The following is a 115343-nucleotide window of genomic DNA, read 5'->3' on the forward strand; positions in this document are numbered from 1 at the left end:
AACCCTTACTGATTTTCAGGATCATACCAGCCTGTAAGCCTGCTTTGCTCAGCTTATTATCCCGTCTAATACTCTGAACAGTAGCGCCATCAAATTTCTCGGCTATTTCTGATAAGGTATCGCCGGTTTTTACTTTATAGCTTAAAAACGATGCTGGTGCCTTCAGCACTACACGGTTTTTAGCATAAATTTTAAGTCTTTGTCCGGGTACAATAGTTTTACTTTTTAAGCCGTTCCAAACCCGCAAATCCTGCACTTCAACGCCATACTTATCAGCAACGGCGGTTAAATTCTGTCCGCTGGTAACTTTATGGTAAACTACAGCAGATGCAGTAGCGCTTTTGGCTTTTTTCTTTCTTAAATCACGTACATCATCGGTGCTCGCCTCTATTACGCGCATGTTTACATCAACATCTACATTGTTGAGCACTTCGTAAACACCAGCAAAATCAATATCTTTTAATTTAGGCATCACAATGCGCTTGGGCTCATCGTCAGTACCGTTAACAATCTTCTTCTTATACGACGGGTTTAAGGCAAATATGGCCGATTCTTCTACATTTAAGGCCTTCGCCAGTGTAGAAAGCGATACAAACCTGGTGGTTTGAACGGTATCGGTTTTTAAGAACATGTTGCAGGCCTGACTGGTAATCTGATGTTTGTTCGAATAATTCATTACGTAAACCGCGGCAATAAATGCGGGCACATAATTCCTGGTTTCTTTGGGTAAAAACTGTCTGATTACCCAAAAATCGCGAGATCCGGCTTTATCAATTGCACGGGTTACATTCCCCTTGCCACAGTTGTAGGCTGCAATGGCCAAAAGCCAGTCGCCAAGCTCTTCAAAAGCATCTCTAAAATAAGCCGCAGCAGCATAACTGGCCTGAATGGGATCTTTGCGTTCATCAACAAAGTTATCCATCTTCAAACCGTAAGCTTTTCCGGTACCAAACATAAACTGCCAGATACCCGTTGCCCCAACGCGCGAAATGGCGTGTGGGTTCATTTGGGATTCTACGATAGTGAGGTATTTTATCTCTTGCGGAATGTTGTAATCTTTTAAAGCCTTATCAAAAATAGGGAAGTAATAACTCGATAAGCCGATCATTTTGCCGAACATATCTTTACGCTTGGCATAAATATCGATGTACTGCTGTACGTACTCGTTGTAAGGAAGCGGAACGGTTTTGGTAATCGAATCGAGCCTGAGTTTATAGATGAAATTCTGGCTCATCATTAACGGATTCTCGGTAACCAGCGGAACGGCTACGGTATCAGTATTGATGAAAATGTTGTTTTGCGCTTTACGAAGGCTATCTAAATGGAGAAGTTGTTGTGCCGAAACGGAAGAAATCAATCCGAAGCAAACACAAATTGAAGCAAGAAGTAATTTTTTAATCATGGGCTATTGGTTTAAACTTCCATTGGCCGTGGTTTGTGTCGCCACAAACCTTATACAAATCCCTTCTCTTTTTCGGCTTTACCAATCCAGAACAGCAATTTGATAATTTCTAAACACTGTTTAGAAAACAACTCATGAAATGCCATTGCCATACTTAACGATAATGCTTTTTTTGCATTAAGATTGCCTCGTACCTCGCAATGACGATAATACTATGATAAAAATGCCTGAGAAAAAGCCAGAAGCTTATCTTCCTCAAAATGTTTGGCTGTAAATTGTATACTTAACGGCAAATTTGCTTCGTTATTGCCCAAAGGCAGTGCAATAGCCGGGTTACCACTTAAAGATGGTAGTACCGTAAAAATATCGGCCATGTACATTACCAGCGCATCCTGTACATTATCACCTATTTTAAAGGCTGCTGTGGGTGCTACCGGCGATAAAACAAAATCATATTCTTCGAAAAGCTGATCCATTTTTTCGCGGATTAAACGGCGAACTTGCTGGGCTTTTTGATAATAAGCATCGTAATATCCGGCACTTAAAACAAAAGTTCCTAAAAGGATACGGCGTTTTACCTCTTCGCCAAAGCCCTCTGCACGCGATAATTTGTATAATTCGTTTAACGATTTCGCTTCCATATTACGGTGACCATAATGCACACCATCGTAGCGCGAAAGATTAGATGAAGCTTCGGCTGTGGTTAAAATATAATAAGCCGGAACGAGGTAGTCTAACAGATCAAAAGATACATACTCAACGGTATGGCCTTGTGCCTGTAAATCTGCTATAGATTTTAAAATGGCAGTTTTAATTTCAGGATCAAGCGCTTCGCTCTCAATCGTTTCTTTTAAAACCGCTATTTTTTGTTTTTTAGTTTCGTTTAAATGTGCCGGGTAATCCGGAACGGTTAAAGCCGAAGCAGTAGAGTCATGATCATCAGAACCCGCCAAAACCTGAAGCAATATTGCTGCATCTTCTATCGATGAAGTAATTGGACCAACCTGATCAAAAGAAGAGGCATAGGCAATTACACCATAACGGGAAATACGTCCATAGGTTGGTTTAAGGCCGATCTGACCGCAAAAAGCAGCTGGTTGCCTTACCGAACCACCTGTATCGGTACCTAAAGCAGATAAACACATATCGGCCTGAACCGCTACCGCCGAACCGCCAGACGAACCGCCCGGAACAAGCTCTGCATTTGCCGCGTTTCTTACTGCACCATAGAAAGAAGTTTCATTTGAGCCACCCATGGCAAATTCGTCGCAGTTTAAGCGGCCAATAATAACGGCATCTTCCTGCAATAAACGCTCAACAACAGTGGATGAATAGGGAGAGATAAAACCTTCGAGCATTTTCGATGATGCAGTTACCTCATGGTCTTTGTAGCAGATATTATCTTTAATACCAATAACCATCCCTGCAAGCTTACCTGCTGTACCTGCTTCTATTTTCTGCTGTACCGCTTTTGCCTGAACTTCGGCCGTATAAAAAAACACCTCATTAAATGCATTGAGGTGTTCATTATCTTTAATCTGCTTAAAATAATAAGCTAATAAATCGGGTAAAGTTAACTGCTTTTGCGAAATGAGCGATTGAATCTCTTTAAGAGAACTGTATTTCTTCAAAACAAAAAATTATTGCAATTAAACAGTCTTATCGCGATTAGATGGATCTACCTGATCGCCATCAACGCCATCTTTACCATCTTTAAATTCTTTAACACCTTTACCTAAACCTCTCATTAGTTCAGGAATTTTTTTACCACCAAATAATAACAATACCACTACCGCAATAATGATAATTTCTGGTGTTCCAAGCATTGCTGCTATTGTTGTATTTAACATAATTTTTTCTGATTAAACTTTTTGATTGTCACTTACTTTTTTTTCGTCAACAGGTGTGCTTTCAGGTGTATGCGCTGCTTGTGCTTCTACCTTTTCATCAACCGGTGCTTCTTCAGTTGGGTGATGACGTTGACTATGGTTTACTGTTGCTTCTTCCGCTTCTTCTTTATCCAAATCCATGGCATTAATATTTCTATGGATTTCGCGCTTCACACCATCCGAGGCATCTTTGAATTCTCTGATCCCTTTCCCTAATCCTCTTGCCAGTTCGGGTAATTTTTTACCTCCAAACAACAAAAGAACCACTACTAAAATGAGTACGATCTCCGACCCCCCCATGTTTAAAAACTCTAATAACGTGCCTTGATACATCACTAATATAATTTATACAAATATAGACATTTTAACTTGTCTTAAGTTTATTTACTAATCCAGGCCTCCGGGTTTAATTTTGTCTGGCCTCTCATAATTTCAAAATGGAGTTCTGCAATATCTCCTGTATTTGCCAACACACCAATGGTTTGGCGTGTGCTTACTTTATCGCCTTTGCTAACACTCGCCGATCTCAGGTTTTGATAAATGGTAAAATAGTTACCGTGCATTAATATCACCACATATTTACCATAAATAAGGCTTACTCCTAACACTTCGCCATCAAACACCGCTCTTACTGCAGCACCTTCTGAAGCCGTAATATTTACCCCTTCGTTGTTCATCGACGCCTGATCTACTTTATGTACCCCGAAGTGCTCGGTAATGGTACCCGAAACCGGATAAGGCAATCTTCCTCTATTATTTTCAAATCCTGCAGCCAGTTTTGCCGATCCGGCATCGTTGGTAAGCAGTTCGTTGGTATTTTTCTCTTTTGCTGCCGCCGGAGCTGCTGGTACAGGTTTGTTTTCTGCCCTTGCTTTAGCCGCCGCCGCTTTCGCCTCTGCCGCTGCTTTCGCTGCTGCTATACGTGCTTCTTCTGCTGCTTTTCTTCTTGCCTCTTCAATAGCACGTTGAATCACTACACGAATGGCTTTATCAATCTGCGCCTGTTGTTTTACACGGGTATTAATGTCTTGCTTAAACTGCTTTTCCTGCTTGCTCAGTTTATTTAGCACTACCGATTGTTCGCTCTTATCTTTACCTAAGCGCTCACGCTCTCTTTCCTGCTCTTTTAACAGATCACTTTTTTCCCTAAGCGTTTTATCCAAAACCTTAATTTTACCATTCAGGTCTTGCTGCGTATTTTCAATGTAGCCTGCCTGTTTTTTACGGTACTGGCTAAACTGCTGTAAATATTTTATCCGTTTATAAGCCTGGTTAAAATCTTTGGCAGCAAAAATAAACATCATTTTGTCGTAAGCATTTCTGTTACGCTGGGCAAAACGGATCATTCCAGCATACTCCTTTTTAAGATCGCCTAACTGACCTTGTAATGTATGTACGGTATTGGTGTTCTGAGAGATTTGGTTATCCAGATTTTTTATTTCAGAATTGATGGTACCAATCTTATCCTGGCGCAACCGAATCTGGGCATTAATGGTATTAATCTGCTGTATGGTAAGCTTTTTACCACTGGCAGCCTTATTTAAATTTTTCTGAAGTTGTTCAATTTCGCGCTGAATCGCTTCTTTTTTCCTTCTAAGTTGGCTTTCAGTTTGCGCTACTGCCGAAAGGGTGAACGCGCTTAAAAAAAGGATAAATAGATATTTGTGTAGCTTCATTAAGCCAAAAGTATAAAAATTTTGTAGTAAAAAATATTAAAATTGAGATACACAGGCCATAATCACTTATAACAGAACCGTCTTCACTTAATCTTCATGCTCCAGATAAGTTTGAACGCCACACCTGGTTAATTTGTTTGGTAATTACTTTACTACAGTAAATCTCTTTGGTACACTAAACGGAAAATCGACCGGAACATTGCCATCAATTTTAACAAACTGCATGTCAATGTTTATTCGCTTTGCTTTAGATAAGGTTTTGATTTGCAAAGCACTTGGAAATAAATATTCATTTAATTTCTGATAATCGGTATAAGTTACTTTTAAGGCCTGTCCGTTTTGCGAATCATTTAAATTGGTTTCCGCCACTTTAAAAAGCGTATTGAAAAGCAATTTATAATCGAGCGTTTGTTTGCTGCCCGAAACCACCCAAACACCATTTTCGTTTTTAACATCCGATTGATCGGTCAAAAATTCTCCCATGGCATTCCCGGTTAAAATAGACTGTAAAGTATTAAAATTAACCTGCTTATTGGTAAAATTATAAATATAGCTGAAAGGCTTTTTCAGGTATTCGCTTTTCATGCGGTTCATAATTTTGATACTATCAGGTGTAATTAAAGCCCTGGCCACTTCGGCCATACCACCCAGAGCAGTAATGCTTACCCAAATCGTTTCCTTTTCTTTCATTTTGAAATTCATGGTTACATCATTGGCATCACCGGCAATATCGAGCGTAGCTTTCGCTTTGAGAGAAAGAGTATTAAATTTAAGTTGTTTACCGTTTAATAAGGTTAAGGCCTCGGCTTTAGAATTATCGGTTTTGGTTTCTGTTTTGGCCTGTGGAGCCACTACAATTTCTTTTTTAGGCTTACATGCCGAAACAAAAACTACAGTACCTAATAGGAACAGGCTATTTAAAATATTTCTTCTCATTTATTTTTTTATTTAATACATCTGAACTGTTTCCAGCCTCTTTTGCTTTTTGCCATTGAATTAATGCAGCATCTTTTTCACCCTTCATGTACAGGATATCGCCATATCGCTCCAAATAAACACCATTTTTACTACTATTGTTTTGCAGAGCCTTTTCAATCCAGGTTTTGGCCAGATCGTATTTTTGCTGTTTAAACAGGATAAAGGCATAGGTATCGGTAATCGACGAATTATCAGGCATGGCATTGGCCGCAGTTTCGGCATATTTAGCCGCTTTATTTAAATCGTCATTCCTCAAAGCCAGATAGTAGGCATAATTATTCATGATGAGGTAATTATCGGGCTCAGTTGAAATAGCCTTTTCGAAAGCTGTTTTGGCCAGGGCAAAGTTATTCTGGTTAATATAAATATCGCCTTGCAGCGCATAAACCTGTGCCTGCAAACTTTTATTCTCTACATCCAGTTGCAGCGAGGTTTTGAGGTTGCTTAAAGCCGCATCATGCTTACCGGTTTTAAATAGGGCATAGGCCATATAGTAGTACAGACTGGCCTGGTTTGGATAAATGGTCAGCGCTTCATCTCCAACTTTTACAGCCTCATCATAATGCCCAAGCAAGGTATGAATATTAATAACCTGTTCCCAAACCACATAAACCTGTTCGTTTAGTTTTAAAGCGGCCTGATATTGTGTTAAAGCTTCTTTTAAATTGTTTTGCTGATAAAGTACATCGCCATAAAGTGCCAGCGCTTTGGCATCAGCAGGATTTTTTTCAGCAACCAATTTACTCAGCTCGGTTACATTTTTGGCAACAACAGGCTGACCGAGTTTTGGAAAAAGAGCAGCAATAATTTTTATTTTCTCATTTATTGGCATGTCGGCACTTTCGAAAGCCATTTTTAAGGAAGCAAAGGCTGCTTCATCATTTTTCTGTTTGCGATAAATATCGGCCAAGCCTAAGTTTACCTCAAAATTATGAGGTTCTAGTTGATGTGCTTTTACCAGTACTTTTAATGCTTCGGGATCGTTGCCTTTTTGCAACAGCAAACCCGCGGCGTATAAATAGTTTTTTACATCGGCCTGGTTGCCCTCTAGTAATTTAACAATGTCGCTTTCTGAGGTACTCCCATTCTGATCCATTCTTCTTTTGGCTACAAGCAACTCTTTCGACTCGCCAAATTTGGCTTCAATTTCATTATAGGTTTTCTTCGCGGCATCGAGCTGATTGGCTAAAAACTGTGCATTGGCCTTATCAAAATAGTAGGCATCGTTTTGCGGATCAAGCCGGATTAACTGATTAAACACCTCAACCAGTTCGGGCATTTTATTGTTCCGTTTGTACACCTCGCCCAATAAACGCCAGTACCAGAGGTTATCCTGATTAATTTTTAAAGCCTGCTTTATATTTTGCTCTGCTTCAGTAAGTTTATCTAAGCGTAAATTGGCATTGGCCAGCTCGAAATAGGCCGCATGGTTACCGGGATCTAAACTTACAATCTTGTTGAAATTGGTTGAAGCGATTACATAATTTTCAGACATTTTCTCACGCAAGCCTGCAAAGAACAATTGTTTTACCATATTGCTATCGCGATTGGTAGCTGGCGTAACCGTTCCCTGACTAAAAGCCTGGAAGCTCGTCAAAGTAAGTCCGATAAGAAAATGAATTTTGTACTTCATATCATCCAAAAATTAACTTCAAACTGAAAACTACGAACTTACTTTCCGGTATGACCATAACCGCCTTCGCCCCGATCGGTTTCGCCTAGTGCATCAACCGCCTGCCAACTCACCGTTTCGTGCTTAGCCACTACCATTTGCGCAATCCTGTCGCCATTAACAATTTTAAAATCTGTATCCGATAAATTTACCAATAAAACTTTGATCTCGCCACGGTAATCGGCATCAATTGTACCCGGAGCATTAACAATACTAATGCCATGTTTATAGGCCAGCCCACTTCTTGGCCTGATCTGCGCTTCGTAACCTACGGGTAGTTCGATAAACAAGCCTGTAGGCACCAGTAAGCGCTGCAAAGGTTTAAGTGTAATTTCTTCGGTTATTGCAGCCCTCAAATCCATGCCTGCCGCATGTGCAGTTTCGTATTGAGGAAGTGGGTGTCCGGATTTGTTGATGATTTTTATTTCCATTTTTACTAGATGCGAGATTGGAGATGCTGGATTTTAGCTATAACAAGAACCCGATTACTTTTTCAGAAGCTTTAACAAATTATTTTTTTCAAAATAAAACATGCCTACTAAAAATATAATCAGCAACCCGTTTCCAAAGTAAATATTTTGTTTAAATACCCAAAAAGAAAGGTAAACTAAAATTATGGAAACAACAAGATAGGCAACCATGCGCTTTAAATTATAAGGAATAGGGTAATGCTTTTGTCCCAACACGTAAGAAATAACCATAATAATCAGGTAAGCAAACATAGATACCCAGGCAGAACCAATGTAGCTGTACTTTGGTATTAAAATGATGTTCATAACAATGGTAAACACTGCACCCACCAGCGAAATGTATAAACCAAAACGTGTCTGATCAGACAAACGGTACCAAACAGATAGATTCATGTAAATACCCAGGCACACATACCCAAACAACAGGTATGGAACCGCTGTCAATCCAACCCAATATTTATCTGAAATAAAATGTTTAATAATTTCAATGTTTGCCGTTAAGCCAACAAACAGAATGGATAAAGCCAGAACAAAATAATACAGGATGGTTGCATAGGTTTGTTTTGCATTGGCGTTTTTAGCATGACTGAAAAAGAAAGGTTCTGCTCCAAGCCTGAATGCTGTGTTGAAAATACTGATAAAAATAGCCAGTTTACATACTGCACCATAAATACCAATGTCATGATCGGCTATATTGGTTGGCAGGTATTTACTCAATAAAATTTTATCCAGGTTTTCGTTAATAATAAATGACAGGTTGGCAACCAGCACGGGCCAGCTATAACCGAACATATTGCTAAATAAGGCTTTATTAAACTTAAACTCGATTTCTAAGAACTGAGGCAAAAGCATTATGAATGTAACTATGCTTGCAATTAAATTGGAAATAAATACATACCCAACCCAACGCCCTTTATACCAGGACAACAACCATCCGCTTCCCATATCATTTTTAATTAACCAGGGAATGCCAAAAATAAATATCAGATTGAATCCCACGAATACACCAATATTTAAGAACTTGATGAGGCTGTAACGAAACGGCTTTCCATCGGCCCTCAGTTTGGCAAATGGAATTACGCTAATGGCATCTACAAATAAGATCCAGACAAAGTATTGCACATATAATTTTTGGTTGGCAAGTTCCGAAATGCTTCCATTTAGTGTAAACCGGGCCAGATAATCTGAAAAAACCAATCCCGTTATTAAGAAAAGGATTGAAATAAAAGCGATAACCAAAAAGCTGTTGTTATATACTTCCTGTTTTTTATCCTCATGCTTATTCAGATATCGGAAATAGGTAGTTTCCATTCCAAACGCCAAAATGGGATTAATGATGGAAACGTAACTGAACATTTTGGTAAATATCCCGTATACGCTTGTTGGATAAACCCGGGTATAAATAGGGGTCAGGATAAAATTGAATAAACGCGAAAAGATGGTACTTAAACCGTAAATCAGCGTTTGTCCGGCAAACTTTTTATATACAGACATATTTTAGTAGCAAGAAAAAATGATGATAGCAAAAAACAAGATGCTTAGCAGCAAGAGATTAGTAGGTAACCAAAGGCTCGTAGCGCACCGCTTGATAATTGATTCTCTATACCTGATACTCACTGCCTCTATTACTTCCTTAAAATTTCAAAATTACGATAGTTTTTCACTTCGGCTTCGTTTACTACAACATTTTCTACGCGTGAACGATCGGGTCCTTCATGGCACCAGTTTACAAATTCTTCGAGAAAAATATCCTCACCTTCTGCTTCAATATATACCGAGCCATCCTTTTCGTTCCGTACAAAACCATTCACCATCATCTGGTTGGCAATAATTTTAGTGGTTTCCCTAAAGCCTACGCCCTGCACTTTACCTGTTATTGTTATATTGAGGTGTTTCATTTATTGTTGTAAAATTGAAATGTTTTAAAGTTGCAAAGTTAGTAAACCAAATGTATCCTTATGTTATAAGTCCAATTCGTTTTGCAATTGTTTAATTCGTACTATTTCAATTTTAAACTCCTGCCATATTTCTTCGAGTATAACGCTTGCAGGCCTGATTTCTTTTAGCATGGCCGAAACCTGACCAATTTCAAGTTCACCTTCTTCCATGTCACCTTCAAACATACCCAGTTTTGCTCTCGCCCGGCCTAAAAGTTCCATTAACTCTGTCCGGTTAGCTCCCTCAGCTTCGGCAAAAGCAATGGTATTGGCAAATTCATTTTTTAATAACCGTACCGGAACCAGTTTTTTCAAGGCAAGTTTGGTATCACCCTCAGCTGCTGCAATAATTTTATGCTTAAATGCCGGGTGTGCCGACGATTCTTCGGCCACAGCAAAAGCCGATCCCACCTGAACAGCATCAGCACCTAAAGCAAAGGCTGCCAGCATGGCTTTTCCACTGCCTATACCACCTGCTGCAATTACAGGAATCTGCACCACTGCTTTAATCATCGGAATTAAACATAGGGTGGTGGTTTCTTCACGCCCATTGTGCCCACCAGCTTCAAAACCCTCAGCAACAATGGCATCTACCCCCACTTCTTCTGCTTTTAGCGCAAATTTGGTGTTTGCAATAACATGAACAACGGTAATCCCTTTATCTTTCAAAATTTTAGTCCATGTGGCCGGATTGCCCGCCGATGAAAAAACAATTTTCACACCTTCGTCAATTACAATATCAATAATTTCCTGGATGTTGGGATACAGCAACGGAATATTAACACCAAAAGGCTTATCGGTAGCTTTTTTACATTTTTGAATGTGTTCTCTTAAAACCTCAGGATACATGGAGCCTGCTCCAATAATGCCTAAACCACCAGCATTAGAAACTGCAGAAGCCAGTTTCCAACCGCTACACCAAACCATGCCAGCCTGGATAATGGGATATTTAATATTGAAAAGTTTGCAGATTGGGTTCATAAACTAAATTAATCTTGTTACTTGATCACTTTCAATAATAAAACCTTCTGAAAGCTGTACGAGGTTTAACCCTGGTGTTTTACCAATTTCTATCGTACCTAACCGTTCATCCAATCCAAGAAATTCGGCACCATTAATGGTTGCCCATTGTAAAAGTTTTTCAAAATCAACCTGTTTATATTCCTGAAGGGTTTTCATTTCGGCTAATATATTAAGCTGATGGTTACTGGCCAGACTATCGGTCCCTAAAGTAATTTTCACACCTTCCTCTACAAGTAGATCAACATCGGGCAACGCATTTTCTATATATAAGTTGGCCAGCGGACAAAGGCACCAGTATAAATTTGAATTGTTTTGTTTGGCAAACTCCACGTCGGCCCGGTTCGAAACTGTATTGTGTACCAGCAAGGTTTTTTGTTTCGCTATATAAGGCAGCCAGCTTTGCAACGATGTTTTTTTAGTGGGTTCGAAAAACGAAATGTCCAATCCCAAAAATTGGTACAAAGCTAAAAACCCGCCTGTTTTATCTTCAAAAAAAGCATTTTCATCAACAGTTTCCTGATTATGTACACTGATTAAACTCCCTTCATTTTGTGCTTCGGTATTAATTAACCTGAACAATTCAGGAGAAACAGAATATGGTGCATGGGGAACCACAGCAGCTGAGAGCGGACTAAATGCCTCTCTAATTCCTTTGGTATAATCCATTATTGCCGCTGCACGTTCGGGATTAAAGCCCATTGCCTCTACAAAAGTATAGTAGTGTATTTTACTGTTTTGCTTTATTGCTTTTGAAACGATCTGGTTAGCAATATCGCCAACGGCAACAATCCCGTTTTCAAACATTTGCTGATCAGCCTTTTGCATAGCCAATTCAATCTGTAAGGTATCGCTCTGCCTGCTTTTAATAATAGATTGAACAAATTCTACCAAACCAGTCTTTTCCGGTATCAACCCCAGCATGTGCGAAAGCTCTAAATGGCAATGCGTATTGATAAAGCCGGGAACAATAGCGCCTTTATGATGACCTACATCCAGATTTTTTGCCGTTGCAGCAGTTAACACCTGTTGTATTTCACCGGCGGCATTTACCGCAATTACACCATTTTTAATTGGCGAACTACTTACAGGAAAAATCCAATCGGCAGAAAAGTATTTAAGCATACCTGCAAATTAAGTGGATTAAACCAAGGCATCAAAATATATTGACGGCTAAATAAAATGATTTTATAATAATAAGGTGGTAAGGGAAGAAAGAAAAAGAGCCTCCTATCGGAATCGAACCAATGACCTACTGATTACAAGTCAGTTGCTCTACCAGCTGAGCTAAGGAGGCTTTTAATCGGGCTGCAATGATAGAAAAAAAATCTCTTTTTAAAAAAATTAAATCAAAAATATTTAAAAGCAAGGTGTCTTAACCAGCACAGCCTATTATTTAACCTCAAAAGTTGACCATACCTGTAGTTATTCTCCCCAATGTGTGGAGGAACTCCACACATTGTAAAACCATACAAAACAATAAATAATTAATAATCAGAAGATTAACAATCTGTGCCAGTTTTGGCACCATTATGAAACCTTAGCAAGTATTGTTACATAAATTAAATTTTAAAAATCATACTATGAAAAAGTTCGTATTAGCAGCAACAGTATTAGCATTAGCAGGATTCTCAACCGTAAAAGCAAGTGAAGTTAAAGATTTAAAACCTACTGCAATTGTAGCAGTTCAAGATAGCGCAGTGAAAACTCCGGTTAAATTAGAAGAATTACCTGAGCCGGTAGCTAAAGCATTAAAATCTGATGCATATAAAGGATGGACCGCTACTGAGGCATGGTCGGTTAAAGAAGGAACAAAAGAGTATTACTTAATCAATGTTAAAAAAGAAGCAGAAACAGGTTCTGTGAAAATTGACAAAGACGGTAAACCAGTTCAATAATTTAAATTGTATAAGCGCCGTTCAGGCATAATTAATATAAGCGTAGCCTTTGTGCTACGCATCACCTCAAATTAAAAAAAATGAAAAAATTAATTTTATCAGCTGCGTTCTTAGCTTTTGCAGGATTCTCAGCAGTACAGGCAAGTGAAGTAAATACAATGAAAAATGCTGCAATTGTTGCAGTTCAAGATAGCGCAGTAAAAACTCCGATTAAATTAGAAGAACTACCTGAGCCAGTTAAAACTGCATTAAAATCTGATGCATATAAAGGATGGACCGCTACTGAAGCATGGTCTGTTAAAGAAGGAACCAAGGAGTATTACTTAATCAATGTTAAAAAAGAAGCAGAAACAGGTTCTGTGAAAATTGACAAAGACGGTAAACCCGTACAATAAAACCCAAATATTACATCTACCTAGTATAAGAAAGCCGGATTATGTCCGGCTTTTCTTATTTTTGTTACATGGCGAGAATCCTGATTTTAGAAGATGATACTACTTTTGCTCAATTACTTGAAGGTTTTTTAACAAAAAACGATCACGCGATTACCCTTGTAACCCATGTAAAACAGTCTTTTAAACAGATTGAAAATAACGAATTTGAACTACTATTAATCGATTACCGCCTGCCAGATGGAACTGGCTTTGATGTGCTTAACCACCTTCGTGATCAGGGGATATCCATTCCGGTAATTATTATGACCAGCTTTAATGATGTGCGTACCGCTGTAAGATCTATCCAGCTAGGTGCATTCGATTATATTACCAAACCGGTTAATCCAGATGAGCTTTTAATGGTAATTAAGAACTCTTTAGCTAAAAAGGATTTAAAAAGCACGGAACCTGAACAGATAAACAGCGATTTTATAAAAGGCAAAAGTGCCATTGCCGATAAACTATACGGCCACATTAACCTGGTAGCACCTACCGATATGTCGGTAATTATTCAGGGTGAAAGTGGTACCGGAAAAGAATTTGCAGCCCGAACGTTGCATCAGCAGAGTAAACGTGCCGACAAGCCCTTTGTGGCAATAGATTGTGGCGCATTATCGAAAGATTTGGCAGCCAGCGAATTATTCGGGCATATTAAAGGAGCTTTTACCGGTGCTTTAAACGATAAAAAAGGACAGTTCGAAGCGGCAAACGGCGGAACCCTATTTTTAGATGAAGTTGGAAACCTGAGTTACGAAGTGCAGATTAAACTACTGCGGGCTTTACAGGAAAGAGTAATCCAGCCGCTGGGCAGCACCAAACAAATTCCGGTTAATGTTCGCATCGTTACCGCTACCAACGATGATTTGGCCAACAGCATACAGCAGGGAGAGTTTCGCGAAGATTTATACCACCGTTTGAACGAATTTAAAATCCAGCTTCCGCCTTTACGCGAGCGGGGGGGTGATCTTGAATTATTCATCAATCATTTTATACAACTGGCGAACCGTGACCTTGAACGTAACGTTAAAAGCGTATCGGCCGAGGCAAAATCACTTCTACTCCATTACGATTGGCCGGGTAACCTGCGCGAGTTAAGCAATGTAATTAAACGAATGGTTTTGCTAAGTCCGGGCGAGGTGGCGCAGATAGAAGCCCTACCAGATGAAATGATGATTGCTGTTCATCAGCAAACGCAGCCCGGAAGTTCTTCTGATTTAAAGGCTGTTAATGAACAGAACGAAAAAACACTCATTGCCGAAACGCTGATTAAAGTTAAGCACAACAAATCAAAAGCGGCAAAAATGTTAAATATCGATCGCAAAACCTTATATGCGAAAATGGAGCGTTACGGTATTGAGTAATCGTTAATCTGTATAATTCATTTCTTCCATTACAGCAATCAAATCCGCTAGTTTTTTAATCTGTACAGAAACATCGGCTTTAATTTGCCTGGTTAATCCTTTCCCGGCAATTTCAATTTCTAACAACCTAAATGAGTTAGCCAGCGTTTTAGCGCCTAATTGCCCTGTTCTACCCGCAAGCCGGTGCACAATTAATCTGCTTTTATCCTGATCGTTTTCTTCAAGGTGCGCTTTTATAGCAGCCAGGTCATCGATAGAATCCTGTTTAAACCTATCCATTATTTTTTCCAGCAACTGCTGATCGCCGAAAGTCATTTTTTCTATAGCCGAAAAATCAAATTCGGGTTGCTCGGTTAAAATTGCAGCTTTATCAAAAATAGATAAGATATCTATCGCTCTGAATGGTTTCATAATCAAGCCGTCAAAACCATCACTTAAAACCATTTCACGCTCCTCGGGCAAAACCTGCGCGGTTATGGCATAAAATTTAACCGAATCAGACAGTTTTTTCCTTAGTAAATGGCAAAGCTCAAAGCCTGTCATTTCAGGCATCCGCATATCAATCAGTACATATTTTAAATCATCTTCAGGCTTCGCGTGCAAAATATCGGCCACCTGGGTAAAACTTCTAAAAGGGATTTTATTCTTCTGAAAGATTGTACCACAAAGCTCCAAAATCAGCCTGTCATCGTCAATTACCCATACTGTCCCCGGATTTACAATGGTATAATTTTCTAAATCGCGTTCATTATAAACGCGCTCAGTAGTATGTTCATATTTGAGGTAAATATTAAACGTAGTACCGATGCCAGGTTTGCTTTTAACATAAATCCGTCCACCCTGTGTTTCAATTAACGATTTTACAATGGGTAAGCCCAAACCTGTACCGGCCTGATTGATGATGTATTTTTCGGGCGATTCAATCTGCTCAAATTCATTGAAAATTTTGGCCTGGTCTTTTTCTTCAAAACCAATTCCGGTATCCTGTATGGTAAAATGAAAATGCAGGTCGTTACCTTGCTTTTTATAAGAAACTGCCAGTTTTATTTCGCCCTTTAAAGTAAATTTAACCGCATTGCCCAAAAGGTTAAATAAAATTTGCTTTAACCTGAAAGCATCACCTTTAACCGATTCGAGGTGATCAAGGCCTAAATCTACAATTAACTGCAGCGATTTCTGTTCGGCCAGCGGACGCATTACCGAAATCACTTCGTCTAAAACATTTTTAATATCGAATACCTGATGATTAAAACGGAACTCGCCAGAAATGATCCTGTTGTAATCCAATACTTCATTTACAATCTGCAACAAATGGATAGATGACTGATAAATGGCATCGATATCTTTTTTCTGGGGTACATCCTGCTGGGTAATTAATTCGGCATAACCCAGTATCGATTGCAGCGGCGTTCTGATCTCGTGACTCATGTTGGAAAGAAAACGCTGTTTGGCTTTACCATGGTACTCGGCCTCATCCTTGGCCTGCTCCAATGCCTTCCTGTATTTATTGCTTCGGGTAATATCGGCAAGAATTAAATAGAGCAGAATAACGGTAAGCAGAAAAAATGCGAGGATGATGATCGTAATTTGTGTAATCCCGTCGTTTACCACTTCCTTGGCCTGAATACCGTTTAAATCAACCTGCGCTACAGCTTGTCCTTCAACCTCGCGCAAAATTTGTAGCATTTGTGCCGTTAATGCATTACTGGCATTGGATAGATCAGCTTCCCGTTTTAAAAATTTCTGGCTTTTCTGGCGTTGCTCCTGTTCGATATTTTTTAACGAACCGGTCATACTTTTCATAATGCTATCTTCGGCCTTCGCATTTAAAGTATCGCGTTTAACTTTAAACTCTTCATTAATAATCTTGTAGGCTTCTGATTTTTTCTTTCCAAAGATCTTGGCAAAAATACTACGCGATTTTTTCTCTTCCTCCGGAGCAACGGTAGTGGTAGATGTAGTTGTTTCGGTGGTTAATATGGCGCTGTCTGTTTGCCTTGCACGTGTGGCCACCAGTTCATTCAATTTCTGAACTTCATCAGAGAACGATTTGGTATTTACCAAAGTTTCTCTCACTTTCAGGTAGTTTACAAATTGTTTATCGCGATCAGAGAGCAGGTTCTTGATAGATTTTATACGCACCAGCTGTGCCGAATCGCCCCGATATAAGCTCCTGAGCGTATCTAAACTAGAACGTAATTTGCGTGATTCTTTCAGAAAACTGTAATTGCCCTGCTTATTAAATGCTTCATCGCGCTGCAACTGATCAAGCCTGGCAATTTTATGCGAAAGATCATTCACAATCCTTAAACGATCATTTGGTGCCGAAATTTCCTCAACTGTATCCAGCATACGCGTAAAGGCAAACTTACTGATCCCCCATGCCATCAGCAAGGCAAAACAGGCCAATAAGAAACCTATAATTACTTTACTTTTTACTGCCCGGAAAAAACGCTTTTGAATTACAGCCGCCATATTTCAGATTATATACCCCCACCACCATTATAAACGGCCTAACAGGTAAAATTGATATCTTTTTATTGTTTACAAATAACGTACCACAAGAAATCTGCACAAAAAACTTTAATTTTATACATCGCCTAATAAAAACCAAACATGAACCGTATCGATCGCCTTTTCGGCATATTAACTCTACTCCAATCTAAAAAATACATTACCGCCGAAAAAATTGCAGAACGGTTTGACATGAGTATCCGTACGGTTTACCGCGATATTAAAGCCCTGGGCGAACAGGGTATTCCGGTAAGTTTCGAGCAGCACAAAGGTTACTACTTGGTGCAGGGTTATTTTTTACCTCCTGTTTCTTTTAATATGGAAGAGGCCAATGCCCTCCTTTTGGTAGAAAGCCTGGTAAATGGTTTTGCCGATCATTCTATCCGGGCGCATTATTCCACCGCACTTACCAAAGTAAAATCGGTTCTCAAAAGCAACCAGAAAGAAAAGCTGGAAACCATGAACCAGCACATTAAACTGCAGATACCCGAAAGGCTTAATTTTAATTTTGAGTATTTATCGCTCATTCAGCAGGCCATTGCCGAGAAACATATTATTGAACTCGATTATAAAAACAACAAAGAAGAAGTAAGCAAACGGGAAGTAGAACCAATTGGATTAATTTTTTATGCTTTTAGCTGGCATTTAATTGCCTGGTGCCACTACCGCAATGAGTACCGCGATTTTAACCTCACCCGGATTATCTGCATCAAAAATCTGGGTATTTCCTTCAGAAAATCAACACACATGCCTTTAAACGATTACATGCACCTGCTGCCTGTAAATTATTAAAATATTTTTTTTACACTGCCATAGGGTTGTCAGTCGGCCATGTTTTCTTTGTTTAAACAAACATCAAAATCATGAGCATTGCCGATTTATTACTGATGGACTTACACACAGCAGAAAAAACAAAACAAAAAAATATGGACATTATTAAAGCATTATTGAAAGAGTTAGAGGCAGAATTTAATACGACAAAAAAATTTATGGCCCTGGTACCAGTTGATAAATTTGATTGGGCTCCGCACGAGAAAAGTATGAAAATGAAATCATTGGCCGGCCACATTGCCGAATTACCAGGTTGGATTGCGATGGCACTTACAACCGACGGGCTTGATTTTGCTGCAGTACCATACGAGGAGAAGAAAATCGAAACTGCTGCCGATTTAACCAAACTTTTGGAAGAAAGCTATGCCAGCGGCAAAACAGAACTCGAAAAAACAAATGAAGGAGTGCTATCAGAAAAATGGACTTTGAGAAATGGCGAACAAATTTTGGCTGATTATACCAAATACGAAACTATCCGCCATGCCCTTAGCCAAACCGCACACCACCGTGCGCAACTGGGGGTTTATTTAAGGTTATTAAATATTCCTTTACCAGGTAGCTATGGTCCGAGTGCCGATGACCAGAGTTTTTAAGTAAAATTATACCCGTCATTTCATGGGAAACAGATTTGGTGCATTACTGTTCCTCTGAAATGACGGTTGTATTACCTCCCTGCTTTTGTATTGCATTTTCACTTTGCTAATTTTAGCCATGAAGAAAATATTTGCAATTTGCGGTAGTACCAAAACAGCATCTACCAACCTCCTATTTATTGCGGCCATCGCCCAACTGCTGGGCGCTGAATACGAGGTAACCACCCTCGATTCTATTGCAGATCTTCCACATTTTAACCCCGATTCAGATACCATGCACCCGCCTCAACAGGTCGAACAACTCAGAAAAAGTATGAGTCAGGCAGATGGAATTTTAATTTCCACTCCCGAATATGCAATGGGGCTTCCAGGTAGCTTGAAAAATGTAATGGACTGGACTGTAAGCTCCTCCTCCTTTTCTAGAAAACCCGTTTTAGCTATCGTTGCTTCCTCGCAGGGTGAAAAAGCGTACCAATCTTTAATTGATATTTTAACGGTTATTGAGGCAGAAGTATATCCATTGTTAATTCCTTATGCTAAAACTAAAATTAACCAAGAAGCTACTATTTCGGATGCAGAAACCTTAGCGGCACTTAAAAGTACCCTCGATCAATTTGTTGCCAACCTATCGAATGGATAACACAATTTATTTCCGTAAAATTGCAGTATGAACAACAACTCTGCCACCCGTTTAAATAAATTCATCAGCGAAAGTGGACTATGTTCGCGCCGTGAAGCAGACCGTTACATTGAAAAAGGAACGGTTTTCATTAATGGAAAAAGGGCTAAAGTTGGCGATCAGGTTTTTGCCGGCGATAAAGTGATGGTTAACGGGCATAACATCGAACCTAAAGAAGAAAGCAGTTTCGTTTTGCTTGCCTTTAATAAGCCGGTAGGCATTACCAGTACAACCGAAAGTGGTGTACGCGATAATATTGTAGATTATGTAAACTACAGTGAAAGGATTTTTCCCATTGGCCGTTTAGATAAAGATTCATCGGGTTTAATTTTCCTGACCAACAATGGCGATATCGTTAACAAAATTTTACGGGCAGGGAATAAGCACGAGAAAGAATATATCGTTACGGTTAACAAACCCATTACCGAAGATTTTATTTTCGAAATGAGCAATGGGGTGCCTATTTTAGGTGTAAATACCCGTAAATGTAAGGTAAGGCAAATCAGTACCTTTGTGTTTAATATTATCCTGATCCAGGGCTTAAACAGGCAAATCCGCAGAATGTGCGAACATTTCGGATATGAAGTTACCCGGTTAGAACGCACCCGGATCATGAACATTAGCCTAAAGGGTATTCCAACGGGCGAATTCAGGGAACTTACCGAAGACGAGATGAACAGCATTACCAAAAGCATCGAAAATTCCTCTTCAGAAGCTAAACCAAAATCGAAAAGTACCGCAAAGAAAAAACCAAACGCCTGGGAAGAAATTCCGGAACTCCGCGAAGAGCAACCAAAGAAACAGTTTAAGCCAAAAGCAGCTGGTAAAAAATATCCGGCTCAGGGAGGGCCAAAAAAAAGCACAGCTAAAAGCAATTCGGCTAACCGTAATGCTAAATCATCCAGGCCGAAATCAACAGATAAATCACATTCACGCAAACGCGGGCGCTAATGAACAGCATCATTTACCTCAATACAACAATTTTTCTTTTTCTGGCAGGTGTTCATTTTTACTGGATGGCCGGCGGGAAATGGGGTATGAATGCTGCCTTGCCCACTACGGCGCAACATCAGCTTATTTTCAATCCCGGAAAAATCGGTACGCTGGTTGTAGCTCTGGGCTTACTTGCTTTTGCAGCCATAACCTTTGCACATAACTTTCATTTCGAAATCGATGTACCGCACTACCTCCGCTATGGTATTGCAATTATTTTTCTGATCAGAACCATTGGCGATTTTCGGTATGTGGGTATTTTCAGAAAGATAAAGCACACTGTATTTGCCCGGTACGACCAGAAATATTATGTTCCCTTATGTGGTTATCTAGCAGTATCGGAATTCTTTCTGGCTGCGTATTAATGTAAAATTTATTCATTTGTAATAGGTTAAAACTTCATTTTTTCTGCCTTCCAGCTTTTTTAAGTACCTTTGCAGCAAATGGTAACAGCAAAAAAAACCGATATTCGTGCGTTAGATCTGCCACAATTGCAACAACATCTTACTGCAATGCAACAACCTGCATTCAGGGCTAAACAGATTTATCAATGGCTTTGGGAAAAATCGGCAACGAGTTTCGAACAAATGAGCAATCTTTCTAAAGACTTAAGAAAAGCTTTAGACGAAACTTTTACCATTAATGCTGTCCAGGTTAATAACTCGCAGTTCAGTAACGACCATACCATTAAAAATACCTTTAAACTGGCCGATGGAAACATCGTTGAAGGGGTTCTAATCCCTTTAGAAGACCGCATGACGGCCTGTGTAAGCTCTCAGGTAGGCTGCAGTTTAACCTGTAAGTTTTGTGCAACAGGTTATATGGACCGTAAGCGTAATTTAAATGCCGATGAGATTTATGATCAGGTTGTATTAATAGATAAACAGGCTAAAGAAAACTATAACAATCCGCTTACCAATATTGTGTATATGGGTATGGGAGAGCCGCTGTTAAACTATGCTAACGTATTAAAGTCCATCGAACGCATAACTGCACCAGATGGCTTAAACATGAGTTATAAGCGCATTACTGTCTCTACGGCTGGTATCGCTAAAATGATCAAGAAACTGGGCGATGATGGCGCTAAATTTAATCTGGCCTTATCATTACATGCAGCTAATGACGAGAAGCGTAACGAAATTATGCCGATTAACGAGGCTAACTCACTAAAGTCGCTAGCAGAGGCTTTGAAATACTATTTTGCCAAAACTAAAAACCCGGTAACTTACGAATACATTGTTTTCAATCATTTTAATGATGAAATTTCAGATGCGATGGATTTGGCCAAGTTCTGCAAGCACATTCCATGTAAGGTAAACTTGATTGAGTATAACCCGATTTCATTTGCTGATTTTACTAACGCAGAAGGTGATAAAATAGATGCTTTTTCAAACTATTTGAAGAGCCAGGGTATTAATACCAATATTCGCCGTAGCAGAGGTAAAGATATCGATGCAGCCTGTGGTCAGCTTGCTGTTAAAGAAGAAGCCAAAGCTTAATCAATCATTACTTTTTTATATTCATTCAGTAGCGCAAAAGCAGTGCTAATGGTAAAGGTTCTGTGCTGCTATTCGTTGCAATCCTTTTGGACGAGTAACGCCAGCTTAGGTATGTTCTATTCGAGCCAAAAGAGATTTCCACTACCATCAGGGCTATTTTACTGCCGTTTGTAGCCTATAAAAAGTTCTTTATCATTAAGGAATGAAGGGCATTAAGAAGGCTTTATAGAACATATCCTTACCATCCGAAAAGCTTTGGCCTTTCAGCTTTCTGTTACAATAGGCATAAAACAAGAAAACCCTATAAACGAAGAAAACCCTTTAACAGTTTTGTTAAAGGGTTTCTTATAAGATTTGGCACCGACCTACTCTCCCACGTGTTACCGCAGTACCATCGGCTCTGGTGGGCTTAACTTCTCTGTTCGGAATGGGAAGAGGTGGACACCACCGATATAGGCACCTAAATTTCTTTAGATAAGCTATCTCGAGCTTAAATGACATATTATTGAAAGAAGTTAGTTTGAAGAACAAACAACAGTCTGTTTGCTTTGAAAGCTTCGGATGATTAGTACTACTCGACTGTGCTGTCACCAGCTTTACATCTGTAGCCTATCAACGTAGTAGTCTGCTACGGTCCTATATGGAATTCTCATCTCGTGGCTAGTTTCGCACTTAGATGCTTTCAGCGCTTATCTATTCCCAGCGTAGCTACTCTGCAATGCCCCTGGCGGAACAACAGATTCACTAGAGGCTAGTCCAACCCGGTCCTCTCGTACTAAGGTCAGCCCCACTCAAAATTCCTACGCCCACAACAGATAGGGACCGAACTGTCTCGCGACGTTCTGAACCCAGCTCGCGTGCCACTTTAATCGGCGAACAGCCGAACCCTTGGGACCTTCTCCAGCCCCAGGATGTGACGAGCCGACATCGAGGTGCCAAACCTCCCCGTCGATATGAGCTCTTGGGGGAGATCAGCCTGTTATCCCAGCGTACCTTTTATCCTTTGAGCGATGGCCCTTCCATGCAGAACCACCGGATCACTATATCCGTCTTTCGACCCTGATCGACCTGTATGTCTCACAGTCAAGCAAGCTTATGCTATTGCACTCCTCATACGGTTACCAAGCGTATTGAGCTTACCTTTGAAAGCCTCCGTTACCTTTTTGGAGGCGACCACCCCAGTCAAACTACCCATCAAACAATGTCTCCCGCTGAGCGGGATTAGACACCGAATACAGAAAGGGTGGTATTTCAACGTTGGCTCCACGACGCCTAGCGACGCCGCTTCAAAGCCTCCCACCTATCCTACACATCCTGTACCCAATGTCAATGTTAAATTGTAGTGAAGGTGCATGGGGTCTTTCCGTCCCGTTGCGGGTACCCGGCGTCTTCACCGGGACCACAATTTCACCGAGCTCATGGCTGAGACAGCGCCCAGATCGTTACACCATTCGTGCAGGTCGGAACTTACCCGACAAGGAATTTCGCTACCTTAGGACCGTTATAGTTACGGCCGCCGTTTACTGGGGCTTCGATTCAATGCTTCTCCTTGCGGATGACATCCCCTCTTAACCTTCCAGCACCGGGCAGGTGTCAGGCCTTATACTTCATCTTTCGATTTTGCAAAGCCATGTGTTTTTGTTAAACAGTCGCCTGGGCCTTTTCACTGCGGCTTACATTGCTGCAAGCGCCCCTTCTCCCGAAGTTACAGGGCCATTTTGCCGAGTTCCTTAGCCATGATTCACTCGAGCACCTTAGAATCCTCTTCCCGGATACCTGTGTCGGTTTGCGGTACGGGTTTTTATAACCTGAAGCTTAGCGGTTTTTCTTGGAAGTCTGATTACCTGCGCTATCCACTCAGCCGAAGCCTCGCGGTACTATCAGTTTTCAGCACCGTTGGCGGATTTGCCTACCATCGGTATACCTACAACCTTTAACGATCTATTCCGTCAGATCGCGGCAGTGTCACTACTCCGTCCCCACATCGCAGTTATAAAAAGTACTGGAATATTAACCAGTTGTCCATCGAATTTCCCCTTCGGGTTCTCCTTAGGTCCCGACTAACCCTGATCCGATTAGCGTTGATCAGGAAACCTTATCCTTTCGGTGGGCGGGTTTCTCGCCCGCCTTATCGTTACTTATGCCTACATTTGCTTTTCTAGAAGCTCCAGCACCCATTACCAGATACCTTCACTGCCGCTAGAATGCTCCCCTACCGATATATTTCAATCCCATAGCTTCGGTGTACAATTTAATGCCCGTTTATTATCCATGCCCGATCGCTCGACTAGTGAGCTGTTACGCACTCTTTAAATGAATGGCTGCTTCCAAGCCAACATCCTAGCTGTCTGTGCAATCGGACCTCGTTAGTTCAACTTAACTGTAACTTGGGGACCTTAGCTGATGGTCTGGGTTCTTTCCCTCTCGGCGCGTGACCTTAGCACCCCGCGCCTCACTGCCGACTATATTATATAGCATTCGGAGTTTGTCTGGATTTGGTAGGATTTGACTCCCCCGCACCCAATCAGTAGCTCTACCTCTATATAACTCAACGTCGACGCTGTTCCTAAAAACATTTCGGGGAGTACGAGCTATTTCCCAGTTTGATTAGCCTTTCACCCCTACCCACAGATCATCCGGAAACTTTTCAACGTTTATCGGTTCGGTCCTCCAGTACGTGTTACCGCACCTTCAACCTGTCCATGGGTAGATCACAAGGTTTCGCGTCTACCTCCTCTGACTATACGCCCTATTCAGACTCGCTTTCGCTTCGGATCCGTGCCTGAAGCACTTAACCTTGCCAGAGAAGAGTAACTCGTAGGCTCATTATGCAAAAGGCACGCCGTCACGCAACTTGTACGCTCCGACCGCTTGTAAGTACACGGTTTCAGGTTCTATTTCACTCCCCTGTTCGGGGTTCTTTTCACCTTTCCCTCACGGTACTGGTTCACTATCGGTCTCTCAGGAGTATTTAGCCTTACCGGATGGTGCCGGCAAATTCCCACAAGGCGTCTCCGACCTCGCGGTACTCAGGATACTGCTAGGCTAGCATTCTATACGTGTACTGGGCTATCACCATGTATCGCCGGGCTTCCCATCCCGTTCCACTTCTGTTTGCTAATGCCACGTTGCAGTCCTACAACCCCCACTTTGCCGTAACAAAGTAGGTTTGGGCTCTTTCCCTTTCGCTCGCCACTACTCAGGAAATCATTGTTATTTTCTCTTCCTCTGCTTACTTAGATGTTTCAGTTCGGCAGGTTTGCTCATTATATGTGACATGTCTTCAACATGCCGGGTTGCCCCATTCGGAAATCTTCGGATCAATTCCTATTTGCAAATACCCGAAGCTTATCGCAGCTTATCACGTCCTTCATCGCCTCTGAGAGCCAAGGCATCCCCCGTGTACTCTTTATTACTTTCTTCTACTCATGCGCCTTTTGCGCCGCATGGTATGCTTTTTTGCTCTTGTTATGATGTCTCATACCCCTCATCTGATTGCTCATTTGAGTGGTGAGCACAAACACAACAGTCGCCTATTGTTGTTTGCTCTTCTTTTTTAACTTCTTCCAATATGTCAAAGAACTTTACTGAGGCTGAAAACCGAAGGTATAAAAGTACAGGGTGTCATGTGCCCTTCCTTAAGCTTCGTATCAGCTTCGTTAGTAAAAAACTGCGGTCTCGAACCGTTTTCCGATGTCCTTCTTTTGTTGTACATCAGTGCCCCATGGCGTTTCTTCTTTTCTTAATTATGTCAATGTAGACCATCAATCCTGACAGTGTCTGTATTTGGTGGAGAATAACGGAGTCGAACCGTTGACCTCCTGCGTGCAAGGCAGGCGCTCTAGCCAGCTGAGCTAATCCCCCAAAAGGTTGTTGTAATGTAGTCCCGTCCAGATTTGAACTGGAGACCCCTACATTATCAGTGTAGTGCTCTAACCAGGCTGAGCTACGGGACTATGGTTTAAGGCAAGCGCTTCGCAGTATATAGTACCTTACCGCTACTGCTTCCTTTGGCTTACCCCATCTTTAAGTTCCGTTAAGCTTACCTTTATAGTAGCCCACCGTTTTCTTCTGGGTGTTTCTTGTTTCTCTTGTTGTGAAATATCATGTTGCGAAGCGAGTAGGTGACGCTACTCCAGAAAGGAGGTATTCCAGCCGCACCTTCCGGTACGGCTACCTTGTTACGACTTAGCCCCAGTTACCGGTTTTACCCTAGGACGCTCCTTGCGGTTACATACTTTAGGTACCCCCAGCTTCCATGGCTTGACGGGCGGTGTGTACAAGGCCCGGGAACGTATTCACCGCGTCATTGCTGATACGCGATTACTAGCGAATCCAACTTCATGGGGTCGAGTTGCAGACCCCAATCCGAACTGTGAATGGCTTTGTGAGATTCGCATCATATTGCTATGTAGCTGCCCTCTGTACCATCCATTGTAGCACGTGTGTAGCCCCGGACGTAAGGGCCATGATGACTTGACGTCGTCCCCTCCTTCCTCTCTGTTTGCACAGGCAGTCTGTTTAGAGTCCCCATCATTACATGCTGGCAACTAAACATAGGGGTTGCGCTCGTTGCGGGACTTAACCCAACACCTCACGGCACGAGCTGACGACAGCCATGCAGCACCTAGTTTCGTGTGATTGCTCACTGATCTATCTCTAAATCATTCACTAACTTTCAAGCCCGGGTAAGGTTCCTCGCGTATCATCGAATTAAACCACATGCTCCTCCGCTTGTGCGGGCCCCGTCAATTCCTTTGAGTTTCACCCTTGCGGGCGTACTCCCCAGGTGGAACACTTAACGCTTTCGCTTAGCCGCTGACTGTGTATCGCCAACAGCGAGTGTTCATCGTTTAGGGCGTGGACTACCAGGGTATCTAATCCTGTTTGATCCCCACGCTTTCGTGCCTCAGCGTCAATAAGACCATAGTAAGCTGCCTTCGCAATCGGTGTTCTGAGACATATCTATGCATTTCACCGCTACTTGTCTCATTCCGCCTACCTCTAGTCCATTCAAGCCCATCAGTATCAAGGGCACTGCGATAGTTGAGCTACCGTCTTTCACCCCTGACTTAACAGGCCGCCTACGCACCCTTTAAACCCAATAAATCCGGATAACGCTTGGATCCTCCGTATTACCGCGGCTGCTGGCACGGAGTTAGCCGATCCTTATTCTTCCGGTACATTCAGCTACTTACACGTAAGTAGGTTTATTCCCGGATAAAAGCAGTTTACAACCCATAGGGCAGTCTTCCTGCACGCGGCATGGCTGGTTCAGAGTTGCCTCCATTGACCAATATTCCTTACTGCTGCCTCCCGTAGGAGTCTGGTCCGTGTCTCAGTACCAGTGTGGGGGGCCATCCTCTCAGATCCCCTAGTCATCGTCGCCTTGGTGGGCCGTTACCCCGCCAACTAGCTAATGACACGCATGCCCATCTTTATCCTATAAATATTTGATCATTGAATAATGCTATCCTGTGATTTTATGCGGTGTTAATCCGGATTTCTCCGGGCTATCCCCTGATAAAGGTAGGTTGCATACGCGTTACGCACCCGTGCGCCACTTTCATAAAGAGCAAGCCCTTTAATCGCGTTCGACTTGCATGTATTAGGCCTGCCGCTAGCGTTCATCCTGAGCCAGGATCAAACTCTCCATTGTAAAATGTTGTTTTGATTCTGACCAGTTTTAACTATTGTTAAAAATAGTCTTCTTTTGTTTTGTCTGTTAGACATCACCTTTAAAATAAAGCTCCTTAATCATGTACTTCGACCAGTACTTCATTAAACCCGCTTTCGCTACATTGACATCTCTTTTAAGAACTTATCGGCATCACCTCGCGGTTGCCTTTCTATATATCTTCAGGGCTTGGTTTCTGCCGGTCTTATTCGTCCCGCTTTCAGTTTTCGCCTGTTTCAATCTTTTTTCGTTTGCTTTCCGCGACATCCGCCGCTCAGCTTTTTTACCCTTCCTTATCGTTGGGAGTGCAAAGGTAGGAATCTTTTTTTAACTTCCAAATAAAATAATTTTTATTTTTTCGTTTTATTTTTTCCTGCTTCCCACTATTTCAAGTGCCGGTTTTATCCAGCTTCCCTCTCCTTCAGGAGCGGGCTGCAAAGGTAACAATCTTTTTCCTTCATGCAAGCTTTATTTTAAAATAAATCTCGCCCCATCCTCACCATTGTACGCTTTTCAACTAATCCCCTCTCCTTCCGAGCGGGTTGCAAAGGTAGGAAAAATTACAACCCGCACAAATCCTTTTATCGATTTTTTGGGGATATTAGGCTAACTTAATGGTTTACAGCAGGAAATAATATTATAAGTAGTGGAATAGCTATGCAGATCAGGCGTCAAGAAGTATAATCATTATTTTATAGTTGAGATAAAATTACACCAAGAGGATCTAAAAACATGGGTACTGGTTATGACGGTCACATTTTATTATGTATAAAATGAACTCTCAGAATTTCTAAACAGATTTTGAATAAACTCATTTCATTTGGAAAGGACATAGTAATTAACAGAAAAACATGAGCCACGGCAAACGAGCTTTTAAATTCTGCTATGGAAAAGACTACTACTGTAGCTTTTGGCTAATAAAGGCAACTATTATTTTTGAGCCTTGTTGTAACTCCTCAAACATTTTTATAAGTTTGATTTATGCGTTTTAATATTGGCCTGGCGTTATTGGTTATTTTCATGGTATCGGCCTGCCGCAAAGGAGAACATATAACCACTGATCCAAACGCCAAACTAAACATTTCTAATCTCGAAATTTTATTTGATACCATTTTTACTTCGGTAGGATCGGTAACGAAAAGAATAAAAATTGCCAATAAAAATAATGACGCGGTTAAAATATCTGAAATAAAACTAGCGGGAGGTAATACTTCTGCTTTCAGCATTAATATTAATGGGGAAAACCTCTTAAACAAAAACGACCTGATTTTAAATGGCCAGGATTCGATTAACCTTTTTGTAAAGGTTACCATTAATCCAAATATCCAAAACCTGGCATTTTTAGTGCAGGATTCTATTATTTTAAACACTAATGGAAACAGGCAGGTGGTGCAGCTTTTGGCTTACGGCCAGAATGCCATATTTGTAAACAATACAGTTATAGGCTCCAATACCATTTGGGCAAAGGCCTTGCCTTATATTATTAATGGTACGTTGACCGTTAAAAACGGTAATTCGCTTACCATCCAACCCGGTACCAAAATTTATTTTCATAAAGATGCCAACCTAAACGTAGAAGGCACACTCACTGTTAACGGAACGGTTAACGAGCCAGTAATGTTTTGCAGCGATAGGCTAGAAAAATTATATCATGACGAACCCGGACAATGGAAAGGAATTTTTATCAAAAGAAATGGAAATGGCCTAATCAAACATGCTATTATCAAAAATGCATCGGTAGGTATCACCTCCGATTCCTTATCCCTAAACTCGAACCCAAAATTGATTTTAAGCAGCAGTATTATTAAAAACATGCAGGTTGCAGCATATATAGGTTACCATTCGGAGCTTTTGGCATTTAACAACCTCCTATATAATTGCGGCAATTACCTTATTTATGCCGTAGGTGGCGGAAATTATAACCTCAAACACAATACTTTTGCAGGCTATAACCTCAATTTTCCACGAAAGACAGCAGCTTTAAGCTTTTCCGATTATTTATCCACTAATGCTTATAATAAACTTCAGTTAGATTTAACCAATAATATCATCTGGGGCAGTTTAACTAACGAGCTCGATATCCAAAGAAAAACTTCGGCAGTTGTACAGCTTAATTTATGGAACAATTTAATCAGAACCACCAACATCAGCTACAACAATAACGGCAACATTTTAAACACGGATCCACTTTTTGTTGATAAGGCATTAGAGAATTTTGAAGTGCAAGCCAATAGCCCCACTATAAAAAAGGGTAAAGATTTAAACGCAGATCCCTACTTCAGTAGTTATCTGAATAAAGACCTTAAAGAAAATTCAAGATTTTTCCCCTCAACCTTAGGCTGTTACGAAAAATAATTACTTTTTTTTCACCTCGCAGAAAACAATTTGGCATAAATTCTCGTTTATATATTCGAGAGCGTTAATTTAGATGGTAAGGGTCGATATTTCACATAAGAATATCGGCCCTTTACTTTTTACTGCTTTTTATGTTTGAATAAGATTCAAGTTTACTTGCATTAAAACAAAAAAGCCCTTAACAATTTAGTCCTACACTGCCTATAAAAAGAAAGAGCCTTGCACATTATGCAAGGCTCTTTTTAGAAAAACGCTTTGAAGCGCTATATTATTTATACAATGGAAATGCGCTAACCAGGCTAATTACCTCAGCTTTTACAGCATTAATATTGGCTTCATCGTCAGGGTTTGTTAATACCTGATCAATTAAATCAACAATTTTCTCCATTTCAGCTTCTTTTAAACCTCTTGTAGTGATTGCCGCAGTACCTACGCGGATACCTGAGGTTACAAATGGCGATTTATCATCAAATGGCACCATGTTTTTGTTTACCGTAATTTCAGCTCTTTCTAAAGCATTTTCAGCAACTTTACCGGTAATGTTTTTATTGCGAAGATCGATTAACATTAAGTGGTTATCAGTACCGCCTGAAATAATTCCGTATCCTTTAGCCACAAATGCTTTGGCCATAGCTTGTGCATTGGCAGCAACTTGTTTAATATAAGTTCCATACTCCTCACTCAAAGCCTCACCAAAAGCGATTGCTTTAGCAGCAATAATGTGCTCTAACGGACCACCTTGCGTACCTGGAAAAACAGCCATATCCAATAAGTTGCTCATCATACGGATTTCGCCTTTAGGTGTTTTTAATCCCCATGGGTTTTCGAAATCCTGTCCCATCATAATCATACCACCACGTGGGCCACGTAAAGTTTTGTGGGTAGTAGTAGTTACAATATGGCAATGTGGAAGTGGGTTAGCCAACAAACCTTTGGCAATTAAACCAGCAGGGTGAGAAATATCAGCTAAAACCAAAGCACCGATTTTATCGGCTACCGAACGGATAAAAGCATAATCCCACTCGCGCGAGTAAGCAGATGCACCGCAGATAATTAATTTTGGTTTTTCTGCTAAAGCAACTTCTTCCAATTTTTTATAATCGATTAATCCGGTTTCTTTTTCAACACCATAAAATAATGGCTGATATAATTTACCAGAAAAGTTTACCGGCGAACCGTGAGTTAAGTGCCCCCGTGAGAAAGATCAAAACCTAATATTTTATCGCCTGGCTGAAGAATAGCAAGCATAACCGCCGCATTGGCCTGCGCACCAGAGTGTGGCTGAACGTTAACCCATGCTGCACCAAATAATTGTTTTGCCCTATCGATAGCAATTTGCTCTACTACATCTACTACCTGGCAACCACCATAGTAACGTTTCCCTGGTAAACCTTCAGCATATTTATTGGTTAATACCGAACCAGCAGCTTCCATTACCTGCTTGCTTACAAAGTTTTCTGATGCAATAAGCTCTAAACCATGCTCCTGGCGGTTTAACTCCTTATCAATAAGTTCAAAAATTTGGTTGTCGCGTGTCATCGTTATATTAGGTTTGTATTTTTTTTGCAAAAGTAAGAAATTCAAAGCTAATTTAAGCGGTATTACGATAATGCTTTCACATTAAAGTTGTTAAAGCCGCTTCCAATGGTTATCTCTACGATTTGTTGTTGCAACATTTCTAAAATAGCCAGGAAATTGTACACGAAATGCACCTTATTTTCTGAATTTTTAAGCACCAGGGCAAAATCTATCTGCTTATTGATATCTAACAGATTGGCGATAAAATGTTTTTGCTGTTCAATAGTATAAGGATATTGAACTACGGTATGTTTAACCTCTTCGCTCCGCAGTTCATACTTCTGCATGGTTCGATGATAAACAGTTAAAAGTTTATATAAATCGAGTGAGAGGAGTTCGTCCTGATGAGTTGATGATGCAGCCGCCAGGCCTAAGTCGAAAGCAATGTTGCCCCGTTGGTCTTGTTTCATCCGGCCATCTTCCAAAACTTTCATTTCTTCGGCAGCCGATTTAAACTGTTTGTAAGCTATAAGTCGGGCGATCAGGTCTTGTTCAGCATTAATTTCGTTTCCGGCCTCATCAATCTCAATCCTGGGCAAAAGCATTTTCGATTTAATGCGCATTAAAGTTGCTGCAACAAGAATAAACTCACTGGCTACCTCTACATTTAGCGCCAATAACTGATGGATATAGGCCAGGAAATCGTTAGTAATCTTGGCAATCTCCACATCCTGAATATTGAGTTCATCGCGTTCAATAAAGAACAACAACAAATCGAAGGGGCCTTCGAAAACCGGAAGTTTTATTTCAAAATTCTCTGCCTGCATGCGTAGGGGCAAACATAACGAAAATTTTTAGGTCCTAACAGTCTAACCCCAATTCAAAAAGCTCTACACTTAGTACTAGCTGCTCTTCATCAAAGGCCAAATGCTAAACCCTTACCCACCAGCGCTAATCACCTAGACACTAACCGCTTAATCATCAATAATAAACCGTTATTTTTCTCTTCTATATTAAAACAAATTTACCTTACTTTGTATCTTGTTTTTTACCATAAATTCCGAATGCAAGTAAAAGCTGGCCCCCTGCTTTCAAAAATCAACTATCCCGCTGATTTAAAGCAATATAACGAGTCTGACTTAGAACAAATAAGTCAGGAATTACGACAATACATTATCGATGTAGTGAGTGTGAATGGTGGCCATTTTGGTGCCAGTTTAGGTGTTGTCGAACTCACAGTAGCACTACATTACGCACTAAATACACCATATGATAAATTGGTTTGGGACGTAGGTCACCAGGCTTACGGCCATAAAATACTTACCGGCCGCAGAGATTTATTCCACACCAACCGTGTATATGGTGGTATTAGTGGTTTCCCAAAAATTTCTGAAAGTGAGTACGATACCTTTGGTGTGGGCCACTCATCTACCTCTATATCTGCAGCTTTGGGTATGGCTGTTGCCTCGCAATTAAAAGGCGAAACCGATAGGCAGCATGTTGCTGTAATTGGCGATGGCGCAATGACAGCGGGTTTAGCTTTTGAAGGCTTAAACCATGCGGGGATCGAAAACAGCAATGTATTGGTTATCTTAAATGATAACTGTATGTCTATCGACCCGAATGTTGGTGCACTGAAAGAGTACCTAACCAGCATCACCATTTCAAAATCATACAACCGCTTTCGCGATGATATTTCACATGTGCTTGCCGGGCTTTCTAAACTTGGCCCTAATGCACACAAGTATGTAAAGAAAATAGAGAAAAGCATTAAAGGTACCCTGCTTAAACAGAGTAATTTATTCGAAGCTTTAAATTTCAGGTATTTTGGTCCGGTAGATGGTCATGATGTGAAACGTTTGGCACAGGTTATAAAAGACCTTTCTGCAATTCCGGGCCCGAAATTGTTACACTGTGTTACAGTAAAAGGTAAAGGTTTTGCATTAGCCGAAAAAGACCAAACCAAATGGCACGCACCAGGCCTTTTCGATAAGATTACCGGAGAAATTAAAAAAAGTACTCCAGATAAACCTCAGCCGCCCAAATACCAGGATGTTTTTGGGCATACCATGGTCGAACTGGCCGAGGCAAACGATAAAATTGTGGGAATTACGCCTGCCATGCCTTCAGGATCATCATTAAACATCATGATGAAAGCCATGCCAAAGCGCGCCTTTGATGTGGGCATAGCCGAACAGCATGCCGTAACTTTCTCGGCAGGTTTAGCAGCACAAGGGTTGGTTCCTTTTTGTAACATCTATTCCAGCTTTATGCAAAGGGCGTACGATCAGGTAATTCACGATGTCGCCATCCAAAAACTGAATGTTGTTTTTTGCCTGGATAGGGCAGGTTTAGCGGGTGCTGATGGCGCAACTCACCATGGCGCTTACGATATTGCCTATATGCGTTGTATTCCAAACCTGGTGGTTTCTTCGCCGATGAACGAAGAAGAATTGCGCAATCTGATGTTTACGGCGCAACAAGAAAACATCGGTCCTTTCGTAATTCGCTACCCACGCGGTAATGGCGTAATGCCCGATTGGAAAAGACCGTTTAAAGCATTGGAGATTGGCAAAGGCCGTAAAATATGTGATGGAGAAGACGTTGCACTCCTTACCATTGGTCATGTGGGCAACTTCGCAGTTGAGGCTCGTGCTGAACTGAATACCGAAGGATTTTACCCTGCACACTACGATTTACGTTTTGTTAAACCTTTAGATGAACAGATGCTGCATGAGGTATTTGCTAAATATAAACATGTAATTACGGTAGAAGATGGTTCGCTTCAGGGCGGTGTAGGTTCTGCAGTTTTAGAATTTATGGCCGATCATGGTTACCATGCCAACGTAATCCGCTTAGGTATTCCCGATCAGTTTGTTGAACATGGCGAACAGCCCGAACTTTGGGCCGAATGTGGCTACGATAAAAATGCAATTGTACAAGCAGTAAGAAAAGTGGCTGTAAAAAGAACAACCGATAGTATGGCTGGTTAAGAGCAAAATACTTCAATATTATTATAAATCCCATTGCAAAAAATGCAATGGGATTTTTTTATGCTCATAGTTTCTTCTATATAGAAAATAAAGCTTTAGAGGATAATTGAAGTACTTAACTCGTATGATCAGCTTCACTAATATTGTAAACGCATGTGAAGCGCGTAACAATTACGCTACCATAATTAACGAAAAAATGCTAAACAAACGTTTGATTTGTTATATTAGCAGCCTAATTAAAATCTAAATTTATTATGTGTGGAATAGTAGGCTACATAGGCTTTAGAGAAGCCTGGCCAATTGTATTAAAAGGCCTTAAAAGATTAGAGTATCGCGGTTATGATAGCGCTGGCATTGCATTAATGAATGATAATGGGCAGCATATTTACAAAAAGGCAGGTAAAGTGGCTGTTTTGGAAGAATTTGCAGCAGCACAGGATAAATCTGGCACTATCGGAATAGGCCATACCCGCTGGGCAACACATGGTGTGCCGTCTGACCGGAATTCGCATCCTCATACCTCAAACAACAATAAACTTTCTATCATACACAACGGTATTATCGAAAACTACGCCACCCTAAAAGAAGAATTATTGGAGCGTGGCCATGAGTTTAAAAGCGATACCGATACAGAGGTACTCATCCATCTGATTGAAGAAATCCAGAAGATTGAGCAAATAGACCTGATGGAAGCTGTACGTTTGGCACTCCAGGAAGTGAGTGGTGCCTATGCCATCGTAATTATGGATAGGGAAAATCCCGATCGCTTAATTGCTGCACGTAAAGGAAGCCCGATGGTTATTGGCGTTGGCGCAGGCGAATATTTTATCGCATCAGATGCTACACCCATTATCGAATATACCAAAAATGTAATCTACCTGAAAGATGGCGAAATTGCATTAATTACTAAAAATGATCTTTTAATTAAGCAGCTCGATAATGTAGTGCAAACCCCATTAATTCAGGAACTGGAACTGAAACTGGAGATGCTGGAGAAAGGTGGCTTCGATCACTTCATGCTAAAAGAAATATACGAACAGCCAAGATCGATAAAAGATTGTATGCGCGGGCGTATCTACCCCGAAGAAGGTAAAGTTCAGTTGGGCGGAATCAAAGAATTCGCAGAGAAGTTAAAAAATATAGATCGGATCATCATTGTAGCTTGCGGTACGTCATGGCATGCGGGTTTGGTAGGGGAATACCTGATTGAAGAATATGCCCGTATCCCGGTTGAGGTAGAGTATGCATCAGAGTTCAGGTACCGCAACCCAATTATTACTGAAAAAGATGTGGTAATTGCGATCTCACAATCAGGCGAAACTGCTGATACCATGGCCGCTATCGAAATGGCCAAAGAGCGTGGAGCAACCATTTTTGGTATCTGTAATGTAGCTGGCGCATCTATCCCACGCTTAACACATGCTGGTGTTTATACACATGCCGGCCCCGAGATTGGTGTAGCTTCTACAAAAGCGTTTACCGCACAGGTAACTGTCCTAACTTTAATGGCCTTTTACATGGCACAGCAAAAAGGCTCAATTACTACTTCCAAATTAATTGAGCTATTAACCGAACTAGACCACATTCCTGAAAAAATTCAGATTGCATTGGAATCGAATGAGTTAATCAAAGAAGTCGCCGAAAAAATTAAAGATTCAACAAACTGCTTATTCCTGGGCCGCGGTAGTGGTTTCCCTGTGGCACTGGAAGGCGCACTAAAACTAAAGGAAATTTCTTATATCCACGCAGAGGGCTATCCCGCGGCCGAAATGAAACACGGCCCAATTGCTCTTATTGACGAAGAGATGCCGGTGGTATTTATTGCTACCCAAAATTCATCTTACGAAAAGGTAATCAGCAACATTCAGGAAGTAAAAGCCCGTAAAGGTAAGGTAATTGCCATTGTAACAGAAGGCGATACTGAGGTAAAGAAAATGGCCGACTATTGCATTGAGATCCCCGATGCCAACGAAGCTTTCTTACCACTATTAGCTACTATCCCACTTCAGTTACTTTCTTATCACATTGCGGTAATGAGGGGCTGTAATGTAGATCAGCCAAGAAACTTGGCTAAATCTGTAACAGTTGAATAGTTAAAAAGAAAGCGCTGATTATTTTAATCAGCGCTTTCTTTTTATTTAGCAGGTATCAAACCTTTTTCTATACACCTATAAAAGCAATCTACTTTAAAACCTGATAAATCCACTTCAATTTTAAAACAATTTTATCTTTCATATGTTTAACATCGCAAGCAATATTTTGTTTGCGAATAAAATGAACTAAATTATGACTGCTATTAGAAAAACGATTGTATTTAGTAAACTTATTTTCAATTTTGTTGGTTACATGGTTAACCAATTTAGAGGTAAATAAAAGATTAGCTATGGCCTAATCAAATTAACACTTCATCGAAATATTTATCACGGTTAAAAATCGTGATAAATATTTCTAAACGAACTTCTCAAACCAATGGTTAACAAACCAGTTTTATTTAAACCCAATTCGTTGCTTTCTCTCCTATAAGTACCGGCAACTTCTATCCTTAAATTATATTTCGGATTTAGTAAATAAGCTACCTGCCCTTTTACATAATATAAATCGGTGCCAATCCCCTGGCCGATATGGCTACCGTACTGTACAGACCTTGTATCATAGCTTTTAAAAATATCGCCGCCATAATTCATATCAGCAGGATCTAAACCATAACGCGAATACAAGGCCTGCCCCTGTAGGTCAAATCTTTTGTAACTATAATTTAAGATCCCCAAAAACTCCCTAAAGTTGGCACCGAGAGGATGCGCTAGTGATTGGTTATAATTTGCATAATTAGATATCCGGTCAAAATGTGCATAGGTATATGGTCTGGCGGTATTAAATTCAGCAAGGTAATTTAAACCTTGTACTTTGAATAAATCAGATCCGCGTACACCGAACTGTACGGCAAACTTATTTGCCCAATACCCGTTACCTTTAAAAAATTCCTTGGCTGTAAATTCATCAAACATAAACTGGCCGTACAAAGCTGTTTTATCCAATATCTCATACTTTAAGTTAATACCCAAACGCATTTTATCAGGAGACGTAGTATTGGTACTCTCAACAGGGCGCAGGAACATAAATGGATGAATATAGTTGAAATCAAATCCACGTTTGCCTTCTACTTCAGCATCCGCCCAGGTTACGGCCTGAAAAAAACCTACTGAAAAGCGTTTAGTCGCATTCCAATCTACATAATGCGCAGCCATCCACTTTCCTCTATCCCCCAGTCTTCTGTCACTGGCCAGTTTCGGAGCACCAGGATCCAGCATGTATGCAAATATGGTCTGATACTGTACACTACCTAAAGTAGCACGTACACGGAAGAACGAATAATTAGATGACACATCCGATAACAACATCGAACGGTATCCATCGCCAATAAAGTTCTTGTCGTAGCCTAAAGCAAAATTCAAATGTTTATTTGGCGTATAAGATAAAAGTGCCGTTACGTAAGACCAATCTTGTTTGTCTGCTCCTAATTTACCATAACCTTGTCCCGGCACAACCTGATTCGCTACAATAAAGTTATTTACATAATTGGCAAATTTCCCTTGATTTTCGAAGCCATTTAAATAAAACGAAAATTGTTTACCAACATTACCACCAACCTGAAAGCCCCTGGTGTTTAACCAGGTTGTCCGATCACCGGCAACATCGCGGCCAATTTGAAAATCAGGTAAAAAATCGGCGTAAATATTATAATCTTCGTTCTTAAATTCTAAAAGGTGCTCCTGAAACAATTTACGATGAACCCAGCTTCTTTTATTCAAACTATCGGCACCAGCATTCATTAGCGAATCGTATTGCTTTTGCAAAACACTATCGTCAGCATAAAAGCCTTTAATGGCCGAGTGAAATTTAGATTGACGGTCGTAAACTGATGAATTTAGTTTTTGATAAAACTGATAATCGTATTGGATAATGTTATTGGCAGTCGGGTTTGTGCTTTTGCGCTTAAAGCAAAAATGGCCATACAGGCCATAAAAAGGATTTTTCTCGTCATTTTCTAATCATTAATAATTTGATCTAATTCTTCAAATACCGAATTTTTACTCTTGAATTCCGGGACCAGCTTTTTCATATTGATTACAACCTGCCGATCATTACCTGATTTTGCTGAAGCAACCAGCTCGTAAATTTGTTTTTCTACATCAGCAAACACATATTCACGCACCTTGCCAATCATAATTTTTTCGTGGTGTGTGGGCATGGTATTTTCATTATCATTCAGTAGCTCTTCATACAGCTTTTCTCCCGGTCGTAAACCCGAATATTCAATCTTCACATCAACATTAGGCTCTAAACCAGCTAATCTGATCATTTTTTTTGCCAATTCAACAATTTTGACTGACTTGCCCATATCAAAAACGAAAATCTCACCACCTTTACCCATACATCCTGCTTCCAATACCAAACGGCAAGCTTCAGGTATGGTCATAAAGTAACGGGTGATTTCGGGGTGAGTAACTGTAAGCGGACCACCCTTTTCAATCTGTTGTCTAAAGCGAGGAATTACTGATCCGTTTGACCCCAACACATTTCCAAATCTTGTTGTAATAAATTTGGTGATGGGTTTAACATTCAACTCGTTGATATACTGTAAACCATTACTAAAAATAAAGCCTTCAGTACTTAACGAATTGTTTAATGATTGAACATAAATTTCGGCAATCCTTTTAGAAGCCCCATAATATTGGTAGGGTTTACAGCTTTATCTGTCGAAATCATTACAAATTTCTGAACACCATGTTTAACAGCTTTATCGGCAATAGTTTTCGTGCCTAATACATTAGCCTTAATAGCCTCAGCAGGGTTATCCTCCATTAAAGGCACGTGTTTATACGCTGCAGCATGATAAACATAATGTGGCTTATAGGTATCAAACAATTTATCCATGCGTTGTTCATCGCGAACATCCCCAACAAACGCATGAAAATTCTTGTTCTTATTGTTTTCTTCCAGTTCGAGGTAAAGCTCATGTAATGCCGTTTCCGATTGATCGCAAAGAATTATCAAACCTACATCGAATTTAGATAGCTGCCGCACAATCTCACTACCGATCGATCCAGCTGCGCCAGTAATCAGAATTCGTTTCGTATTAAGCATTTTTCCAATGCCTTCAATATCAATTTTGATCGACTTGCGGTTCAATAAATCTTCAATATTTAATTTCTGGATCTGAGCAGGCTTTAACTGACCGTTGGTCCATACATCAAGTGGAGGAATATTTAAAACTTTAATATCGTTCTCTAAACATAAATCCACAATGGCATCTTTTTTATCATCAGGGATAGTGTAAGAAGCAAAGATAATTTCATCCAGCTCATGTTCCCCAATTAGATAAGCCAAGTTTGCGGCATCTAAAATTTTTACGCCATCTATGGTCTTACCCACTTTTCGCTGATCATCATCAACAAAGGCAACTATATTTTTATTTACACTACCATCATGATCAAAAGTCCGTTTGGTAGCCAAGCCTGCTTCTCCGGCACCATATATAATTACTTTCTTCTTATCCAGATTAAGGTTCTTCACATAAATAAAAAAATATTTAATCAGCACCCGATAAGTCATCAACAGTAAAAAGCTGGCTAAACCATTGGTGATTAATATCGTAAAAGAAATTAAAGGATATTGGAAAAAAGTAATTGAGACTAGATTTAGAACAAAGAAAGTTCCATTACCAATAATAACCGATAACAGAATCCTGAACGAATCCTGAGCACTGGTATAACGGATAATCCCCGTAAAAGTCTTAATATGAAAAAAAACGGCTATATTTATGGTACCAATAATCAAAAGATTCCTGGCCAACTCGGGTAATTCGATCGCTGTTAAATCTAAATTATGCTTAAGCGAATAAGCAAATATTAAAGAACAGGTGCAAATGGTCAAATCCAATAAGAAAATGACCCAACGCGGTACAATATTAATTTGTGTAAACAAGATACAATAGGATAAATTTTAATAAAGGTAAACATTTACAACAAATATGATACCAAAAAGAATATAACAATCCCCTATAGAATTGCATATTTTCTTAACTGTATTTCTTAGATTATAAATAAACGCTTCTGATGTTCAGTACCACTCTTTCCAAATCTTGTTCTGTTAAATTTGATCCTGACGGTAAGCATAAACCATTTCTAAATAAATCTTCGGAAATACCATTACCATAATACGGTGCCTCTTTAAAAACAGGTTGAAGGTGCATTGGTTTCCAAAGAGGCCGGCTCTCAATATTTTCGGATTGCAAAGACAAATAGATACTCTTCTTTGAATACCTGTCGTCTGCCGATCGATCGACATAAATAGTAGACAACCATCGATTTGAATAGAATCCTTCAGGTTCTTCGAGAAAATGAATGCCTTCAATCTGTGCTAACGCTTCTTTATAATAGTTAAAATTACTACGCCTTTTAGAGATCCTATCATTTAATACTTCCATCTGTCCACGACCGATTCCTGCACAAATATTACTCATCCGGTAATTATATCCAATTTTGCTATGCTCATAGTGATTAGCTTTATCCCTAGCTTGGGTAGCCAAAAACCGCGCTTCATTGATATATTCTCCTGAGTCAGAAATTAGTGCTCCTCCCCCAGAAGTTGTAATGATTTTATTTCCATTAAAAGATAAAATGCCAAAAAGGCCATAAGTACCCATCTTTTTGTTACCAATTTTTGAGCCAAGGGCTTCCGCAGCATCTTCAATAATGGGAATTTCGAATTCATTAGCAACCCTTATTATTTCATCCATTTTTGCCGGCATCCCATATAAATGTACAGGAATAATAGCCCTTGGCTTTTTTCCTTTAGCAATTCGATCGATAATACATTCCCTTAATAGATTAGGGCACATATTCCAGGTGTTCATTTCGCTATCAACAAATACAGGAGTAGCTCCAACATATGCAATTGGATTGGCACTTGCAGCAAATGTCATCGACTGGCAAATAACCTCATCACCAGGCTTTACGCCTAACATTATTAAGGCTAAGTGAATTGCTCCAGTTCCAGAGCTTAAAGCTGCTGCGTGTCTCGATCCTGTAAAACCACAAAGATCCTCTTCAAAACCATCTACATTTGGTCCTAATGGAGCGACCCAGTTAGTATTAAACGCCTCATTAACATATTTTTGCTCCATTCCACCCATGTGGGGAGATGATAACCATATTTTTTCTTTTACCACGCTATTTTCTCAGTTCTAAGTATTTATCCTCTAATTTAAATATTTCTCCATGCCCAGCATAAATCATCAAATTCTGATGATTTATTAACAATTGCTTATATAAACGATATGTTTCTTTAAGCATTTCTTTACTTCCACCGGGAAACTTTGTCATTATTTTAATGTCCTTAATCAATGCATCCCCAGTAAATAAGTTTTCATCAACGCATACACTTATGCAAGCTTCAGTATGCCCTTTTGTACTATAAAACTTTAAAACCGTTCCTTTCCAGTTTAATGTATTGTCAATATTTTCAACTAAAATATCCGATGGTGATGTCGTAAATCCTTGATCATCATAAAACAAACTCAAATTAAGTTTATGGTCAATAATTTTATTCGAACAGCTAATTGAACTAATTAACTTACAATTATACCTTTGAATTAAATTATTTACACCCCAGATATGGTCAAAATGGTGATGAGTTAAAATGATATATTCTGGGTATAATTGATGCGCTTCTAAAAAATTGTTTAGCTCAGTTGCGTCTTTTGATCCTGGGTCAATAATAATACAATTGTCGTTCGTTTTATAATATAAAACATAACAATTTGAGCTTACTGGATTATTTATAAATCTTTTAATGACCATTTCGCTCATTAATTTAGGTCATTCAATTCGGAACAAACTCTAAGATTAAACCTCCCCAAGAATAACCTACTCCAAAACCAGCTAATAATACATTACCTTTTGCTCTTTTATCTAAAATAGCATGATATAAAGCAATTGGAATAGTTGAAGAAACTGTATTACCACAATTTTCCAGAAAATAATAAAACTTATTTTCATCAATCTTAATCTTCTTTCTAAGATGATTAAGCATAAATTTATTTGCTTGATGAAAAATATATAAATCGATATCTTCTGTATCCAATTTATTTCTTTTAAGCGTAGTCTCTACAAGTGCAGGAACCATCTCAGAAGTGAAATTAAATATTTCGCTTCCATTCATAAATAGAAAGTCGTCATGGTGAGTATTTCCATACTCGTCTGTTAATGCTTCACGATCATTTTGTTGCCTGTTTCTTAATCCACCATTCTTAACAATTAGATTTTCTGCTCCTTTTCCATCTGTTCCAACATTACTTTTTCCGATCTTTGCTATACCAGGCTCATTTGATATTAATGTGGCTGCGGCTGCATCTCCAAATATTGTTCGATTACTCTTATCGTTTGGGTGAATAAATTTCGAATAGGTTTCTGCTGTAATGAGTAATACATTGGTGGCCTCTTCTGCCAGGATAAGTCCTTTTGCCAACCCTAATCCGTAAACGAAACCTGAACAACCGAGATTATAATCTAATGCACCGGCACTGGTAGGTATACCTAATCTATCTTGTACCAGACAGGCAGTGGTTGGTAGAAAATAATCTGGACTTTGGGTACAGAACAAAATATAATCAATTTCAAGTGGAGAAATATCATGTTCAGAAAAAAGCTTTTCGGCAGCTTTTACGCCAAGATCAGAGCTAAAAGTCTGTTCATTGGTAATTCTCCTTTCAAAAATCCCAGTTTTTGCAGAAATTTTATCTACTGACCATTCTGGAAACAGTGAATTTAGTTTCTTATTATCTAGTTTCTGTTCGGGTAGAAAATAGGATATTGCTTTGATGTGAGCTTCCATATTTACGACATTAAAGCTTTATAACTTTCTTGAAATTTACAAACACGCGTTTCCTCTTCACTGAGTTCGCCATTGTAGGAAGTATATTTTACGCCTTGTTGTACTTTTTCGCAGATGAATTTATCTTCAGCAAAAACAGTTCGGTTAAAATCTTTCAGTGAATTTTCATAAGCCTCTTCCAATGCTCCTTTTTCTTTTCCACTATCCTTTTTTGTAATAAAAACGTAACTTCTAAATAAAGAGGTGTTTTCATCAACTGGGGTAACAACAGATAAGTTGAATGAGATTCCATACGTTGATGAGATTAATACATTTGGAAAAACAATCATGTGCTTATAGCCTCTCATCACAAATGGTCTTTCTTTATAAGGCTTATGAATTGCTTTCACGGCGGAGTCTTCCTCTTCGAACTTCAATCCTGTATTCCAAGCAGAATGTCTGTCGATGAATTCGAAGTTCAATCCAGAAGTACCCAGTTTTCTAAAGCTATCTTTATGGATTAAGTTTACATGGTAACTCTCCAAAGTATTTTCGACTACAACTTTCCAGTTGGCTCCAATCAACATTTCATTCACATCTACCAATTCACCGAAGGCGTTAGACATTTCTTCTAAAAGTGGATAATAACTAGCCAAATATTGGCGAAGTGAAACTTCATCTGGCTTAATCTTGATAAAAATTAGCGTTCCACATGTTTCCAATTGATATTGTTCTAATCGAAGGCATTTCAAATCTTCGTCTGAAAATTCAAAATATGGTTTTTTAGGGATTCCGGTTGGGATACCTTCCTCGTTATAAGCCCATCCATGGTAAGGGCAAACAAAGGGCCGATTACCAGATTTTTCAGTATGTATAATAGAAAAGCGATGAGAACATACATTTTTGAACGCCTTTATTTCACCTTTCAGATTTTGGACAGCAACAGGTATCCCTGCAATCTCAACGGTTAAAAAATCATTTGGATTTGCTAGGTCATTCGTAAAGCCTACAAACATCCAAGTTGTACTAAAAATCTTATTTTGCTCTTCCGTATATAAGCTAGGCTCAAAATAATATTTCGGAGTTATAATTGCTTTCATGTATTTTTATTTACAGCAGGTTGTGCCCACCATCCAACAAGATTGAAGTTCCTGTTATCCATTTACTTGCATCAGATGTCAAAAATAGACAAGCAGATGCCACATCATCAGGGGTTCCAAATCCTAGTGGATATTGTTTTTCTGCTAAATCAAAGGCTTCGGATTCTATCAAACCCTCTGCTTCGGTAATCATAGGTGTTCTCACAATTCCGGGCATCACTGTATTTGCTCTAATTTTACGAGGTGCTAGTTCAGATGCCAGTACTTTAACTGCAGTATTTAATGCGGCCTTTGATGCACCATACAAAGCGGTTGCCGGAACACCAAGAATGGATGAAATTGATGATATGTATACAAGAGAAGAGCCTTTCTCGATTTTCTTAAATTTTAATAGATAATTAGTTAACTGAATGGCAGAATAAAAATTTACATTGAAAATTTTATCATATTTCTCTCTATTTAGATTTTTATATAGAGTATAATCGATAACACCCGCTGAATAGACAAGTCCATCGATTTGATCAACAGAATCTGCCAATTTCTTTAAGGCTTCTTCATCACTCAAATCGCATGTGATGGCCCTATGCTTTTGATCATCCAGTTGCGTTAAAACGGCATTCAACTTTTGTTCATCCCTGCCTGTAATGATCAGCGTTGCCCCATTGGCTGCAAACATAATGGCTGTTGCTTTTCCAATTCCTGAGGAAGCTCCGGTAACAAGTATTTTCTTTCCTTCTAAACTAAACATCTTTTAAATTTCTATGAGTTCAGGACAAACAATTTTATTCAGGTTGAGGGATATAGACCCCAAGATAGGCCGACACCAAAACCACACAGTAACATTTTTACTTTTTCATTCTGAATTTGGTTTTTGATGTTATGCACAATGGTGAGTGGTATTGTTGCACAGCTCGTGTTCCCAAAATCTGCCAAGGAATACAGGTATTTTTCGACTGGAATATCTAATTTTTTTCTGATTTTCTCATTCATGAACCTATTAGCCTGATGAAAAACAAAGTAATCGATATCACCAATGCTCTCCCCTGTCTTTTCCATTAGTTTTCTTGCAGTTGCTGGTGCTTTATCAATGCCGAACGAAAAAACATCCATCCCATCTAAATAGAGATCGATGTTTCTTCTTTTGATTCCTGCCTCAACCTCGTTTTCTACTAAAGAATTTTCTGTGAATAGGTTTCTACTGCCACCATCTCTAATGCAAATAGCTTGATAGCCTGAGCCATCACTAGCTAAATGAATATTTATGGTTTCGAAAAGTTCGTCAGTTAGTTCAAAGGCTGTAGCAGTGCCAGCGTCTCCAAATAGGAGTTCTGTACTTTTATCTTGTTTGTTGGTCCTCTGTGTAATCGTATCACCAACCAATAATAATCCTTTTTTTATTTTGCCAGCATACATGCTGCTCAAAAGCGTTGTCATGCCGTAGACATATCCAGAACAGCCTAATGAGATGTCATATGCCATGCATTCTTGAGATAAGCCTAATCTATCTTGTAAGATTGTAGAAGTTGCAGGCAACACATAGTCAGGCGTTTGTGTAACAAAAACTAAGATTTCTACCTCGTTCCTATCCCACTTGAGGTCATTCAACAGCTTGTCTGCCGCTTCATAACATAAATCAGACGTACAAATACCCGGCTCGGCTGCCCTTCTATTCTCTATTCCAGTGCTTTTAATAAATTTATCAACCTCTTCTGTCGACAAATAAGGATAATCACGATTTGAAATGTTTTTTTTTGGCACACACGCTGAAATTCCTGAAATTTTGATGCCACTAACTTCTAGATAAGCCATTATTTTTTACCTTTAACGACATCAAACAGATCTTGAACAGATTTTGCTTCGCGGATATCGTTGCCTGTTAGTTTAACTCCATATTCTTCATCAACCATTGCGATGATCGATAATGCATTTAAAGAACTCCACTCCTCCAAATCATGAAACTGTAAATCAGCTGTAAATTCAGCGCTATCTGTATCGTCGAATTGCGAAGCGAAGTTGTTTATAAAGTCTTGTAATTCCATTTTTGTTTATTATTTTGAATACTAAAATTTACTGATTAATGCTGGAATTCCAAAAACTGAACTGTCATCTGAAACGTTTCTGATGACCAAACTGCATGCTCCAATTTTATTGTTGTTTCCTACTTTTTTATATTGAATAATTGAAGAGTTTAACCCAAATAGATTATGATTTCCAATTTTTACTCCACCTGAGATTTGAACATTAGGGCTGAAATGATTAAAATCACCTATTATTACATCATGACCAATTGTTGCCCGATTATTAAAACTGTTAAAATTGCCAATAGTCGCATCCTTCGAAATAATAACATCGATATTGAATACATTTCCAATACCAATATTTAGTGTGTTACGATCAATAACACATCTTGGATGAAAAATGTTCGGAAAACTAACGTTCTTATTGGTTATCCCTTCGTGAATACTTTTGATGACAGCACCATTATTGATCGCAAAAACGACTGATAACTGACCAGTAAAAGCACTTAGCTCATCTTTACCTCCCAATACCTCATAACCAACTATCTTTGACCCTTTTTCCACGCCATCATCAAAAAAGCCAATTAGTTCATATTGCTCACTACTTACTTCAAGTAAGAAAGCGATGTCTTTCCCAAATCCACCAGCTCCATAAATCGCGATTTTTTCCATGGTTCAAAAGTACTAATAATTTTCAACTAAGCATCATAACTGACAATCACTTCATGGCTTAAAGGAATAGATTGACAAGTTAAAATATAACCTTCCTCTACTTCCTCATCGGTGAGTGCATAATTATTTTTCATCTTCACTTTTCCGCTCAGCACCTTTGCCCTACAGGAGCAACAAATTGCTTCGCGACAAGAGTATGGTGCATCGATTCCATTGTCTATGGCCAGCTGTAAAATAGGCAGTTTGCTATCTCCATAGTCAATCGTATTTTCAACGCCACCTAAAATAACCTTTACAAGCTTCTTTGCATCTGAATTCTGTTTAGTATCAGGTGTAGTTTCCTCAATGATTTCTTCAGTTGAAGCCGTAGGCTTTACAACCATTGAAAAATACTCGATATGAATGTTTTGTTTTGGTATTCCAACCAGCTTAAGAACATTTTCTACGTTCTGCATCATTATTGTTGGTCCGCAGACAAAATATTGGGCTTGCTTGTTAGCTTTGACCAATAGCAAGGAAATCACCTCTTCATCAAGCCTACCTTCTTGAAAACCGGGATTTTCCTGATCATACTGTTCCAACAAATAAAGGACTTCTAGACTTGGGTAAGCGGATAACAAGCTATCGATTTGATCTCTGAAAATAATTGCTTTTTCATCAAAATTGCCATAAAATAACCGAATTGTAGATTTGGGTTCTATGATCAATAAGGTTTTGATGATTGAAATGATCGGGGTGATCCCGCTTCCACCAGCGAAAAATATATAATCCCGAACATTTGAAGCATCCATTTCTGGATAAAATCTGCCATTTGGTACCATTACTTCGATCGTATCGCCAGCTTGTATGCTCTCATTCAAAAAAGTAGACACTTTTCCTTGTTTAACTTTTTTGACAGCAACTTTGAGGTGCTCTTGATGATAGGCTGACGAACATATAGAATAAGAACGCCTATGTTCTTCTCCATCGATCATGACCTTTAAAGTTAAATATTGCCCAGAAATATAGGTGAATTCCTTTTCCAGAGCAGATGGAATCTTGAACTCAATTGAAACAGCATCAGCTGTCTCATAGGTAATATCATTAACTATTAATTTATAAAAATCTGTTTTCATTTTAATTATGTCCGTTAAAAGCCTCCATCGTTGCTGAGGAACTAGATGAGATTCCTTCAGATTTTACAACTTTTTTTAGCGTCAATGATAGGATTTTCAGGTCTAACAAAAAGCTGACATTCTTTACGTACCAGCAATCATATTCAAACTTTTGTCTCCATGAAATGGCATTTCTGCCATTCACCTGCGCCCAACCTGTAATACCTGGTCTTACATCATGTCGCTTTTGCTGATCTTCATTATATAATGGCAGATATTGCGGCAATAATGGTCGTGGACCTATCAAACTCATATCTCCAATAAGCACATTGATTAATTGTGGTATTTCATCCATAGATGTTTTTCTCACAAATGCGCCAACGGCAGTTAACCGCTGGGCATCAGGCAATAAATTACCATCTGTGCCTTTTTCATCATTCATCGTTTTAAATTTGATGATGTTAAAAATTTTCCCATGTAGCCCTGGTCTTTTTTGAATGAAGAAAGGATTATCGCGGTTTGCAATGGCCAAAAGTAGACCTGCCAATACGATGATCGGTGAAAAAACAATCAATGCAATCAATGCTATTGAAAAATCTAATAATCTCTTAAATATGCTTCTATACATTTACTTTGTCAGTAATTAAGTGATATGATCGATCAACGGTATATTCATCCAAGAGGAGTTGACGTGCATGTTCACTTTGTACCTTCAGATCACCATCAACCATCGTATTGATGGCGCCCAGCATTTCTTTTATATTTCCTGCCTTTACCCAATAACCGCAATCGGCTTTCTCTATAACATGACCAATATCCGTATTTACATCAGTGGCTGCCAGAACCGGTATACCCATTTCCAGATAAGAAAGTAGTCTTGAAGGAAAATTAGGGATTGTAAAATCTTGATGCAAAAAGATCAATCCGATATCGCATCCGGCCAATACCTTGTCGTAATCTGCTTTAGGTAGACCAGACAAGAGTGTAGCATTGCTGGGATTATGCTTCAGAAACCAGTCCTGCATCCTTGAAAATTCTGTTCCTGAACCTACGATTAAAAAATGTGCTGCAGGATTTTTGGCAGATTGGATGGTTTCCAATAAAAAATCGACCCCTTGAGGTTTTCCCAGGTTACCACCATAAACCAAGATTTTCTTCGATAAAGGTAATTGATATTTCTGTCTAATGGTAGACAGTTCAGCTGGATCAGTAACGATACTGATGGGTTCGATGGTATTCGGATTAACTTCAACCTTTGTTGGCGCTAAGTAAGGATTATGCTTGATCACATATTCTTTATTGGCTTCAGACATACATCCAATCATATCAGAGATCTCATATAATTTTCGCTCTTTCTTTAAAAATAACCGATGGATGACCCCTCCTTCTTTGATCATTTTCATATCCACCGCGTTCTGAGGAAAAATATCCTTCAACAGCAGGTAAGCAAAAGCACGATCTGTTTTTTTGATGTAGGAAATGACCTTGGAAAAGGTGATAGGTGGAGTAGAGTACAGAATGAGGTCAAATTTTTGGTTTGACAGGTATTTTTTGATCGCATGGAGAAACTGATATTCTATGGCCAGCGTCCCGATGCCTTTTTCTACGACATTGGTTTTTTGGATATTAAATGTCTTGACCTGCAGGATGGATACGCCATCATGCTGTGTGAAGGAAGTAGGCTTGCTCTTTCTTCGTTCTACGGGAGTAACAATCGTAACATCGTGTCCTTCATTGCGAAATTTTCGCAAAAGGTCATGATAGATGCCGCGATCATCTATCGAATTGATTTCTACTATGGTTAAAAAAATAACTTTCATTCAGGCTAGCTTTATTCAGACCAAACTACTCTTTTAATATAATCTACGTAACTGATAATTATCCTTACCATTTTATCAGATACGTTTGGCATCGAATAATCTGCTACAGGCCTGAAATTGCGCTCCTTTCCACGCTTTTGGTGGCCAAGTTGATTCAATGCTTGCATTATTCTGTCTTGGCTCATTCCAACCATCATAACCGAGGCTTCTTCCATTGCTTCAGGTCTTTCATGTGCATCTCTCAGATTTAAGGCCGGGAAGTTTAAGGTAGAAGATTCCTCACCTATGGTTCCACTGTCGGACAACACTGCATAAGAATTCATTTGTAAAGCATTATAATCGCTGAAACCCATAGGTTTTAAGAATTGTACTTCAGGACGCATTTCAATCTCTTTGCTTTCGATCATGTTTCTTGTACGCGGATGTGTACTGACGATGATTGGAAATCCATAGGTCTCGGCAATCAAGTTAAGGCTGCTCATCAGGGCTCTGAAATTTTTATCGCTACTTATATTTTCTTCACGATGTGATGAAACCACGAAATATTGCTGTGCCTTAAGATCAAGTTTGGTTAGGATGTCTGAGGCTTCGATTTGTGGTAAATAATGGTTCAATACCTCGAACATGGGTGAGCCTGTTTTAATGATCCGATCTGCAGGCAATCCTTCACGTAATAAATATTCTCTTGCGATACTGCTGTAGGTTAGATTGATATCGGCGATGTGATCTACAATCTTTCTGTTCGTTTCTTCTGGAACCCTTTGGTCGAAGCAACGGTTTCCGGCTTCCATGTGAAAAATTGGGATTCGGCGCTTTTTAGCCGGAATGGCGCATAAACATGAATTTGTATCGCCTAATACCAAGAAGGCATCAGGTTGTTGCGATTCAAGAAGCGGATCTATCTTGATGAGAATTTGGCCAATAGTCTCCACTGCAGTTTTTCCTGCGGCATCCAAAAAAAAGTCAGGTTTTCTTAAATTTAAATCATCAAAAAAAATCTGGTTCAGCTCATAATCATAATTCTGGCCAGTATGGACAATGACATGTTCAATAGCTTCAGCGTTGTCTAAAGCTGCTAATACCCTCGACAACCTAATAATCTCTGGTCGGGTACCTACGACCGTCATTACTTTGAGTTTCTTCATTATTTATTCGATTTAAAATTATACTTCTTCCATAAAGGTATCAGGATCTGCAGGGTCGTAGAACTCATTGATCCAAAAATTGGTATAGAGCTCTTCTTCGCCAATATTTTTGATATTATGCGTATACCAGATTGGCATATCTACATACGATGGCTCGTTACCATCCAAATAAAATTCAAAAATTTCGTTGGTTCCAATCCTTCTCAATTGAATAAGTGCTTTCCCTTTGATGACTGCGAAACGTTCAATTTTACGTGTATGGTAATGGTTACCTCTGGTAATGCCCGGTACTGTGGTAGAAAAGGAAACTTGGCCACCTACATTTAGTTTGATGATCTCTACAAATGCCCCACGAGCGTCCATATGTTTTGTAAACTTGAATGGATAATGTTCATTCAAGTTGATATAAGTCCTAAATGAATTGAAAAGATTAAGTTCAAACCTATTGTTGAGTTCAGGGATGATGCCCTGCAAAAAATATTGGGCTTTATATTTTTCAAGCAACTGAAGGATTACGGATACTTTATATTCATCTGTATGTGGTATTACGAAAGTAGGATTTCCCTGTTGACTCCTAATTTCTTTCAAAATCACATTAACCAAATCGCCCACATAAATTAGCTTCACTTCGCCATCTACATCAATTTTTGGTTGTTCGCTATGCGTGAGCTGATGACAAAAAGTGGCGATAAAAGAATTATAAAATGGCATTCCAAATGGGCCGAAGACATTGGGAATCACCAGTCCGGTAAAGGTGCCTCCTGATTTCGCTGCCCAATCAATAAGCATTTCCCTGCCTAAGCGCTTACTTTTGCCATATAAATTATCTCTTTCTTCCTGTGATGAAGAAGAGAAGAGGACGTGAGCCTTGCTCTTGGTTTCATTGAGGCTATCGATCAATTGTTGGACGAGCGAAACATTCGTATTATATAGCACTTGCAGATTTTCGTGCCTATTCATGGCTGCCAAATGAACAATGACATCACATTTTTGAACAAAATTGTCTAATTTTTCTTTTTCCTTGAAAAAATCAATGTGGTAATCAACACGTTCGAACTCATCTGGGAATAGTCCTAATGTGTGGTATAGATGTTGGCCAACAAATCCTTCCTGACCCGTAATCCCTATTTTAATTTTCATTTTTTATGAGTTAAAATATGTTGTATCATACAAATAATTGTCCAAGCTTGCCTCTTCAATTTTACGATCTGCAAAAATAAGCAACTTAGAATTGATCTCATTGGCTTTTAATAGTGTAGCATATCCTTTAGGAACATGTAAAATATCAGGTTGTTGATCGCTTAACAGAAATTCAACTTGTGGAAGTTTGGGATCTGGAGTTGTCCAATCATTGATTTTGACAATTTTAACAGTAAAAGATCCTTCACTGGCAAAAAACCAGCGTTGCTCTATTTGATGTCCTCTCCAGCCACGTTCCACTGCTGTGAAGGGATGTTCAATTGTGTAAAATCTACAAACTTCAGACATATCAAAATCGTTGATAAAGCTAAGTATTCCCCTGCTATCCGAATGGCTTCCTCCCTGATTAATATAGGTTCTTTATCATCTTGCATATTGTACTGCATTAAGATCGCCAAAAACCTCACGTTTAATTAAAGGTAGGGTAGATAAAAGTCTTTTCATTCCCTCCACATCCTGTTGTTCTGTATTATGCGAATGATAATCTTCGATGATAGATATATCTGTTTCTCCTTCAGAAAAATATTGCGCATAATTTAGATTACGGTTATCTGCTGGAATACGATAAAATTCTCCCATGTCTTCTGCCTTAACCATTTCTTCTCTTGTACACAAGGTTTCATAGAGCTTTTCACCATGTCTGGTACCGATTACATGAATCTCATTATTGGCTTTGCAAAGTTCTTTTAATGCCTGGGCAAGATCGCCAATCGTTCCTGCCGGTGCTTTGTTTACGAATAAATCGCCGGGATTACCGTGTTCAAATGCAAAGAGTACTAAATCAACTGCGTCTTCTAACGACATTAAAAACCTTGTCATTTTTGGATCGGTGATGGTTAATGGCAGGTTGCTCTGTATCTGTTTTAAAAATAATGGAATAACAGAACCTCTGGAAGCCATTACGTTGCCATAACGCGTTAAACACACCACGGTTTCGGTAGAATCTCTGGAGGCTGCAATTGCAACTTTTTCCATTAAAGCTTTAGAAATCCCCATTGCATTGATAGGATAAGCTGCCTTATCTGTGCTTAAACAAATTACTTTTTTCACCTTATTGGCGATGGCTGCAGAAATCACATTTTGAGTTCCAAAAACGTTGGTCTTGGTTGCTTCTATAGGAAAAAATTCGCATGAAGGAACTTGTTTCAATGCTGCTGCATGGAAAACGTAATCTACACCATGCATGGCACGATCTATACTGGCCTGATCCCTCACATCTCCAATATAAAACTTAAGCTTATCATTTTTAAGCTGGTTACGCATATCATCTTGCTTCTTTTCGTCGCGAGAAAAAATACGGATTTCATTAAAATGGTCTGTATGTAAAAAACGTTGGAGCACTGCGCTCCCAAATGAGCCTGTACCGCCCGTAATTAACAAAGTTTTATCCTTTAACATGGGAAATTAATGCTTAAATAAATTAAAATTATCCTTGATCAACTGATCTTTCTCTTCAGGATTTGGGTAGTTGATCAATACCGCCTTATAAACGCCTTTGAATACAAATAAGCTTCCCGCTGACGCGCCAATTATTCCAAATTTATGGATTAAAGCCCCGATATCATCTAATGAGCCTGCACCGCCCAAGATCGTAAGCGGCAAAGTAATACTCTCTCTCATTTTCTCGGCAAGATTGAGGTCATAGCCTTTCATTACCCCATCATTGTCGATAAAGTTGAGTACGATTTCCCCTGCACCGTTAGCCTGAACTTGCTTTGCCAATTCGAAAGGTTTTTTGCCTGTTGCTTTTTTCCCATTATTGATATAGACTTCATATCCTCCCAAGAGCTTCTTTTTCACATCGATCACTACCACTACACTCTGGTTTCCTACACGTTCTGCGATTTTGGTTACCAGTGTTGGGTCTTCGACTGCTGCAGAGCTGATCGCAATTTTTTCTACGCCCAAGCTAAAAATGCGCTGGGCTTGTTCGGCTGTTTTAACGCCTCCACCATAACATAGCGGCATTCTGCATTCTGCAGCCAAATTTTCAATCATACGATAATCAGGCTCTTTTTTTAATACAGAAGCATCTATATCGAACACACTCAGTTCATCTACATGCTTTTCATTAAATATCCGTACTGCATTGATTGGATCACCTACATATTTGGGATCTTTAAACTTGACGGTTTTAACCAAGCCCCGATCATGGACCAGTAAACATGGAATAATTCTAGGACGTAACATTTATAGCTCAGAAAAATTTTTTAACAATTGGATCCCAAATTCGTGGCTCTTTTCTGGATGGAACTGTACACCATATACATTTTCCTTGTTTACGGCACAGCTAAATTCTATACCATAATCAGCCTCTGCTATAGAATCTTCAAGGTGGTTACAATGGAAATAGTAAGAATGTAAAAAATAGAATTTCGCCTTTTCTTCTAATCCGATCAGCAATTTATTCGTTTTTAGAGGCCTGATATCATTCCATCCCATGTGGGGAAGATGCGTTTTAAATTTAATCAGACTTTCGTCAAATTTTTTAACCTCACCATCAATCCAACCAAGTCCTGGTGCAATTCCTTCATCACTAGATTTAGCCAACATCTGCATGCCAACACATATTCCAACAACGGGCTTTTTTTTGTTGAGCACGAGGTCATCTAGTGTTTCACGCATTCCTGAAGCATTTAATTCGTCCATGGCATGGTCAAACGCACCTACGCCAGGCAGAATAAGCTTTTCTGTATCTTCAAGATCCTTTGCTGTCTTGGCAATCTTAAAATCAACACCTAATTTCTTATAGATATTGGCAAATGCCCTGATATTTCCTACGCCGTAATCAATTATTGCGATCATCTGAACAACCTTTTTTCCAACCCAAACACTTTCATTAATTTTGCCCCAACTCCAATGAGGTCACGTTTATTTTTATAATCGTGGTAAGTTTTATTCTCTCCATCAAACAATTCCTGGAGTTCTGCTACAGATAATTCCAGTTTATTGGCCACATATTCAAATTCTTGTTTAAGCACCTGCTCACTTAATTCAGGTTTTGAGATTCTAACAAGTGCTTCGTCCCTGGTCATTTGTCCAGTTAAAATTAGGCTTGAGAAATGGGCTCTACGTTTTTCGTATCCGAATTTTTTTGGCAGCCAATAATCTTCATAAAATCTGGTAAATCTTGATTCGTGATGTTTATGCTGAAATTTTTGCCATCCGAATTTCTCTTCCAATAATTTTTCAGCATCTAATTTTACATAAGGCACCAAGTTCAGAGGCTTAACTACGGTCATTCCTAAGAAATATTTGTAGATGACTTTGTACATCAGGATATCTACGATTGGGAAACTTTTAAGTTCACGTTTACCAAACTTGTTATGGATATCGTTGATTAAAAGCTTATCAATACCGGGATATGCACCCCATTCTTCAGGTTCTCTGCAGCATTCTGTAGAAAAATTTGCCCCCGTAATAATGTGCTTGATCTTATTTTTTCTTGCAAATTTATATAAGGCCGAAAAGAAAGCGATATCCTGAGGGCCATCTTGATCTGCAATCTGAGATTTCAGATAGGACACCTGCAAGTCTTTCATTTCTTCCCAATTAATTACTTCAGTGTATAAATCTAGTTTTAAACCATCTAGTAATTTCTCAATATTCGAAACTGCCTGCTGCGTATTCCAACCTGCATCAACATGGAAAATTAAAGGTCTTAATCCCATAATCTCTTTAGCAACATAGGCAGCGTAAGAGCTATCTAATCCACCACTTAAACCAATGATACAATCAAAATCTTTCCCCTTTCCCTCTTTCTTGATGCTTTCAGCCTGTTTCATCAACTCTTCGTAACCCATTTCTCCTGTGTGCCAATTAGGCAAAACATTTTCTATGTAATTAACATAATAATCACTTTCTCCCTTATCGTTGAAAACAATGTTTGGATCACTTGTATCCATTATTGTTTTTGTACAGATTTGATATGGTCTTGATTTCATTATTTTTATGGTAAAGTCTTGTATTAAATTTCTAATTAGTTTTACTGTCAGACAAAGTTGACAATGTTATTTAAGCTAACCTAGTTCTGAAAAATCTTGATTATCTTATCTGTGTAGGTTTTAGTTCTATAATTGGTTAAGGCTTCATTTCTGTTATGAATTGCCATTTCTTCCAAAGTAGATTTTTCAGTAATTGCTTTACGGAGGGCTTGCACTAAAGAGTCTACCGATTTTTTTTCAACCATAAAACCATTTAATTTATCTTTAAATATGTAAGGTATCCCGCTATGATTACTTGTGATGACAGCACAACCAGTTGCATATCCTTCTAAAATACTTATTGGCTGTCCTTCAAATGGATAATAGGTCGGCAGACAAAATATTTGATGTTTAAGATAAGTTTCTCTTTTTGCATTTCCTCCTATATATTTTCCCAAATAAGTTATTCCCTGATTATTGCTAATTTTATTTAAAAAATCTTTTTCATCTTCAGTCGAAGCGAAGCCTCCAACGAAGGTAAGACTTAGTTGTTCTTGTTCAACTGGCGTTAGCCTTAAATAGGCATCAACCAGCTCCTGATATCCTTTACCTGGCAATAAATTACTTAGATATAAAACATTAACCTTATCCAAGCTCTGAAATTTTGCAGCTAATTCTTCATCCGATACAAAAAGTTCGTCTTCTGCAAAATTTGGTACTATATGTATTTTTTTTTGCGGCATTACTTGACTGAACATATCCGCATTCACTTGCCCCTCTACAATTACCCCAGCCAATTTTTTCATAAAGTTAGCATTAAGCTTTTTTTGAAGATTGTTTTTCGATAAAATATCCTTCATACCCGCACCTCCAAGCATATGAATAAATACTTTATCCAAGTTATTTTGAAAGATTTTGTAGAATACCAGATCACGCATGTTACCGGCAAATGATTCAGCTAGAGAGAGGTAGATCAAGTCATGTCCTTTTCTATTTTTGAATGCTTTTTGCAGTAGTTTTAAGATCAGGATGACTCTGTTAGCCGAAACTTTGCCACTATCAAGTGATGCTTTATTAAGATTAATCACATTCACTTGATGATTTTCCAGTACAAGTTGATCATAAAGAACTTTTGCAGCTTTACTTTGTCCGCTGACTTTATCTGAAGGAGACAACGGAAGTGGTGCAATAAATAATATTTTCATCCTTAATTTTCGTTTTCTATCCAATTCCACACTTTTTGCAATCCTTCTTCCATAGGCGTTTTTTTGTGCCAACCTGTATGGTCTAACAATTTTGTGGTATCCAATACATTGTATGCACAATCAAAATTACGTGAAGATTTATGGTTTAACTGTAACTGACTACCCGTTATTTCTTCAATTTTAGCAATAATTTCTCGAATTGAGTGTCCATCACCACTTCCTACATTATAAATTGTTGTTTTTCCTGAATTCTTTTCCATTAGAATCGAACTTTCTACAGCTTCAACAAGATCACCTACAAAGATAAAATCCCTGATTACTCTACCCTCATCATATAAGTCTAAAATCGTGTTATTTTTAATTGAATTAAAAGCAAAGCCAACGATCCCTTGAGGTTTTACTAAATTTTGGTAAGGGCCATATACATTTGATGGTCTTAAAATAACAGATTCAAATGATTTGTCCTGCGTAATATATCTTACATAATCTTCTGCCACAACTTTAGAAAGACCATAATTGGAAATCGGATTTAATTCTTGGATTTCCTTGATGGGCTGATGCGTTGATACATTTCCATAAACCGTACCGCCTGACGAAAGGTAAACAAACTTAGCAAGCGAAGAAATTTGTTCTGCCTTTTCCAAAAACTTTACAATTGGCGAAACGTTCAGCATGAAATCATCAACTAAACTTTCATCTTTTGTAGAAGGTACAGATGCATGCACCAACCAGATCACAGCATCAGCACTCTCACAAATTCCAATTAATTCTGGAGTGTGATGTATATCAACAGAAAAGTAACGTATATATTTGTTTTCAGCTGCTGCTCCACTTATACTACGATCGATCACCGAAACTTGATATCCTTTATTCGCAAAATAGCTGGCAAAATTTTTACCGATAAACCCGTTTCCTCCAATAATTGCAACTGTTTTCATTATCTAGTATTTATTTATTAAGGAAATTTATCCTTTTTTTATTTTCCCAACAGTAATATACTTCTTTATAGCATATTACTGTTCCATAGAACTGTAATCCTTAATTTCGCCTTCTATTCTTAAATTTATGATATTCATCAAGCATGATGTCAGTAAACTTTTGCGCAACATTTACAAAATTAAAGTTATCTACAATATTTTTAACGGAATTATTTTTGTAGATACTGAATTCTTCTTTCGGCATGCTACCGAATGTAAAGATTGCCTGTCTGAATTCTTCTACAGAACCTTCTGAAAAAATAATTCCCTTTTTATTACTTGCTCTTTCTATATTAATTTCATTCTCTTCTAAAACTACAGGGAGGCCACAAGCTTGAGCTTCAAAATAGCTCATGCTGCATTGTCTTGGATATACAGCAACATCTGCTAATTGGTAAAATCTAACCAGTTCATAATAATTTTGAGTAGGGAATCTCAAAATATTGTTTTCAGAGGCCTGTAATATACTATCTACTTTCTTGCCATACTCATTGTCTAAAGAATTCCCAACAATCACAAACTTAATTGCTCTATTTTCCAATTCAATTTTATTTTTTATAGCTTCTGCAAATTGTAGAGCACCTTTAGAAACATCTAACTTTCCAGCATATAGCACAACATAATCGTCTTTTTCAATTTTTAGTTCTGCTCTGAACTTTTGTTTTAATTCACTATCAGGCTTAAAATAATTAACATCGGTTCCAAAAGAAAGTAACTTGGTTTTTTCTAGAGGAATATGGTAATGCTTTTGCACAAAATCGCTATCTACAACTCTGATGAGCGGAATATTGTTTTTAAGAATAATCGGTGTAACAAATTTTCTATAAAATTTACGAAAATATTCGCTGAATTTATTCTCTGAAGCCATTTCTAGCATATGGCAGTCTAATACATAAGGGACATTCATTCTTTTGTACGCCCATAAGAGTTTAATTCCTGTAAGGGTATCTTCATTGTGCATGAACAGTACATCAGGTTTAAGACTTCGGATCTTTTTATGCAATCCTGGCTTAAAGATAGATCTACCACTATAAAACCTATAGATTGGATGCCTTACTACTTTTACACCCGTCCTTTCTGTAAACTGTTTATCTTTTTCTTCGATATTGTCTTTACCGAAAAAAGACGTCAAGAAATCCGGCATTTTCTGCATTTCTGAAGCTACAATAGTAACATCATGTCCTTGCTCAACTTGAAGCTTAGTTAAAAGATTCAGCTGATATCCGGCATTGGGATGAAAAAAATCTTCTACATGTACAAATTTCATTTAGCTATAATTTTTAAGGTTGTCAAGGATAAATTGTCCTGTGTGTCCATCCCCATATAAAAACTCGTCAAAACCTTTATTAGTTTCTGTTATTTTACCTGCCTTTTCTATAATTTCTTCCTGATTGATACTAGAGAGAAAATTATAACCATATTCTACTAACTCAACCCACTCTGTTTCATCACGAAGTGTTAGGCACATTTTTTTAAAAAAGTATGCTTCCTTTTGCAATCCACCACTATCGGTAATAACAAAGCTACAATTCTGTAAGCACCATATCATTTCGAAGTAACTGATTGGATCTGCAAAAATAATGTTTGGATATGTTGTCACATACTCACTGTCCATTTCTTCTATTTTCCCTCTGGTTCTCGGGTGTACAGGAAAGAAGACTTTCTTTTCTTTACCAATTTCGTTTAACCCTGATAAAATGATTGACAAATGCTGTTGATCATCGGTATTTACTGGTCTATGAATAGTGCATAGCACAAAGCCTTCCGTAACTCCATCAACTCCTTTTTTCACTTTATCAGCATAAAACATAGAAGCATCAAGCATGACATCTCCTGTTTTAACAATTTTTTTATCTCGCAAATTTTGATAACCCTCCATTTGCAAATTTTTTACCGCACTGTCGGTCGGACAAAAAAGAATATCGCTAAGTCTATCTGTTACAATCCTATTGATTTCTTCAGGCATCAAATTATTAAAAGATCTTAGTCCGGCCTCTACATGAGCAAGTTTGATATGCAATTTGGATGCAACAAGTGCACCTGCAAGTGTAGAATTAGTATCTCCATAAACCATAATCCAATCTGGCTTTTCTTCCATTGCTATTTTTTCAATCTCAATCATCATCAGAGCTGTCATTTCACCATGATATTTGCTTTTTATTTTTAGCTGATAATTTGGCTTGGGAATTTGCATTTCCTCAAAAAAAACATCAGACATATTTGAGTCGTAGTGTTGGCCAGTATGGACTAAAAGTTCGGTCACACTGTCATCCTTCGCAATGATTCTGCTCAAGACAGCTGCTTTAACGAATTGTGGCCTAGCTCCTATTATGGTTAAAATTTTCATTGATGTAAGGGTTATTAATGGTGCTTTTAAATAATAAGATGATCAAAATCCAAAAGCCACCACCTGTTACCAATGATGAAAATAAGGATTGATTAAGAAGTATAGTAATATATGGGATCAGGATACAGATAATAAACAATTTGTTATATCCCGCGCAAATTCTGTTAAATAGCAAAAAAATACAAAAAAGCAGGAGTGAAGCAATAATAATTCCTGCTTCGCCCAAACTTGCAATACCGTCAATAGCCCAAAAATTTGCATTAGCATTCATATCATCGCTCCAATATTCCTTCCCAACAACTTGTCCAACCGCTAAATCACCATAGGGATAAGCGCCTGTAATGGCATTGATAATACGCACGTGTGAATAGTAGGTTAACGGATGATCCATAAAGAACTTCTGATAAAAATTAGTAAGAATTCCGCCAGTTCCTAGTGTCCGCATCCAAAATATTGCAATAAAAAAAATATTTGTTGGTACAACTAACGTAAACGTCATAATTGAGGATAGTGCAATTCCAATAGAAGAAAATGAATTTTTCAGATTACTATTCTTTAAAAAATAATACAATGCAAGAATAAAAACAGGGAATAAAAATATTGATTTATCTGCTTTTGACATATAGCAAATTAAAGCACCAGATATAGAAGCTATGAAATACCATTTCTTTTTTGCGAATAAGCCATATGCAGCACATATCGGTATCATTACATTTGCTAACCAGGTACTTAAATAACCTGTAAATACATCCGTACCAATACCCTCTGTCGATGATCTTTGCAGATACACATCTTCGTACGATGCAAAATTTAAATTGTTCCTGAAGATAAACGCTATGTAAAATGAACATATCCACGTAAGTCCTAATATTATCTTCATTAAATTCAAATTGGAAGGTATAAAAAGCTTGGTTTTGAACCGAACTCTATCCGCTAAAAATAATATTGACATTCCGATCATAAATAAAAGCTGCAACTGCATAATATATAATACTGGCTGCTCCATTACGAAAAAAAATGTAATGATGATGGATACGTACAATACGAAATAGATGAAAATAGATATAAAGCTAGAAATTTGTTTTACCCCCCTGTAAAATATCAAAGGAAAGAGGGTGACGAAAAAAATATATAAGATAAAGATCTTATTGTCTAATCTTCCATCTACGATTTGAAATGAGGCATAGCCATATTTGAAATTGAGAATTTTGATATACCCAAGATAGAATAGCACAGCATACACTAATCCAACAAAATACTTAAAGCTTGAATGTCTAAATATTCTCTTTAGCATTTTTAACAATTTTATAGGTTAGTGATAAAAAAACCAAATTGAATATGATGGAGTTCAATGAAAAAAACACTAACGAATAGGCCGCACTCTTAAACCAGTAATACCCCATATAAATCAATGAAATACTACAAACAGCATTTAATATCTGTAGTTTCATAAATATTTTCTGTTTCTCGTAAATATTGAAAAGCGTATTAAGGGGCAAGACAACGAACTCTATCGCTAGCATTAAACACAAAATTCTGGCATAATAACCTGCAGTTACCCATTGAGCTCCGAAAAAAAATAAAAAAATGTATGGAGCTACAATAAAAATGGCAAGATATATAGGGCCAGATATAATTGCAAGTTTTTTTAATGTAGACAGGTAAAGTGCCTTACAATTACCAGATTTTCTAATTTCATCTATAGCCTCATTTCTAAAAACATTTCCTATAGAAGAAGTGATTAGAATATTTGGCAGCCTGATTATTCTATTTGCCATGGCAAAAAATCCCACTGTTGTTGCATTATATAATGCTGAAAATATGATTGGAATAAATTGCTGGCTTGCAGACAATGATAAATCGGAAACAATCATATATTTTGGGAAATAGATATATTTCTTCATCACTTGAAGAACTGAGCTCTTGTCCTCATTTAACCTACTCAGTTCTCGATCCTTAAAAAATAAAAATAAGGTGGAAATTGCTATTCCGAATAATAAAGAATAAATCATCCCATGTGAAAAGTGAAGTAAACCGAAAACAATACTGATCAACGCTGTAGCGATCACTTGCAATGAACTCGAAAATGCAATTAGTTTATAATCTTTCTTTCTTTGAAACCAATAACCTAATGCAGAATAAATAGCTACGAAAAAAATATAAATAGGAGCTAAATAAGCAGTTGGAGAATGCAAAAATCCTGTACTATCATTTATATTAATCAAATCTTTAAGGAAGACAATTCCGACAAAATATATTCCGGCGATCGTAGACCCCGTATAGATAATAAGTTGTATGATTTTCTTTGATTCGCTGTCTGATTCAGGAAGTCCGATTGCCAATTCAAAACGACCAGTTGAAAGCACAGCAAAAAAAGTACTTATACTGGTAAATAATGATAAATATCCGAAATCTGAAACTGAAAATAGACGAGATAATGCAGTAGATGAAGCAAGTACTACAAGCTGGCTAATGATAGATCCAGAGGCCAAGATTGAAACGCTCTTGACGAACTTATTTTCAAAAATGCTGCGAAATCGATTTTTTAATTTTTTCAATTTAACTATGATATATTCTTTCAATAATATCTACAACCTTTAAGCCTTCTAAAGCATTAGTTGTGATATTCCCCTTTCCATTTATCACATCAACAATATTTTCGTATATGTAATGATGATTTGCGGCAGAACCTTTATAGGGTCCATAATCGTTTGGAGGATTACTTTCTTTTAAAACCGGCATATCATAATTCTTGATGTGGCAATATTCAACCTCATTCATGTATTGACCACCAACTTTTATTGAGCCATTTTCAGCAATTACGGTAATACTGCTCTCTAGGTTTTTATCCCAAATAGCCGTCGAATAATTTAAGCTTCCTACCCCTCCTTCAACAAAGTCGAAACTTACAAAACCTGAGTCTTCAAAATCCGTAATATTTTGGTGTGAAAAGTCTTTTAAACGAGCATTAATATTCTTTATATCGCCAAAATACCAATACATTAAATCTATAAAGTGAGAAAATTGAGTGAATAGCGTCCCTCCATCCAATTCCTTTGTTCCATGCCAAGTTGTTGGTCGGCCAGTCTTGGTATCGGGTTTATAGTAACGGTCATCACGATTCCAATAGCAGTTAATTTGAACCATATAGATCTTACCTAAAATCCCTTCTTCAATAATATTTTTTAACCATTCTGAAGGTGGTGAGTATCTATTTTGCATAACACAGAACACCTGTTTATGTTTATGTAAGGCCTTAAATATTATTTTTTCACAACCTGCTTTAGTTAAGGCCATTGGCTTTTCTATCACCACATGACAATTTCGATCCAATGCCTTTAATGCCTGTTCTTCATGAAAACCATTTGGTGTTGCAATAGAAACCACATCAAATGCGAGGTCTGACTTTAGCAATTCGTCTATTGAAGAAAATAACTTTGCTTCGGGGTAGGCATCGATTCCAAGCTCGGCTCTTGGTTTAACATCACATAAGGCTACTAATTCACAACCATCATTTCCTTGGATCATACTGGCATGTCTTTTGCCAATATGGCCACAGCCAATTACTGCAAACTTAATTTTTTCGTTGCTCACCATTATTTAATTCTTTTAACAGTATTATTTTCTAATTTATATTCTTGTTTGCTTTCCTCGCAAACAGCAATTCCTTCAGTGTTGAAACTCAAACGATGCCCATACTCGCCTACCCATCCTAGTTGTCTTGCCGGATTACCGACAACTAGCGCAAATTCTGGTATGTTTTTGGTCACTACTGCTCCAGCACCAATAAATGCATACGCACCAATGTCATGCCCACATACAATAGTTGCGTTTGCACCAATTGACGCCCCTTTGCCTACATGAGTTTTTGCATATTCACCTCTTCTATTAATTGCACTCCTTGGATTAATCACATTAGTGAAAACCATGGATGGCCCCAGGAATACATCATCATCACAAGTAACCCCATCATATATTGAGACATTATTTTGAATTTTCACATTCTTACCTAGGGTAACGCCAGGTGAAACAACTACATTCTGTCCAATATTACAGCGTTCACCAATCACACAATTTGACATGATGTGAGAAAAGTGCCAAATTTTTACACCTTCGGCAATTGAAGCACCTTCATCTACAATCGCAGTTTCATGTACGAAATAATTATTTTCCATTATTAAAAAAACTTATGACTTGTTGAATGATAAATTCTTGCACATCATCCTTCATTTCGGTATGAATAGGTAATGATATCACATCTTTACATAATTGTTCTGCAACTGGAAAATCGCCTTCTTTATAACCATAGGTAAGGTAGGCTTGCTGTAGATGAACCGGTATTGGATAATAAACCATGGTAGGTATTCCTCGTTCTTGCAAATAGGCTTTAAGTTTATCCCTACGACCATCAGCCACGCGACATGTGTATTGATTATATACATGAGTAGAATAAACAGCTTTTACGGGAGTTATTAATTCCTCGATACCCGCTAGCGACTCATCATATCTGCCCGCAACTAATTGTCTTGCCATACTATAATCATCCAAATATTTTAATTTGACATCTAAAATGGCTGCTTGTACAGTATCCAGTCTTGAATTAACACCGATAGTTTCATGATGATATTTCTTGCGTTGGCCATGATTAGCGATGATATTAATCTTTTCGCTTAATTCTAAATTCTGAGTTAACAGGGCTCCACCATCACCAAAGCAGCCAAGATTTTTTGAAGGAAAAAAAGAAGTGGTGCCTACATCTCCAATGGTTCCTGCAAAGGCCTCTGTATGATCTTCGAAAATATATTTTGCCCCCATTGCTTGAGCAGTATCTTCAATTACCGCGATATGATGCTTGTTTGCAATTTTAAGAATAGCCTCCATATTTGAGCATTGCCCAAATAAATGAACCGGAACAATGCCAACTGTTCGTTCTGAGATCAACCCTTCCAACAATGTATGATCCAATTCGAATGTATCTGCCTTAACGTCGATAAACTTTGGTATAAGTCCCAATAATGCAATTACCTCTACAGTGGCAATATAAGTAAAGGCTGGTACAATTACTTCATCTCCAGGTTTAAAATCCAGAGCCATCATGGCTATTTGCAAAGCATCTGTGCCATTTGCACAAGTTACAGCAGCGCTCACCTGGTTATATTTTTTTAAGTTCTCTGTAAAAGATTTTACCTGAGGGCCGTTAATATAAGCCGTATCCTCTACTGCTTTTAGTAAGGCCTCATCAACTTCAGACTTTATTTTTAGATATTGACTTTTCAGGTCTACCATTTGAATGGTATTGTTCATAGTGTTTAATTTAATATTTGTTCACTAATTAGTTTTCCAATTGACAATGAAGACGTAGCAGCTGGAGAAGGAGCGTTCCTAACATGAATGATATTCTTGTTTTGGAGGATGTTAAAATCATCAATCAAATTTCCTTTTCGATCGCAAGCTTGAGCCCTTACACCTGCTCCACCCTCCACTAAATCGTTGCTTTGAATTTCAGGAATCAGTTTTTGTAAGGCATTGGTAAAAGCTGTTTTAGATAGAGATCGATAAATCTCACCAATTCCAGTTTGCCCATATTTAGCGACAATTTTCCAGAATCCAGGCCAACTTAGGCTCTCTCCAAGGTCTTTCAAATTAAAATCACTAAATTTATAGCCTTCACGCTTGAATGCCAAAACAGCATTTGGTCCAGCTTCGATACCACCATGGATCATTCGAGTAAAATGCACTCCTAAAAAAGGAAACTCCGGGTTAGGAACCGGATAAATCAAATGTTTAACAAGGTATTCTTTCTCTGGCCTCAACTTATAGTATTCTCCACGAAATGGAATTATTTTTAAGTCATTATCTTTTTCAGTAAGACTAGCTACCCGGTCAGAAAATAATCCAGCGCAGCTAATGACTTTTGATGTCAAATAACTATCTTTTTCTGTTTCTACAATAATGTCACTACCGGATTCTTTAATATTTAAAACCTGCTCATCAAATTTTGCTTCTCCTCCATGTCGGTCCTTAAAGATTTCTAAAAGCTTAACTGCAACTTTTGGATAATCAATAATCCCTGTTTGTGGCACCTGTATTGCAGCTAAAGCAACGCAATGTGGTTCAATTTCCCTACTTTCATCTCCAGTAATTTTTTTTATCCCTATCAAGCCATTTTGTTGGCCACGCTCAAAAATATTCTGTAAAGCTTGCAGTTCTTTTGTTTCAGTGGCAACGATGATTTTACCGCAAATGTCGTAAGAAATATCATTTTCTTCTGCAAAGTCAATAAGCGAAGCATATCCTGAAATGCAGTTTTGTGCTTTTAAACTTCCTGGTTTGTAGTAAATACCGCTATGAATTACCCCACTGTTATTTCCAGATTGATGCTGGGCAACTGTGCTTTCTTTTTCAAGAATCAAAATTTTTGACCGGGGATTACTTACCTTTAAATGATAAGCTGTTGACAGGCCAACAAGCCCGGCACCAATTACAATCACATCAAATTTTTGGGATAACATATTTTATTTTTATAATCTAGCGTCGATAAAATCGCGGTTTAAGCAAGATTTAGTGTCAAATATTACCGCATGTCCTCCATTTTTGAGTTGAACAAAATCGAGATCAAAAAATTCTTGATGACATACGGCTAAAACTATAGCATCATACTGAACAGCATTTAAATTATCAATTAAATCTATATTATACTCCTCTATTACCTCATTTTTATCTGCATGCGGGTCATATACATCAACATTTAATCCAAATTGACGCAATTCTGTATAAATATCTATCACTCTTGAATTGCGGATATCAGGGCAATCCTCTTTGAACGTTACCCCTAATATTAAGGCTTTCGCTCCTTGAATTTTATGCCCCTTATTGATCATCAATTTGATGACTTTATTTGCAACGAACATCCCCATGTTATCGTTTACACGACGGCCAGAAAGGATTACCTGAGGATGGTAGCCTAAAGATTCGGCTTTATGTGCTAAATAGTATGGATCGACACCAATGCAATGTCCTCCAACCAAACCCGGTTTATATTTCAAGAAATTCCATTTCGTGCCAGCTGCTTCAATTACATCAGTGGTATCAATACCAATTCTGTCAAATATCAATGCAAGTTCATTTACAAATGAGATGTTAACATCTCTTTGCGCATTTTCAATGGCTTTAGAGGCTTCTGCAACTTTCAAACTAGGTGCTTTATGTGTTCCGGCAGTAATAATGCTGGCATACAATTGATCTACAACCTCAGCAATTTCAGGAGTTGAACCCGAAGTTACTTTTTTGATTTTGGTAAGGGTATTTACCTTGTCTCCTGGGTTAATACGTTCTGGAGAATAACCGCAATAAAAATCTTGGTTAAACTTAAGTCCGCTATATTTTTCAAGCACCGGTACACAGTCTTCTTCCGTACAGCCTGGATAAACTGTAGATTCATAAATAACGATATCTCCGGCTTTAAGAAGGTTCCCCAGCATTTCCGAAGCTTTTAACAAAGGTTTAAGATCTGGTGCCTTAAATTGATCAATTGGCGTAGGAACGGTTACAATATATACATTACTTGATTTGATATCATCAACATTTGATGAAAACGATAATCCAATGCCATTGTTGAGTTTAACTTTTTTCAAAGTCTCCAAATCCGCCTCTTGTGTTCTATCTTCTCCGCGTTTTAATTCTTCTACGCGGCCATTGCTGATATCGAAACCAACTACCTCATATTTCTTAGCGAACTCAATTGCTAGGGGTAGGCCAACATAGCCCAATCCAACAACGCAAATCTTTTTGTTTAACTCTGTTATATTCATTATTTTTTCCTACTGCCAAAGCTTGGCTTTTATTAATCTATATATTACGAATGTAGTAACCTTAATTTCCCTTGGCATTGCATCGTGTATTCTTTATTCTTCCAGATGCTGATGATTGAAATCATTAAATACTTTTGAATTCCGTCCTCGATTTATCAAAAAATCTCTTGGCTCATCTTATCCATAATTTCCATATCTATCATACTTATCAGAAATATCATTGATGACCAATTCTAAGTTTTTTATTTCATCTCAGCTGCATAGATCATTTAAAATGTTAAGTCCTTCTTAGTGCAGTTCTTTATGCACTCGGTCTATATTGATATCAAAGCCTATCACTTTACATTTTTTTTGCAAATTCTAAATCAAATGGAAGCCTAACATACCTAAATCTATAATTGCTATTTTATACTTTTTTGACAAGTGTTTTCTTAAAATTTAATCAGATAAATTAATTCTATTGCGAAATTGAATAATCTACAGTTTTTGCATAAACAAAGTTGATTTAAAATTAGCTATTTAAGTTTCAGAATAACTTATCATACCATTTTTGCTTCTTCGCTTCACCATATGTACCATATCCATAGCCGTAACCATAATCTTTACTTATAATATCATTAACTACAATGCCTAGATTTTTCATTTTACCAGATCGGTATAAATCTTCAACTATAGCCAACTGATTTTTTTGTGTTACTTTTTGTCTCACTAAGTAAATGGTAATATCAGCATAGCTTGCTAACAACTGGGCATCTGTAATAACCCCTACAGGTGGGGCGTCCATAATGATATAATCAAACTGCTCTTTCAAATCTTTTATTAAACCAGGGGTATGCTCACTCATAATTGTCTCCGCAGGATTAGGGGAAGGGGACCTGAAGAAATGATAAACATGTTCTTATTGATAGAAAGTGGTTTAACGATGTTAATGACTTTAATATCAGAATTAATCGTAAAGTTACTAAAACCGACATCATTGTTCACGCCCAATTTGGCCGACAGCCCAGGTTTGCGCAAATCCAATTCCATCAATAACACTTTTTTTCCAGCGAGGGCTAAAATATTCCCTAAGTTAATGGCTGTAAAAGATTTGCCCTCACCACTCATACTGGAGGTTAAGAGAATTATTTTTTCATTTTTAGTTTTCAAATAAAAAGACAAATTTGTCCTTAAAGCCCTAAATTGTTCTGAAATGGCCGACCTTTCATGATTTGCAACAATTAAATTATCGGCGCTATCATTATGACTGATTTCACCGATAACCGGAACATCTGTAAGTTTATTTATTTCCTCTTTGGTATTTATACTAGTATTAAGTAAATCTCGTCCTAAGAGAATTACAATCGGAATAAATAATCCGGCAATAAGACCAGCTAAATAAATTCCACTTTTCTTTGGGCTTATTGGAATTACTTGTGCCTTAGGCGGATCGATTGTTTTGGCAATAGAAATATTTGCCGTCTTAGAAATAGCGGTTTCTTCTGCTTTTTGCATTAGAAAAATATACAATTCCTGTTTAATTCCTTTTTTTCTTGCCAGCTTCAGGTAATTTTTCTCTATTTTAGGTACATTAGAAATCCGCCCCTCTGATTGACTCAGTTGACTTCTTAATTTATTTCGCGTTAAAACAAAAGTATTTTTTGTGCTTTGTATGTTCGCTAAAATCCCATTTCTTAATCCAGATATCTGACTATCGATATTTTTAATAAACGGACTCTCTTCAGTCACACTCAATAACTGCTTTTCTCTTTCTATTAGTAACGAGTTATACTGACTCATCATTCCCGAAAAGATTATATCTTGCGGCAACAACGATGTTGGAAATACTTTTTTGTTTTTACTTTCATCCCGGAGATAATTTTCCAGATCATTTAAGATAACAACCTGCGTTTCTGCTTTAGCTAACTCTACACTGAATTCGGAAGTATTTTGAACAAGTAATTTTCCCTGCTCGCTCATATCTGCAAGCTTATTATTCTGCTTAAAGGTTTCTTCTTCATCTTCAACATCACCTAATTCAGATGCAATAACATTTAGTCGTTCGCGAATAAACTTATAGGTACTATCTGCGATGGCATTTTTATCACTCAAACTGCCCTCAGTATATTTGTTAATCAATGTTTGCAATATATCTTCTCCCTTTTGTGGTATTGGATAAGATAACCCTAATGAAACAACGCTAACCTGTTTATTGGCAGCAGCAACAGATAACTGTCCAGTTAATTCAGCTACACGCTGATCGACAGAACTTACCGTAACAAAATACTCATTATTGTCCATTTGGGTAAGTGGATTTTGTTCTATTTTAATTACCCCAACCCCAGTAACACTTATTGGTTCGTTCCAGGAAATTTCTTTCTCTAAACTTTTAGTTTTTACTTTAATTTTATTTGAAGAAATTTTCTGAATCTGGAATCTTGTATTTACAATTGTATCAACACCCTGTATAATATTTAACTTAAACGGAGCGGAGTAAAGCTCGCGATTCACCAATGAGCTCCGTTTTGAATAAACAATATTTAACTGCATCTGTCTTACCACTTGTTCCATAAGAAATCGGGTTTTCAGAATTTCAACCTCATTATCTACAGAACTTTTGCCTCCAATTATCCCCCGAGATCCATTAATGAACTGGCTTGCTTTCCTATTCCACCACCCTTATCATCGTCTCCAACAAGTATTTTGGCGTTAATTTGATAATTAGGAGGAGTATAATTGGCGTACAAAAAAGCTACCATTGAGCAAATGATGATGCTTAAAATGAACCAAGGCCATTTATCAAAAAGTTTATTTAAAATATCTTTAATATTAATAGTATCGTTTTCTTCAATATGTTGTTCCATATTTCCCTTAGGCGTATTATTCATTTTCTTGATGATACTATTTAAAATTAGAAATGGCCAAAACAATTACTGAAATTACCGAGGCAATTACCCCTATGGTTTGAATCTGACCCGAATTTGAAGCAGAAACCTTCCGCTTGTTTGGTTCAACATAGATGACGTCGTTCTGTTTCAAATAGTAAAACGGACTGCTAAAAATATTACTTGAATTTAAATCTAGCCGAGCAAATTCTTTTTTCCCATTGTTATCCCGTACGATTAAAACATTTTCACGTTTTCCATAAATGGTTAAATCTCCTGCTAAGCTTAGAGCATCTAGAATTGTTACTTTTTCATTTGGTAACGTATAAGCAGATGGTGCGTTTACTTCACCCAACACACTCACTTTAAAATTGGCAAACCGCAATTGCACATTGGGTTGTTTATAAACATCTGTTGCCTTTTCGCGGATCAATTCTCTGGCCTGATAGGTAGTTAATCCAGCAACCTTTAATTTGCCAATTAGTGAAAGTTCGATTTCTCCATTCTTGTCTACTAAAAAACCAGTACTTTGACTTGCTATGCTCGTATTTGTATTGCCCCCGAGAGTTGGTGTAGAAGCAGCCTGATTAATAATCGCACCACTTTGTGGATTAAGGGTAAAGATATTGATACTTAAAATATCGTCTGGCTGTATTACCGGCTCTGTAAAAGCAATCGCACTATCTAATTTCGCCTGCCTAACAGATTGAATATCTTGAAAATAAGCAATTTTTTTGTTGCTTACACAAGAAAAACTAAGGGTAATCGCAAAGAACAGAACTGCCAGCTTCAATCCCTTATTCACATTATTATTTTTATTCATAGATATAAATCTGTCCTGATAATATTTTAGATTATGAACAGCTCGCAAACTTAACCATTTAATTGTAATATCTGAAAGATTGAATGAATCATCTATAGATATTGAACTAAGTTTTCGAGCGCATTTACAATAAAAATAATGCCAAATATTAACAACTAATAAAATAAGTCATAGATATATTAATTTGTTCCAAAAATCTCGTAATTCTTAAAAGCATAGGCCCCTACCAAATCATAGAGCTTTCCAGAATGAACGGCTTCTGTCAATGTATGGAGATGTTTATCATGATGAAGATCTGTCCCTGCTAAATCATACATTTTTTCTTTTAAAAGAGATTCTGCAAGTTGTTTTACATCCTTTCCATAATAACCTAAAATAGATAATAGATTTAGTTGTAATAAACATCCCTTTTCTTTAAACCTTTTTAAGCGACTTTTATCTTTAAAATAAAAAATATAACGCTCTGGATGAGCCAATACAGGATGATAGCCTTTAATTTCGACATCGAATATGGTCTGGCTAACCCCTGGACTTTCCGACAAGTAAGACATTTCTATAAGGAGGTGTTTTTGATCTAAAGGACATAATACTTGATCCAATGTAAAGTCTTGATCAATCATGTATTCTGCTCCGGCCTCCAATTTTGTTGATATATTAGCTATGTCAAGCGCATTTTGCAAATCCACTTTTGCTTTGGCTATGCTTTCTGGTGTATTTGGATATAATTCTTTTAAAATATGTGGCGTAGCAATCAGTTTCTCAAAACCTAGCTCACTAAGAGATTTAACAAATCGTACTGAGGTTGACACATCAGGAGAGCCATCATCAATGCCAGGTAAAATATGAGAGTGCATATCTACTCCAAGCCAGGAAATATCGGTAACCTTGTTTTTTTTGCTAAAAAAGCTAAACATATATTAAAATCTGAAATCTGCGCAAAAATATTTTGATATATAAAAGTTAAATCACAAAATCTTAAATTTTAAAAGCACTTTGAAAGATCTTAACCAGTACATTCCAAGATAACGCCATAAATCTAAAACATTTTATGCGATTTCCTTGTAAACAATATATTAAATCAAATAAATAGTAGAGGAAATCTCCTAAAAATTTATTTAACAAGCATTCATACTATTATACCATCAGTTTATTCAAAGTAATTCAAGGTTCTAAATCCACCATCTTTCAGGTATTCATCTTTCTTCATTAAATGAAGATCAGAAATCATCATATCCTTTATTAAGGCAGCCAGGTCATATTTTGGGTTCCAACCTAGTTGTGTTTTAGACTTGGTAGGATCGCCCAATAATAAATCCACTTCCGTCGGCCTATAATATTTAGAATCTACCTGTACAACTGTACTTCCTAAAAATAATTTATCACCAACAATTCCATTTTTGGCTAAAAGTGACTCATCTAAACCTATGATTACACCTTTTTCATGCTCATCTTTGCCCGAAAATTCAACTTCGATACCCAACTCAGCAAAGCTCATCCTTACAAAATCACGAACGGTTGTAGTAATTCCAGTTGCGATAACAAAATCTTCTGGCTTTTCCTGTTGCAAAATTAACCACATCGCTTCTATATAATCTTTGGCATGCCCCCAATCCCTTTGGGCAGATAAATTACCCAAATAAAGGCATTTTTGTAGCCCCAAGGCTATTTTAGCCGCCGCACGCGTAATTTTGCGGGTAACAAATGTCTCACCCTTAGCGGACTTTCGTGGTTAAACAAAATACCATTACATGCAAATATATTATAAGCTTCACGGTAGTTAACGGTAATCCAGTAGGCATACATTTTCGCTACGGCATAGGGCGAACGTGGATAAAAAGGAGTGGTTTCGCTTTGCGGCACTGCCTGTACTAAACCATACAATTCTGAAGTGCTCGCTTGGTAAACCCGTGTTTTTTGGGTTAGGCCTAAAATACGTACCGCTTCTAAAAGGCGCAAGGTTCCTATACCGTCAGCATTTGCAGTATATTCTGGCATTTCAAAACTCACATGCACATGGCTCATCGCTGCCAGATTATAAATTTCATCAGGTTGCGTTTCCTGGATAACGCGAATTAAGTTAGTTGAGTCAGTTAAATCGCCGTAATGCAGTTTAAAGTTTACGTTTTGCTCATGCTGGTCCTGATAAAGGTGATCGATCCGATCGGTATTAAATGATGATGAACGCCGCTTTAATCCATGAACAAAATAACCCTTTTTAAGTAAAAATTCTGCCAAATAAGCTCCGTCTTGTCCCGTAACACCTGTAATTAAAGCAACCTTCATGTTTATTAATCTTTTTATAAGCTACAAACATACAGAATAATTTATTCGATTGATAAAGTACATTTAATTAAGCAAGAAAGAGAAATAACAGGCGATTTTTAAATTATTTTTCTTTCGGTAATTGCGCAAAGAAAATCGATTAAGCATCACACTCTCCCAGTAATCCTCTCATCGTCCTTTAGATTTGTAGAAGTTTTTTATTTATGAATTAATTGAATTTACAATTGGTTTAACTTTGAATAAAAGCTTACCTAGACATGAACACTGGAAAGAGGTTAAAACACCGGTCTGCCTGGCCGGGATAAAGTTCATCGTGACAATCAAGAATGGAGATCAGAACAAACATACTCAAAAATAAAAATCACCAAACACATAAGCTGCATTGGTGATTTAATATAACTTTATTAGCCTTATGGTCTATTTAATCTGCTTCAGCAAATAACTGCCATAACCACTTTTAACCAAGGGCATAGCGATAGCCTTTAGCTGCTCCGCATCGATGAAGCCCATGCGATAAGCAATCTCTTCAATACAACCAATTTTTAAGCCCTGTCTCTCCTCAATAATCTGCACAAACTGACCGGCCTGCATTAAAGAAGTAAATGTTCCGGTATCTAACCAGGCAGTTCCGCGGCTCAATACACCTACTTTTAATTTACCCCGCTCTAAATAAATACGGTTCACGTCAGTAATTTCATATTCACCTCTTGGAGAAGGCTTAATATTTTTAGCAATCTCAACCACTTCATTATCGTAAAAATACAATCCAGGTACAGCATAATCCGATTTCGGTTTTACTGGTTTTTCTTCAATTGAAATGGCTTTTTTATTTTCGTCAAACTCAACCACGCCATAGCGTTCCGGATCTGCAACCTGATAAGCAAATACTACACCTCCATCTGGATCAGCGCTGGCTTGTAACAATTTGGTCAATCCATCACTATGAAAAATATTATCGCCCAATACCAGGGCAACTTTATCCTTACCAATAAATTCTTCGCCTATTACAAAAGCCTGTGCTAAACCATTGGGTTCTGTCTGCACCGCATAACTAAATTTACAGCCCAATGCAACACCATCCCCCAACAATTTCTCAAAATTAGGCAGATCGTGCGGGGTAGATATAATCAGGATTTCTTTTATACCCGCCAGCATCAAAGTAGAAAGCGGATAATAAATCATCGGTTTATCGTAAACCGGCATCATTTGTTTACTACAAGCCAATGTTAAAGGATGCAAACGTGTGCCGCTACCACCAGCTAAAATTATACCTTTCATAGTATTGTGATTAGTTTATTTGTTCAGTAGTCATTGGTCACGACTACAGCTCATATCTTGTTAATTAACTATATTTTCTATTGCAAACTGTTAGCGAAGCTTCGCTATACAATCCACCAGGCTATCTCTCCAATAAGGGATTTTTATATTAAAAGTAGTTTTAATTTTCGTTTTATCCATTACCGAAAAAGCTGGTCGCGTAGCTTTAGTAGGATAAGCCGATCCTGGAATTGGTTTTACCTTAACCGCAGTTTTACTAATATCAAATATGGCGGTTGCAAAATCGAACCACGAAGTTACCCCTTCATTACTGTAGTGGTAAACGCCATAAGCCTTTTGGCCCGACTCGATAATATCATAAATCGCATTGGCCAAATCTATGGCATAAGTTGGTGTACCTACCTGATCGGCAATGATATTCAGTTCATCCCGCTCAGCCCCCAGTTTCAACATGGTTTTAACAAAGTTATTCGCATATTCAGAATATAACCAGCTGGTACGGATAATAAAATGGGCTGGTAAATTGGCTGCCACAGCCTTTTCTCCATCAAGTTTAGTTACACCATAAACATTGATAGGTTTTGCTTCATCATCTTCTTTTAGCAGTTTTACCTCATTACCTTCGAAAACAAAATCTGTAGAAATATGTACTAATGTTGAGCCATGTGCTGCACAAGCAGAGGCCAGATAATCTGCTCCGGTCTCATTTATGGCCTTTGCCAGTTCAATCTCATCTTCAGCTTTATCTACAGCAGTATATGCCGCGCAATTGATTACAAAAGCTGGTTGTTCTATAGCTAACAATGCATTTAAAACACCTTCATCTAAGATATTGGCATCCTGTTCTGAAGGAAAAACTATATCAGCAATCCCCCTAAGCTCGGCTACGTTTTTTAAACATTGGCCTAGTTGACCACCAGCACCAATTACTAATATCTTGCTCATATATGCTGTAATGCAGAAAAAGGTTTTAGAAGCAGATCTTTTTCAGATACTTCTCTGTCGTTTTCTGGAATTAACCAGTCGATATTCAGGTCCGCATCGTTATAAATTACACCCGTTTCTGAAGCTTTATTGAAAAAATTATCGCATTTATACAAAAACTCAGCAGTTTTACTCAATACCGAAAAGCCATGTATAAAACCACGTGGAATATACATTTGGAGCTTATTCTCGGCGCTTAAACGTACTGCGAAATGCTTACCATAAGTTGGCGAGCTTGGACGTATATCAACCGCAACATCCAAAACCTCACCCTTGGTTACACGTACCAGTTTAGCTTGAGCAAATTCGCCCGTTTGGGCATGTAATCCACGGATTACACCATAAGAAGAATGAGATTCATTGTCTTGTACAAACCTCCCCGATAAACCCGTTTTCTCTTCAAAGGTACTTTGGTTAAAACTTTCAAAAAAATACCCCCTGGCATCTTCAAATACCCGCGGTTTAATAATCAGGCAGTCTTTTAATCCAGTTTGTTCAATTTCCATTATTTATGGCTGTACTGTTGTGCGTAATAAGATTGATAATTACCCGAGGTTACATTGTTTAGCCAGTCTTCATTTTGCAGATACCAGTCAACAGTTTTGGCTAAACCTTCTTCAAACTGTAAGCTTGGCACCCAGTCTAACTGTTCCTGTAATTTAGTCGAATCGATAGCATAACGCAAATCGTGCCCTGCACGGTCGGTTACATAGGTAATCAGTTTAGCCGATTCACCTTTTTTGCGACCTAATTTTTCATCCATAATGCTACACAATAGGTTAATCAGATCGATATTTTTCCATTCGTTATGGCCACCAATGTTGTAGGTATCGCCGGTTTTAGCATTATGGAAAATCACATCAATGGCACGGGCATGGTCTTCAACCCATAACCAGTCGCGCACATTTTCACCTTTACCATAAACGGGTACAGGTTTGTTGTTTTTAATATTGTTAATGGCTAACGGAATCAGTTTCTCAGGAAAATGATGTGAGCCATAATTGTTTGAACAGTTAGAAATTACACAGTCCATACCATAAGTATCGTGATAAGCACGAACAAAATGATCGGAACTGGCCTTAGAGGCCGAATATGGGCTGTGTGGATCGTAAGCAGTAGTTTCGGTAAACATCCCTGCTTCACCTAAGGCACCATAAACCTCATCCGTACTTACATGATAAAAACGTTTTTGGTCATAACTACCTTTCCAGTAAGCTCTGGCCGCATTTAATAAATTTACGGTACCAATCACATTCGTCATTACAAAAGCGGTTGGGTCGGAAATAGAACGGTCAACATGGCTTTCTGCAGCTAAGTGAATTACAGCTTCAAAATTTTCGCTTTTAAAAAGCTCATCAATCGCTTGTGCATCGGTAATATCTGCTTTTACAAATCTATAATTCGGTTTGTTTTCTATATCGGTTAAATTAGCCAGATTACCTGCATAGGTTAACTTGTCTAAATTTATAATCTCATATTGAGGATAGTTATTAACGAAACGGCGAACTACGTGAGAGCCAATAAAGCCCGCTCCACCAGTAATTAAAATTTTTTTCACAGTTATTAAATGAATTTCAGTTGGCTAAATTAAGTTAGATTTCTTCAAAAACCAACTTAATTGTGACATTAGCAGAAAACTGAACGAAATAGTTTAGAAGCAATTAGCTTAATATAGCCTCAATATTGAATTCCAAATTAGTTTAATGGTATTTAGAGTCAATATATCTTATAATATTGTAGACGATAGCACTACATCGCCGCAACCGAACTCTCCAGTTCTTTATACCAGGCCTCTCCATATTTACGGATAAGCGGTCCTTTTAAGAAACTATACACCGGTACTTTAAGCTCACGTCCAAATGTACAGGCATCGTGACAGATGTGCCAACGATCGTAATTCAGGACATCGAATTCTGGATATTTAGTGATACGGATAGGGTATAAGTGGCACGAAATAGGTTTTTGCCAGTCTACCAAACCTTGTTCATAAGCTTTTTCAATGGCACATTTGGTTATCCCACCTTCAAAAAGCACATAGGCACACTCTTTATTTTTATCGACACAAGGCGTGGTCAAATCGCCATCTTCATCAACCACGTACACGCCTTGCTCTTCAATGGCTTTAATCCCCTTTTCGTTTAACAAGTGCTTTATTTTTGGATAAATATCTTCTAAAATTGCTTTTTCGTCATTATCCAAGGGTGCACCCGAATCGCCCTCTACACAACAGATCCCTTTACATTTGCTTAAGTTACAAACAAAGTTTTCTTTCAATACATCTTCGTGCACCAGCACTTGTTCTACTTCAATCATCATTACTCTTTTGCTAAAGCATATTTCAGCCCATCGGCCGATTTTAATTCCATTGTTACTGCGCCCACCAATATTTCTACCTGTGCTTTTACCGGCACACGGTTGCCATCATCGGTTACCCAAAGGTACAATCTGCTGTCTTTTTTAAATATCCGGCCCGGCTTAATAGATGGACTAAATTTTAAACAGCGGATATTGCCGAGTTTGCTCTTTATGGTTTCTTTACCTATATATTCTACTTCGAGGGCTGAAATTTCATCACCCAAAAAATAGTTCAATTTAAATTTATCGCCAACCTTAATCTTACTGATATCAAGGCTACGGGCAAAATAATAGGCTGATACCAGATCGAAAGTCTGGCTGGTTGGGGTAGTAAAAGTTCCCCTGTTCGAGACTACTTTCTTACCATCCTGATTAAACCTTGCCTTATCCTGACGGCGGTAACTGGCCTCACGGATATTTTCCTGATAGAAGTAAGGTAACAGGTCTGTTTTATCGATGTAAGAGTCGTAATGATCCCTAACCTTATAAAAGATATCGAAAGTTCCTGAGGTCTCCGCATCAACCGTAAGCTTATAGGTTGGCTTATTATCAAACTTTAAATCAGAATTGGCAACTTTTATCGTGGCCTCGGCAGCTGTTATAAAACCGTAACGCAATTTATATTTTAAAACTTCTCCTTCCTGAAATACAGGCTCCTTCTTGAGAGGGAGCTCCTGTGCCAATACATGGAAACTGCATAGTGCAGCCGTGACTATTAAAAACAGTTTTTTCATCGCTTTTGTATTCATTTGTGTGTATAGAAAAGAAACATCGTCTTTAAAAAAGGGAACATATTCTTTTCTTGATGAAGATATACAAAAAGCAAACCAATTTTTAATCTTTTCGTTTATAAACCGGAACGGTAGAACAAGGCTCGCCAAACATGATGCTTTTAACAACTGGTGTTAGCAGATTGGTCACCTCTACATAGGCGGCTACAGGCACCTCAATGTCGCCACAGCCTTTTACCACGACACGTTCATTCGCATAATCCTGCGGATTAATTTTAGCCAGTGCTTTCGAAAATAGTACAGCTTCCAAAGTATCCAGTCCGCCAAACACTACCTCGTTGGCGTAAGGCTTCATTCTATTCGCCAACAGCATATAAGCCCATGTGGGTACAATGGCATCGGCAGAGCAGATGATCGCTACGTTCTTATCCTGATATTGTACCCAGTCGTGATTTTTGATAAATTCCCTAAAATCTTTCTCCTTCAGCATCAGTCCATGAAAAAGATTATCTACAATATCATAAAGCACTCTTTCGCCTTTATGATAAAAGTCTTCGAGGTTTAAGCTTACCAAACCACTGTTTGCTACTTTATTGATGATGTTTTCTTGAATTTCCATGGCCTTAAATAAAAAAACCGCTCCGATAATTGATCGGAACGGTTACAAAATTACGTATTTTCTAATTAATAGAATTTCACACGATTGTCTTTTATCTGTGCATTATCTTGTAAAGCCTGGAAAGCCGCTCCTAATGAACGCTGACCTAAGCTTAATAACATACCTTCTTTTTGTTTAAACATGTTGGCAATTGGTGCAGGGTTTGTAAATCCATCAACTGAGAATACATAAACACCACGTTCGCCCTGAACAGGAGCAGATAATTTTCCTGGCTGAGAACCAAATACGCTACCAACCAAAGCGTTTTCTTGTGCTACACCTGGAATTACCGGGTTAGCAAATACAATGTTCTGTACTGGACTAACCGGACGAGCTAGCTTCGCACCAACCTGATCGATATTTCCTTTACCGGCATTAACCAGTTTTTCTTTTAACAATTTAGCTTTAACCGCATTGCGTACCATTGGCTCGATTTCTTTTTTAACATCGGCTAACGATAGGGTACCCTTAGGACTAACATTGGTTAAACGTGCTACAACATACGCATTGCTCATGGTATAAATTTCAGGTAACACATCACCTTTATCAGCAGCATAAGCATCCTGGATTAACTTACGCGGGTTATCTAAACCTGCTGCGAAACCTTGTGTAGCTGCAACTCTATCAGCAACGGCAACTTTTAATCCTTTTTGTGTAGCAAGTTTTGCAAAATCGTTTCCTTTCACATCAGCAAGGAAATTACTTGCAGCTTTATAAGCCGCGGCCTGTGTTTTGCTGCTTGCAGCTAATGTTTTCTCAACATAAGCTAGTTTAGCTACTTTAGATGAACCGATTTGTTTTTCGATTTTAAGAATATGGTAACCGAACTGAGATTTAACTACTTTAATATCTCCTGCTTTGCCATCGAATGCTGCGTTTTCAAACTCAGGCACCATAGCACCACGTGCAAAAGTACCTAGCTCGCCACCTTTATCTTTCGAACCATCTACACTGTAGTTTTTAGCAAGCTCAGCAAAATTGCCCCCTTCAAAATTAAACCTTTTAATGAATCGGCTAACTTGCTTGCTTTATCTTCACCACCAACTTTAGCCGGATCGATTAAGATGTGGCTGGCTTTTACCGAATCAGGAGAGAAACGGCTGGCTACAACTTTTACAATTTTATAAGAGTTACCAGATAATTTAGGACCATAAAAACTACCTGCAGGCAATGCAAATACTGCAGAATCAACAGCCGGATCTAATTTACCTTTCGTTAGGTAAGCAAAAGGAACTTTAACATCCGAATTGATAGCTGCAAAAAGTGAGTCGTTTTTAGCTACCTGAAAATCGGCAGCAATTTTATCCACCTGCGCTTTAATCGCTAATGAATCGGCTTTATTTGGGCTAATGCTGAAAGTTACATATTCGAAAGCACGGGTCTCAGTTGGATTGTTAAAACGTGCTTTATTCTGATCATAGTATTCAGAATAATCTCCATCCGTTAATTTAACTGATGCATCCGGAATAGAAGTATAATCTAAACTTACATATTTGAAGTTAGCCAGTTTGTTACGGTTGTTATATTCATCAGTAGCCTCTAACGAAGTTACATAAACCGAATTACGGATTAAGTTAGAATATTTGGTTTGTAACGCTTGATTTTTAATCTCCTGTTGCAACATATCAGATTGTTGTAAAGCCTGAGGTTCTTTTGATTTTAAAAAGTTCATCAGGGTTACACGGTCTAATTGGCCGGTTTGAGGATTAGAAAAATACTGTTTAATTAATGGGCTAGGGTTCTGACCTTGCAATAAATCCATCAACTCATCTTCCGATACTGTTAAACCTAAGCGATCGTACTCCTTTGTTAATAAAACTTTAGCCAGTTCTGCATTCCAGGCCTGATCTACAGCCATAGCAGTCATTTGTGCATTTGCACTACCGCCATATTGTTGTTTCATTTGGTTTACACCCTGATCAACCTTTGGTCCGAAATCATCGATACTGATTTCGTTACCGTCAATAGATCCGACAACTTTTTGATTTGCAGACCAAAAAGGTTTACCTACGTTAATTGCATCGCCTACTAAAAATGCAACAATTGCAAAACCGATTGCAAAGACCAGGATATAGCCCGCACGGTTACGCAAAAATGTCATTAATCCCATATTGTAATTATAAATTTATTTAGTTCTTTTTTAAGAGGGCGCAAGATACAAATTTGCATTAAAAAAGAAAACACAAAATTTTATTTATCAAACGCTTAATTATAAGGGGGATGTAGGAGGTAAGATGGCTGATGGAAGATGGCGGGATTTGCCTATAAAATTAGCTTCAAAACCGCTGTATTTTGATGGATTCTTAATACATTATCCATTTTACCTCCTCCATACTACATAAGTTAAGGTGCCACCACTATTCCAGATCCAGCTATAAAGTTCCCTTCGAGTTAATTTCACCTGTTCCAGGTCCCATTTCATAAGTACTGAAATCCTGAGGAGCCTTAAAATCCTTTGCCCTTGTAAAGTCACCGTTTACGCTCAAAATATCAACGGTTTGATTTGAATAGAAAATCTTCTTCGATTCATCCCAGATTAACTCCTGAGAGGAAAAAGTATCGCCCTTGCTATTCTTTACCACCACATTTTTACGGAATTCGGTTTTAAGCTCAGTATCTTTCCTGATGGCATAATCGCACACCAGGTTTCCATCAACTGTGCCTTGTGGATTGTAAAAATCGATGTTTACGCCTTTAATCATTTCCTGGTAAGAACCACCGTTAGAAGGTGTAATCTTATCCAGTATTGGCGCATAGCCTTTTGCCTTTACCCTAGCCGAGTCGCTGTAAATAATCTCAACACCAATGGTACGGTCGCGTGTTAAGGTTACCTTACCTGCTGAAACTGAATTCGCATTTTTTAGATCGTCGTCTCCACAAGAAGCCAAAAACAATGGCAACGCCAGAAACAGACCATATAAAAATGTTTTTAAATTCATTAGTCTACGCGGTACTTACGGAACCAGGTATCGTTTAAGGTAAAGCCAAGGTGGAAATTAATATACTGTTCTTTAACCAGGTTATTGTTTAAAGTTCCTCTTTGCCCAACCTCAGTTGTAAAGTTAATTTTATAAAATGCCGTACCTCCATTTGCTGATGGTAGCGGGAAACCAAAACCCAACGAAGCGCCCATTTGTTTAATGTTCTGATTGTTTACCTGAATATACGTTTTATCGTAATTAAAGCCTAAGCGGTAATCAACACGTTTCATATAACTGTTGTAAGAATAAGCATCAGGAGTCCACTGGCCACCTAACGATGCTCCCCAGCTGTCTTGCAAACCCTGGCTAACATTATTGATTGTGGTTTCCGACCATTTGCTCATTCTAAAATCAGCACCGATCATCCATTTATCATTCTGCTGAATAGCTATACCAAAGTTATGGGTTAATGGCAAAGTAAGGTTAGATTTTCCTTTATCAATTCTACTCAAAGTATCCAATGCCGGTTGCTCATTGCCATTCGCATCTCTAAGATAGCGGGTTGCGAAAAAGGTCTGGCTCGAATTTATTTTACCCGAAGTGCTACCCGAATAACCCAGGGTTACCAATGTTTTCTTACCTACATTAAAATCGTACTGGATACCATAAGAATAAGCTAAACCACCTACACTGTTTTTATTTTGAAGTTTGGCATTATAGGCCCCAACAATTGCGCTGCTGTATTCGGTTGAACGCGTAGTTTGCAGGTTACCAAAAATGTATTCCAAGTTGGCCCCAATTCTTAAATGATCGCCAAAACGATAGCCGTAACCAAAGTATGCTTTCGATAAACCGCCTTCACCTTCGTAAACCTGATCAACCGAAGTAGTATCAATTTTAACCTTGTTCCTGTAAGTATAACCTAAATCAGAATAAGGCAAAATACCAAAGCTCAAAGCCGATTTTCTACCTACTGGTGCTGCAAAGGCCAAATGGCTAAAAGTAGAGTTAAAGGTACTCTCGTTTAAATTGCCTCTGCTTAAGTTATTGATACTTGCGCTCATACCAATATCGATAGTGGTTAACGAAATACCGGCATATGATGCAGGGTTCTGCATATTGATGTAGTTAAAACCGCTTACTTTGTTTACAGCAGTAGAAATTCCACCCATTGCCCGCAATTGAGGCAACAAAGAGCCTTTTATATTACCAAGCCCATATCTTGAATATGGCGATGATGTAGTAACCTGTGCCTGAGCACTTAAACCACCAACTAGAACGAGTATGGCTGCAATATAATTTATTCTTTTGTACATTTTAATCTGCAATAGCTTCATTTAATCCTTTTAATACCAAGTAGGGATCTTTTATAATTTGAGGCGCAAAGATGCTGTTTTGTAATTGCTTATACAAAAAATTAGCATCGCCACCGGTTATAATTACCTTCAAAGCACTCTCTTTTTTATTATTTAGGGCAATAAAGCCTTCAATTTCATTTATTACACCTTGTAAAACGCCATTTTTAATTGCCGATTGTGTGTCTGTCCCTTCTGTTATTTCTTCCTGCTCATTCCACTCTACCAAAGGCAGGCGTCCAGTAAATTCGTGTACTGCCCTGAAACGCATATTAATCCCCGGACTGATGCTTCCACCAAAATATGCTTTTGATAGGCTTAAAACATCGTAGGTGATGCATGTCCCCGCATCTACAATTAAGCTGGCACTTGCCGGGAATAATCCGTTTGCACCCAAAACAGCAGCCCATCTATCTAATCCTAGAGTGGCAGGCGTTTTATATCTGTTTTGCACACCATTGGTTAACAAGGCCGAAAAACGCGTATATTCAGTATGTTTTTTTAAAAACCCCTCAAGCTGGCTAATTTCCTGATTAACACTGCTTATAATTGATTTATTTGGTGAAAATTTCTCTATCAGCTGAGCCAGATCAATAATCCCAAGTTTATTAAAACGCTGATGGTGAACGATTTCTTTATTTAAAAAAACAGCCACCTTAGCAGCAGAATTTCCAATATCAATGCTTAACGTGCGCATTTAAAATTTCTCTTTATCAATTTTATACTTTAGAAATTCCGAAGATCTCAATTCTATCCATCAAATTAAAACTTAAAAAAGCTTTAACGCTAAAATCATGCACAAAGCTATTAATCTTTGTCAAGTTTCGTTCCAGTTATTTGTTAAAAAAGGTTAAACAAACAGAAAGTACTGCACCGAAAGCACGAACAAGAGGAACAAAGTTTCGTAAAACCAGCGCTTTTTGGCATTGCTAAAATAGTAAGCTAACAGTACTGCCCCCGGTGGCACGCAAAGCAGAAAATGCCAGGTACGAAAATTAGGTTTGAGGTAAAAACTAACAATAGCCACAATAAACATGAAAAAAAGCAATTGAAAACTTTTCCGCGTACTGATAAAACTCCTGAAGAAATTTTCGCGCAATTGTAACGATGCCAGGATAATGATAATGGCTACCGGAATAAGCACCAAATAATCGTTATAGTTGATTTTAAACACCGATGGAAACTTATTACCCAAAGGTTTCCAGATTTGATAAAAAGAGCTCAAATTATCTTTCCAATAGTAAAATACGGCAAGGAAAAAGAATACGGTAATAAAACCGATTAGCCCGGCTACCCATTCGCGCCAGTTAAACGACCTAAAAAGCAGTAATGCTAAAAAAATCATGAGCAGCATGCCCATAAAAGGGAAATAAACCAGGGTACCAATGGCAATGATCATCCCGATATCGAAAACCGTGGTTATAGAATTGGCACTTTTTCCCAGTTTTAAAAACTTATCGATAATCCAGATGAGCAGGAAATTACAAATCAGCGCCGGATTTAAAGTCATAAATGGCATAAACAAACTTGTGCCCGTTACAAACATTAATCCGGGCAAAAAACTTGGTTTACCCAATAAGTTATGATTGTTTACAACCCTGTTAAAAATTAAGGCCTGCACATAAACCAAAACCGCCGCAATAAAAATATTCGTTTGTGCTGTAAAAGCATTATCGAGATCTACGTTGATCAATAAGCGGGCAAAAGGCTCCAGAAAATCGAAATTTAACTGCGAAGGTGTTTCATAAAAGATAGCCATACGCATAAAAAATGTGTAGGCCAGCAAAAATATGAGGTTAACTGGATTTAGCTTTCTAAACTGATTAATCATGCCTTTTTAACGATTAGGCAAAGTAAAGAAAATAATTTAACTCCAAAGAGCAGAAAACTTAAAGACTGAAGTCAAAAGCTGAAAGCTAGATCCTGGCATATTTTTTCACCATATCATCAATAATCTGGGCAGTTTCATCTGGAAAATTAAATTCGTGTTTTTGGGGATTTTCTACCCAGTCTTTAACAATTGGCAACCAGTTGCGGCTGCTTCCCCAAATAACCGGCAAACCAAACTGCTTTAAGGCATAAGCGTTGCACTGCTGTTCAAACTGAAAACGCATAGGGGCAACCAACAATTTTTTCTTTAAATAAAGTGCCTCGGCTGGCCCTTCAAAACCACCACCCGTAAATAAACCTTCGCAGCTAGCTAAGCTTTTATTGAATTTTTCGTTGTTTACAGGCTCTACAAAAACATTGCCTTCCTGATAAGCTACTTTACTGTGTTTAGAAAAAACTTCCCATTTCACATTCGGGATCTGGGTAAAAAGCTTTACCAAACGTTTATCATCAATAGCCGGAAGATACACCGTGTAATGCCCCAAATTTATACTTTCCAGGTTTCTGATTTCGGCCCTGATTACCGGCGTATGGATAAAAGTATCGTAACGATCGAAATGGAAGCCAATATGATATTTGGTGGGGCATAACGGCTTAAAATCAGTTTTCCCCAGTCCAAAGTTTTCGGCCGTGGTACTTTTTTCGATTTAAAAGCGGCCTGATGGCTTAATGAAACGCATTCAATGCCCTGCAGCTTACATGCCCAGGCGCTTACCGGCTCAAAGTCATTAACAATCAGGTTATAATCTTTCAGGGGAAGCTGTTTCATGTCTTTTCTAAAGCGGAAAAGATTCATGTTCAGCCAGGTTTTATAATGGTCTACACCACCTTTTTTGCCAAAAATAAAGCTAAAACCATGCAACTGGTATTTTACCGGCTGACTGAGTTTAACATCGGCCTGTGTGCCGCTCACTAAAATATCAAGCTCACCATATTTTTGGAGCAAAGGAATAATTTCCCTGGCCCTGCTAATATGTCCATTTCCCGTTCCCTGTATCGCGTAAAGTATCTTCATTTTATGCCCGAATATCTAAAATTATTGGGCAATTTCATATTTTATATTCTGCAAAAGAATATTTATATCCAGTTTACTCTTCAAATCTTCGGCGTCAGACAGGAGTCCTTCGTCCAATTCATCTTTGATAAAATGCTGATGCTCATATTTAAAAACCGTCCAATTTTGGTTTTCATATTCTAAAGCGGTTAAACTTTCTACCCAATCACCACTGTTTAAATAGGTAACACTTCCTTCATCGGTAGCAATTTCCCTTTTTTCGGCCTGGTGGATATGTCCGCAAACTACGTATTGATAACCTTTTTCAATCGCCAGTTCAGCTGCAGTTTGTTCAAAACTGTTAATGAATTTAACAGCATCTTTAAATTTAGCTTTTATTTTTTTCGAGAAACTCATTTTTTCTCTTCTTAGTGCCGTTAATACCCAGTTTACAAAACTATTGATCAGAATTAAGGTATCGTAACCTACCGCACCCAGTTTGGCCAGCCATTTAGAATGTTGCATGGTCACATCAAACACATCACCATGAAAAAACCAGGCTTTTTTACCGTCGAGTTCTAAAATTAGTTTATTCTGAAGATGGAATGTACCCATTTCCATACCATCAAATTTGCGGAGCATCTCATCGTGGTTGCCAGTTAAATAATGCACCTGCACGCCTTCCGAAACAAACTTCATCAGCTTACGGATGACTTTCATGTGCGATTCGGGCCAGTAACTTTTGCTAAACTGCCAGATATCAATGATATCGCCATTTAAAATCAATGTTTTGGGTTTAATACTTTTAAGATACTTTAAAAGCTCTTTAGCATGGCAGCCATAGGTGCCCAAATGCACGTCGGAGATCACGACTACATCAACATTTCTCTTGTCCATAAACGGGAAATTTTAGGGGGAAGAATCTTATTACCGCCCTGTTTAGGCAGTTCCAGTATAAATTAGATGTGTTACCACTCCTCTTCCTCATCGAGTTTTACCTCAAAAGGGCTAAAGAAATAAAGTACAACAATCAATAAACACACGGCAAAGAAAGATTCTAACATATCATCTGATTTTACAACACAAAGGTAAGATGCTGTTTATCAAACAAATGTTACCACATTGTTAAATTATTATTCAATCGGATAATGTCTGTTAAAAGAGGTTAATTGTATAAGCTGGTAATTGCTGAGTTAGTTTGATAAACAGAATTTTTCATCAACAAAAAAGCCCCATAAGATCGAAATCCTATGGGGCTTGTATACTAAAACGCAACTTAGGCCTTGGCCTTAACTGCTTTCTTTTTCTTCTTCTCTTCGTTATAAAACCCGAAACCTAATCCCGCTAACAAGAGGATAGAACCTGCCAACGAAATTTTCTCACCCGCATAGTAAGCTGTTGGATGGAAAATAAATTCGAGTTTGTGGTTACCTGCTTCCAGTTGGGCAGCACGTAAAACATAATCAGCTCTGAAGTATGGTTTTTCTACACCGTCGATATACATTTTCCAGCCTTCCTTGTAGTAAATCTCAGAGAAAACGGCAATTACATCTTTAGCAGAAGAATACTCGTAAGTTAAATGATCAGGATTGTAAGTAGTTAAGCGAATAAAACCTTCCTGGCCAGTACCTAAACGTTTGGTATCGATTAAATCTTTGTAACTCTCATCAACAATAGCTTCTTTTTTAGCATCGAAACTGCTGATGGCTTTCATTTCCTCATCAGAATTCTTTGCAAACTGCACACTTTGTACAAACCACGCATTACCGGCGGCCGTTGCATTGCGCTGCATTTTATAAGATCCGTTTTGAGGATCTTGTGTAATGATGTATTTGGTATTTAACATGTCCAGCACATCCTGGTTGATGCTTTTGGTCATTTGCTTATCTACCAGTTCCTGGAAACGTTTTAACCTTGCAGAGTGGAAACCACCAACTGTTTTATGGAAATAAGAAGTTTCTGCACTTTTAAACGGATCGCCCAATGATAAGTCGAAAACCCTAAAGTTGGGATCCTTATCAGCCGAAATAAAATTATCTACATCACGCGGCTGATAATGGCTGGCCAGATCCGATTTGTTTACAAAATTCTGGTTGTTTAAATAACGGCGGTCTACCTGCCATAAATCGATTAAAACAAACAAAGCCAGCAAACCAAAAGCCAGTTGCATGTTCATTTTTTTGGTGATAAATGCCCAAGTAATACCAAAACCAATGGTAACGAACAACAAGGTACGCAAAGCATCAGCACGCGCCAAAGCAACGCGATCTGCAACAATGGCATTTAAAATTTCCATTGCAGCACCTCTGTTATTCTGTAAAGTTTGGGTTAATGCATCTAAAACCTGTGCCTGATTGGCTTGCGTAAAGCTGAAAAACGCAGTTGGAATTACAGCAATAATTAAAGCAAAGCCACCGGTAATACCAGCCGACCAGATTAAGCGCTGCACCAGATATTTCTGATCGTATTTTCCTTCTTGCGCTTCCTTAACAGCCAAAATAGCCAACAAAGGAACCAGGAAGCCTACAATTGCCAATATTGATTCTACTGCTCTGAATTTATTATAACCAGGCAGATAATCAAAGAAAATATCGGAGATAAATGGCAAGTTACTTCCAAAAGAAAGGAACATTAATAAAATACTTGTCCCTAAAATCCACCATTTCCAACGGTGTTTAACAATAAATAAGCCAAACACAAAAAGGAAACAAATAATAGCGCCAAAATAGTAAGGACCTGCAGTACCCGGCTTATTTCCCCAGTACTGGTTGGTTCCAAGGTTTTGGGCCATGTAACCAATAGCCTGACGTGGGTCTACACCTGAAAGATTCTTTTCAACTGCTTTATAGGTATTGCTTTCAGGTTTAATGATTTCATCGATACTGCTTGCACCACCATAAATGTTAGGAATTAAGAAAGAGAAACTTTCGCCAACACCTTGACTCCACTGGTAAGCATATTCTTTATCTAATCCATTTGATGGCTCAGCTTTATCGGTAGTAAGGTTAGATTTACCACGAATGGTTTCTTTACCATACTGATAGGTGGTCCACAAGGTACCTGCATTTACCAGCACCGATAAAAAAATACCCGCTACAATATAGGCAATAGCTTTACCAAATGTAGCCAGTTGCTTAGCTTTAAAGGCATGATAAAGTTCTATACCAGCCAAAATAGCCAACGCCATAAACAAATAATAGGTCATTTGGATGTGGTTAGAGCGGATTTCTAACGCCATAAACAAGGCCAGTAAACTAGCCCCAACCAAATAACGGCCTCGCAGCGTAAGAATTATCGCTGCCAATATAGGGGCAAAGAAGCCTATAGCCAACGCCTTGTTACTATGCCCGGCAGCAATAATAATGAAGTTGTACGAAGTAAACGCAAAAGCAATGGCGCCTGCCGCAGCAAGCCATGGGTTTATTTTTAGTACGCAGAATAATAAATAAGCACCTAAAAGATAAAGTAAAACCGTTCCCACTGGATCAGGAAATACACCTTTTATTACATCGATACCATAAGTAGTAATGTTTAGAGGATATTGAACCCAGATTTGATAAGCGGGCATACCGCCAAACATCTGGTTGGTCCAAAGAGGTCCTTTACCATCTTTTTCCTTAATATCCATAATTTCTTTCTGCATGGCTTTTGCCTGCAAAACATCGCCTTGTTGTGGCGCTTTACCCTGTAAAACAGGACTGAAGTAGGCAAATGTAATGACTACAAAAAATGCAATAATGGCCAGGTGTATGCCATTTTTATTAAACCAGTTATTCATTAAGGTTTGTTTAAGTTTAAACGAACGTCAAAAATAAAAAAATGGGCGGTATAAAAAAGTAATAAATTAAATGCATCGCGAATAAAAACTAGATTTGTATTAGAGAATAAAAATTCAATCTATTTAAAGATGAGAAAGTTTGCTGCGACAATCGTATTACTAAGTCTGGCATTAACTGCTTTTTCGCAAGTGGTTAGCCTAAATAACAATGAAATTAAAAAACTTAAAACCCAACTTAAAAACAACTCCGAATCTCAAAAATTATATGCAGGCTTCGCAAAAAATGCATTAAACTACCTCGAAGAGCAACCTAATCCTGTTGATACCATCCGTACTGAAGGTTTACTGAAAGGTAATCCTAAAAAAGAACGCACACGGCTGGCACTGGCCGATATGAACAAAATGTTTGCACTGGCTTTGCAATATCGTTTAAGTGATGACCAAAAATATCTCCACAAATGTGTAGAATTTCTTGAAGCCTGGGCAAAAACAAACCGACCCAACGGCGATCCGATCGACGATACCAACCTGAATGAAGCTGTAGAAGCATACGACCTGATTAAAACAGACATCAAACCTCAAGCTAAAAACACAATTGAAAAGTGGCTTGCTGAAACTGCGCTAACTGAAATTAACAGCAAGCGAATGAAAGCGGGAAGAGCCACAGCCATTAACAACTGGAATGCTCACCGCTTAAAAGTAGTTGGCGAAATTGGCTACGCATTAAACAATTCTGATTTCATTATCTGGACTATCGATAACCTCAAAAGCCACATCAACATTAACTTATATGCCGACGGTACCAGCCTGGATTTTAAAGAACGTGATGCCATGCACTACCACATTTACGATTTAGAACCCATGCTAAGGCTAGCCATTATGATTGACCGCGCGAGAGGAATCAATTTTTACAGCTACGAATCGCCAAAAGGTTCATCGATTCAAAAATCTGTTAACTGGCTAATACCTTACATAAAAGGCGAAAAACAGCACGAAGAATATGTAAATACGACTGTAAAGTTCGACCGGGACCGGGCTAAAAATAACGAAGCAGGATTTGCACCGGGTACCATGTTTAAACCAGAACTGGCATTGCCGGTATTGAAATTAGCGATTTATTTTGACCCGACTTTAATCGGGGTGCTCCAATCGGTTAATGGTAAAGAAAAAAGCTGGATGGGTATTTTGGATCAGTTGCAAAGGGATAGCAATAAATTTCAAAATAAATAAACTTTCAATAATTCTTGAAAGTTTAATAAAACAATTTATATTTGTGTATGGAATTAGCAGCAGCAAAGTTAAAATTTATAGAAGCCTGGGGCAAACTGGGTTCAGAATGGGGCATTAACCGTACCATGGCACAGGTACATGCTTTGTTGCTAATTTCTGCAGATGCACTTACCACTGAAGAGATAATGGAAACGCTGAGTATCTCGAGGGGAAATGCCAACATGACCCTCCGCGATTTGATTAGCTGGGGACTAATTGAAAAACAACACAAAGCTGGTGAACGTAAAGAGTACTTCTTTGCCGACAAAGACGTGTGGAACATTGCCCGCCAGGTAGCCAAAGAACGTAAAAAAAGAGAACTTGAACCAGTTTTAAAGGTATTAAATGAACTCTCGAACGTTGAAGGAGATGATAAAGATCCGGAGTTTAAGACTTTCAAAAAATCGATTACGGATATAAACAAATTGGCTGGTAATGTTGACAAAACTTTGGAAACCATGCTTAAAGCAGAAGAAAACTGGTTCTGGGGATCAATATTGAAGGTGTTTAAGTAAATGGGAGAAGAGCCAGGTATCGAGTATCAAATGCAGGATGTAAGAATTAAGTAGTAAGTATCAAGAAAGAGCTAAGCTAGTGTATTAAACCTAGCTTTATTTTTCAAGCGTATGTTTCAATATTTACTGAAAATACTAAAATTTAAATAAAATGAAAACACTCCAAAATCACGTTATCCTGTTCGATAATGAATGTCCAATGTGCTATGCCTATACCCAAACATTTATTAAAACCGGCATGCTGGATAAAAAGGGGCGTGAAGCTTATCAAAACATGCCCGCCAATATCTGCCCGCTGGTTGATCGTCAGCGAGCAGCCAATGAAATTGCACTGGTAAATACCCTAACCGGCGAGGTAACTTATGGTATACAAAGCCTGTTTAAAATTATTAGTCATGCCTTACCCATCTTCAAAACACTCTTTTCATTTGGCCCTTTTGTTTATTTGATGCAAAAATTTTATGCTTTTATATCTTACAACAGAAAAATTATTATCCCTGCAAAAGTTAAAGTAAATACAACGCAGCCCAGTTTTAAAATTCAATATCGCATTGCTTATTTATTGTTCACCTGGCTGGTTACAGCCTATATTTTAACCGCTTACGCTCATCTGTTAACCCGATTTGTACCTTTGGGTGCCAGTTACCGCGAATATCTGATCTGCGGCGGGCAAATGTTTTTTCAAGGCATCATTATCCTTTTTTACCAGAAAGATAACCTTTGGGATTATCTGGGTAACATGATGACCATTTCTTTCACGGGAGCACTTTTGTTTTTACCTATGCTGGTAGCTTCTCATTATTTTCAAATCAATCCCATATTATTTATCCTCTATTTTTTAATGATTGCAGGACTCATGTTTCTGGAGCATTTGCGCCGAAGCAAAATTTTAAACCTGAGTTGGGTCATGAGCATTACCTGGGCACTTTACCGTTTAATTGTTTTAGTACTAATCTTATTATTTTAAAATCATGAAGTACAGAAAAATTGTCCTGGCTGGGGGAAATGGTTATTTGGGTGGCGTGCTAGCTAAACATCTCAGTTTAATAACGGATGAAATCGTTATCCTTTCGAGGAAAGCCCAGCCAAAAAACGGGAATGTTGAAACTATAGTTTGGGATGGAAAAACAACAGACGAGTGGACTAAGGCGCTCAAAAACGCCGACCTACTTGTAAATCTTTGCGGCAAAAATGTAAACTGCAGGTACACCGCCAAAAATAGGGAAGAAATTATCCAATCAAGGTTGCAACCAACAACTTTGTTGGAAAAGGTAATACAGAAAATGGATAACCCACCTAATCTATGGATCAATATTAGTTCTGCAACTATATATCGCCATGCTGAAGACCGCTATCAGGATGAAATTAATGGAGAAATAGGGACAGGTTTTTCAGTAGAGGTATGTAAGGCCTGGGAAAGCAGCTTTTTTGAAAATAGTACTCCTCATACGAGGAAAATAGCTTTAAGGACGGGCATAGTGCTCGGTAAAGAAGATGGCGCCTTTCCGAGGTTGTTAAATCTTACAAGGACAGGCATGGGTGGCAGGCAGGGCAACGGTGAGCAGTATGTAAGCTGGGTGCATGAGCAAGATGTAGCCTTGTGTATTGAATGGTTACTCGAACAGGAAAAAATTAGCGGTATTATTAACTGTACGGCTCCAGAGCCTGTTAAAAACCATGTTCTAATGTCACAAATTAGGAAAACTTGTGGAATAAACTTTGGATTACCAACACCTGCCTGGTTATTGGCAATAGGTGCAAAGATTATAGGCACCGAAACCGAACTGATTTTAAAAAGCAGGTGGGTTAAGCCTACAATTTTATTAAATAATGACTTTGAATTTAAACACCCAACCATTGAGCGTGCAGTTAAAGATATTTTAAAATAAGTTTTGTATGCCTAACCGGATCAATTAGAAAACTCAAAACGAAAGTGATGCCAACCATATTGCTAAAAACAAGAATTTATGCACCAATAGAAAAGTGCTTCGATTTATCCAGAGATTTAGACCTGCACATGGAATCAATGAAAGATAGTAAAGAAAAAATTATTGCCGGAAGATCGAATGGTTTAATCGGACTTGGCGAAGAGGTTACCTGGCAAGCCAGGCATTTTGGGCTAAGTTTTAACATGACAAACAAAATTACGGCAATGAAACCTCCGTTTTATTTTGTTGATGAAATGCTAAGTGGGCCTTTTAAAACACTCCACCATCAACACCATTTCACTTTAGCAGATGCCTATACGGAAATGACAGATATTTTTGCATTCCAATCTCCCATGGGCACACTTGGTCGCTTGGTGGATCTATTATTTTTGAAGCGGTATATGCATAAATTATTAATTGCCCGAAATCAAGTCATAAAATCAGTGGCAGAGCGACCATAAACAAAAAACCCTGAAACAAGTTCAGGGTTCAATTTTATTTTACTTCTTCGTAATCCACAAAGTCACCAAGTTTATCCGTTTTACTTTGATCGGGTTTTGGAGGCATATAATCTATTGAAATAGAACCTTCTGGTTTAGACCTTCTTTGTTGTTGCTGTTGACCTGTGGCCTGACTTTGCATTTTACTTGCCAAGTTATTAAACAGCATAGGTAGTATCAATCTGACCAACATTCTGATCAGCCAAAGCACTAATATTGTTATGAAAATGAATTTTATTAATGTCATGTTAATAATTTACGCTTATTACAAATATAGACGTAGCAAAATTTATTTTGTTACTTTTTAGGTCTTTAATTGCATTTTGATTACAAATATAATACGTAAAAAGGCTTATAAAGGTTTTAACCATACTTTTATGAATTTTTCTCTGTTGGATAATTTATCTTCTGACTGAATCACTTTTACATCTTTTATAATATCATTAGTAATATAAAAGTCGTCATAAGTAACCAATCTTTTTAATTCAATAAAAATTGGCAGATTCCAATAGTTCTTTTTAATTCGATACTCTTTTAATAGCTGTTTAATATTTAAGAGCTTAATATCTTTTTTTAGGGTAATCTCTATTAAACCGTTTTTTGCAGCTGGTCCATATTTATCAGTTCCCTGGCTATCCTTTACCACATTTATCACTTCGACACTTGTGTGCCTAATAAATTCAAACGCTCTTGCTCCGTTTAGTACAGTATTGTTTATGACAAACAATGGTCGATTAGCAACTACACCGACCCTTGATGGTGCACAGATCCTGATCTTTCCTGTATCTGATGAGGGGGCATTTTCAACAGGGCTCCTATTCAATGAATCGGATACCTGAGCCGAGGCGGAACCCGTAAGGACAAAAATTAAAAAGCCAAAATAAAGGTGTTTCATCAATCTTCAACAATTTCAGCAACGCGGCCTACCTGGCCATCTTCGAGCCGAACTTTTATTCCCCGAGAGTGGAATGCGGATGAAGTAAGCATATCTTTAACGATACCGTAGGTAATGTTTCCCGATCTTTGATCTTTCTTCAAAATAATTCCGACTTCTAATCCCGGATAAATATCTTTTCTGTTCTGCCCGTCCATTGTGCTGTATTGTGATGATGAATAAAACACCAAAATTCCACAATAATTTTGAATATCTATGGTAATTTACTGAAATCTATTTCTGGCCGCTTACCAACAGTGGTTCTGTTCAATACTTTTCTTGGCGAGGTGTAATCGTTAAAAAAGCCACCATTTTTCAGGTAAAAAGCTCCTTTGTCAATCCCACCCTGATAATCCATCCGGTAACCTTTCATGCCGGTGTTATCGGTAGTAAACCTGGCCGATTTTAATTCTGTCCAAACGCCTTTATCATCGCAGATCCATTGGTTATTAAACAAAACTTTTCTGGATAAATCTCCTTGTACAGGCGAAAAATTTTCTAAAAAGGAATGGAAACGTTTTAAATAAGTTTTGGTTTGTGGCCTGGTAAAGCTGGCTATTAACTGCCATTTATTGGTTTCGGGTGCAAAAAAGTAAGCGGTATAAGTAGTTAGGCTATCTTTTCCCGGAACGCCATGGAGTAAAAATTTATAGGTATTTCCTGCTTTCCACATATAGTTTAAATAGCTCTGACCGCCTGCTCCTTCATTACCAAATTCGCCGGTATGCACATTCTCACCTTTCTTAAGCATTTTAATTTTGTGCGATTCAGGGATGCTTTTAGGATCGTCGGTATTAAAAGGACTCCAAACCGAAAACAGGATATGTCTTTCGGTAGGACTGTTAACCTGCATCCCAAAATAACCTTCGCCAAAGCCATTGGCCATAAAATAAGAACCCAGAATATCTTCTCCTTTTGGCACGGTAACTTCGTTATAATACCATTCGGCATTTACATTTTCAGGTTGTAGATAGTTTAAATGAACAGATGGTCCGCGACGGCCCCAATGAAAGAAATTGCCTTCGTTATTTTTAACATAGGCTGTTTTGCCTTCAATAGCCGATCCGTTGATTACCAAATTTGCAATGGAAGGAAACTTGTTTCCGCTTTTACTTAAACCCTTAATGGTTAAGGCAACGTATCCGGTATCTTTAACCGTCCACTCGCCAATTTTGCCATCAAAAGCTTTACTTTCATCAAAATTTACTTTTTTAGGTTGATTATTGATTGAAAATTCAATAGTTGACTGACCATCAACAAGTGGCTTTTCATTAAGCGAAACAATCACCGTACCTGGCTTAGAAACCCTGAAATAAGCGGTGAAATACTCTTTTTGGTTTGACCAGTTTACTATTCCCCTGTTGGATAAGGTTCTCTCAGAATCCTCGTGAAGCGAACTGTATGCATTACCTGCTAATGGGAGCGTAATATTTGCTTGATTTTGGGCATAACCATCCAGCCCGATAGCGCCGAGTACGATCAGCGTTACTAGTTTTAAAGATTTCATTTAATGATTTTTAGATAACTCGTTGAAGTGCAATTCTAATTCAAATTATTGAAAAATCAGGCATTAAAACTAAAACGTTACTTACTAAATTTTTCGTTAAACATTTTCTCAAGCGCAAACATTTCATCACGCAACTTTGCAGCTTGTAAAAAGTCCATCTCTTTGGCAGCCTTCTGCATATCCTTACGGGTATTGTCAATTGCACGCTGCATTTCTCCCTTGCCCATATATTGAACAATTGGATCGGCAGCAATGCTGATTTCGGCATTTTCGATATAAGCCCTGGCTTTATTATCGCTTGCTTTTTGAGAGAAATCGAGGACAGAAGTCTGTTCTAAAATTGCTTCGCGCGATTTGCCTACCGTTTTAGGTGTAATACCATGCTCAAGGTTGTAAGCAATCTGTTTTTCCCGACGCCGGTTAGTTTCGTCGATGGTTTTCTCCATACTGTCTGTCATACCATCAGCATACATGATAACCCTTCCTTTATCGTTACGTGCAGCACGGCCAATGGTTTGAATTAACGATTTCTCTGAACGCAAAAAGCCTTCCTTATCGGCATCCAAAATGGCAACCAATGTTACTTCGGGTAAATCCAAACCTTCACGTAAAAGGTTAATACCAACCAACACATCAAACTCACCCAATCGCAGACCACGAAGAATCTCTACACGTTCCAGAGTCTTAATTTCAGAGTGGATATACCGTGTTTTTATATTCAAACGGTCCAGATATTTGGTTAACTCTTCGGCCATACGCTTGGTTAAAGTTGTTACCAAAATACGCCCGCCATCTTTAATAGTCAGGTCTATTTCATCCAGTAAATCATCAACCTGGTTAATGGCTGGTCTGATCTCGATAATTGGATCTAACAAGCCGGTTGGTCTGATTACCTGCTCTATTACTACACCTTCTGATTTTTCCAGTTCATACTCGGCTGGTGTTGCGCTTACGTAAATGGTTTGTGGGGCAAGTGCTTCAAATTCATTAAAATTTAACGGTCTGTTATCCAGCGCAGCCGGCAAACGGAAACCATATTCAACCAACGAAAGTTTACGTGACCTGTCTCCTCCGTACATGGCCCTGATTTGCGGCACCGTAACATGACTTTCATCAATCACCATTAAATAATCATCAGGAAAGTAGTCTAACAAACAAAATGGGCGCATACCCGGCTGCCTGCCGTCGAAAAAACGCGAGTAATTTTCAATACCTGAGCAATAGCCCAGTTCTTTCATCATTTCGATATCAAAATTAGTCCGCTCTTCTAAACGCTTGGCTTCGAGTAAATGCCTGTCGGCAATTAACTGGTTCTTTCTGATCTCCAGTTCTTCCTGAATACCCCAGATAGAAGAATTGAAGCGATCTTTAGGCGTAACGAAAAGATTGGCCGGATAAATGGCCATATCTTCTAATTTTTCTAAAGTTTTACCCGAAACCGGATCAATGGAGGACAGCTCTTCAATGTCATCTCCAAAAAATGAAATGCGGTAGGCATGATCGAGGTACGCAGGATAAATATCCACAGTATCGCCCTTAACCCTAAATGTTCCGCGTTTAAAATCAGTTGTGGTACGCGAATATAAAATCTCCACCAAACTGTGTAAAAAAGCATTTCTCGAAATTCTTAGTCCAACCCCAAAACGGAAAACCATTTTAGAAAAATCTTCGGGGTTACCCATACCGTAAATACAGGAAATAGAGGATACGACAATAATGTCGCGCCTGCCACTCATTAAAGATGATGTGGTGCGCAAGCGCAGCTTTTCTATCTCTTCGTTAATGCTCAGGTCTTTTTCGATGTAGGTATTACTTGAAGCAATAAACGCCTCTGGCTGATAATAATCGTAGTAAGAAACAAAGTAATTGACAGAATTTTCGGGGAAGAAATTCTTAAACTCGCCGTAAAGCTGGGCAGCCAGTGTTTTATTGTGGCTTAAAATTAATGTTGGCTTTTGGGTTTGTTCAATTACGTTAGCTACCGTAAAGGTTTTGCCTGATCCGGTTACACCAAGTAAAGTTTGATAATGTTCGTTAGCGTTTACACCATCAACCAGTTGTTTGATGGCATTGGGTTGATCTCCGGTAGGTTGGTATTCTGAGGTGATTTTAAATTTCATTGGTAACCAAATTTACTGAAATTTTATGATGCTAAACAATTTAGCATGCTTTATTCAACCATCGAAAAGTAATTTTGTGTGGGTGAATTGAAAAAATACTTAAACTGCTTACAAATAAAAAATCCCCGCTGAGGCTCAACGGGGATTTTCTTGTTATTTACTTGCAGCCTGCTGCATTGGGTTCTTCCCAACCGACTGGCCTCTAACGGCACCACCGGTTTTGGCTTTGTAAACTCTAAATTTACTTTCTTTTGCTTTACCACCCCAGCCATTGTTACTGGTATCGATATCAGCTGTTTCACGTAATGGATCTACTAAAATGGAAGCCACTTCCTTATCTTTTACGTAAAATTTAGAAGTTTTCAATTCATTGTGTCTCCAAATCTGCGCAGGGATACGATCAATTTCTTTGGTGCCATCTTTATAGGTAAACTCAACAATGATTGGCATAACCAAACCGCCTTTATTGCTAAAACTTAGCTCGTAAAGGAATTTGTTTTCATATTTATCCTGATCAGCAGATGCGACTACTTCAACAGGAACAGCTCCTTCCATTTTGGTTACCACAGTGGTATCGATGCTCACCATTCCTCTATCGTATTTATAATAGAAATCCTGAGCGGCAGTATTTTTATCTACATAGAAATTGATTTTCTTGTCTTCGCGGTTTCTGATTTTCGAAATATCTTCAAAGGCATTTACAGCAGGCTTATCAATCTTAACCATTCTAGATCTTGCTGCAGGCACTTCTTTCGGGAAATCGGCTTTTGCAAATTTCACACTGTCCAAAGCAATATCACATGGATCGGTTCCGTAAAACCAACCTCTCCAAAACCAATCTAAATCCTCACCACTGGCATCTTCCATGGTACGGAAAAGATCGGCAGGTTCTGGGTGTTTAAAAGCCCATCTTCTGGCATACTCTTTAAATGCGTAGTCAAATAGTTCTCTGCCCATAATCGTTTCGCGAAGAATATTTAAACCAGTTGCAGGTTTTGAATAGGCATTCGGGCCAAAACGAGCAATATTTTCTGAATTGGTCATAATTGGTTCCAACTCATCTTTTGGCAGTTTCATGTAATCTACAATGGTATAAGCCGGTCCTTTTTTACTTGGGAATTTATTGTCCCAAAGCTCTTCTGTTAAATACTCAACAAAGGAATTTAAACCTTCATCCATCCAAGTCCATTGACGCTCATCACTATTTACAATCATCGGGAAAAAGTTGTGTCCAACTTCATGAATAATTACACCCAGCATCCCATTTTTGGTGCTCTCACTGTAAGTCCCATCTGCATCTGTACGACCATAGTTGAAACAGATCATCGGATATTCCATTCCATTAGCTGCCTCAATACTTTGCGCAACCGGATATGGATAAGGGATCGTAAAATCAGAATAGGTTTTAATGGTATGGGCTACGGCACGGGTAGAAAATTTGCTATACAAATTGTAGGCTTCTTTTCCATAAAAGCTCATGCACATTACGGTATTGTTATTAGCCTGTATTTTTTGAGGCATGGCATCCCAGATAAACTTACGTGAAGAGGTCCAGGCGAAATCGCGCACATTGTTTGCGTTGAAAACCCAGGTCTTTTTAGCGGCCGATTTCTTAGCTTCGGCAGCTTTAGCCTCAGCTAAAGTCTGAATTTCAACTGGCGCTGCAGCAGTTTTGGCTGCATTATATCTGCTTAACTGAGTTGGGTTTAAAACCGCACTGTAGTTAATACATTCGCCGGTTGAGCCTACAAGGTGATCAGCCGGAACGGTCATTTGCACTTTAAAATCGCCAAAGGTTAAGGCAAATTCGCCTCTTCCTGTAAACTGATGGTTTTGCCATCCCTGAAAATCGCTGTATACACATAAACGTGGGTACCATTGAGTCATGGTAAACAAATAATTCCCGTCAGCCGGGAAAAACTCGTAACCTCCACGGCCGCCAACAGCCATACGGTCTGTAATTTTATAGTTCCAATCTATGTTGAAAATCAATTTCTGTCCGGTCCTTAACGCAACAGGTAAATCAACACGCATCATGGTTTTGTTAACGGTATATTTTAAATTTTTACCCGTAGCATCAGTTAATTTAGTAATATTTATACCGTTACCATTATTGCCTTTTGCACTTAACTGATCTAAACTTTGTGTGGTGCCAAAAGCAGGCATTTTAGTTGCATCCTGGTAATTGGCATTTTTATCGGTGCTGTGTTCGTTTTCATCGAGTTGCAGCCAAATGTAAGTTAACGGATCGGGCGAGTTGTTAGTGTAGGTTACCGTTTCTGACCCGGTGAGTAACAGGTTTTTCTCATCCAATTCACATTTGATGTTATAATCGGCACGTTGTTGCCAATATTTAACCCCTGGTGCGCCACTGGCAGTACGTTGTTCGTTTGGTGTAGGTAAAATGGTACCCAATTGTTCAAATTTATTCCCGTGGTTACTACCAGGATTATTCTGAGTATTTTGGGCAAAAGCTAAACTACCTGAAAAAAGTAGCAAGCCTGTTAAAGTAAACAGTTTATTCATTATGATGTTAGTTAAAATGGAATTCGTTCTAAAGCCATTTTTAAAGCCAGGCTAAATACGGCTGCCGATATAAATAAAACCCAGCTCAGGCGCTTGATCCGGGTATAATTAAAAATTAAAAAGGTAATGAACAATACAATCATTACTAGAAAAATCTGCCCTGCTTCCAGGCCAACATTAAAGCCAAAGAGCCCCCAACCTATATTTTGGTCTTTGGCCAGCATCATTCTGATGGAATTGGCAAAGCCCATTCCATGTATTAAACCAAAACCCAGGGCCAGGGAATAGTTAATTTTAACCGATTTCAATGAAAAGTTCTTTCTGAACATATTACTGATTGCGGTAATTACAATGGTACAGGGGATTAAAAACTCTACCCATTTACTATCGAACCTGATGTAATCTAAAACACTTAAAAGCAAAGTTAGCGAATGACCAATGGTAAAGGCGGTAACCAATATGAGTACTTGTTTCAGATTTTTGTAGCTGTAAATGGCAACAAGTGCCAAAACAAAAAGCTGATGATCCAAAGCATCAATACTGATAATGTGTTCCCAACCTAGTTTAAAATAAAAGACAAAATCTTGTAACGGCATGAATAGTAAGCGAACTATCTCGGTTAAAAATAGTTTATAAAGACTAAAATTATACTTTTAATTACAAAAACACCAAATATCCTTTACAGAAAACGATAAATCCCAAATTTGTTACTGTTTTTAAAACAGCTAGTTCTAAGAAACACCTGTATTTACAGTTGTAAACTAAATTGTTGTTTCATTATACAGGGCCAACAAGGTATATTGGTACGGGTAATTTATTTCATTTTATATGGTGTTATGCTAAGGCTTAAATATTATTTTCAAAAGCCCCAAAAGGGTTTTGATCCTGTTCCAAAAGCCTTTGCAGAAAAATATGCGGCCAACGAATACAGAAAGGTAGATGGTGCGGTTATAGATGCAATAAATACCCGTGTAACCGATTTCAGGGATAAAAGTATTTTGGACCTGGGAGCAGGCCCGGGCCAGTACAGTATTGAATTTGCCAAAAGGGGCGCGAAAGTTACCTGGCATGACATTAGCCGCAATTATTTGGAGATCGCTAAAAACAAAGCTGAAAGCGAAAGCATAGCGCTAAACTTTTCGCTGGGTTACCTGGAAGAGGCACGGGGTAAATACGACATGATTTTTAACCGGATATGCTGGTACTACTGCATTAACGATGATCAGTTTGCCACACGTATTTATAACCTGGTTAAAAAAAATGGCTTCGGTTTTATTGTTGTTAATAACGAAAAATTTCTTCAGGAAGAACTCACAAAAGAACGCGGATTAAAAAAAATAATTATCAGACTCAGTTACTGGATCAACGAAAATTTTAATATTAAACTTACACATGTACATCCCTCACACCAGAAACTGAGCAGAATATTTGCCCGTTTAGATTTTAAAAGCCTGCAGGTAGAACGCCTCGGACATAACACCTTGATTACATTTAACAAGTAGCCAATTTATCTGTTAACTTTGCGTTATAGTCCAAAATATACCTATGCGTAAATTAAAATTTGTTGTTCTGCTGTTGTGTTGTACATTTTTTGCTGTTGAGGCAGGCATTAAGCACCCTTTACATGTGAGTACTACAGAAGTAAATTTTAATGCAAAAGACAAAACGCTTGAAATTAGCTGCAAAATTTTTTCAGATGATTTTGAATCGATTCTAGCCAGATTATACAAACAAAAAACAGACTTAAGCAACCCCAACATGAAAAACGCGATGGATGAGCTGGTTAAAAAATACTTGTTATCGCATTTGCAGGTTAAGGCCAATGGAAAAGTAACAACCATGAATTATATTGGCTTTGAAATAGACCACGAAGCCACCAATATTTACATGGAAGTTGAAAAAATATCAGCTGTAAAATCGATTGAAATTAACAATACCATTCTCTACGACCTATTTGATGACCAGATGAGTATTGTACATATTGTGAAAGGTCCTGTCCGTAAAAGCAGCAAAATACTCTACCCTGAAAAGAAGTTTGTGGCAAACTTTTAATTGTATTTTTTGTATTAGATAATGGTTAGGCGTTAGATTACCATTAATTTTAGTAGCTATATTATTTAAGTTAGTATGAGCTGAGGAATATTTCTTGTTATCTTTTTTTAAATCCGTATTGTTAAAATAAGTTATGCACCTAATCATCTTCTCCAACATATTAACGCCTCGGATTAAATATATTTTCAGTTTTATTTTTAAGGATATACTGAAAACAGAAGTGGAATTTACAGGCAATAGTCAGTATTTTCTGCAAAGCGACTGTGTAAAAATCAACTATGGCGATGAAGCCCTGGGTGATGAACTTTTCTTTAAAAGTACACCGTTGCTCTTCTCCAAAAAACTCGAAGAAATCAAACTTAAAAGCATTTCGTTTGGCGATTACCAGGTTCCGTTTGCGGTAGAGGGCTCTGCATTGACTTTTGATGTTTTTGCAGCTTCATTTTTCATCATCAGCAGGTATGAAGAATATCTCCATCAAAAAACTTCTGCAACGGATTTTAACCCCGCTAAAAGCCGGCAACACAAATGGCGGGTTTTAAACCGGCCGGTTATCGATGAATGGGCATTGATCATCAAGAGCATGATCCTGAAAAAGCATCCGAATTTTAAATTCCATGAGAAAAAATTCTATCATCAACCCACCATCAATTTCAACATTACACCCAAAATGCCGAAAGGTGTTTTAAATAAGGCCAGATTTATTTTCAGTTCGGTTTTCAAAAAGGAAAACGGCTATTTCCGTTCAAAATTTGATCAGCTAACAGGTGTTAGTGTAAAAAGTGAAGAGGTACTGTATCAGGTAAACCAGCTATTCCTTACTAAAAAACACCAGCCTTTATACTTTGTAGATTTCCCATCAGTACCATTAGCTCACAGTAACATAAATGGGATCTCAAAAGCCCTTACCGCGAAAGCAGTTGGATTATTAAGGCCATGTGCAAGCGACAAACATAAAATAAACGAAATTAAAGATGGCCTGGCAAAGCTGAAGAAAATTCGTCCGAATATAGTTCCTTTAAGCAGCCAACAATTGGAAATTTTAAAATTTCCGGTCTGTTATTTGAACATCCTCAATTCTGGCATCACTACCGATTATTCTATGGGTTACAGCACAGTACCCGGTTTCAGGGCAGGAACCTGCACACCTTTTAACTGGTACGATTTACAACTCGAAAAGGTTACGCCTTTAACTGTAAACCCTTACTGCCTAACCGACCACATGCTTCAGCATTTAACTACCGACGACGCTATAAAAACGGTGAACCAATATGTAGATGCGGTAAAAGTGGTAAACGGCACTTTTTACAGCAGCTGGCAGCTAAAAAGTTTATCTGAGAACCCTAAGTATAAAAAACTAAAAAGAGTGTTTAATGAGATGCTTAATTACGCCGGCAATTGATTTTAATTTAAATTCTTAAGCTTAAAATTGCTAAATTTAGGGCAGAAAACCTGTTATCGTCTATCTTTAAACAGGCACAGCAAAACCAATATTATGATTTTCGATCTAAGCAAAACCCAGTCTATCGCCAATACCTTTATTGCCGAACTTCGGGATGAAAATATCCAGAAAGACTCGATGCGTTTTCGAAAAAATATGGAAAGGGTTGGAGAATTTTTTGCTTACGAGATCAGTAAATCACTTAAATATACATCCGCAGAAATCACTACCCCACTTGGATTGTCAACATGCGAAGTATTAACCGAACAACCTGTGCTGGCTACCATACTCCGTGCAGGTTTGCCATTACAGCAGGGTTTACTTAACATTTTCGATAAAGCAGCGTGCTGTTTCATTTCGGCCTACCGGAAAGTTAAAAAGAGTGGCGATTTTATTATCCAGATGGATTATGTTTCTACGCCCGATCTGGAAGGCAGGGTTTTGATTATGGCCGACCCGATGCTAGCCACGGGCCAAAGTATGGTGATGTGTTGTAAAGAGTTGATTAACCGCTATAAAATTGCCGAACTTCATATTGTTGCCGCCATAGCCAGTACTGAAGGCGTTACCCATGTTAGGGCCAATTTGCCTAAAGCAAAACTTTGGCTTGGGGCCATTGATGAAGAAATGACCAGCAAATCGTACATTGTTCCAGGTTTAGGCGATGCCGGCGACCTGGCTTACGGAGAAAAGGTTTAATTAGCAGCCTTCTTAAAATCCATAACCTGTGAATATTCTATTTGTATGCAGTAGAAATAAATGGCGCAGTGCCACTGCTGAAACACTATATAAAAACCATCCCGATCATGATGTGCGGTCGGCTGGCACCGCATCATCTGCCAGGATCAAAATCAACGCAAAACTCATTTTGTGGGCCGATGTAATTTTTGTAATGGAGAAAAAGCATAAACAAATCCTTACCGAACGTTTCGAAGACGAAACGTTGGAGAAAGAAATCATCATCCTGAACATCCCAGATGATTATGAGTATATGGACGAAGAACTCGTGGAAGATATTCAATCAAAAATGACAGCTTATTTATAATTCCAGCCGCAATAGCACCTACCTTTGCAAAAACTACAATTACATTAATGAAAAAACATATCTTCTTCGACCTCGATCACACCATTTGGGATTTTGATCGCAATGCCGAAGAAACACTGAAAGAGCTTTACCAGACCTATAAATTAGATACACTGGGTATTACATCCTGTAGCGATTTTATTAGCATTTACACCGAAAACAATCATTTGCTATGGGCCGATTATCATTTGGGAAAAATTACCAAAGATTTTTTAAGGGCAGAGCGATTCAGTAAAACCTTCATTCAATTGGGTATCCATCCAGATGCTGTACCACACCAGTTTGAAGCTGATTACGTAAACATTTCACCAACAAAAACCAATTTGTTTGCAGGTGCCGAGCAGGTATTGACCTATCTACAACAAAAATATACCCTGCATATTATTTCGAATGGATTTAAGGAAACAACCTTAACCAAAATGAATTTATCGAAGCTAAATCCTTATTTCGAAAATGTAATTATATCGGAAGATGTTGGCGTTAACAAACCCAACCCTATTATTTTCGAATATGCACTCGATAAAGCAAAAGCACTAAAAGCTGAAAGCATTATGATTGGCGACAGTCTTGAAGCAGATATTTATGGCGCATTAAACTTTGGCATGGAAGCCATCTTTTTCAACCCTATGGAAAAAGAAAAACCTGAAGATGTGACGCATCAAATTGTTCACCTTGAAGAGTTGTTGAAACTTTTTTAAGTTTACTCCTCTTTTGTTTGGTTTTGGCATTGCTTTGGCAAAGGTTTCAATACACACACAAATGAAACCTTAATTAACATGAAAAAAACCATCTTATTAGGCCTGGCAATGCTCTTTGCTACCCTAAGTTTTGCTCAAAACAACCGCAGTGCAGCTGAAGTATTCCTGCAAATTACCAAACCCGGCAAGTATATGGTATACTTAGACGATGAACTTGTGGGATCGGCTACGGGCAGATTCCGTTTTTACGATGTATACAATTCTAAACCCGAGCTGTCTATAATGCAGGGCGATAGATTAATCTTAAAAGAGCCGATTAACGTAAATGCACAGGAGCGTCTCGTTTTAGGCTTCGATAACGGCAAGCTAAATGTAATTAAACAGCTTAGCCTGTTCCGCAACAATCAATACGCTTTAGATGATTTTTATGGCTATAGCGGAGACCCCAAAGGTGATATTTCTCTAAGACCAGACAGAGGACAAGTGAGGAATTACAATTTAATGTCTCCTGAAGCCTTTCAGCAGTACTTTAGTTTGTACAAAAAAGAAAGATTCGATGACGGCAGATCGAGGTTAATCAAAGCAACAAGTAAAAATGCTACTTTTATCACTGAGCAAGTAAAATACCTGCTCAAAGAATTTTCTTTCGACGATCAGCGTTTAGAGACTGCCAAACATCTGTATTCAAAAACTTTAGATAAACAAAACTATACCTTATTGGCCGAGACATTCAGGTTCTCATCCAGTAAAGATGATTTTTTGAATTTCATTGCTAAAGAATAATTCGCTTATCTTTATTATATGAGGGCTGCAAAAATAAAGGCATCGATACATAAAACGGTCGATGCTTATAAATCAAAACTATCTGCTTATGCTGACGATATTTTTCAGCAGCAACCACCTATAGCTGGCTGGAGTTACAGCGAAGTATATTCGCATATTTTCGATTCAAGCCTGCTATCGTTAATGGCTTTAGAACATGCAGCAAAAGGCAAAGGCGAAAATAAACCTACTCATTTTGCTGTTAAACTCATTTTGCTTTTAGGTGCGCTCCCTCCGGCGCAGCAATATAAAGTACCTCAAAGGCTGGCCGACAGGGTAAAAAAAATCAGCAAAACAGAAGCACTCGATTTTATTTTAGAGTTTGAAGAGGCTTTAGCTGACAACTATCCTTTGGTTGGCTTAGCTACCGCCACCTGCAAAACCAAGCATCCACGACTAGGTTATTTAAATGCCAAACAATGGCTAAGGTTTATCGAAATTCATTTAAAACATCACCTCAGGCAGTTAGAAAGAATAGAAAAGAGTTTTCAGGCGTAAATTAATTTCACCATATTTGAGTAATCCTTAACACTCAACCTCATGAAGAACGCTTTTTATCTGTTAGCCCTTGTTTTTTGTTGCGCCTGTAAAAGCGAAAAAAAAGAAACCGCACAGGCCATGATTCCCACACCTGCGGGGATACAGGGACTGCAGAAAGGCAATACAACAGCAGCTCCATCAGTCAGCACAAAAAGTAATCTTATTTTTAATCCACCACATGGAGAGGCCGGCCATACCTGTGCATTGGCAGTTGGAGCGCCGTTAAATAGAACCGCTGCCGTTCAACCCAAACAAGCAGTTGTAACCCAACCTGCTCCGGCACCCGCAGTGCCTGTAGCCAATACCGCAGGTAAAAAATTAAATCCCAAACATGGCGAAGCTGGTCATCGGTGCGATATTGCAGTGGGTGCTCCCTTAGATTCGAAACCTTTAGCTGTAGCAAAAACAACTACGGTTCAGCCAACAGTTACACAAGTTTCGAACATTAAAGTGGGCAAGGGCTTAAACCCACCTCATGGACAACCCAACCACCGTTGCGACATTGCCGTTGGTGCTCCATTAAACAGCAAACCTGGCCCAATCGTAGTTCCCCTCCGGCTGTCGAAACCAAAACACCGGAAACCAAAACCATAGAAACGAAAAGTGAAGGAAAATAGTCATTGCATAATTTGAATTTTCAACATCGCGCTTAACGCACATTTTTTTCACATCTTTGCGTTGATGAAATTACCCGCCATAAAAGGTTTTGACGAAGAAGCATTTAACAAGTATTTTAAAAATACGGGTTGGTTAATGTTAGCCAGAGTTGGAAGTTTAGTAATCAAGATTTTAGCAGGATTTGCGATTACCAACTACTTAGGTAAGAATCAAAATGGTATTTTAAATTATCCGACAGCCTTTACAACATTCTTTGTCGCAGCTGCAGCTCTTGGCTTAGATGGATTTACAACCCGAGAACTGCTTCGTACACCAGAAAACAGAGATCGTTTATTAGGAACGGCCTTTTGGCTTAAGCTTTTAGGGGGAATTGCTATCGTTCCGCTAATATATTTTGCTTATACTTTTTGGAATGCAAACAGACCCATAGAAACGCCCTTGGTTTACGTACTCATTGTAGGACTTACGGGAATAACCCAAGCTTTTTACATAACCGACAGCTACTTTCAGTCTAAAGTTCAAGCCAAATATGTAATGCGCGTTCAGGTATTTGGAAATATTATCTCTGCAATAATAAAATTGATCTTTATATTCTTGAAATTAAGTGTTGGATGGTTTGTTTTTGCTCTATTACTTGATACCATAATTCTGGCCACTGGATATATCTATTTTTATCGTATAAAAGTTGGAAGCATTTTCAAATGGGTATTTGATTCTACACTCGCAAAATATCTTATCAAACACTCTTGGCCACTTGCACTGTCTGCGGTTCTCGTTTCAATATACATGAAAATAGATCAACTCATGGTAGAAAATTATCTGGGAACGGGTGCTTTAGGAATTTATTCAACTGTTGTACAGCTAAGTGAAAGCTGGTATTTCATCCCTGTTGCCATTGTAACTTCAGTATTTCCGGCAATAATGAATGCAAAGAGGGATAATCCAGAAAGATATATTAAGCGTTTGCAAAATATGTATGATCTAATGGTTTGGATAAGTTTGAGTGTAGCTATTTTCATGACTTTTGCTTCACCAATCATATACAGAATTGTTTACACGCCTGAATTTTGGGATGGTGCTCACGTATTAACGGTTCATGTCTGGGCGGGAATATTTGTTTTCTTAGGTAGTGCCAGCGGCCAATATCTGATTGCCGAAGGCTATACCAAATTATCTATGTTGCGCACTGGGATGGGGGCTTTAGCAAACATTATCTTAAACATCCTATGGATACCTAAATATGGCATAATGGGGGCTGCCCTGGCGACGCTGATTGCTTATTTTATAGCAACTTTTTTTATTTTATTAATCCCTAAAACCCGCCAACAGGGTATAATGATGTTAAAATCATTACTTTTGGTTACAGCATTTCAAAAAATATTTAAACGTTGAGTACTCTTAAAGCATTAACAACACTAATTGCCAAGCCAAACAGGCTTAAGGCATTATTATCATACGGACATAAAGGATACTTGAACAGCATTGGCTGGTTTATGGCCTTTGATAAAAAACAGGCCGTAGATGGAAACGGGAAGGCATTACCCTGGGTAACCTATTCTTTTATCGATTTCATTAAAGAAAGAATCAACAAAACGCAGCATATTTTCGAATATGGATCGGGCAGCTCTACGCTATTTTATGCAGAGCGCGCAGGTTCGGTTACATCGGTAGAGCACGATAAGGGTTGGTACGATAATGTAAAAAATACAAGCCCTGCCAATGCCGAAATGATATTCTGCCAGTTAGAAAAAGATGGCGAATACGCTAAAAAAGCAACCCTGCTTAACCGCAAATTCGATATCATTATTGTAGATGGCCGCGACCGCGTAAATTGCTGTAAATACAGTGTGGACGCTTTATCAGCAAACGGTGTTCTGGTTTTAGATGATAGCGAGCGTGAAGTTTACCAGCAAGCACGCGTACTTTTAAAAGCACAAGGTTTTAAAGAAATCAGTTTCAGCGGAATTTCGCCCGGCTTATTTTACGAAAAGGCTACTTCTGTTTTTTACAAGGAAAACAACTGTTTAGGTATTTAATCCTACTATGTTATGCTAAGCGAAGAAGTAAAAACGGCCTACGATAATTTTTATACCAATAGTGATGTAGCCTGGCGTATGCTCGGCGCCAAATATAAAGCGCAAAACATTGTTGAAGTTTGCAAAGGCATTAAACCTCAAAAAGTTTTAGAAGTTGGTGCTGGCGATGGCAGTATCTTACACTTTTTAAACGAATGGAGCTTCGCACCCGAGCTTTATGCTTTGGAAATTGCACAAAGTGGTGTCGATATCATTAAAGAACGCAACCTATCTAAACTGAAAGAAGTGCAAACCTTTGATGGCTATAAAATCCCTTATGAGGACGATGCTTTCGACCTAGTGATTTTGGCGCATGTTTTGGAACACGTAGAGCACGAACGCATCCTTATCCGCGAATTAAAACGGGTAGCGAAATATATCGTAGTAGAAGTACCCAAAGATTACCGGTTTGGCGTAGATCAACGCATGAAACACTTTTTGGATTATGGCCACATTAACATGTACACACCAACTTCGTTAAGATTTTTACTGCAAAGTGAAGGCCTGGAAATTTTAGCCGATAAAGTTTCTATGACGGCAACCGAAACTGTAAAATTTAATGAATTTATTAACCGCAAAGCCCCGAAAACCTTTACTAAAAACTTAAAAATAGAACTGGAATACCGCATTAAAAAAGCTTTAGGCAATTTACTGGGAAGAAAAAACAAGAACAGTTTGCCAATGCGTACACCGTACTCACTCAAAAATCAGATTCTAACCTTCATATATTTTAGACAGTATTGCACGATAGCGAAATCGTCATTTCGAGCGTAGTAAAACGAATCCGAGAAATCTGTCTCGAGGTAGATCTCTCACAGCTCGAAGCAGGCGGGCGATTCACTGCGTTCCGGTCGAGATGACAAGGCGCAAAACGATTGTCCAATTTATTGATAGGTAATTGAAATAAAACAAACATGCAAAAACTTGCCCCCATAGCCCTTTTCGTTTATAACCGCCCGCAGCATACCGAGCGCACACTAAACTTTTTGCAACAGAATGAACTGGCAGCCGAAAGTCAGTTATTTATTTTTTCGGATGGGGCAAAAACTCCACAGGATGACGAAAAAGTTAAAGAGGTAAGGGCCATCATCAATAAAACCAAAGGTTTCAAATCCGTTAAAGTGATTGCGCGACAGGAAAATGCCGGTTTAGCCAATTCTGTAATTGCTGGTGTAAGTCAATTGGTTGACGAATATGATCAGGTAATTGTTCTTGAAGACGATCTGGTTACTTCGCCGCATATGTTAAGCTATTTTAACGATGCTTTAAACCGTTACCGCGACGAGGAAAAAGTAATGCATATCGGTGCATACATGTATCCCCTGGCAGCTGAAAAGCTCCCCCAATCGTTTTTTTATCGTGCTGCCACCAGCTGGGGATGGGCTACCTGGGGAAGGGCCTGGAAAAACTTCGAACCCGATATCAACCTTTTAATAAAACAGTTCGATAAGAAAAAGAGAAAAGCCTTTTCTATCGATCATACCATGAATTTCTGGAAACAAATGTTGGAATTTAAAAAAGGAAAAAACAATAGCTGGGCCATCAGGTGGTATGCTTCTATTTTTTTAAAAGGCGGCTTAACACTTAACCCTTCGCAATCCTTAGTCAACAATATCGGGCACGATGGAACCGGGGTACACTCGGGCATAAACGATATTTATAACGTAATTATCAACCCTAAACCCATAACAGAGTTTCCAACCTTAATTGCTGAAGACGCTAACGCATACAAATCAATAAAAGGATTTTTGGCCAAAAGGAAAGGAAATATGGTAACCCGCATCAGGCGTTTTGTTAAAGAAAAACTGACGCAGTACTTTTCTAAAAAATAGCTTTCTGTTACAAACATTGCCAAGCGTATAGCCTCTTGTTGTAAGCTATTTAAAAAATGACAAACCTTTTTTTAAACGGTCATGTTCTTTTTATACATCGAAACTATAAAAAATAAAAACATGAAAACAACAACAGCAACCGCAGAAGTATTAAACGATCTTGTCCAAATTAACAACGACCGCATTGAAGGTTACGAAAAAGGCCGCCAGGAGTTAAAAGATGGTGATGCCGATCTAAAATCACTTTTTCTCAATATGATTGGCGAAAGCCAGAAATATAAAATGGCTTTGGCAACTGAAGTATCGGCCTTAGGCGAAGACATTGAAACTGGAACGACCAATTCAGGCAAAATTTACCGGGTTTGGATGGATGTTAAAGCCATGTTTACCGGAAATGACCGCCAAACGGTTTTAAACAATTGCGAATTTGGCGAAGATGCTGCACAAAATGCTTATAAAATGGCTTTAGAGAGCGAAGATCTCCCTGCTAACATCAGAGAGCTGATTTCCGATCAAAAAGCATCGTTAAGAACCTCGCACGACGAAATTAAAAGACTGCGCGACGCACATGCCTAATTGAGTACTTATATAAAAACGAAAAACTCCCCTGGTTTATAACTGGGGGAGTTTTTTCTGCATATTGCTAGAGAAGAGATTTCTCGACTCCGTTGCACTTCGCTCGAAATGACGATATTCGATGCGAAAAACTAAGCTTCCAATTCTTTATCCAAATGTTCGGTAACCCGCTGAATGGTATTATCGATCGTGTTGCTTAAAATGGTTAGATAAGAACCTTTTTTAGCGGTCTCAATTGCTATTTGCAAACACTCAGTACTTTTGTTATTGATAATAATTTCCTTGTTCGGATCAACTTCCTTAATCCCTTTCACCAGTAAATCTACCAATTCGTGCTGTGCACGTCCCCGAAGGTATTTCTCCTGACATACGTAAATTTTATCAAACATCTGAGCCGAAATGCGGGCTGTTTCTATAATATCAGCATCTCTTCTATCGCCGGTTGCCGAAATAATACCCACATGCTCGGTTGCTTCTACGCCTTGCAGGAAACCTTTAACGCCGTTAAAGCCATCAGGGTTATGTGCAAAATCTACCAGTACTTTAAAATCTTTGAATCTGAAAACGTTCATCCTTCCCGGCGTGTGTGCAGCAGAAGGAATAAAAGTCTCTAATGCCAGGCGGATATCTTCAGGTTTGTAGCCCCACAAATAAGTTGCCAATGTTGCAGCAAGCACATTCTGGATCATAAAATTTACCGAACCGCCAAAAGTTAGCGGAATATGGGTGGCTTTATCTACCCTTAATTTCCAGTCGCCGGTTTTTATGGTAATGTAACCATTCTCGTAAATAGCGGCAATGCCACCCTTTTTACAAT

General features: G+C 38.4%; 105 protein-coding genes, 3 tRNA genes, 3 rRNA genes and 3 pseudogenes (2 of these 114 only partly in view). 31 read left to right on the forward strand and 83 right to left on the reverse strand.

Annotation, left to right across the window (positions count from 1 at the left end; all coding sequences use genetic code 11):
* The 13 genes from G7074_RS07660 to G7074_RS07720 all read right to left on the reverse strand — a co-directional run.
* Positions 1–1402 carry the 5' portion of a lytic transglycosylase domain-containing protein gene (locus G7074_RS07660; protein WP_124561102.1) on the reverse strand. The gene continues 2 nt to the left of window position 1, outside the view, so the window shows 1402 of its 1404 coding nt (coding positions 1–1402); its start codon is at positions 1400–1402; only part of the stop codon is in view: it crosses the left edge, with 1 base visible at position 1.
* 212 nt (positions 1403–1614) lie between these two features.
* Entirely contained in the window at positions 1615–3033 is a 1419-nt protein-coding gene (gene gatA, locus G7074_RS07665) for an Asp-tRNA(Asn)/Glu-tRNA(Gln) amidotransferase subunit GatA (protein WP_124561103.1), read from the reverse strand.
* Positions 3034–3051: 18 nt separating this feature from the next.
* Positions 3052–3252 (reverse strand): twin-arginine translocase TatA/TatE family subunit, encoded by a 201-nt coding sequence (locus G7074_RS07670; RefSeq protein ID WP_029986031.1) that lies wholly within the window; start codon positions 3250–3252, stop codon positions 3052–3054.
* 12 nt (positions 3253–3264) lie between these two features.
* On the reverse strand, positions 3265–3591 hold the full coding sequence (locus tag G7074_RS07675) for a twin-arginine translocase TatA/TatE family subunit (RefSeq protein ID WP_240916499.1): 327 nt from the start codon (positions 3589–3591) through the stop codon (positions 3265–3267).
* An 80-nt stretch (positions 3592–3671) separates the two neighbouring features.
* Positions 3672–4967 (reverse strand): murein hydrolase activator EnvC, encoded by a 1296-nt coding sequence (locus G7074_RS07680; protein ID WP_124561105.1) that lies wholly within the window; start codon positions 4965–4967, stop codon positions 3672–3674.
* Positions 4968–5111: 144 nt separating this feature from the next.
* Positions 5112–5903, reverse strand: a complete 792-nt coding sequence (locus G7074_RS07685) for a DUF4292 domain-containing protein (RefSeq protein ID WP_166207737.1) — start codon at positions 5901–5903, stop codon at positions 5112–5114.
* A complete protein-coding gene (locus G7074_RS07690; protein WP_166207740.1) occupies positions 5881–7578 on the reverse strand; it encodes a tetratricopeptide repeat protein in 1698 nt (565 codons plus the stop codon). Before G7074_RS07690 ends, G7074_RS07685 begins: the two co-directional genes overlap by 23 nt.
* 38 nt (positions 7579–7616) lie before the next feature.
* Positions 7617–8048 carry a dUTP diphosphatase gene (gene dut / locus G7074_RS07695; RefSeq protein WP_124561108.1) on the reverse strand — a complete coding sequence of 144 codons (432 nt, stop codon included), beginning with the start codon at positions 8046–8048 and terminating at the stop codon, positions 7617–7619.
* Between the two features lie 54 nt (positions 8049–8102).
* Positions 8103–9581 carry a lipopolysaccharide biosynthesis protein gene (locus G7074_RS07700; protein ID WP_166207743.1) on the reverse strand — a complete coding sequence of 493 codons (1479 nt, stop codon included), beginning with the start codon at positions 9579–9581 and terminating at the stop codon, positions 8103–8105.
* A 131-nt stretch (positions 9582–9712) separates the two neighbouring features.
* Positions 9713–9985, reverse strand: coding sequence for an acylphosphatase (locus G7074_RS07705; RefSeq protein WP_166207746.1), 273 nt, complete (start codon positions 9983–9985; stop codon positions 9713–9715).
* A 63-nt stretch (positions 9986–10048) separates the two neighbouring features.
* Entirely contained in the window at positions 10049–11005 is a 957-nt protein-coding gene (locus G7074_RS07710) for a nitronate monooxygenase family protein (protein ID WP_166207749.1), read from the reverse strand.
* A 3-nt stretch (positions 11006–11008) separates the two neighbouring features.
* Complete coding sequence (locus tag G7074_RS07715) at positions 11009–12169, reverse strand: amidohydrolase family protein (protein ID WP_166207751.1); 1161 nt, start codon at positions 12167–12169, stop codon at positions 11009–11011.
* 99 nt (positions 12170–12268) lie between these two features.
* Positions 12269–12341: transfer RNA gene (locus G7074_RS07720), tRNA-Thr, on the reverse strand.
* A gap of 286 nt (positions 12342–12627) precedes the next feature.
* Here G7074_RS07720 and G7074_RS07725 point away from each other — a divergent pair.
* From G7074_RS07725 to G7074_RS07735, 3 genes are all read left to right on the forward strand, one after another.
* A complete protein-coding gene (locus G7074_RS07725; protein WP_124561113.1) occupies positions 12628–12942 on the forward strand; it encodes a hypothetical protein in 315 nt (104 codons plus the stop codon).
* An 80-nt stretch (positions 12943–13022) separates the two neighbouring features.
* On the forward strand, positions 13023–13337 hold the full coding sequence (locus G7074_RS07730; protein ID WP_166207754.1) for a hypothetical protein: 315 nt from the start codon (positions 13023–13025) through the stop codon (positions 13335–13337).
* A 68-nt stretch (positions 13338–13405) separates the two neighbouring features.
* Positions 13406–14737 (forward strand): sigma-54 dependent transcriptional regulator, encoded by a 1332-nt coding sequence (locus G7074_RS07735; RefSeq protein ID WP_166207756.1) that lies wholly within the window; start codon positions 13406–13408, stop codon positions 14735–14737.
* Between the two features lie 3 nt (positions 14738–14740).
* On the opposite strand, the gene G7074_RS07740 is transcribed toward G7074_RS07735, so the two are convergent.
* On the reverse strand, positions 14741–17212 hold the full coding sequence (locus G7074_RS07740; RefSeq protein WP_166207759.1) for an ATP-binding protein: 2472 nt from the start codon (positions 17210–17212) through the stop codon (positions 14741–14743).
* 141 nt (positions 17213–17353) lie between these two features.
* Between G7074_RS07740 and G7074_RS07745 the strand changes: the two genes are divergently transcribed.
* The 6 genes from G7074_RS07745 to rlmN all read left to right on the forward strand — a co-directional run bounded on the left by G7074_RS07745 (position 17354) and on the right by rlmN (position 21846).
* A complete protein-coding gene (locus tag G7074_RS07745; RefSeq protein WP_166207762.1) occupies positions 17354–18043 on the forward strand; it encodes a YafY family protein in 690 nt (229 codons plus the stop codon).
* A 71-nt stretch (positions 18044–18114) separates the two neighbouring features.
* Positions 18115–18675 carry a DinB family protein gene (locus G7074_RS07750; protein ID WP_233603925.1) on the forward strand — a complete coding sequence of 187 codons (561 nt, stop codon included), beginning with the start codon at positions 18115–18117 and terminating at the stop codon, positions 18673–18675.
* 118 nt (positions 18676–18793) lie between these two features.
* Entirely contained in the window at positions 18794–19315 is a 522-nt protein-coding gene (locus tag G7074_RS07755; RefSeq protein ID WP_166207765.1) for an NADPH-dependent FMN reductase, read from the forward strand.
* A gap of 27 nt (positions 19316–19342) precedes the next feature.
* A complete protein-coding gene (gene rluF, locus G7074_RS07760) occupies positions 19343–20305 on the forward strand; it encodes a 23S rRNA pseudouridine(2604) synthase RluF (protein WP_166207768.1) in 963 nt (320 codons plus the stop codon).
* The gene (locus G7074_RS07765) at positions 20305–20712 is read left to right on the forward strand and encodes a DUF3995 domain-containing protein (protein ID WP_166207770.1); all 408 of its coding nucleotides are present in this window, start codon (positions 20305–20307) and stop codon (positions 20710–20712) included. The genes rluF and G7074_RS07765 overlap by 1 nt, the downstream gene beginning before the upstream one ends.
* A 78-nt stretch (positions 20713–20790) precedes the next feature.
* Positions 20791–21846, forward strand: a complete 1056-nt coding sequence (gene rlmN, locus G7074_RS07770) for a 23S rRNA (adenine(2503)-C(2))-methyltransferase RlmN (protein ID WP_166207773.1) — start codon at positions 20791–20793, stop codon at positions 21844–21846.
* 352 nt (positions 21847–22198) lie between these two features.
* Here the strand turns inward: rlmN and rrf are convergent.
* From rrf to G7074_RS07795, 5 genes are all read right to left on the reverse strand, one after another.
* A 5S ribosomal RNA gene (gene rrf / locus G7074_RS07775) occupies positions 22199–22310 on the reverse strand.
* 82 nt (positions 22311–22392) lie between these two features.
* Positions 22393–25268: ribosomal RNA gene (locus tag G7074_RS07780) — 23S ribosomal RNA — on the reverse strand.
* A 365-nt stretch (positions 25269–25633) separates the two neighbouring features.
* Positions 25634–25710: transfer RNA gene (locus tag G7074_RS07785), tRNA-Ala, on the reverse strand.
* 17 nt (positions 25711–25727) lie between these two features.
* A tRNA-Ile gene (locus tag G7074_RS07790) sits at positions 25728–25802 on the reverse strand.
* A 183-nt stretch (positions 25803–25985) separates the two neighbouring features.
* Positions 25986–27505: ribosomal RNA gene (locus G7074_RS07795) — 16S ribosomal RNA — on the reverse strand.
* Together the 16S, 23S and 5S rRNA genes with 2 tRNA genes alongside form the textbook arrangement of a ribosomal RNA operon.
* 999 nt (positions 27506–28504) lie before the next feature.
* Here G7074_RS07795 and G7074_RS07800 point away from each other — a divergent pair.
* Positions 28505–29878: a hypothetical protein gene (locus G7074_RS07800; protein ID WP_166207775.1), complete on the forward strand. Its 1374-nt coding sequence runs from the start codon at positions 28505–28507 to the stop codon at positions 29876–29878.
* Between the two features lie 268 nt (positions 29879–30146).
* Here G7074_RS07800 and glyA read toward each other — a convergent pair.
* Positions 30147–31417 (reverse strand): annotated as a pseudogene (glyA, locus tag G7074_RS07805) (serine hydroxymethyltransferase).
* A 62-nt stretch (positions 31418–31479) separates the two neighbouring features.
* Positions 31480–32223 carry a ScpA family protein gene (locus G7074_RS07810; protein ID WP_039475817.1) on the reverse strand — a complete coding sequence of 248 codons (744 nt, stop codon included), beginning with the start codon at positions 32221–32223 and terminating at the stop codon, positions 31480–31482.
* A gap of 237 nt (positions 32224–32460) precedes the next feature.
* Between G7074_RS07810 and dxs the strand changes: the two genes are divergently transcribed.
* Both dxs and glmS read left to right on the forward strand, forming a co-directional pair.
* Positions 32461–34389, forward strand: coding sequence for a 1-deoxy-D-xylulose-5-phosphate synthase (gene dxs / locus G7074_RS07815; RefSeq protein ID WP_124562088.1), 1929 nt, complete (start codon positions 32461–32463; stop codon positions 34387–34389).
* 254 nt (positions 34390–34643) lie between these two features.
* Complete coding sequence (gene glmS, locus G7074_RS07820) at positions 34644–36482, forward strand: glutamine--fructose-6-phosphate transaminase (isomerizing) (RefSeq protein ID WP_124562087.1); 1839 nt, start codon at positions 34644–34646, stop codon at positions 36480–36482.
* A 333-nt stretch (positions 36483–36815) separates the two neighbouring features.
* Here glmS and G7074_RS07825 read toward each other — a convergent pair whose 3' ends face one another.
* The 54 genes and pseudogenes from G7074_RS07825 to G7074_RS08080 form a co-directional block, all read right to left on the reverse strand.
* Positions 36816–38243 (reverse strand): gliding motility protein RemB, encoded by a 1428-nt coding sequence (locus G7074_RS07825; RefSeq protein WP_240916500.1) that lies wholly within the window; start codon positions 38241–38243, stop codon positions 36816–36818.
* 191 nt (positions 38244–38434) lie between these two features.
* A pseudogene (locus G7074_RS07830) lies at positions 38435–40374 on the reverse strand (polysaccharide biosynthesis protein).
* A gap of 112 nt (positions 40375–40486) precedes the next feature.
* Positions 40487–41620, reverse strand: a complete 1134-nt coding sequence (locus G7074_RS07835; RefSeq protein WP_304622168.1) for a DegT/DnrJ/EryC1/StrS aminotransferase family protein — start codon at positions 41618–41620, stop codon at positions 40487–40489.
* Between the two features lies 1 nt (position 41621).
* Positions 41622–42260, reverse strand: coding sequence for an MBL fold metallo-hydrolase (locus G7074_RS07840; RefSeq protein ID WP_166207778.1), 639 nt, complete (start codon positions 42258–42260; stop codon positions 41622–41624).
* A 13-nt stretch (positions 42261–42273) separates the two neighbouring features.
* A complete protein-coding gene (locus G7074_RS07845; protein WP_166207781.1) occupies positions 42274–43284 on the reverse strand; it encodes a 3-oxoacyl-ACP synthase III family protein in 1011 nt (336 codons plus the stop codon).
* Positions 43285–43286: 2 nt separating this feature from the next.
* Entirely contained in the window at positions 43287–44363 is a 1077-nt protein-coding gene (locus G7074_RS07850; RefSeq protein ID WP_166207784.1) for an aromatic ring-hydroxylating dioxygenase subunit alpha, read from the reverse strand.
* Between the two features lie 10 nt (positions 44364–44373).
* Positions 44374–45111 carry an SDR family NAD(P)-dependent oxidoreductase gene (locus G7074_RS07855; RefSeq protein WP_166207787.1) on the reverse strand — a complete coding sequence of 246 codons (738 nt, stop codon included), beginning with the start codon at positions 45109–45111 and terminating at the stop codon, positions 44374–44376.
* A 38-nt stretch (positions 45112–45149) separates the two neighbouring features.
* Positions 45150–46172 (reverse strand): ketoacyl-ACP synthase III, encoded by a 1023-nt coding sequence (locus G7074_RS07860; RefSeq protein WP_205944171.1) that lies wholly within the window; start codon positions 46170–46172, stop codon positions 45150–45152.
* Complete coding sequence (locus G7074_RS07865; RefSeq protein ID WP_166207790.1) at positions 46172–46402, reverse strand: acyl carrier protein; 231 nt, start codon at positions 46400–46402, stop codon at positions 46172–46174. Before G7074_RS07865 ends, G7074_RS07860 begins: the two co-directional genes overlap by 1 nt.
* 21 nt (positions 46403–46423) lie before the next feature.
* Positions 46424–47053, reverse strand: a complete 630-nt coding sequence (locus tag G7074_RS07870) for a NeuD/PglB/VioB family sugar acetyltransferase (protein WP_166207793.1) — start codon at positions 47051–47053, stop codon at positions 46424–46426.
* A gap of 26 nt (positions 47054–47079) precedes the next feature.
* Positions 47080–48168, reverse strand: coding sequence for an FAD-binding oxidoreductase (locus G7074_RS07875; RefSeq protein ID WP_166207796.1), 1089 nt, complete (start codon positions 48166–48168; stop codon positions 47080–47082).
* A gap of 1 nt (position 48169) precedes the next feature.
* Positions 48170–48775, reverse strand: coding sequence for a sugar transferase (locus G7074_RS07880; RefSeq protein ID WP_166207799.1), 606 nt, complete (start codon positions 48773–48775; stop codon positions 48170–48172).
* Positions 48768–49967 (reverse strand): glycosyltransferase family 4 protein, encoded by a 1200-nt coding sequence (locus tag G7074_RS07885; protein WP_166207802.1) that lies wholly within the window; start codon positions 49965–49967, stop codon positions 48768–48770. Before G7074_RS07885 ends, G7074_RS07880 begins: the two co-directional genes overlap by 8 nt.
* 11 nt (positions 49968–49978) lie before the next feature.
* On the reverse strand, positions 49979–51112 hold the full coding sequence (wecB, locus tag G7074_RS07890; RefSeq protein ID WP_166207804.1) for a non-hydrolyzing UDP-N-acetylglucosamine 2-epimerase: 1134 nt from the start codon (positions 51110–51112) through the stop codon (positions 49979–49981).
* Between the two features lie 18 nt (positions 51113–51130).
* Positions 51131–52252, reverse strand: coding sequence for an NAD-dependent epimerase/dehydratase family protein (locus G7074_RS07895; RefSeq protein WP_166207807.1), 1122 nt, complete (start codon positions 52250–52252; stop codon positions 51131–51133).
* Between the two features lie 3 nt (positions 52253–52255).
* Positions 52256–52600, reverse strand: coding sequence for a WxcM-like domain-containing protein (locus G7074_RS07900; RefSeq protein ID WP_166212379.1), 345 nt, complete (start codon positions 52598–52600; stop codon positions 52256–52258).
* Between the two features lie 75 nt (positions 52601–52675).
* Positions 52676–53710: a polysaccharide biosynthesis protein gene (locus G7074_RS07905; RefSeq protein WP_166207810.1), complete on the reverse strand. Its 1035-nt coding sequence runs from the start codon at positions 53708–53710 to the stop codon at positions 52676–52678.
* Between the two features lie 6 nt (positions 53711–53716).
* Complete coding sequence (locus tag G7074_RS07910) at positions 53717–54502, reverse strand: AglZ/HisF2 family acetamidino modification protein (RefSeq protein ID WP_166207813.1); 786 nt, start codon at positions 54500–54502, stop codon at positions 53717–53719.
* Positions 54503–55117 carry an imidazole glycerol phosphate synthase subunit HisH gene (gene hisH / locus G7074_RS07915; protein WP_166207816.1) on the reverse strand — a complete coding sequence of 205 codons (615 nt, stop codon included), beginning with the start codon at positions 55115–55117 and terminating at the stop codon, positions 54503–54505. It abuts the gene before it with no gap.
* On the reverse strand, positions 55114–56256 hold the full coding sequence (locus G7074_RS07920; protein ID WP_166207819.1) for an N-acetyl sugar amidotransferase: 1143 nt from the start codon (positions 56254–56256) through the stop codon (positions 55114–55116). Before G7074_RS07920 ends, hisH begins: the two co-directional genes overlap by 4 nt.
* A gap of 80 nt (positions 56257–56336) precedes the next feature.
* Positions 56337–57440, reverse strand: coding sequence for a glycosyltransferase family 4 protein (locus G7074_RS07925; RefSeq protein ID WP_166207822.1), 1104 nt, complete (start codon positions 57438–57440; stop codon positions 56337–56339).
* 2 nt (positions 57441–57442) lie between these two features.
* Positions 57443–58378 carry an NAD-dependent epimerase/dehydratase family protein gene (locus tag G7074_RS07930; protein ID WP_166207825.1) on the reverse strand — a complete coding sequence of 312 codons (936 nt, stop codon included), beginning with the start codon at positions 58376–58378 and terminating at the stop codon, positions 57443–57445.
* A 100-nt stretch (positions 58379–58478) separates the two neighbouring features.
* Complete coding sequence (locus G7074_RS07935) at positions 58479–59684, reverse strand: glycosyltransferase family 4 protein (RefSeq protein ID WP_166207828.1); 1206 nt, start codon at positions 59682–59684, stop codon at positions 58479–58481.
* Entirely contained in the window at positions 59685–60764 is a 1080-nt protein-coding gene (wecB, locus tag G7074_RS07940) for a non-hydrolyzing UDP-N-acetylglucosamine 2-epimerase (RefSeq protein WP_166207831.1), read from the reverse strand. It lies immediately after the preceding gene.
* Positions 60736–61644: a hypothetical protein gene (locus G7074_RS07945; RefSeq protein ID WP_166207834.1), complete on the reverse strand. Its 909-nt coding sequence runs from the start codon at positions 61642–61644 to the stop codon at positions 60736–60738. The genes wecB (G7074_RS07940) and G7074_RS07945 overlap by 29 nt, the downstream gene beginning before the upstream one ends.
* A 394-nt stretch (positions 61645–62038) precedes the next feature.
* Positions 62039–63322, reverse strand: a complete 1284-nt coding sequence (locus tag G7074_RS07950; RefSeq protein WP_166207837.1) for an oligosaccharide flippase family protein — start codon at positions 63320–63322, stop codon at positions 62039–62041.
* A gap of 1 nt (position 63323) precedes the next feature.
* Positions 63324–64361 carry a Gfo/Idh/MocA family protein gene (locus G7074_RS07955; protein ID WP_240916501.1) on the reverse strand — a complete coding sequence of 346 codons (1038 nt, stop codon included), beginning with the start codon at positions 64359–64361 and terminating at the stop codon, positions 63324–63326.
* Positions 64361–64939 (reverse strand): acyltransferase, encoded by a 579-nt coding sequence (locus tag G7074_RS07960; protein ID WP_166207840.1) that lies wholly within the window; start codon positions 64937–64939, stop codon positions 64361–64363. The genes G7074_RS07955 and G7074_RS07960 overlap by 1 nt, the downstream gene beginning before the upstream one ends.
* Positions 64929–66068 (reverse strand): DegT/DnrJ/EryC1/StrS aminotransferase family protein, encoded by a 1140-nt coding sequence (locus tag G7074_RS07965; protein ID WP_166207843.1) that lies wholly within the window; start codon positions 66066–66068, stop codon positions 64929–64931. Before G7074_RS07965 ends, G7074_RS07960 begins: the two co-directional genes overlap by 11 nt.
* Positions 66069–66073: 5 nt before the next feature.
* Positions 66074–67276, reverse strand: a complete 1203-nt coding sequence (lhgO, locus tag G7074_RS07970; protein WP_166207846.1) for an L-2-hydroxyglutarate oxidase — start codon at positions 67274–67276, stop codon at positions 66074–66076.
* A 9-nt stretch (positions 67277–67285) separates the two neighbouring features.
* A complete protein-coding gene (locus tag G7074_RS07975) occupies positions 67286–68575 on the reverse strand; it encodes a nucleotide sugar dehydrogenase (protein ID WP_166207849.1) in 1290 nt (429 codons plus the stop codon).
* A 526-nt stretch (positions 68576–69101) separates the two neighbouring features.
* Positions 69102–69419 carry a CpsD/CapB family tyrosine-protein kinase gene (locus G7074_RS07980; RefSeq protein WP_166207852.1) on the reverse strand — a complete coding sequence of 106 codons (318 nt, stop codon included), beginning with the start codon at positions 69417–69419 and terminating at the stop codon, positions 69102–69104.
* Positions 69416–71125: a GNVR domain-containing protein gene (locus G7074_RS07985; protein WP_166207855.1), complete on the reverse strand. Its 1710-nt coding sequence runs from the start codon at positions 71123–71125 to the stop codon at positions 69416–69418. The genes G7074_RS07980 and G7074_RS07985 overlap by 4 nt, the downstream gene beginning before the upstream one ends.
* Before the next feature lie 56 nt (positions 71126–71181).
* Complete coding sequence (locus G7074_RS07990; protein WP_166207858.1) at positions 71182–71442, reverse strand: Wzz/FepE/Etk N-terminal domain-containing protein; 261 nt, start codon at positions 71440–71442, stop codon at positions 71182–71184.
* Between the two features lie 13 nt (positions 71443–71455).
* Complete coding sequence (locus G7074_RS07995) at positions 71456–72262, reverse strand: polysaccharide biosynthesis/export family protein (protein ID WP_166207861.1); 807 nt, start codon at positions 72260–72262, stop codon at positions 71456–71458.
* A 179-nt stretch (positions 72263–72441) separates the two neighbouring features.
* A complete protein-coding gene (locus G7074_RS08000) occupies positions 72442–73176 on the reverse strand; it encodes a tyrosine-protein phosphatase (RefSeq protein WP_166207863.1) in 735 nt (244 codons plus the stop codon).
* 233 nt (positions 73177–73409) lie between these two features.
* Positions 73410–74545: pseudogene (gmd, locus tag G7074_RS08005) on the reverse strand (GDP-mannose 4,6-dehydratase).
* A 417-nt stretch (positions 74546–74962) separates the two neighbouring features.
* On the reverse strand, positions 74963–75823 hold the full coding sequence (gene rfbA / locus G7074_RS08010; protein WP_166207866.1) for a glucose-1-phosphate thymidylyltransferase RfbA: 861 nt from the start codon (positions 75821–75823) through the stop codon (positions 74963–74965).
* Between the two features lie 90 nt (positions 75824–75913).
* Positions 75914–76768, reverse strand: a complete 855-nt coding sequence (gene rfbD / locus G7074_RS08015; RefSeq protein ID WP_166207869.1) for a dTDP-4-dehydrorhamnose reductase — start codon at positions 76766–76768, stop codon at positions 75914–75916.
* On the reverse strand, positions 76765–77313 hold the full coding sequence (gene rfbC, locus G7074_RS08020; RefSeq protein ID WP_166207872.1) for a dTDP-4-dehydrorhamnose 3,5-epimerase: 549 nt from the start codon (positions 77311–77313) through the stop codon (positions 76765–76767). Before rfbC ends, rfbD begins: the two co-directional genes overlap by 4 nt.
* Entirely contained in the window at positions 77313–78365 is a 1053-nt protein-coding gene (rfbB, locus tag G7074_RS08025) for a dTDP-glucose 4,6-dehydratase (protein ID WP_166207875.1), read from the reverse strand. The genes rfbC and rfbB overlap by 1 nt, the downstream gene beginning before the upstream one ends.
* Before the next feature lie 191 nt (positions 78366–78556).
* Positions 78557–79120 carry a DUF3109 family protein gene (locus G7074_RS08030; RefSeq protein WP_124562095.1) on the reverse strand — a complete coding sequence of 188 codons (564 nt, stop codon included), beginning with the start codon at positions 79118–79120 and terminating at the stop codon, positions 78557–78559.
* A 2-nt stretch (positions 79121–79122) separates the two neighbouring features.
* Positions 79123–79896 carry a DUF3108 domain-containing protein gene (locus G7074_RS08035; RefSeq protein ID WP_124562053.1) on the reverse strand — a complete coding sequence of 258 codons (774 nt, stop codon included), beginning with the start codon at positions 79894–79896 and terminating at the stop codon, positions 79123–79125.
* A 100-nt stretch (positions 79897–79996) separates the two neighbouring features.
* A complete protein-coding gene (locus G7074_RS08040; RefSeq protein ID WP_124562052.1) occupies positions 79997–80512 on the reverse strand; it encodes a DUF2480 family protein in 516 nt (171 codons plus the stop codon).
* Positions 80513–80577: 65 nt separating this feature from the next.
* Entirely contained in the window at positions 80578–81558 is a 981-nt protein-coding gene (locus tag G7074_RS27870; RefSeq protein WP_370526643.1) for a peptidylprolyl isomerase, read from the reverse strand.
* The gene (locus G7074_RS27875; protein WP_370526608.1) at positions 81498–82661 is read right to left on the reverse strand and encodes a peptidylprolyl isomerase; all 1164 of its coding nucleotides are present in this window, start codon (positions 82659–82661) and stop codon (positions 81498–81500) included. The genes G7074_RS27870 and G7074_RS27875 overlap by 61 nt, the downstream gene beginning before the upstream one ends.
* 262 nt (positions 82662–82923) lie before the next feature.
* Complete coding sequence (locus G7074_RS08050; RefSeq protein ID WP_124562050.1) at positions 82924–83490, reverse strand: hypothetical protein; 567 nt, start codon at positions 83488–83490, stop codon at positions 82924–82926.
* Positions 83490–84788, reverse strand: coding sequence for an outer membrane protein transport protein (locus G7074_RS08055; protein WP_233603963.1), 1299 nt, complete (start codon positions 84786–84788; stop codon positions 83490–83492). Before G7074_RS08055 ends, G7074_RS08050 begins: the two co-directional genes overlap by 1 nt.
* A 1-nt stretch (position 84789) precedes the next feature.
* The gene (locus G7074_RS08060) at positions 84790–85524 is read right to left on the reverse strand and encodes a type III pantothenate kinase (RefSeq protein WP_124562048.1); all 735 of its coding nucleotides are present in this window, start codon (positions 85522–85524) and stop codon (positions 84790–84792) included.
* 153 nt (positions 85525–85677) lie between these two features.
* On the reverse strand, positions 85678–86658 hold the full coding sequence (locus tag G7074_RS08065; RefSeq protein ID WP_124562047.1) for a DUF6427 family protein: 981 nt from the start codon (positions 86656–86658) through the stop codon (positions 85678–85680).
* A gap of 85 nt (positions 86659–86743) precedes the next feature.
* Positions 86744–87331 carry a glycosyltransferase family protein gene (locus G7074_RS27880; RefSeq protein WP_370526644.1) on the reverse strand — a complete coding sequence of 196 codons (588 nt, stop codon included), beginning with the start codon at positions 87329–87331 and terminating at the stop codon, positions 86744–86746.
* Positions 87238–87732, reverse strand: coding sequence for a glycosyltransferase family protein (locus G7074_RS27885; protein ID WP_370526609.1), 495 nt, complete (start codon positions 87730–87732; stop codon positions 87238–87240). Before G7074_RS27885 ends, G7074_RS27880 begins: the two co-directional genes overlap by 94 nt.
* Positions 87733–87753: 21 nt before the next feature.
* Positions 87754–88608: a UDP-2,3-diacylglucosamine diphosphatase gene (locus G7074_RS08075; RefSeq protein ID WP_124562045.1), complete on the reverse strand. Its 855-nt coding sequence runs from the start codon at positions 88606–88608 to the stop codon at positions 87754–87756.
* Between the two features lie 379 nt (positions 88609–88987).
* Positions 88988–91489 carry a YfhO family protein gene (locus tag G7074_RS08080; protein ID WP_124562044.1) on the reverse strand — a complete coding sequence of 834 codons (2502 nt, stop codon included), beginning with the start codon at positions 91487–91489 and terminating at the stop codon, positions 88988–88990.
* 129 nt (positions 91490–91618) lie between these two features.
* On the opposite strand from G7074_RS08080, the gene G7074_RS08085 reads away from it, so the two are divergent.
* The 5 genes from G7074_RS08085 (at position 91619) to G7074_RS08105 (ending at position 95662) form a co-directional block, all read left to right on the forward strand.
* Entirely contained in the window at positions 91619–92719 is a 1101-nt protein-coding gene (locus tag G7074_RS08085; RefSeq protein ID WP_166207878.1) for an alginate lyase family protein, read from the forward strand.
* 47 nt (positions 92720–92766) lie between these two features.
* Entirely contained in the window at positions 92767–93273 is a 507-nt protein-coding gene (locus G7074_RS08090) for a GbsR/MarR family transcriptional regulator (protein WP_124562042.1), read from the forward strand.
* A gap of 151 nt (positions 93274–93424) precedes the next feature.
* On the forward strand, positions 93425–94240 hold the full coding sequence (locus tag G7074_RS08095; RefSeq protein WP_124562041.1) for a DUF393 domain-containing protein: 816 nt from the start codon (positions 93425–93427) through the stop codon (positions 94238–94240).
* 4 nt (positions 94241–94244) lie between these two features.
* Positions 94245–95162, forward strand: a complete 918-nt coding sequence (locus G7074_RS08100; RefSeq protein ID WP_124562040.1) for a TIGR01777 family oxidoreductase — start codon at positions 94245–94247, stop codon at positions 95160–95162.
* 47 nt (positions 95163–95209) lie between these two features.
* Positions 95210–95662, forward strand: coding sequence for an SRPBCC family protein (locus G7074_RS08105; protein ID WP_124562039.1), 453 nt, complete (start codon positions 95210–95212; stop codon positions 95660–95662).
* Positions 95663–95696: 34 nt separating this feature from the next.
* Here the strand turns inward: G7074_RS08105 and G7074_RS08110 are convergent, their stop codons facing one another.
* The 7 genes from G7074_RS08110 to G7074_RS08140 form a co-directional block, all read right to left on the reverse strand.
* Complete coding sequence (locus G7074_RS08110) at positions 95697–95948, reverse strand: DUF4834 family protein (protein WP_166207881.1); 252 nt, start codon at positions 95946–95948, stop codon at positions 95697–95699.
* A 105-nt stretch (positions 95949–96053) separates the two neighbouring features.
* Entirely contained in the window at positions 96054–96596 is a 543-nt protein-coding gene (locus G7074_RS08115; RefSeq protein WP_124562037.1) for a hypothetical protein, read from the reverse strand.
* The gene (locus G7074_RS08120; protein ID WP_166207884.1) at positions 96596–96793 is read right to left on the reverse strand and encodes a YwbE family protein; all 198 of its coding nucleotides are present in this window, start codon (positions 96791–96793) and stop codon (positions 96596–96598) included. Before G7074_RS08120 ends, G7074_RS08115 begins: the two co-directional genes overlap by 1 nt.
* Positions 96794–96849: 56 nt before the next feature.
* The gene (locus G7074_RS08125) at positions 96850–98142 is read right to left on the reverse strand and encodes a DUF3472 domain-containing protein (protein ID WP_166207887.1); all 1293 of its coding nucleotides are present in this window, start codon (positions 98140–98142) and stop codon (positions 96850–96852) included.
* A gap of 77 nt (positions 98143–98219) precedes the next feature.
* Complete coding sequence (gene uvrB / locus G7074_RS08130) at positions 98220–100262, reverse strand: excinuclease ABC subunit UvrB (RefSeq protein WP_124562035.1); 2043 nt, start codon at positions 100260–100262, stop codon at positions 98220–98222.
* A gap of 153 nt (positions 100263–100415) precedes the next feature.
* A complete protein-coding gene (locus tag G7074_RS08135; RefSeq protein ID WP_124562034.1) occupies positions 100416–102788 on the reverse strand; it encodes a M1 family metallopeptidase in 2373 nt (790 codons plus the stop codon).
* 11 nt (positions 102789–102799) lie between these two features.
* Positions 102800–103384 (reverse strand): HupE/UreJ family protein, encoded by a 585-nt coding sequence (locus G7074_RS08140; protein WP_124562033.1) that lies wholly within the window; start codon positions 103382–103384, stop codon positions 102800–102802.
* A 240-nt stretch (positions 103385–103624) separates the two neighbouring features.
* Here G7074_RS08140 and G7074_RS08145 point away from each other — a divergent pair, with 240 nt between their 5' ends.
* The 14 genes from G7074_RS08145 to G7074_RS08210 all read left to right on the forward strand — a co-directional run bounded on the left by G7074_RS08145 (position 103625) and on the right by G7074_RS08210 (position 114526).
* A complete protein-coding gene (locus tag G7074_RS08145) occupies positions 103625–104290 on the forward strand; it encodes a class I SAM-dependent methyltransferase (protein WP_124562032.1) in 666 nt (221 codons plus the stop codon).
* Positions 104291–104333: 43 nt separating this feature from the next.
* A complete protein-coding gene (locus tag G7074_RS08150; protein ID WP_124562031.1) occupies positions 104334–104840 on the forward strand; it encodes a DUF6702 family protein in 507 nt (168 codons plus the stop codon).
* A 133-nt stretch (positions 104841–104973) separates the two neighbouring features.
* The gene (locus tag G7074_RS08155; protein ID WP_124562030.1) at positions 104974–106242 is read left to right on the forward strand and encodes a hypothetical protein; all 1269 of its coding nucleotides are present in this window, start codon (positions 104974–104976) and stop codon (positions 106240–106242) included.
* Between the two features lie 93 nt (positions 106243–106335).
* A complete protein-coding gene (gene upp, locus G7074_RS08160; protein WP_166207890.1) occupies positions 106336–106980 on the forward strand; it encodes a uracil phosphoribosyltransferase in 645 nt (214 codons plus the stop codon).
* A 28-nt stretch (positions 106981–107008) separates the two neighbouring features.
* Positions 107009–107326: a low molecular weight protein tyrosine phosphatase family protein gene (locus G7074_RS08165; protein WP_124562028.1), complete on the forward strand. Its 318-nt coding sequence runs from the start codon at positions 107009–107011 to the stop codon at positions 107324–107326.
* Positions 107327–107373: 47 nt separating this feature from the next.
* Complete coding sequence (locus G7074_RS08170; protein WP_124562027.1) at positions 107374–108063, forward strand: YjjG family noncanonical pyrimidine nucleotidase; 690 nt, start codon at positions 107374–107376, stop codon at positions 108061–108063.
* A gap of 78 nt (positions 108064–108141) precedes the next feature.
* Positions 108142–108846, forward strand: a complete 705-nt coding sequence (locus G7074_RS08175; RefSeq protein WP_166207893.1) for a DUF4476 domain-containing protein — start codon at positions 108142–108144, stop codon at positions 108844–108846.
* 18 nt (positions 108847–108864) lie between these two features.
* Complete coding sequence (locus tag G7074_RS08180) at positions 108865–109383, forward strand: DinB family protein (RefSeq protein ID WP_124562025.1); 519 nt, start codon at positions 108865–108867, stop codon at positions 109381–109383.
* A gap of 42 nt (positions 109384–109425) precedes the next feature.
* On the forward strand, positions 109426–110019 hold the full coding sequence (locus tag G7074_RS08185) for a hypothetical protein (protein WP_166207896.1): 594 nt from the start codon (positions 109426–109428) through the stop codon (positions 110017–110019).
* Positions 110020–110106: 87 nt separating this feature from the next.
* Entirely contained in the window at positions 110107–111435 is a 1329-nt protein-coding gene (locus tag G7074_RS08190; protein ID WP_124562023.1) for a flippase, read from the forward strand.
* Complete coding sequence (locus G7074_RS08195) at positions 111432–112079, forward strand: FkbM family methyltransferase (RefSeq protein WP_124562022.1); 648 nt, start codon at positions 111432–111434, stop codon at positions 112077–112079. The genes G7074_RS08190 and G7074_RS08195 overlap by 4 nt, the downstream gene beginning before the upstream one ends.
* A 12-nt stretch (positions 112080–112091) precedes the next feature.
* Positions 112092–112892: a class I SAM-dependent methyltransferase gene (locus tag G7074_RS08200; RefSeq protein ID WP_240916502.1), complete on the forward strand. Its 801-nt coding sequence runs from the start codon at positions 112092–112094 to the stop codon at positions 112890–112892.
* Positions 112893–113032: 140 nt separating this feature from the next.
* Complete coding sequence (locus G7074_RS08205) at positions 113033–113950, forward strand: glycosyltransferase (protein WP_166207899.1); 918 nt, start codon at positions 113033–113035, stop codon at positions 113948–113950.
* A gap of 120 nt (positions 113951–114070) precedes the next feature.
* Positions 114071–114526 (forward strand): PA2169 family four-helix-bundle protein, encoded by a 456-nt coding sequence (locus G7074_RS08210; RefSeq protein WP_124562019.1) that lies wholly within the window; start codon positions 114071–114073, stop codon positions 114524–114526.
* Between the two features lie 131 nt (positions 114527–114657).
* Here the strand turns inward: G7074_RS08210 and cphA are convergent, their stop codons facing one another.
* A protein-coding gene (cphA, locus tag G7074_RS08215) for a cyanophycin synthetase (protein ID WP_124562018.1) crosses the window boundary here: on the reverse strand, positions 114658–115343 show its end. The gene runs 1930 nt beyond the window's last position; the window shows 686 of its 2616 coding nt (coding positions 1931–2616); its start codon lies beyond the right edge, outside the window; the stop codon is at positions 114658–114660.

The organism is Pedobacter sp. HDW13, assembly GCF_011303555.1.
Lineage (GTDB): Bacteria > Bacteroidota > Bacteroidia > Sphingobacteriales > Sphingobacteriaceae > Pedobacter.

Bases quoted from the DNA above. Each gene is read 5' to 3' on its own strand.
- rfbA (WP_166207866.1), bottom strand. From the start codon at position 75,823: ATGAAAGGTATAATTTTAGCTGGTGGTAGCGGCACACGTTTGCATCCT.
- G7074_RS07910 (WP_166207813.1), bottom strand. From the start codon at position 54,502: ATGTTACGTCCTAGAATTATTCCATGTTTACTGGTCCATGATCGGGGC.
- G7074_RS07925 (WP_166207822.1), bottom strand. From the start codon at position 57,440: ATGAAAATATTATTTATTGCACCACTTCCGTTGTCTCCTTCAGATAAA.
- G7074_RS07740 (WP_166207759.1), bottom strand. From the start codon at position 17,212: ATGGCGGCTGTAATTCAAAAGCGTTTTTTCCGGGCAGTAAAAAGTAAA.
- G7074_RS07845 (WP_166207781.1), bottom strand. From the start codon at position 43,284: ATGGAAGCTCACATCAAAGCAATATCCTATTTTCTACCCGAACAGAAA.
- G7074_RS08050 (WP_124562050.1), bottom strand. From the start codon at position 83,490: ATGAATTTAAAAACATTTTTATATGGTCTGTTTCTGGCGTTGCCATTG.
- G7074_RS08110 (WP_166207881.1), bottom strand. From the start codon at position 95,948: ATGACATTAATAAAATTCATTTTCATAACAATATTAGTGCTTTGGCTG.
- dut (WP_124561108.1), bottom strand. From the start codon at position 8,048: ATGGAAATAAAAATCATCAACAAATCCGGACACCCACTTCCTCAATAC.
- lhgO (WP_166207846.1), bottom strand. From the start codon at position 67,276: ATGTTATCCCAAAAATTTGATGTGATTGTAATTGGTGCCGGGCTTGTT.
- G7074_RS07700 (WP_166207743.1), bottom strand. From the start codon at position 9,581: ATGTCTGTATATAAAAAGTTTGCCGGACAAACGCTGATTTACGGTTTA.
- G7074_RS07730 (WP_166207754.1), top strand. From the start codon at position 13,023: ATGAAAAAATTAATTTTATCAGCTGCGTTCTTAGCTTTTGCAGGATTC.
- G7074_RS07715 (WP_166207751.1), bottom strand. From the start codon at position 12,169: ATGCTTAAATACTTTTCTGCCGATTGGATTTTTCCTGTAAGTAGTTCG.
- G7074_RS08100 (WP_124562040.1), top strand. From the start codon at position 94,245: ATGAAGTACAGAAAAATTGTCCTGGCTGGGGGAAATGGTTATTTGGGT.
- G7074_RS07960 (WP_166207840.1), bottom strand. From the start codon at position 64,939: ATGGAAAATAATTATTTCGTACATGAAACTGCGATTGTAGATGAAGGT.
- G7074_RS08140 (WP_124562033.1), bottom strand. From the start codon at position 103,384: ATGCCGTTACAAGATTTTGTCTTTTATTTTAAACTAGGTTGGGAACAC.
- G7074_RS08055 (WP_233603963.1), bottom strand. From the start codon at position 84,788: ATGTACAAAAGAATAAATTATATTGCAGCCATACTCGTTCTAGTTGGT.
- G7074_RS07765 (WP_166207770.1), top strand. From the start codon at position 20,305: ATGAACAGCATCATTTACCTCAATACAACAATTTTTCTTTTTCTGGCA.
- G7074_RS07895 (WP_166207807.1), bottom strand. From the start codon at position 52,252: ATGAAAATTAAAATAGGGATTACGGGTCAGGAAGGATTTGTTGGCCAA.
- G7074_RS07995 (WP_166207861.1), bottom strand. From the start codon at position 72,262: ATGAATAAAAATAATAATGTGAATAAGGGATTGAAGCTGGCAGTTCTG.
- upp (WP_166207890.1), top strand. From the start codon at position 106,336: ATGATTTTCGATCTAAGCAAAACCCAGTCTATCGCCAATACCTTTATT.
- G7074_RS08150 (WP_124562031.1), top strand. From the start codon at position 104,334: ATGCGTAAATTAAAATTTGTTGTTCTGCTGTTGTGTTGTACATTTTTT.
- wecB (WP_166207831.1), bottom strand. From the start codon at position 60,764: ATGAAAATTTTAACCATAATAGGAGCTAGGCCACAATTCGTTAAAGCA.
- G7074_RS08170 (WP_124562027.1), top strand. From the start codon at position 107,374: ATGAAAAAACATATCTTCTTCGACCTCGATCACACCATTTGGGATTTT.
- G7074_RS08135 (WP_124562034.1), bottom strand. From the start codon at position 102,788: ATGAATAAACTGTTTACTTTAACAGGCTTGCTACTTTTTTCAGGTAGT.
- G7074_RS07735 (WP_166207756.1), top strand. From the start codon at position 13,406: ATGGCGAGAATCCTGATTTTAGAAGATGATACTACTTTTGCTCAATTA.
- G7074_RS08075 (WP_124562045.1), bottom strand. From the start codon at position 88,608: ATGGACAAGAGAAATGTTGATGTAGTCGTGATCTCCGACGTGCATTTG.
- G7074_RS07930 (WP_166207825.1), bottom strand. From the start codon at position 58,378: ATGAAAACAGTTGCAATTATTGGAGGAAACGGGTTTATCGGTAAAAAT.
- G7074_RS08095 (WP_124562041.1), top strand. From the start codon at position 93,425: ATGAAAACACTCCAAAATCACGTTATCCTGTTCGATAATGAATGTCCA.
- G7074_RS08105 (WP_124562039.1), top strand. From the start codon at position 95,210: ATGCCAACCATATTGCTAAAAACAAGAATTTATGCACCAATAGAAAAG.
- G7074_RS07810 (WP_039475817.1), bottom strand. From the start codon at position 32,223: ATGCAGGCAGAGAATTTTGAAATAAAACTTCCGGTTTTCGAAGGCCCC.
- G7074_RS27875 (WP_370526608.1), bottom strand. From the start codon at position 82,661: ATGGGATTAATGACATTTTTGCGTAACCGTGCGGGCTATATCCTGGTC.
- G7074_RS07710 (WP_166207749.1), bottom strand. From the start codon at position 11,005: ATGAACCCAATCTGCAAACTTTTCAATATTAAATATCCCATTATCCAG.
- G7074_RS08175 (WP_166207893.1), top strand. From the start codon at position 108,142: ATGAAAAAAACCATCTTATTAGGCCTGGCAATGCTCTTTGCTACCCTA.
- glmS (WP_124562087.1), top strand. From the start codon at position 34,644: ATGTGTGGAATAGTAGGCTACATAGGCTTTAGAGAAGCCTGGCCAATT.
- G7074_RS07870 (WP_166207793.1), bottom strand. From the start codon at position 47,053: ATGGAAAAAATCGCGATTTATGGAGCTGGTGGATTTGGGAAAGACATC.
- G7074_RS07905 (WP_166207810.1), bottom strand. From the start codon at position 53,710: ATGTTAAAGGATAAAACTTTGTTAATTACGGGCGGTACAGGCTCATTT.
- G7074_RS08125 (WP_166207887.1), bottom strand. From the start codon at position 98,142: ATGAAATCTTTAAAACTAGTAACGCTGATCGTACTCGGCGCTATCGGG.
- G7074_RS07705 (WP_166207746.1), bottom strand. From the start codon at position 9,985: ATGAAACACCTCAATATAACAATAACAGGTAAAGTGCAGGGCGTAGGC.
- G7074_RS07920 (WP_166207819.1), bottom strand. From the start codon at position 56,256: ATGAAATCAAGACCATATCAAATCTGTACAAAAACAATAATGGATACA.
- G7074_RS07690 (WP_166207740.1), bottom strand. From the start codon at position 7,578: ATGAAGTACAAAATTCATTTTCTTATCGGACTTACTTTGACGAGCTTC.
- G7074_RS07865 (WP_166207790.1), bottom strand. From the start codon at position 46,402: ATGGAATTACAAGACTTTATAAACAACTTCGCTTCGCAATTCGACGAT.
- G7074_RS07855 (WP_166207787.1), bottom strand. From the start codon at position 45,111: ATGTTTAGTTTAGAAGGAAAGAAAATACTTGTTACCGGAGCTTCCTCA.
- G7074_RS08080 (WP_124562044.1), bottom strand. From the start codon at position 91,489: ATGAATAACTGGTTTAATAAAAATGGCATACACCTGGCCATTATTGCA.
- G7074_RS08035 (WP_124562053.1), bottom strand. From the start codon at position 79,896: ATGAAAAAACTGTTTTTAATAGTCACGGCTGCACTATGCAGTTTCCAT.
- G7074_RS07745 (WP_166207762.1), top strand. From the start codon at position 17,354: ATGAACCGTATCGATCGCCTTTTCGGCATATTAACTCTACTCCAATCT.
- G7074_RS07965 (WP_166207843.1), bottom strand. From the start codon at position 66,068: ATGAACAATACCATTCAAATGGTAGACCTGAAAAGTCAATATCTAAAA.
- G7074_RS08000 (WP_166207863.1), bottom strand. From the start codon at position 73,176: ATGTTTAGCTTTTTTAGCAAAAAAAACAAGGTTACCGATATTTCCTGG.
- G7074_RS08115 (WP_124562037.1), bottom strand. From the start codon at position 96,596: ATGAAACACCTTTATTTTGGCTTTTTAATTTTTGTCCTTACGGGTTCC.
- G7074_RS07945 (WP_166207834.1), bottom strand. From the start codon at position 61,644: ATGAAGATAATATTAGGACTTACGTGGATATGTTCATTTTACATAGCG.
- G7074_RS07985 (WP_166207855.1), bottom strand. From the start codon at position 71,125: ATGGAACAAGTGGTAAGACAGATGCAGTTAAATATTGTTTATTCAAAA.
- G7074_RS08190 (WP_124562023.1), top strand. From the start codon at position 110,107: ATGAAATTACCCGCCATAAAAGGTTTTGACGAAGAAGCATTTAACAAG.
- G7074_RS08030 (WP_124562095.1), bottom strand. From the start codon at position 79,120: ATGATTGAAGTAGAACAAGTGCTGGTGCACGAAGATGTATTGAAAGAA.
- G7074_RS08155 (WP_124562030.1), top strand. From the start codon at position 104,974: ATGCACCTAATCATCTTCTCCAACATATTAACGCCTCGGATTAAATAT.
- G7074_RS07975 (WP_166207849.1), bottom strand. From the start codon at position 68,575: ATGAATATAACAGAGTTAAACAAAAAGATTTGCGTTGTTGGATTGGGC.
- G7074_RS08205 (WP_166207899.1), top strand. From the start codon at position 113,033: ATGCAAAAACTTGCCCCCATAGCCCTTTTCGTTTATAACCGCCCGCAG.
- uvrB (WP_124562035.1), bottom strand. From the start codon at position 100,262: ATGAAATTTAAAATCACCTCAGAATACCAACCTACCGGAGATCAACCC.
- G7074_RS07800 (WP_166207775.1), top strand. From the start codon at position 28,505: ATGCGTTTTAATATTGGCCTGGCGTTATTGGTTATTTTCATGGTATCG.
- G7074_RS08065 (WP_124562047.1), bottom strand. From the start codon at position 86,658: ATGATTAATCAGTTTAGAAAGCTAAATCCAGTTAACCTCATATTTTTG.
- dxs (WP_124562088.1), top strand. From the start codon at position 32,461: ATGCAAGTAAAAGCTGGCCCCCTGCTTTCAAAAATCAACTATCCCGCT.
- G7074_RS08185 (WP_166207896.1), top strand. From the start codon at position 109,426: ATGAAGAACGCTTTTTATCTGTTAGCCCTTGTTTTTTGTTGCGCCTGT.
- wecB (WP_166207804.1), bottom strand. From the start codon at position 51,112: ATGAAGAAACTCAAAGTAATGACGGTCGTAGGTACCCGACCAGAGATT.
- G7074_RS07840 (WP_166207778.1), bottom strand. From the start codon at position 42,260: ATGAGCGAAATGGTCATTAAAAGATTTATAAATAATCCAGTAAGCTCA.
- G7074_RS08210 (WP_124562019.1), top strand. From the start codon at position 114,071: ATGAAAACAACAACAGCAACCGCAGAAGTATTAAACGATCTTGTCCAA.
- hisH (WP_166207816.1), bottom strand. From the start codon at position 55,117: ATGATCGCAATAATTGATTACGGCGTAGGAAATATCAGGGCATTTGCC.
- G7074_RS07750 (WP_233603925.1), top strand. From the start codon at position 18,115: ATGAGCATTGCCGATTTATTACTGATGGACTTACACACAGCAGAAAAA.
- G7074_RS08120 (WP_166207884.1), bottom strand. From the start codon at position 96,793: ATGGACGGGCAGAACAGAAAAGATATTTATCCGGGATTAGAAGTCGGA.
- G7074_RS08040 (WP_124562052.1), bottom strand. From the start codon at position 80,512: ATGGAAATTCAAGAAAACATCATCAATAAAGTAGCAAACAGTGGTTTG.
- G7074_RS08090 (WP_124562042.1), top strand. From the start codon at position 92,767: ATGGAATTAGCAGCAGCAAAGTTAAAATTTATAGAAGCCTGGGGCAAA.
- rfbC (WP_166207872.1), bottom strand. From the start codon at position 77,313: ATGGAAATTGAACAAACTGGATTAAAAGACTGCCTGATTATTAAACCG.
- rlmN (WP_166207773.1), top strand. From the start codon at position 20,791: ATGGTAACAGCAAAAAAAACCGATATTCGTGCGTTAGATCTGCCACAA.
- G7074_RS07900 (WP_166212379.1), bottom strand. From the start codon at position 52,600: ATGTCTGAAGTTTGTAGATTTTACACAATTGAACATCCCTTCACAGCA.
- G7074_RS07755 (WP_166207765.1), top strand. From the start codon at position 18,794: ATGAAGAAAATATTTGCAATTTGCGGTAGTACCAAAACAGCATCTACC.
- G7074_RS08060 (WP_124562048.1), bottom strand. From the start codon at position 85,524: ATGCGCACGTTAAGCATTGATATTGGAAATTCTGCTGCTAAGGTGGCT.
- G7074_RS08180 (WP_124562025.1), top strand. From the start codon at position 108,865: ATGAGGGCTGCAAAAATAAAGGCATCGATACATAAAACGGTCGATGCT.
- G7074_RS07935 (WP_166207828.1), bottom strand. From the start codon at position 59,684: ATGAAATTTGTACATGTAGAAGATTTTTTTCATCCCAATGCCGGATAT.
- G7074_RS07980 (WP_166207852.1), bottom strand. From the start codon at position 69,419: ATGAGTGAGCATACCCCTGGTTTAATAAAAGATTTGAAAGAGCAGTTT.
- G7074_RS08200 (WP_240916502.1), top strand. From the start codon at position 112,092: ATGCTAAGCGAAGAAGTAAAAACGGCCTACGATAATTTTTATACCAAT.
- G7074_RS07880 (WP_166207799.1), bottom strand. From the start codon at position 48,775: ATGTATAGAAGCATATTTAAGAGATTATTAGATTTTTCAATAGCATTG.
- G7074_RS07675 (WP_240916499.1), bottom strand. From the start codon at position 3,591: ATGGGGGGGTCGGAGATCGTACTCATTTTAGTAGTGGTTCTTTTGTTG.
- rfbD (WP_166207869.1), bottom strand. From the start codon at position 76,768: ATGAGCAAGATATTAGTAATTGGTGCTGGTGGTCAACTAGGCCAATGT.
- G7074_RS07670 (WP_029986031.1), bottom strand. From the start codon at position 3,252: ATGTTAAATACAACAATAGCAGCAATGCTTGGAACACCAGAAATTATC.
- G7074_RS08085 (WP_166207878.1), top strand. From the start codon at position 91,619: ATGAGAAAGTTTGCTGCGACAATCGTATTACTAAGTCTGGCATTAACT.
- G7074_RS07885 (WP_166207802.1), bottom strand. From the start codon at position 49,967: ATGAAAGTTATTTTTTTAACCATAGTAGAAATCAATTCGATAGATGAT.
- G7074_RS07955 (WP_240916501.1), bottom strand. From the start codon at position 64,361: ATGGTGAGCAACGAAAAAATTAAGTTTGCAGTAATTGGCTGTGGCCAT.
- G7074_RS07875 (WP_166207796.1), bottom strand. From the start codon at position 48,168: ATGAAAACAGATTTTTATAAATTAATAGTTAATGATATTACCTATGAG.
- G7074_RS07990 (WP_166207858.1), bottom strand. From the start codon at position 71,442: ATGAATAATACGCCTAAGGGAAATATGGAACAACATATTGAAGAAAAC.
- G7074_RS07680 (WP_124561105.1), bottom strand. From the start codon at position 4,967: ATGAAGCTACACAAATATCTATTTATCCTTTTTTTAAGCGCGTTCACC.
- rluF (WP_166207768.1), top strand. From the start codon at position 19,343: ATGAACAACAACTCTGCCACCCGTTTAAATAAATTCATCAGCGAAAGT.
- G7074_RS27885 (WP_370526609.1), bottom strand. From the start codon at position 87,732: ATGAAGATACTTTACGCGATACAGGGAACGGGAAATGGACATATTAGC.
- G7074_RS07685 (WP_166207737.1), bottom strand. From the start codon at position 5,903: ATGAGAAGAAATATTTTAAATAGCCTGTTCCTATTAGGTACTGTAGTT.
- G7074_RS07725 (WP_124561113.1), top strand. From the start codon at position 12,628: ATGAAAAAGTTCGTATTAGCAGCAACAGTATTAGCATTAGCAGGATTC.
- G7074_RS07850 (WP_166207784.1), bottom strand. From the start codon at position 44,363: ATGAAAGCAATTATAACTCCGAAATATTATTTTGAGCCTAGCTTATAT.
- G7074_RS07860 (WP_205944171.1), bottom strand. From the start codon at position 46,172: ATGGCTTATCTAGAAGTTAGTGGCATCAAAATTTCAGGAATTTCAGCG.
- G7074_RS08145 (WP_124562032.1), top strand. From the start codon at position 103,625: ATGCTAAGGCTTAAATATTATTTTCAAAAGCCCCAAAAGGGTTTTGAT.